123 protein-coding genes and 1 riboswitch (2 of these 124 only partly in view) are annotated in these 115,343 nt (G+C 38.9%); of the genes, 19 read left to right on the top strand and 104 right to left on the bottom strand.

What is annotated here, in order from left to right:
• From KD050_RS14755 to KD050_RS14740, 4 genes are all read right to left on the bottom strand, one after another.
• Positions 1 to 1,427: the 5' portion of an S-layer homology domain-containing protein gene (locus tag KD050_RS14755; RefSeq protein ID WP_211893096.1), read on the bottom strand. The gene continues 262 nt to the left of window position 1, outside the view; only the first 1,427 of its 1,689 coding nucleotides appear in the window; it begins with the start codon at positions 1,425 to 1,427; its stop codon lies beyond the left edge, outside the window.
• Between the two features lie 318 nt (positions 1,428 to 1,745).
• The gene (locus tag KD050_RS14750; RefSeq protein WP_211893095.1) at positions 1,746 to 2,474 is read right to left on the bottom strand and encodes an amino acid ABC transporter ATP-binding protein; all 729 of its coding nucleotides are present in this window, start codon (positions 2,472 to 2,474) and stop codon (positions 1,746 to 1,748) included.
• A gap of 21 nt (positions 2,475 to 2,495) precedes the next feature.
• Positions 2,496 to 3,155 (bottom strand): amino acid ABC transporter permease, encoded by a 660-nt coding sequence (locus KD050_RS14745; RefSeq protein ID WP_211893094.1) that lies wholly within the window; start codon positions 3,153 to 3,155, stop codon positions 2,496 to 2,498.
• 22 nt (positions 3,156 to 3,177) lie between these two features.
• Complete coding sequence (locus KD050_RS14740; RefSeq protein WP_211893093.1) at positions 3,178 to 4,005, bottom strand: transporter substrate-binding domain-containing protein; 828 nt, start codon at positions 4,003 to 4,005, stop codon at positions 3,178 to 3,180.
• Between the two features lie 261 nt (positions 4,006 to 4,266).
• Here KD050_RS14740 and KD050_RS14735 point away from each other — a divergent pair, with 261 nt between their 5' ends.
• Together KD050_RS14735 and KD050_RS14730 are read left to right on the top strand one after the other, a co-directional pair.
• Positions 4,267 to 4,830: a helix-turn-helix domain-containing protein gene (locus KD050_RS14735; RefSeq protein WP_235753822.1), complete on the top strand. Its 564-nt coding sequence runs from the start codon at positions 4,267 to 4,269 to the stop codon at positions 4,828 to 4,830.
• A gap of 270 nt (positions 4,831 to 5,100) precedes the next feature.
• Positions 5,101 to 5,292: a hypothetical protein gene (locus tag KD050_RS14730; protein WP_211893091.1), complete on the top strand. Its 192-nt coding sequence runs from the start codon at positions 5,101 to 5,103 to the stop codon at positions 5,290 to 5,292.
• A 13-nt stretch (positions 5,293 to 5,305) separates the two neighbouring features.
• Here KD050_RS14730 and KD050_RS14725 read toward each other — a convergent pair whose 3' ends face one another.
• The 20 genes from KD050_RS14725 to KD050_RS14630 all read right to left on the bottom strand — a co-directional run bounded on the left by KD050_RS14725 (position 5,306) and on the right by KD050_RS14630 (position 24,148).
• On the bottom strand, positions 5,306 to 6,259 hold the full coding sequence (locus tag KD050_RS14725) for a nuclease-related domain-containing protein (RefSeq protein WP_211893090.1): 954 nt from the start codon (positions 6,257 to 6,259) through the stop codon (positions 5,306 to 5,308).
• A 439-nt stretch (positions 6,260 to 6,698) separates the two neighbouring features.
• The gene (locus KD050_RS14720; RefSeq protein WP_211893089.1) at positions 6,699 to 6,911 is read right to left on the bottom strand and encodes a hypothetical protein; all 213 of its coding nucleotides are present in this window, start codon (positions 6,909 to 6,911) and stop codon (positions 6,699 to 6,701) included.
• Positions 6,912 to 6,992: 81 nt separating this feature from the next.
• Entirely contained in the window at positions 6,993 to 8,120 is a 1,128-nt protein-coding gene (locus KD050_RS14715) for an acetylornithine transaminase (protein ID WP_211893088.1), read from the bottom strand.
• A complete protein-coding gene (gene argB / locus KD050_RS14710; protein ID WP_211893087.1) occupies positions 8,117 to 8,896 on the bottom strand; it encodes an acetylglutamate kinase in 780 nt (259 codons plus the stop codon). Before argB ends, KD050_RS14715 begins: the two co-directional genes overlap by 4 nt.
• Positions 8,859 to 10,085, bottom strand: coding sequence for a bifunctional glutamate N-acetyltransferase/amino-acid acetyltransferase ArgJ (gene argJ, locus KD050_RS14705; RefSeq protein WP_211893086.1), 1,227 nt, complete (start codon positions 10,083 to 10,085; stop codon positions 8,859 to 8,861). The genes argB and argJ overlap by 38 nt, the downstream gene beginning before the upstream one ends.
• A gap of 18 nt (positions 10,086 to 10,103) precedes the next feature.
• Positions 10,104 to 11,138: an N-acetyl-gamma-glutamyl-phosphate reductase gene (argC, locus tag KD050_RS14700; protein WP_211893085.1), complete on the bottom strand. Its 1,035-nt coding sequence runs from the start codon at positions 11,136 to 11,138 to the stop codon at positions 10,104 to 10,106.
• 142 nt (positions 11,139 to 11,280) lie between these two features.
• Positions 11,281 to 12,147, bottom strand: coding sequence for an anti-sigma factor domain-containing protein (locus KD050_RS14695; RefSeq protein WP_211893084.1), 867 nt, complete (start codon positions 12,145 to 12,147; stop codon positions 11,281 to 11,283).
• Positions 12,147 to 12,896: an RNA polymerase sigma-I factor gene (sigI, locus tag KD050_RS14690; protein WP_211893083.1), complete on the bottom strand. Its 750-nt coding sequence runs from the start codon at positions 12,894 to 12,896 to the stop codon at positions 12,147 to 12,149. The genes KD050_RS14695 and sigI overlap by 1 nt, the downstream gene beginning before the upstream one ends.
• Before the next feature lie 171 nt (positions 12,897 to 13,067).
• Positions 13,068 to 13,730, bottom strand: a complete 663-nt coding sequence (locus tag KD050_RS14685; RefSeq protein ID WP_211893082.1) for a hypothetical protein — start codon at positions 13,728 to 13,730, stop codon at positions 13,068 to 13,070.
• Between the two features lie 229 nt (positions 13,731 to 13,959).
• Positions 13,960 to 14,334 (bottom strand): hypothetical protein, encoded by a 375-nt coding sequence (locus KD050_RS14680; protein ID WP_211893081.1) that lies wholly within the window; start codon positions 14,332 to 14,334, stop codon positions 13,960 to 13,962.
• Positions 14,335 to 14,436: 102 nt separating this feature from the next.
• Complete coding sequence (locus tag KD050_RS14675; protein WP_211893080.1) at positions 14,437 to 14,829, bottom strand: hypothetical protein; 393 nt, start codon at positions 14,827 to 14,829, stop codon at positions 14,437 to 14,439.
• A gap of 100 nt (positions 14,830 to 14,929) precedes the next feature.
• Positions 14,930 to 15,847, bottom strand: a complete 918-nt coding sequence (locus tag KD050_RS14670; protein ID WP_211893079.1) for a DMT family transporter — start codon at positions 15,845 to 15,847, stop codon at positions 14,930 to 14,932.
• A 15-nt stretch (positions 15,848 to 15,862) separates the two neighbouring features.
• Positions 15,863 to 17,311 carry a sodium/pantothenate symporter gene (gene panF / locus KD050_RS14665; protein ID WP_211893078.1) on the bottom strand — a complete coding sequence of 483 codons (1,449 nt, stop codon included), beginning with the start codon at positions 17,309 to 17,311 and terminating at the stop codon, positions 15,863 to 15,865.
• Positions 17,308 to 17,568: a YhdT family protein gene (locus tag KD050_RS14660; RefSeq protein WP_211893077.1), complete on the bottom strand. Its 261-nt coding sequence runs from the start codon at positions 17,566 to 17,568 to the stop codon at positions 17,308 to 17,310. Before KD050_RS14660 ends, panF begins: the two co-directional genes overlap by 4 nt.
• A gap of 474 nt (positions 17,569 to 18,042) precedes the next feature.
• A complete protein-coding gene (locus KD050_RS14655) occupies positions 18,043 to 19,302 on the bottom strand; it encodes an efflux RND transporter periplasmic adaptor subunit (RefSeq protein WP_211893076.1) in 1,260 nt (419 codons plus the stop codon).
• A complete protein-coding gene (locus tag KD050_RS14650; protein ID WP_211893075.1) occupies positions 19,295 to 19,978 on the bottom strand; it encodes a hypothetical protein in 684 nt (227 codons plus the stop codon). The genes KD050_RS14655 and KD050_RS14650 overlap by 8 nt, the downstream gene beginning before the upstream one ends.
• Positions 19,979 to 19,994: 16 nt before the next feature.
• Positions 19,995 to 21,374: a S41 family peptidase gene (locus KD050_RS14645; RefSeq protein ID WP_211893074.1), complete on the bottom strand. Its 1,380-nt coding sequence runs from the start codon at positions 21,372 to 21,374 to the stop codon at positions 19,995 to 19,997.
• A gap of 141 nt (positions 21,375 to 21,515) precedes the next feature.
• The gene (locus KD050_RS14640) at positions 21,516 to 22,328 is read right to left on the bottom strand and encodes a flagellin N-terminal helical domain-containing protein (RefSeq protein WP_211893073.1); all 813 of its coding nucleotides are present in this window, start codon (positions 22,326 to 22,328) and stop codon (positions 21,516 to 21,518) included.
• A 578-nt stretch (positions 22,329 to 22,906) separates the two neighbouring features.
• Entirely contained in the window at positions 22,907 to 23,356 is a 450-nt protein-coding gene (locus KD050_RS14635; RefSeq protein ID WP_211893072.1) for a transcriptional regulator, read from the bottom strand.
• A 417-nt stretch (positions 23,357 to 23,773) separates the two neighbouring features.
• Positions 23,774 to 24,148: a hypothetical protein gene (locus KD050_RS14630; protein WP_211893071.1), complete on the bottom strand. Its 375-nt coding sequence runs from the start codon at positions 24,146 to 24,148 to the stop codon at positions 23,774 to 23,776.
• Positions 24,149 to 24,314: 166 nt separating this feature from the next.
• Here KD050_RS14630 and KD050_RS14625 point away from each other — a divergent pair, with 166 nt between their 5' ends.
• The 3 genes from KD050_RS14625 (at position 24,315) to KD050_RS14615 (ending at position 29,144) form a co-directional block, all read left to right on the top strand.
• Positions 24,315 to 24,713, top strand: coding sequence for a helix-turn-helix domain-containing protein (locus KD050_RS14625; RefSeq protein ID WP_211893070.1), 399 nt, complete (start codon positions 24,315 to 24,317; stop codon positions 24,711 to 24,713).
• Positions 24,714 to 24,855: 142 nt separating this feature from the next.
• Positions 24,856 to 26,436, top strand: a complete 1,581-nt coding sequence (locus KD050_RS14620; RefSeq protein WP_211893069.1) for a hypothetical protein — start codon at positions 24,856 to 24,858, stop codon at positions 26,434 to 26,436.
• Positions 26,433 to 29,144, top strand: coding sequence for a DEAD/DEAH box helicase (locus tag KD050_RS14615; RefSeq protein WP_211893068.1), 2,712 nt, complete (start codon positions 26,433 to 26,435; stop codon positions 29,142 to 29,144). The genes KD050_RS14620 and KD050_RS14615 overlap by 4 nt, the downstream gene beginning before the upstream one ends.
• Positions 29,145 to 29,235: 91 nt before the next feature.
• Here the strand turns inward: KD050_RS14615 and KD050_RS14610 are convergent, their stop codons facing one another.
• Positions 29,236 to 29,631, bottom strand: coding sequence for a single-stranded DNA-binding protein (locus tag KD050_RS14610; RefSeq protein WP_211893067.1), 396 nt, complete (start codon positions 29,629 to 29,631; stop codon positions 29,236 to 29,238).
• 256 nt (positions 29,632 to 29,887) lie between these two features.
• On the opposite strand from KD050_RS14610, the gene KD050_RS14605 reads away from it, so the two are divergent.
• A complete protein-coding gene (locus KD050_RS14605; RefSeq protein ID WP_211893066.1) occupies positions 29,888 to 30,316 on the top strand; it encodes a YwpF family protein in 429 nt (142 codons plus the stop codon).
• Between the two features lie 260 nt (positions 30,317 to 30,576).
• Here the strand turns inward: KD050_RS14605 and KD050_RS14600 are convergent, their stop codons facing one another.
• The 41 genes from KD050_RS14600 to KD050_RS14400 all read right to left on the bottom strand — a co-directional run bounded on the left by KD050_RS14600 (position 30,577) and on the right by KD050_RS14400 (position 66,505).
• Positions 30,577 to 30,954: a hypothetical protein gene (locus tag KD050_RS14600; protein ID WP_211893065.1), complete on the bottom strand. Its 378-nt coding sequence runs from the start codon at positions 30,952 to 30,954 to the stop codon at positions 30,577 to 30,579.
• An 89-nt stretch (positions 30,955 to 31,043) separates the two neighbouring features.
• Positions 31,044 to 31,433, bottom strand: coding sequence for a hypothetical protein (locus KD050_RS14595; RefSeq protein ID WP_211893064.1), 390 nt, complete (start codon positions 31,431 to 31,433; stop codon positions 31,044 to 31,046).
• An 88-nt stretch (positions 31,434 to 31,521) separates the two neighbouring features.
• Positions 31,522 to 31,962: a 3-hydroxyacyl-ACP dehydratase FabZ gene (gene fabZ, locus KD050_RS14590; protein WP_211893063.1), complete on the bottom strand. Its 441-nt coding sequence runs from the start codon at positions 31,960 to 31,962 to the stop codon at positions 31,522 to 31,524.
• Positions 31,963 to 31,981: 19 nt separating this feature from the next.
• Positions 31,982 to 32,260, bottom strand: coding sequence for a DNA-directed RNA polymerase subunit beta (locus KD050_RS14585; protein WP_211893062.1), 279 nt, complete (start codon positions 32,258 to 32,260; stop codon positions 31,982 to 31,984).
• 24 nt (positions 32,261 to 32,284) lie between these two features.
• The gene (locus KD050_RS14580) at positions 32,285 to 33,124 is read right to left on the bottom strand and encodes a flagellar hook-basal body protein (RefSeq protein WP_211893061.1); all 840 of its coding nucleotides are present in this window, start codon (positions 33,122 to 33,124) and stop codon (positions 32,285 to 32,287) included.
• Positions 33,125 to 33,167: 43 nt separating this feature from the next.
• Positions 33,168 to 34,007: a flagellar hook-basal body protein gene (locus KD050_RS14575; protein WP_211893060.1), complete on the bottom strand. Its 840-nt coding sequence runs from the start codon at positions 34,005 to 34,007 to the stop codon at positions 33,168 to 33,170.
• A 75-nt stretch (positions 34,008 to 34,082) separates the two neighbouring features.
• Positions 34,083 to 35,075, bottom strand: a complete 993-nt coding sequence (locus tag KD050_RS14570) for a rod shape-determining protein (protein WP_211893059.1) — start codon at positions 35,073 to 35,075, stop codon at positions 34,083 to 34,085.
• 262 nt (positions 35,076 to 35,337) lie between these two features.
• A complete protein-coding gene (locus KD050_RS14565) occupies positions 35,338 to 35,610 on the bottom strand; it encodes a sporulation transcriptional regulator SpoIIID (protein ID WP_211893058.1) in 273 nt (90 codons plus the stop codon).
• A 68-nt stretch (positions 35,611 to 35,678) separates the two neighbouring features.
• Positions 35,679 to 36,341: a M23 family metallopeptidase gene (locus KD050_RS14560; protein ID WP_211893057.1), complete on the bottom strand. Its 663-nt coding sequence runs from the start codon at positions 36,339 to 36,341 to the stop codon at positions 35,679 to 35,681.
• A 31-nt stretch (positions 36,342 to 36,372) separates the two neighbouring features.
• Complete coding sequence (spoIID, locus tag KD050_RS14555) at positions 36,373 to 37,272, bottom strand: stage II sporulation protein D (protein ID WP_235753821.1); 900 nt, start codon at positions 37,270 to 37,272, stop codon at positions 36,373 to 36,375.
• 264 nt (positions 37,273 to 37,536) lie between these two features.
• Positions 37,537 to 38,832: a UDP-N-acetylglucosamine 1-carboxyvinyltransferase gene (gene murA / locus KD050_RS14550; protein WP_211893055.1), complete on the bottom strand. Its 1,296-nt coding sequence runs from the start codon at positions 38,830 to 38,832 to the stop codon at positions 37,537 to 37,539.
• 318 nt (positions 38,833 to 39,150) lie between these two features.
• Complete coding sequence (locus KD050_RS14545; protein ID WP_211893054.1) at positions 39,151 to 39,387, bottom strand: DUF1146 family protein; 237 nt, start codon at positions 39,385 to 39,387, stop codon at positions 39,151 to 39,153.
• Positions 39,388 to 39,561: 174 nt separating this feature from the next.
• Positions 39,562 to 39,966 carry a F0F1 ATP synthase subunit epsilon gene (locus KD050_RS14540; protein ID WP_211893053.1) on the bottom strand — a complete coding sequence of 135 codons (405 nt, stop codon included), beginning with the start codon at positions 39,964 to 39,966 and terminating at the stop codon, positions 39,562 to 39,564.
• Positions 39,967 to 39,990: 24 nt separating this feature from the next.
• Entirely contained in the window at positions 39,991 to 41,406 is a 1,416-nt protein-coding gene (atpD, locus tag KD050_RS14535; RefSeq protein WP_211893052.1) for a F0F1 ATP synthase subunit beta, read from the bottom strand.
• Between the two features lie 34 nt (positions 41,407 to 41,440).
• Entirely contained in the window at positions 41,441 to 42,301 is an 861-nt protein-coding gene (locus tag KD050_RS14530) for a F0F1 ATP synthase subunit gamma (protein ID WP_211893051.1), read from the bottom strand.
• Between the two features lie 44 nt (positions 42,302 to 42,345).
• On the bottom strand, positions 42,346 to 43,854 hold the full coding sequence (gene atpA, locus KD050_RS14525; protein WP_211893050.1) for a F0F1 ATP synthase subunit alpha: 1,509 nt from the start codon (positions 43,852 to 43,854) through the stop codon (positions 42,346 to 42,348).
• A gap of 27 nt (positions 43,855 to 43,881) precedes the next feature.
• Complete coding sequence (locus KD050_RS14520; protein ID WP_211893049.1) at positions 43,882 to 44,418, bottom strand: F0F1 ATP synthase subunit delta; 537 nt, start codon at positions 44,416 to 44,418, stop codon at positions 43,882 to 43,884.
• On the bottom strand, positions 44,415 to 44,939 hold the full coding sequence (gene atpF / locus KD050_RS14515) for a F0F1 ATP synthase subunit B (RefSeq protein WP_211893048.1): 525 nt from the start codon (positions 44,937 to 44,939) through the stop codon (positions 44,415 to 44,417). Before atpF ends, KD050_RS14520 begins: the two co-directional genes overlap by 4 nt.
• 142 nt (positions 44,940 to 45,081) lie before the next feature.
• Positions 45,082 to 45,306, bottom strand: a complete 225-nt coding sequence (gene atpE, locus KD050_RS14510; protein ID WP_053590520.1) for a F0F1 ATP synthase subunit C — start codon at positions 45,304 to 45,306, stop codon at positions 45,082 to 45,084.
• A gap of 62 nt (positions 45,307 to 45,368) precedes the next feature.
• On the bottom strand, positions 45,369 to 46,082 hold the full coding sequence (gene atpB, locus KD050_RS14505) for a F0F1 ATP synthase subunit A (protein ID WP_211893047.1): 714 nt from the start codon (positions 46,080 to 46,082) through the stop codon (positions 45,369 to 45,371).
• Positions 46,083 to 46,108: 26 nt separating this feature from the next.
• The gene (locus KD050_RS14500; protein WP_211893046.1) at positions 46,109 to 46,483 is read right to left on the bottom strand and encodes an ATP synthase subunit I; all 375 of its coding nucleotides are present in this window, start codon (positions 46,481 to 46,483) and stop codon (positions 46,109 to 46,111) included.
• Between the two features lie 408 nt (positions 46,484 to 46,891).
• On the bottom strand, positions 46,892 to 48,013 hold the full coding sequence (wecB, locus tag KD050_RS14495; RefSeq protein WP_211893045.1) for a non-hydrolyzing UDP-N-acetylglucosamine 2-epimerase: 1,122 nt from the start codon (positions 48,011 to 48,013) through the stop codon (positions 46,892 to 46,894).
• 18 nt (positions 48,014 to 48,031) lie between these two features.
• Positions 48,032 to 48,661: a uracil phosphoribosyltransferase gene (gene upp / locus KD050_RS14490; RefSeq protein ID WP_211893044.1), complete on the bottom strand. Its 630-nt coding sequence runs from the start codon at positions 48,659 to 48,661 to the stop codon at positions 48,032 to 48,034.
• Between the two features lie 924 nt (positions 48,662 to 49,585).
• On the bottom strand, positions 49,586 to 50,845 hold the full coding sequence (gene glyA, locus KD050_RS14485; RefSeq protein ID WP_305080219.1) for a serine hydroxymethyltransferase: 1,260 nt from the start codon (positions 50,843 to 50,845) through the stop codon (positions 49,586 to 49,588).
• Positions 50,842 to 51,387, bottom strand: a complete 546-nt coding sequence (locus KD050_RS14480; RefSeq protein ID WP_211893042.1) for a TIGR01440 family protein — start codon at positions 51,385 to 51,387, stop codon at positions 50,842 to 50,844. Before KD050_RS14480 ends, glyA begins: the two co-directional genes overlap by 4 nt.
• A gap of 14 nt (positions 51,388 to 51,401) precedes the next feature.
• Positions 51,402 to 51,842, bottom strand: coding sequence for a ribose 5-phosphate isomerase B (rpiB, locus tag KD050_RS14475; RefSeq protein WP_211893041.1), 441 nt, complete (start codon positions 51,840 to 51,842; stop codon positions 51,402 to 51,404).
• A 221-nt stretch (positions 51,843 to 52,063) separates the two neighbouring features.
• Complete coding sequence (locus KD050_RS14470) at positions 52,064 to 53,368, bottom strand: methyl-accepting chemotaxis protein (RefSeq protein ID WP_211893040.1); 1,305 nt, start codon at positions 53,366 to 53,368, stop codon at positions 52,064 to 52,066.
• Positions 53,365 to 53,811: a low molecular weight protein arginine phosphatase gene (locus KD050_RS14465; RefSeq protein ID WP_211893039.1), complete on the bottom strand. Its 447-nt coding sequence runs from the start codon at positions 53,809 to 53,811 to the stop codon at positions 53,365 to 53,367. Before KD050_RS14465 ends, KD050_RS14470 begins: the two co-directional genes overlap by 4 nt.
• A 59-nt stretch (positions 53,812 to 53,870) precedes the next feature.
• Positions 53,871 to 54,374 carry a manganese efflux pump gene (locus KD050_RS14460; protein ID WP_211893038.1) on the bottom strand — a complete coding sequence of 168 codons (504 nt, stop codon included), beginning with the start codon at positions 54,372 to 54,374 and terminating at the stop codon, positions 53,871 to 53,873.
• A 63-nt stretch (positions 54,375 to 54,437) separates the two neighbouring features.
• Positions 54,438 to 55,466, bottom strand: a complete 1,029-nt coding sequence (locus KD050_RS14455) for an L-threonylcarbamoyladenylate synthase (protein WP_211893037.1) — start codon at positions 55,464 to 55,466, stop codon at positions 54,438 to 54,440.
• Positions 55,467 to 55,534: 68 nt separating this feature from the next.
• Positions 55,535 to 56,065 (bottom strand): stage II sporulation protein R, encoded by a 531-nt coding sequence (locus tag KD050_RS14450; RefSeq protein WP_211893036.1) that lies wholly within the window; start codon positions 56,063 to 56,065, stop codon positions 55,535 to 55,537.
• Positions 56,066 to 56,295: 230 nt separating this feature from the next.
• Positions 56,296 to 57,150 (bottom strand): peptide chain release factor N(5)-glutamine methyltransferase, encoded by an 855-nt coding sequence (gene prmC / locus KD050_RS14445; RefSeq protein WP_211893035.1) that lies wholly within the window; start codon positions 57,148 to 57,150, stop codon positions 56,296 to 56,298.
• Positions 57,143 to 58,222 carry a peptide chain release factor 1 gene (gene prfA, locus KD050_RS14440; protein WP_211893034.1) on the bottom strand — a complete coding sequence of 360 codons (1,080 nt, stop codon included), beginning with the start codon at positions 58,220 to 58,222 and terminating at the stop codon, positions 57,143 to 57,145. Before prfA ends, prmC begins: the two co-directional genes overlap by 8 nt.
• An 837-nt stretch (positions 58,223 to 59,059) precedes the next feature.
• On the bottom strand, positions 59,060 to 59,632 hold the full coding sequence (locus KD050_RS14435) for a thymidine kinase (protein WP_211893033.1): 573 nt from the start codon (positions 59,630 to 59,632) through the stop codon (positions 59,060 to 59,062).
• A 128-nt stretch (positions 59,633 to 59,760) separates the two neighbouring features.
• On the bottom strand, positions 59,761 to 59,988 hold the full coding sequence (gene rpmE, locus KD050_RS14430; RefSeq protein WP_211893032.1) for a 50S ribosomal protein L31: 228 nt from the start codon (positions 59,986 to 59,988) through the stop codon (positions 59,761 to 59,763).
• Positions 59,989 to 60,146: 158 nt separating this feature from the next.
• On the bottom strand, positions 60,147 to 61,430 hold the full coding sequence (rho, locus tag KD050_RS14425) for a transcription termination factor Rho (protein ID WP_090565655.1): 1,284 nt from the start codon (positions 61,428 to 61,430) through the stop codon (positions 60,147 to 60,149).
• A gap of 518 nt (positions 61,431 to 61,948) precedes the next feature.
• Positions 61,949 to 62,911, bottom strand: coding sequence for a class II fructose-bisphosphatase (glpX, locus tag KD050_RS14420; RefSeq protein ID WP_211893031.1), 963 nt, complete (start codon positions 62,909 to 62,911; stop codon positions 61,949 to 61,951).
• A 141-nt stretch (positions 62,912 to 63,052) separates the two neighbouring features.
• Positions 63,053 to 64,330: a UDP-N-acetylglucosamine 1-carboxyvinyltransferase gene (locus tag KD050_RS14415; RefSeq protein WP_211893030.1), complete on the bottom strand. Its 1,278-nt coding sequence runs from the start codon at positions 64,328 to 64,330 to the stop codon at positions 63,053 to 63,055.
• A 19-nt stretch (positions 64,331 to 64,349) separates the two neighbouring features.
• A complete protein-coding gene (fsa, locus tag KD050_RS14410; RefSeq protein WP_090565661.1) occupies positions 64,350 to 64,997 on the bottom strand; it encodes a fructose-6-phosphate aldolase in 648 nt (215 codons plus the stop codon).
• Positions 64,998 to 65,083: 86 nt separating this feature from the next.
• Positions 65,084 to 65,941 carry a class II fructose-bisphosphate aldolase gene (locus tag KD050_RS14405; RefSeq protein ID WP_211893029.1) on the bottom strand — a complete coding sequence of 286 codons (858 nt, stop codon included), beginning with the start codon at positions 65,939 to 65,941 and terminating at the stop codon, positions 65,084 to 65,086.
• A 207-nt stretch (positions 65,942 to 66,148) separates the two neighbouring features.
• Positions 66,149 to 66,505, bottom strand: coding sequence for a response regulator (locus KD050_RS14400; protein ID WP_090565666.1), 357 nt, complete (start codon positions 66,503 to 66,505; stop codon positions 66,149 to 66,151).
• Positions 66,506 to 66,661: 156 nt separating this feature from the next.
• Here KD050_RS14400 and KD050_RS14395 point away from each other — a divergent pair, with 156 nt between their 5' ends.
• Complete coding sequence (locus tag KD050_RS14395) at positions 66,662 to 67,180, top strand: DUF2529 family protein (RefSeq protein ID WP_211893028.1); 519 nt, start codon at positions 66,662 to 66,664, stop codon at positions 67,178 to 67,180.
• 594 nt (positions 67,181 to 67,774) lie between these two features.
• Here KD050_RS14395 and KD050_RS14390 read toward each other — a convergent pair.
• The 25 genes from KD050_RS14390 to KD050_RS14270 all read right to left on the bottom strand — a co-directional run bounded on the left by KD050_RS14390 (position 67,775) and on the right by KD050_RS14270 (position 94,649).
• Entirely contained in the window at positions 67,775 to 69,370 is a 1,596-nt protein-coding gene (locus KD050_RS14390) for a CTP synthase (protein WP_211893027.1), read from the bottom strand.
• A gap of 218 nt (positions 69,371 to 69,588) precedes the next feature.
• Entirely contained in the window at positions 69,589 to 70,125 is a 537-nt protein-coding gene (gene rpoE / locus KD050_RS14385) for a DNA-directed RNA polymerase subunit delta (protein WP_211893026.1), read from the bottom strand.
• 336 nt (positions 70,126 to 70,461) lie between these two features.
• Positions 70,462 to 73,719: a fused isobutyryl-CoA mutase/GTPase IcmF gene (gene icmF / locus KD050_RS14380; protein ID WP_211893025.1), complete on the bottom strand. Its 3,258-nt coding sequence runs from the start codon at positions 73,717 to 73,719 to the stop codon at positions 70,462 to 70,464.
• Between the two features lie 39 nt (positions 73,720 to 73,758).
• A complete protein-coding gene (locus tag KD050_RS14375) occupies positions 73,759 to 74,376 on the bottom strand; it encodes a TetR/AcrR family transcriptional regulator (RefSeq protein ID WP_211893024.1) in 618 nt (205 codons plus the stop codon).
• A 9-nt stretch (positions 74,377 to 74,385) separates the two neighbouring features.
• Entirely contained in the window at positions 74,386 to 75,525 is a 1,140-nt protein-coding gene (locus KD050_RS14370) for an acyl-CoA dehydrogenase (RefSeq protein ID WP_211893023.1), read from the bottom strand.
• Between the two features lie 149 nt (positions 75,526 to 75,674).
• A complete protein-coding gene (locus KD050_RS14365) occupies positions 75,675 to 76,811 on the bottom strand; it encodes an acyl-CoA dehydrogenase (RefSeq protein ID WP_211893022.1) in 1,137 nt (378 codons plus the stop codon).
• A 14-nt stretch (positions 76,812 to 76,825) separates the two neighbouring features.
• The gene (locus KD050_RS14360; protein WP_211893021.1) at positions 76,826 to 77,677 is read right to left on the bottom strand and encodes a 3-hydroxybutyryl-CoA dehydrogenase; all 852 of its coding nucleotides are present in this window, start codon (positions 77,675 to 77,677) and stop codon (positions 76,826 to 76,828) included.
• On the bottom strand, positions 77,674 to 78,882 hold the full coding sequence (locus KD050_RS14355) for an acetyl-CoA C-acetyltransferase (RefSeq protein ID WP_211893020.1): 1,209 nt from the start codon (positions 78,880 to 78,882) through the stop codon (positions 77,674 to 77,676). The genes KD050_RS14360 and KD050_RS14355 overlap by 4 nt, the downstream gene beginning before the upstream one ends.
• 365 nt (positions 78,883 to 79,247) lie before the next feature.
• Positions 79,248 to 81,404, bottom strand: a complete 2,157-nt coding sequence (locus KD050_RS14350; protein WP_211893019.1) for a (Fe-S)-binding protein — start codon at positions 81,402 to 81,404, stop codon at positions 79,248 to 79,250.
• Positions 81,405 to 81,717: 313 nt separating this feature from the next.
• A complete protein-coding gene (locus KD050_RS14345) occupies positions 81,718 to 82,383 on the bottom strand; it encodes a hypothetical protein (RefSeq protein ID WP_211893018.1) in 666 nt (221 codons plus the stop codon).
• Positions 82,376 to 82,858 (bottom strand): ECF transporter S component, encoded by a 483-nt coding sequence (locus KD050_RS14340; RefSeq protein ID WP_211893017.1) that lies wholly within the window; start codon positions 82,856 to 82,858, stop codon positions 82,376 to 82,378. The genes KD050_RS14345 and KD050_RS14340 overlap by 8 nt, the downstream gene beginning before the upstream one ends.
• A gap of 5 nt (positions 82,859 to 82,863) precedes the next feature.
• Positions 82,864 to 83,454, bottom strand: a complete 591-nt coding sequence (locus KD050_RS14335; protein ID WP_211893016.1) for a cob(I)yrinic acid a,c-diamide adenosyltransferase — start codon at positions 83,452 to 83,454, stop codon at positions 82,864 to 82,866.
• Entirely contained in the window at positions 83,438 to 83,839 is a 402-nt protein-coding gene (locus tag KD050_RS14330) for a bifunctional adenosylcobinamide kinase/adenosylcobinamide-phosphate guanylyltransferase (protein ID WP_211893015.1), read from the bottom strand. The genes KD050_RS14335 and KD050_RS14330 overlap by 17 nt, the downstream gene beginning before the upstream one ends.
• Positions 83,791 to 84,390, bottom strand: coding sequence for a histidine phosphatase family protein (locus tag KD050_RS14325; RefSeq protein WP_211893014.1), 600 nt, complete (start codon positions 84,388 to 84,390; stop codon positions 83,791 to 83,793). Before KD050_RS14325 ends, KD050_RS14330 begins: the two co-directional genes overlap by 49 nt.
• A complete protein-coding gene (cobS, locus tag KD050_RS14320; RefSeq protein ID WP_211893013.1) occupies positions 84,360 to 85,109 on the bottom strand; it encodes an adenosylcobinamide-GDP ribazoletransferase in 750 nt (249 codons plus the stop codon). The genes KD050_RS14325 and cobS overlap by 31 nt, the downstream gene beginning before the upstream one ends.
• A complete protein-coding gene (locus tag KD050_RS14315) occupies positions 85,106 to 85,936 on the bottom strand; it encodes a cobyric acid synthase (RefSeq protein WP_211893012.1) in 831 nt (276 codons plus the stop codon). Before KD050_RS14315 ends, cobS begins: the two co-directional genes overlap by 4 nt.
• A 9-nt stretch (positions 85,937 to 85,945) precedes the next feature.
• On the bottom strand, positions 85,946 to 86,476 hold the full coding sequence (locus KD050_RS14310; protein ID WP_211893011.1) for a bifunctional adenosylcobinamide kinase/adenosylcobinamide-phosphate guanylyltransferase: 531 nt from the start codon (positions 86,474 to 86,476) through the stop codon (positions 85,946 to 85,948).
• The gene (locus KD050_RS14305) at positions 86,449 to 87,525 is read right to left on the bottom strand and encodes a pyridoxal phosphate-dependent aminotransferase (RefSeq protein WP_211893010.1); all 1,077 of its coding nucleotides are present in this window, start codon (positions 87,523 to 87,525) and stop codon (positions 86,449 to 86,451) included. The genes KD050_RS14310 and KD050_RS14305 overlap by 28 nt, the downstream gene beginning before the upstream one ends.
• Positions 87,512 to 88,471, bottom strand: coding sequence for an adenosylcobinamide-phosphate synthase CbiB (gene cbiB / locus KD050_RS14300; protein WP_211893009.1), 960 nt, complete (start codon positions 88,469 to 88,471; stop codon positions 87,512 to 87,514). The genes KD050_RS14305 and cbiB overlap by 14 nt, the downstream gene beginning before the upstream one ends.
• Positions 88,472 to 88,473: 2 nt before the next feature.
• A complete protein-coding gene (locus tag KD050_RS14295; protein ID WP_211893008.1) occupies positions 88,474 to 89,943 on the bottom strand; it encodes an adenosylcobinamide amidohydrolase in 1,470 nt (489 codons plus the stop codon).
• A gap of 2 nt (positions 89,944 to 89,945) precedes the next feature.
• Positions 89,946 to 90,929, bottom strand: a complete 984-nt coding sequence (locus KD050_RS14290; RefSeq protein ID WP_370627233.1) for a FecCD family ABC transporter permease — start codon at positions 90,927 to 90,929, stop codon at positions 89,946 to 89,948.
• Between the two features lie 4 nt (positions 90,930 to 90,933).
• Entirely contained in the window at positions 90,934 to 91,902 is a 969-nt protein-coding gene (locus KD050_RS14285) for an ABC transporter substrate-binding protein (RefSeq protein ID WP_211893006.1), read from the bottom strand.
• A gap of 129 nt (positions 91,903 to 92,031) precedes the next feature.
• A riboswitch (cobalamin riboswitch) is annotated at positions 92,032 to 92,172 on the bottom strand.
• A 65-nt stretch (positions 92,173 to 92,237) separates the two neighbouring features.
• On the bottom strand, positions 92,238 to 92,459 hold the full coding sequence (locus KD050_RS14280; RefSeq protein ID WP_211893005.1) for a hypothetical protein: 222 nt from the start codon (positions 92,457 to 92,459) through the stop codon (positions 92,238 to 92,240).
• Between the two features lie 102 nt (positions 92,460 to 92,561).
• Positions 92,562 to 94,229 (bottom strand): arginine--tRNA ligase, encoded by a 1,668-nt coding sequence (gene argS / locus KD050_RS14275; RefSeq protein ID WP_211893004.1) that lies wholly within the window; start codon positions 94,227 to 94,229, stop codon positions 92,562 to 92,564.
• The gene (locus KD050_RS14270; RefSeq protein ID WP_211893003.1) at positions 94,230 to 94,649 is read right to left on the bottom strand and encodes a YwiB family protein; all 420 of its coding nucleotides are present in this window, start codon (positions 94,647 to 94,649) and stop codon (positions 94,230 to 94,232) included.
• 215 nt (positions 94,650 to 94,864) lie between these two features.
• Between KD050_RS14270 and KD050_RS14265 the strand changes: the two genes are divergently transcribed.
• Positions 94,865 to 95,947: a diguanylate cyclase gene (locus KD050_RS14265; RefSeq protein ID WP_211893002.1), complete on the top strand. Its 1,083-nt coding sequence runs from the start codon at positions 94,865 to 94,867 to the stop codon at positions 95,945 to 95,947.
• A gap of 737 nt (positions 95,948 to 96,684) precedes the next feature.
• Here the strand turns inward: KD050_RS14265 and speB are convergent.
• Together speB and speE are read right to left on the bottom strand one after the other, a co-directional pair.
• Complete coding sequence (gene speB, locus KD050_RS14260) at positions 96,685 to 97,557, bottom strand: agmatinase (protein WP_211893001.1); 873 nt, start codon at positions 97,555 to 97,557, stop codon at positions 96,685 to 96,687.
• A gap of 4 nt (positions 97,558 to 97,561) precedes the next feature.
• Complete coding sequence (gene speE / locus KD050_RS14255; RefSeq protein WP_211893000.1) at positions 97,562 to 98,395, bottom strand: spermidine synthase; 834 nt, start codon at positions 98,393 to 98,395, stop codon at positions 97,562 to 97,564.
• Between the two features lie 168 nt (positions 98,396 to 98,563).
• Between speE and KD050_RS14250 the strand changes: the two genes are divergently transcribed.
• Positions 98,564 to 100,630, top strand: a complete 2,067-nt coding sequence (locus KD050_RS14250) for a transglycosylase domain-containing protein (protein WP_211892999.1) — start codon at positions 98,564 to 98,566, stop codon at positions 100,628 to 100,630.
• Between the two features lie 305 nt (positions 100,631 to 100,935).
• Here the strand turns inward: KD050_RS14250 and KD050_RS14245 are convergent, their stop codons facing one another.
• Complete coding sequence (locus KD050_RS14245; RefSeq protein WP_211892998.1) at positions 100,936 to 101,451, bottom strand: YwhD family protein; 516 nt, start codon at positions 101,449 to 101,451, stop codon at positions 100,936 to 100,938.
• 66 nt (positions 101,452 to 101,517) lie between these two features.
• On the opposite strand from KD050_RS14245, the gene KD050_RS14240 reads away from it, so the two are divergent.
• The gene (locus KD050_RS14240; protein WP_211892997.1) at positions 101,518 to 101,703 is read left to right on the top strand and encodes a 2-hydroxymuconate tautomerase; all 186 of its coding nucleotides are present in this window, start codon (positions 101,518 to 101,520) and stop codon (positions 101,701 to 101,703) included.
• 274 nt (positions 101,704 to 101,977) lie between these two features.
• Here the strand turns inward: KD050_RS14240 and KD050_RS14235 are convergent, their stop codons facing one another.
• From KD050_RS14235 to KD050_RS14225, 3 genes are all read right to left on the bottom strand, one after another.
• Positions 101,978 to 102,493, bottom strand: a complete 516-nt coding sequence (locus KD050_RS14235) for a YwgA family protein (RefSeq protein ID WP_211892996.1) — start codon at positions 102,491 to 102,493, stop codon at positions 101,978 to 101,980.
• A gap of 28 nt (positions 102,494 to 102,521) precedes the next feature.
• A complete protein-coding gene (locus KD050_RS14230) occupies positions 102,522 to 103,817 on the bottom strand; it encodes an HD domain-containing protein (RefSeq protein WP_211892995.1) in 1,296 nt (431 codons plus the stop codon).
• A 106-nt stretch (positions 103,818 to 103,923) separates the two neighbouring features.
• The gene (locus tag KD050_RS14225) at positions 103,924 to 104,151 is read right to left on the bottom strand and encodes a YuzB family protein (RefSeq protein WP_211892994.1); all 228 of its coding nucleotides are present in this window, start codon (positions 104,149 to 104,151) and stop codon (positions 103,924 to 103,926) included.
• Positions 104,152 to 104,351: 200 nt separating this feature from the next.
• Between KD050_RS14225 and KD050_RS14220 the strand changes: the two genes are divergently transcribed.
• Positions 104,352 to 104,975 carry an RsfA family transcriptional regulator gene (locus KD050_RS14220; protein WP_211892993.1) on the top strand — a complete coding sequence of 208 codons (624 nt, stop codon included), beginning with the start codon at positions 104,352 to 104,354 and terminating at the stop codon, positions 104,973 to 104,975.
• 235 nt (positions 104,976 to 105,210) lie between these two features.
• Here the strand turns inward: KD050_RS14220 and KD050_RS14215 are convergent, their stop codons facing one another.
• Entirely contained in the window at positions 105,211 to 106,050 is an 840-nt protein-coding gene (locus KD050_RS14215; RefSeq protein ID WP_211892992.1) for an octanoyl-[GcvH]:protein N-octanoyltransferase, read from the bottom strand.
• Positions 106,051 to 106,061: 11 nt separating this feature from the next.
• Positions 106,062 to 107,006 (bottom strand): phosphate acetyltransferase, encoded by a 945-nt coding sequence (pta, locus tag KD050_RS14210; RefSeq protein WP_211892991.1) that lies wholly within the window; start codon positions 107,004 to 107,006, stop codon positions 106,062 to 106,064.
• A 151-nt stretch (positions 107,007 to 107,157) separates the two neighbouring features.
• On the opposite strand from pta, the gene hemQ reads away from it, so the two are divergent.
• From hemQ to gerQ, 3 genes are all read left to right on the top strand, one after another.
• Complete coding sequence (hemQ, locus tag KD050_RS14205; protein WP_093061368.1) at positions 107,158 to 107,907, top strand: hydrogen peroxide-dependent heme synthase; 750 nt, start codon at positions 107,158 to 107,160, stop codon at positions 107,905 to 107,907.
• A 234-nt stretch (positions 107,908 to 108,141) separates the two neighbouring features.
• Positions 108,142 to 108,561 carry a cell wall hydrolase gene (locus KD050_RS14200; RefSeq protein WP_093493752.1) on the top strand — a complete coding sequence of 140 codons (420 nt, stop codon included), beginning with the start codon at positions 108,142 to 108,144 and terminating at the stop codon, positions 108,559 to 108,561.
• A gap of 18 nt (positions 108,562 to 108,579) precedes the next feature.
• Positions 108,580 to 108,927, top strand: a complete 348-nt coding sequence (gerQ, locus tag KD050_RS14195; protein ID WP_211892990.1) for a spore coat protein GerQ — start codon at positions 108,580 to 108,582, stop codon at positions 108,925 to 108,927.
• A 464-nt stretch (positions 108,928 to 109,391) separates the two neighbouring features.
• Here the strand turns inward: gerQ and KD050_RS14190 are convergent, their stop codons facing one another.
• From KD050_RS14190 to KD050_RS14175, 5 genes are read right to left on the bottom strand one after another with little or no spacing between them, the layout of a single operon-like run.
• Entirely contained in the window at positions 109,392 to 109,772 is a 381-nt protein-coding gene (locus tag KD050_RS14190; RefSeq protein WP_211892989.1) for a DUF423 domain-containing protein, read from the bottom strand.
• Positions 109,773 to 109,791: 19 nt separating this feature from the next.
• Entirely contained in the window at positions 109,792 to 110,043 is a 252-nt protein-coding gene (locus KD050_RS14185) for a YwdI family protein (RefSeq protein WP_211892988.1), read from the bottom strand.
• Positions 110,040 to 110,219 (bottom strand): uracil-DNA glycosylase, encoded by a 180-nt coding sequence (locus KD050_RS21295; RefSeq protein WP_235753820.1) that lies wholly within the window; start codon positions 110,217 to 110,219, stop codon positions 110,040 to 110,042. Before KD050_RS21295 ends, KD050_RS14185 begins: the two co-directional genes overlap by 4 nt.
• Positions 110,220 to 110,256: 37 nt before the next feature.
• Positions 110,257 to 110,910, bottom strand: coding sequence for a uracil-DNA glycosylase (locus tag KD050_RS14180; RefSeq protein ID WP_235753819.1), 654 nt, complete (start codon positions 110,908 to 110,910; stop codon positions 110,257 to 110,259).
• 7 nt (positions 110,911 to 110,917) lie between these two features.
• Positions 110,918 to 111,667, bottom strand: coding sequence for a DUF4230 domain-containing protein (locus KD050_RS14175; protein WP_211892986.1), 750 nt, complete (start codon positions 111,665 to 111,667; stop codon positions 110,918 to 110,920).
• 104 nt (positions 111,668 to 111,771) lie between these two features.
• Between KD050_RS14175 and KD050_RS14170 the strand changes: the two genes are divergently transcribed.
• From KD050_RS14170 to KD050_RS14150, 5 genes are all read left to right on the top strand, one after another.
• Complete coding sequence (locus tag KD050_RS14170; RefSeq protein ID WP_211892985.1) at positions 111,772 to 112,029, top strand: hypothetical protein; 258 nt, start codon at positions 111,772 to 111,774, stop codon at positions 112,027 to 112,029.
• A 69-nt stretch (positions 112,030 to 112,098) separates the two neighbouring features.
• The gene (gene thiD / locus KD050_RS14165; RefSeq protein WP_211892984.1) at positions 112,099 to 112,932 is read left to right on the top strand and encodes a bifunctional hydroxymethylpyrimidine kinase/phosphomethylpyrimidine kinase; all 834 of its coding nucleotides are present in this window, start codon (positions 112,099 to 112,101) and stop codon (positions 112,930 to 112,932) included.
• Positions 112,933 to 113,262: 330 nt separating this feature from the next.
• Positions 113,263 to 113,613, top strand: coding sequence for a YojF family protein (locus KD050_RS14160; protein WP_211892983.1), 351 nt, complete (start codon positions 113,263 to 113,265; stop codon positions 113,611 to 113,613).
• Between the two features lie 13 nt (positions 113,614 to 113,626).
• Positions 113,627 to 114,313 carry a bacillithiol biosynthesis deacetylase BshB2 gene (bshB2, locus tag KD050_RS14155; RefSeq protein ID WP_211892982.1) on the top strand — a complete coding sequence of 229 codons (687 nt, stop codon included), beginning with the start codon at positions 113,627 to 113,629 and terminating at the stop codon, positions 114,311 to 114,313.
• Positions 114,314 to 114,420: 107 nt separating this feature from the next.
• Positions 114,421 to 115,343, top strand: partial view of a YjiH family protein gene (locus KD050_RS14150; RefSeq protein ID WP_211892981.1) — the 5' portion only. It continues 418 nt past the right edge of the window; the window shows 923 of its 1,341 coding nt (coding positions 1–923); its start codon is at positions 114,421 to 114,423; its stop codon lies beyond the right edge, outside the window.

Here is a 115,343-nt window from a genome sequence, read left to right as displayed (position 1 = left end):
ACTTTTTTGTTTTCAGTTAAAGCTGCACCAGCTGAATAGCTTGTTTCAGAAGTTTTAGAGAAATCTTGTGCTTCAATGTTACCAGAAACTGTTCTAGTATTTTCTACAGTAACTTCTTTCCCGTTTTTGTATTTAACCGAGAATTCTACTTTAGCAGGTTCTCCAGTGAATTTACCTACTACATTCCAGTATCCGTCACCAATATAAGCAAAGTTAGCATCGAATGGCATTGAAATTTCAGTTGCCATTGGGTACTCTTTAGCAAGTTTATCTGTCAAAGTTCCCTCACCTATAACATTACCAGCTAAGTCAAACCATTTAACTTTTAGTGTGTCGATATCACTTACTGTTTTGAATTCAGTTAGTCCTGCTCCAGCGGAATATCTGTCTCCACTAACTAAACCGAAATCTTGAACAACGATGTTACCAGATAAATCTCTTGTATTTTCAGCTGTTTCTACATCACCATTTTTAAATGTTACAGTGAATTTCACTTTAGTTGGTTCTCCAGTGAAATTACCTGCTACTGTCCAGTAACCATCCGTTACATAGTTAAAGTTAGCATCAAATGGCATAGAAAGTTGGTTAGCTGTTGGGAAATCAGTTGCAAATTTCTTGTTCAATGTTCCTTTACCAAGTACAGCTCCTGCTTGGTCAAACCATTCTACAGTTAATGATGCTACGTCACTAGCATTTTTCCCCTCCGTTAGGCCTGCACCAGCTGTGAAAGTAGTTTTAGTAAGTTGTCCAAAGTCTTCAGCCGCAATATTACCAATTTCTTTTTCACTTCTGAAGATGAACGAAGCCATTTGTCCACGTGTTACGTTTGAATATGGGCTAAATGTTGTTGCAGTAGTACCAGTTGTGATTTCGTTTGAATAAAGTGTTTGAACATATCCTGCAAACTCTTGATCTTTTGTTATATCAGTAAATGGATTTTCTGCTAGAGTCTGTTGATCAAAATCAAATCCCAAAGTAATCATTTTAGACATTTGTGCTCTTGTAAGCGTGTTGTTTGGACCAAAAGTGTTGTCTTTATATCCTTTGATAACCCCTGCTTCCACAAGTGCTGCGATGTGGACATAGTATGGGTGATCCTTATCGATGTCTGTAAAACCAGGATCTTTAACCTTGTCAATATCTAGGTCTAGATCAAGTGCCAAAGCCATGATTTTAGCAGCGTGCATACGATTAATGCTTTGGTACGGCTTGAATGTCCCATCTTCGTACCCAGTGATGATACCGCGAGAAGCTAAATCAGTAACTGGTTCGTAAAGATGGTTTGTCGGTGTATTTTTTACATCCGAAAAAGTTGGTACTTTCACTTCTTCAGCTTGTGCTGCGTTTGGTGACGCTGCTGCTACTAGTACGCTAGTAGATAGTGCAGTTGCTAATGCAACTTTGAACATTTTTTGATACTTGCTCATTATGTATTACCCCCGAATATTTTAGCTCGTTAAAGCTTTCTGCGTTCAATTGATATTAGCATGATTTATTCGTTTTGAATCTATGTAATATGTGGATATTTTACCAATCAGTAAGAATATGTTAATTGGCAGAGGGTTTATAAGACGGCCAAATGGATAGATGTGGGGCTTGAGGAGGTTTATATGGTAGATGGAGCTAACTTATATAGCGTTTTTGGTTGTTTATATGGTGGATATGACTAGTTATGTGATGTTTGATTGGATTTATGTGGTAGATATGGGTGGGCTGATTGATCACAAAAAAACCACTAGATTGCTCTAGTGGTTTAGTACTTTGGATAGGAAGTCTTGGGCACGCTGGGTGTCTGGGTTGGTAAAGAATTTGGATGGAGCGGCGCGCTCGACTATTTTACCTTCTGCCATGAAGACGATTTCGTCGCAAATTTCTTTGGCGAAGCCCATTTCGTGTGTTACGACGACCATGGTCATGCCGTCTTTTGCTAATTTTCGAATTGCATCGAGCACTTCGGTTACCATTTCTGGGTCGAGTGCGGATGTTGGTTCGTCAAATAGCATGACTTGTGGATCCATTGCTAATGCTCGTGCGATGGCTACACGTTGCTGTTGGCCACCGGAAAGTCTGTTTGGATAGGCACCGAATTTGTCTGCAAGGCCAAGGGAAGTTAGTAGTTCTTTTCCTCTTTTTTCAGCCTCTTCTTTGCTTAGTCCTTTTACTTTCATTGGTGCCATTGTTACGTTTTCTAAAGCGGTTAGGAACGGAAATAGGTTGAAGCTTTGGAATACGAAGCCGATGTTAGTGCGGGCTTCATTGATGTCCGTATTTTTGTCGTGGATGGAGATGCCATCCACTACTATTTCGCCAGTGTCTATCGGTTCTAATGCATTGATGGTGCGGATGAGGGTGGATTTCCCTGCTCCACTTGGTCCAATCAGTGCGACAACATTCGATTTAGGTACTTCGAGCGAAACGTCGGTTAAGACGTGGTGGGCACCGAAGCTTTTATTGACATTTTTAATAGTGATCATTTGGGTACACCCTCCTTAACGTTATGCTTCGCTTTTCAGTAATCGTTTTTCAAAGTATCGAATGATTAGTGATAGGCTGAATGTCATGATGAAATAGATTAGTGCAACGAATGTATATATTTCTATGGAAGCAAACGATGTTGCCACTAGGTTTTTAGCATTCAATGTTAAGTCGGTTGCAGCTATAATCGAAACGAGTGACGAATCTTTTATCAGCATAATAAATTGTGATGCAAGCGGTGGTAATACTCTTCTAAACGCTTGCGGTAAAATGATATGTGTCATCGCTTTTGTATGAGACATACCTAGTGAGCGTGCTGCTTCCATCTGCCCTTTTGGTACTCCTTGTATTCCAGAGCGAACAATTTCTGCGATAAATGCAGCGGAGAATAAGGCAAGCCCAATAATGGCACTCCAATAAGAACCTAACCTAACAAATTGTCCAAGTACAAAGAATATCCATAATAAAAGAACTAGAAGTGGTACGCCACGCATTATTTCTATATAAGCAGATGAAATGCTATAAATAATTTTGTTTTTGGATATACGTCCAAGTCCAAAGAGGATACCAATTGGAATCGCTATAAGAATTGCGATTGCCGATATTTCTAGTGTTTTAAGTGCTCCTTCGATGAAGACGTCCATGTTTCTTGGTATGACACTCCAGTCGTAGATGTACATAGCTGATTCCCCCTAGAGTGTTTTATTCGTCTACAACTTCATTTAACCAGTCGGAAGTTTCAAACCATTTTGTGCGTGATGCAAGTTCTGCAGGGCTTCCAAGGTAGCTGTTTAAGAATGAGTTCACCCATTGAATTGTGTCGATGTCATTTTTCTGAAGAGCAATTCCAAGATTTTCTGTAGAAATTAATTCTTCAATTTGTTTTACAGAATCCCCATTTTTCAATTTCCAAACTGCGATTGCTGGTTCGTCGTATACTACTGCGTCCGCTTCCCCTTGCGCCATAGCTGCTGCCGCGGTTGGAAATTCTTCAAAGTCTAAAATTTCTGCGTTTTCAAATACATCTTTTGCAAGTAGTGCACCAGTTGTCCCGATACCTACAGCAATTTTCTTACCTTTTACATCAAGATCTTGCCAAGTTTTTGTTGCCGTGTCTGTTCCAGGTACCATTACAGCTTGGCCTGTTTGGAAGTAAGGGTCTGAGAAACTCACCGCTAATGCGCGGTCACCACGGATTGTCATACCAGCGAAAACCATATCTACTTCTCCGGTTCTAAGTGCTGGAATCAATCCATCAAAAGTGAATTGCTTAAATTCTACTTTGATATCTTTTCCTAGTGCTGCAGCAAGTGCGTTTGCAGTGTCTACATCATAGCCTACGAAATCGCCATTTGGATCTTTCATATCAAATGGGAAATATCCTGGAGACATCCCGATAACTAGTTTTTTCTCTTTTAATACTTTTTGAACTGTTGAGTTTTCTGTCGATACACCTCCGCCAGAATCATTACTACAACCTGCGATGATTAAAACGGTAATCATAAGTACAGCTGCTAACCATTTCTTCATAACTTTTTTACCCCCCGGTTTTTTATTTATTCAGTTCCCCTTATGAAACTAGTGAATTATTAGTAGTATAAATTATTATTATTCACGTGTCTACATAAAAATAATTAGTTATAATATTTTTATTATTGATTCTACTTGAAAAAAAGTGCAAAATAGATTGTATATAGTTGTAGTCTATGTAATAAAGTATGAAGTTAGTATTTATTAGTTTAGGAACACAATGTTTTATTATTCTGCATAATGTATTTTTATCCATAAGGGGTGTTTGTATTGGTCTTTCCTAAAAGTGAGGTTGGTAAGCGAATTAGGTATTTACGTCGATTTCAAGGATTGACGTCAGAAGAGCTGGCGAAAAAAGCTAGTGTGAGCCAGAGTATGATTTCTCAAATTGAGCGTGGACAAGTATCCCCCTCCTTAGAGACGTTGTGGAAATTAAGCCACAGCTTAAAGGTTCCTGTGTTTTCATTCTTTGAGTCAGAGGAGAATAATGCAGTAACTCTGACCCGCAAAGGTGAGGGTAATCTGATAAAACGAGTGCGACCTAATGTCGGATATGAACTTTTATCACCAAGTTCAGGCAAACAGATGAGCTTTTTTAAGATGATCGTGTCGCCAGGCGACGGCACCGATGATCCGCTTATGTTCCACGGCGGCGAGGAGTGCGGTCTGATGCTGGTTGGTAGTTTGCGGATTGAAATTGAGGGTGAGGTTTACGTTATCGATGAAGGTGATAGTATTTACTTTGATAGCTCGCTGCCGCATCGGTTTATGAATGATGGGGATGCGGATGCAGTCGCTATTTGGACGATGACGCATGATTTTTAGGTTTTGAGAGTCTTTCGCGAGAGTGGAGGGCTTTTTTTGTTGGGGATGTTTGTTGTTGTCTCTCGTGAATGGTTTGCTTGCTAAAGGATTGGGGTTACTTGCTCTCGAGGTGGATTTACTTGCGGAGTTGGGGCGGGTACTTACTCTCAGTCATATGTTACTTTCGGTTGGAGGTGGTTTACTTGCGGAACGGGATTATTTGGAAGCTTCAAGGTTGTTGGCTTTTCGCAAGGGCGAAAAACTTCCTTTTGGGATTTACTTGCGGAGTGATTGGAGTTACTTGCTCTCGAGGTGAATTTACTTGCGGAGTCGGGTTGGGTACTTGCTCTCGGTCATATGTTACTTGCGGTTGGAGGCGGTTTACTTGCGGAACGGGATTATTTGGAAGCTTCAAGGTTGTTAGCTTTTTGGGATTTACTTGCGGAGTTTGATTTTATTGCATATGAAAAGATCTTCTTGTAAGTATAGAAGATCTTTATTTTATAAATTCCATTTTATATTTAGCATCTTTGTATTTACCAGTTTTGATCAGGTTTGCATTTTTTAGTATTCTGTTTGCCTCGTACATATTATTTAGATTTAAAAATTTGCGACACTCTGTATTGGAAATGGAGTCTTTGTATATGAGAAAATATTCTTTTATGGTCTTTGTATGTGCATTAGTGCTGATATTTCTGCATCTAGGACATATCCAGTGACGGGTAACTTTTTTCATTCCAACAAGGTTACAAGTAGTACATTCTACTCCATTGATAATGTCATCTGGATTAATTGCAAAGTGTAGTGTTAATGGGAATGGTTTGTAATTGGTAGTTTTATTTAAAATAAAATCTTTGAGGCTGTTAAGTACTTCTAAAGAAAGTGGAGGATCATGCGTTTTCAATTTTCTCAAATAGGATCTGATTTCATTACGGAATAGTACGGTTGTTTCACTTGGAGGGGTTTTTATATAGCTGCTAGTAAAGGGAAAAACAACTGCACCGTAAATAGGTATCGAAAATCCAGCGGCCTTAAATATCACATTCAACTGATATATATACTCTTGTAGTTGAATCTCAGGACTGTCGAACGAGTTTCTTACTCCAGTTGATAGTGTTCGGCTCAGCTGATATGGATGAGATTTAAATTCAATTTCCCCCTGGATGTTCTTAACTTCGAGTATCACAGCATAGTGCTGTGTAATTATTAGGACATCCATTTGAAATAGTGACTCGCCATATAGTGAAATGTTGTGGAAGGCAAAGAATTTGTATGGAAGTTTAACTTTTTGAAGAAAACTCATAACTGCTTCTTCCCCTATGTCTCCCGCAATATTACGATTCAGGTCTTCTCGGAGAGGGATATATTTGGGGTGGTTTTTCTTCAGTCGTTTGTTTAACGAGATAAGTGCTTCCATATATAGAGTTTGTGCAAATGGTTTTACTATCATTTTATCACCTCGAGGATAGATTAGCATATTTAGTTGCAGTCTACTATAGCTACAATAAAAATTGCATTTCAATGGGAGTTTTAGGGTGAGAATAGAGTTTTCTTTAAGAAATGAGATTAAGAATTGAATTGTTTCTCATATCGCAAAATAATATTAGTGGATTTTGGGAATAGTATTGTATTATTTTGATGCTAAATTTGCGGTAGAGTTAGTAGAAGCGCAGATTATATGCTATATAGGGATTATTTGGAAGGTTTAAGGCAGTTGGCTTTTCGCTCGGGCGAAAAGCTTTCTTTTTTTTTGGTTTTACTTGCGGAGGGATAGGGGTTTCTTGCTCTCGTGGTGGATTTACTTGCGGAGTCGGGGTGGGTACTTGCCCTTGGTCATAGAATACTTGCGTTCGGAGGTGGTTTACTTGCGGAACGCGATTATTTGGAAGTTATAAAGTAGCCGGCTTTTCGTTCGGCCGAATAGCTCCCTTTTTGGATTCTACTTGCGGACGGATTGGGGTTACTTGCTCTCGAGGTGGATTTACTTGCGGAGTTGGGGCGGGTACTTGCTCTCGGTCATATGTTACTTGCGGTTGGAGCCGGTTTACTTGCGGAACGGGATTATTTGGAAGTTTCAATGTTGTTGGCTTTTCTGTGGACATTATTAAAGGACCCGCCGAATCGGCGGGTCCTGGGGGTGAATAGCGGTTCGCTGAGCGCTTTAATTCAAGGTAAAACAAGCTTTATTTACTAAGGATTGATTGTAAAATGTCGACGGCTTGGTCAATTTCTTCGGTTGTTACGGTTAGTGGTGGCAGAAGGCGTATTACGTTTGGTCCTGCTGCTACTAGTAGTAGACCTGCTTCATCTGCGGCTGTTATGTAAGCGGCGACGTCTTCTTCGCAGACGATTCCGAGTAATAGACCTGAGCCGACTAACTGGTTGGTTGGTAAAGCTTCTTTTAATTTCTCGATAAAATAAATTGATTTTTGATTTACATCTTCAAGGAATTCCTCTGTAAATACGTTGTTTAATACAGTTTGTGCGACGGCTACTGCTAGAGGGTTTCCTCCGAAGGTCGTGCCGTGTGTACCTGGACCTAATGAGTCATGCAGATCTGCTGTTCCGAGCATTGCACCGATTGGGAAGCCTCCTCCAAGTCCTTTTGCTAACGTCATAATGTCAGGTTTCAGGACTGTTTGTTCGTATGCGTAGCGGGTACCTGTGCGGCTAATGCCTGTTTGGACTTCGTCTACTATGAGTAGGATTCCGTTGGCCGTGCATATGTCCGAGATGGCCCTAGCAAATTCCGGTGTTACTTGGTTGACTCCGCCTTCTCCTTGGATTACTTCAAGCATGATCGCGCCGACTTCCTCGTCGATTACTGCTTCGAGGGCAGCTACGTCGTTGAAAGGTACTGTTCGGAACGTTTCGAGCAATGGACCGAAGCCGTTACGTATCTTTTCTTGACCAGTAGCGGACATTGCGCCGAATGTGCGTCCGTGGAATGATTTATCAAAGGTGATGATAGTGTGCTTTCCAGTATGTTTGCGAGCTAGTTTGATAGCTGCTTCGTTCGCCTCTGCTCCGCTGTTGCAGAAAAATGCGTGAGCGAAGTGTGTATCGTTTACCAGAGTTTCAGCTAGTTTTTCTTGTTCAGGGTTTTCGAATAGGTTCGATATATGCCAAAGTTTTTCGCTTTGCTCTTGGATCGCTTGGACTACTGCAGGATGAGTGTGCCCCAGACTGAGCACAGCTATACCACTTGTGAAATCGAGATAGTTTTTCCCAGTATCGTCCGTAACGATCGTACCCTTCCCTTTGACTAGGTGAATAGGTCTGCGAGTATAGTTTTGGAATAAAGAGCTCATGCGTATACCTCCTGTTGCAAAATTGTTGTGCCCGAAAGTTGATCGCCGACGATTTGGACGGAAGGAATACCTGCTGTTAGGCAGTCAAGAGCCGCTATGACTTTTGGAATCATCCCTCCGTAGATATCGCCTGACGTGATCCAGTCAGTAATTTTTTCAGAGGTAACAGTTTCTTGTACCTCTCCATCTATTTTAATACCTGGTGTATCGGTAACTAGTTGCAAGCTTTCTGCTTTAACCGCTAACGCTATTTGACTTGCTACAGTGTCGGCATTGATGTTCAATGGGTCTCCATCTGTTGTGCAACTAATGCTTGAAATGACTGGAGTGATTCCTTGTTTCAGCAACATTTCAATAAGTGAGCTGTTCACTTGTTGGATTTCTCCAACAAAACCATATGTTGCTTCATCTAATATTGTGCATTGCAATAGCTGACTATCGTAGCCGCTAAGACCAATTGCTTGGATTCCGCTATTATTCAGCTGATGCACGAGTGCAGGATTTACTTGGCCGACTAGTGTTGACTGAACAATTCCGATTGCTTCAGCGGATGTCACTCGTATTCCATTAATAGAAGTGGTCGATATCCCGTTACTAGCAAGGGCTTTATTGATCGCTGGTCCTCCACCGTGGACGATGACGATTTCATGATTCGCTGATTGAAGTTTTTTAAAATTGGTGAAGAAGTTTTCATTTAACCCCTCGAGCATGCTACCCCCAAGCTTGATGACGATGCGTTTAGGAGCGGTAAGTTGCGTTGATTTGGACGTAGTCATATGTCAAATCGCACCCCCATGCAGTTCCTTGACCATTGCCTTGATGTATGTCGACGAAGATTTTGACTTCTGGCTGCTTCAAATAAATGATTAAATCATCCTCTGAGAAAGGAACAGGCTCGCCGTTTTCTACTACTTTAGTTGAGCCTAGCAGAATTGTAATGGCGTTTGGATCAATTGTTGCACCGCTATAGCCGACCGCAGCAATGATTCGTCCCCAATTTGCATCATTTCCAAAGATGGCCGTTTTAACAAGCGGTGAACCTACTACTGTTTTTGCGATTTTACGTGCTTCTATGTCAGTAATGGCACCTTTTACTTCCACTTCAATTAGCTTCGTTGCACCTTCCCCGTCTTTGGCAATCATTTTAGCTAGATCTTGTGACACAGCATGTAAGGTTTGCACGAAGTTTTCCCAGTCTGGGTGGTCTGGAGTTAACGTATTGTTTTGCGCCATTCCATTTGCCATTACGATGACCATGTCATTAGTCGATGTGTCGCCGTCCACAGTAATTGCGTTGAAAGTCACTTCGGTGATAGCTTTTAGTGCATCCTGAAGATGGTTGGATTCGATATTCGCATCGGTTGTTATAAAACCGAGCATCGTCGCCATATTTGGTTCAATCATACCTGAGCCTTTTGCCGTTCCTGCAATGATTACCTCTTTGCCGTCAATGGTTGTTTGATAAGTAGTATTTTTTGTTACGGTATCTGTTGTCATGATTGCTAAAGAAAAGTCAATCGCACCTTCTAGTTCATCCACTGGTTCTAACGTTTGAATACCTGTTGTTACTGGTTCCATTTTCATGAGCTCCCCGATTACTCCAGTGGATGCAACACCGATAAGTGATTGATCGATCCCTAGTTTTTCTGCAGTGAGTTTTTGCATTGTGTATGCGTCTGCTGTTCCTTGTTTTCCCGTGCAGGCATTGGCGTTTCCAGCGTTGACGATGATTGCTTGCATTTTACCTGTTTCATATACGACATCTTTTGTGATGAGTAGTGGCGCTGCTTTGATGGCATTCGTTGTGAAAACACCAGCTACACTTGCAGGTACGTCGCTAACAAGTAATGCGAGATCCTTTTTCTTATGCTTTAGACCGCAATGGATACCTGTTGCTTGGAAGCCCTTTGGCGAAGCTATGTTTTTATAGGAAATGCTTTTCATCGTAATCGTTTTTGTAGTCATCGGTTATTCCTCCTCTTTTTAGATAAATAGCGGGACTTGCTGAAGACCTGTCGTTTGGTCGAAATTAAATTGTACGTTCATATTTTGAATTGCCTGACCAGCTGCTCCTTTTACGAGATTGTCGATGACCGAAACGATTGTTGCTCGATTTGTGCGCGGGTCGACTTTCACGTGAATATCGCAGAAATTAGAGCCGTATACTTGATTTGTACCGAATTTGTTCGTTTGTTCAATGATTCGCACGAATGGATGGTTTGCATATGTTTCTTTTAATGCGTTTGTCAATTGGTTCTCGGTTACGTTCGGTTTAAGAGAGGCATAGCTTGTTGCTAAAATTCCTCTGGTCATTGGAACAAGATGTGTCGTAAAAGTGATGGGTGATGCAAGACACGCAAATATGTTAATCGCCTGTTCGATTTCCGGTATATGTTGGTGTTGATGTATTTTGTAAATTGCAGTGTTTTCGTTTGTTTCGCTAAAGTGCGTCATTTGAGATGGTTTGTTACCTGCTCCTGAAACGCCACTCTTAGCATCTATGATGAGATTCGCCCCGTCGATTAAGTTTTCCTTTAGTAATGGTAGCAATGAAAGTAGTATTGCTGTCGGGTAGCATCCTGGATTTGCGATTAAATCAGCTTGCCTAATTGCGGCTTCGTTCCACTCTGTTAGACCGTAGACACTTTTTTCGATGGCATCTAGAGGAGCAGGTGTTTTTTTGTACCACTGCTCGTAGTCTATTGGGTTTTTCAAACGGAAGTCCCCGGATAAATCAATAAGTTTTGGACCTCTTCCTATTAAAGAAGGCAAAATCTCGGTAGATACCCCTGAGGGAGTACTCGTAAAAATGACATCGTATTCTGTTAGTCTATTATGTTCGATCGCTAGAAGCTCTTGATCGTAAATATTCATTAAATGTGTATATTTATTCGAAAATTGCATTCCTTCTTCTGAAGAAGTGAATAAATCAATACGCTCGGCTTCCGGATGATTATGCAATAATCTTATTAACTCAAGACCACCATAACCCGTCGCCCCTATAATTCCTATTTTCATTCTTATCACTCCAACCGTAAGATAATGATTAGTATAATACTGCATAATTATAAAGTCAAATGTATTTTTAATTAGTTCGTAAATATTTTTCTGATGAGTTAATAAAATAACCCCCCTTCACTTTGCGCAAAGGGGGTTTGGATTAGTTATCGGAATTTTTATTGTTACCACCGCCATTGTTACCATTGTTTTTAACGGGGGCGTTTCCGTTATTCGATTTATCTTCGTTCTTTTTCTTCTCTTGACCTGGATTGCTATCAGAATTATTGTTTTGTTTGTTTTCTTTTGCCGGTAGTTTTTTATTGATTTTTGATTCGTTTTTATTTTCCTTATCCGCTAGTGGTTTTTCAGTTGGTGGATTCTTTTGTTCTGTATTTGTTGCTGATGGATTTGGTAACTTTTCCTCTTTTTTAACTTGTCCAGGAGGCTTTGTTTTTTCTTGTTTAGGTTGTACATTTTTTGGTTTTGTCTCCACAGAATTCTCTTCAGAAGATGGATTTGCTTTTTTTACTTCTTGGACCGCTTTTTCAATTTGTTTTTTTAGCTTCGGTTTGTCTTTTTTTTCATAAACGGTTGTGACAGCAAGATCTTTCTTGTCGGTACTTACTTGCTCTACTGCTTTTGCTAACACCAAATTGATTGATTGACCCTCCCAATCTTTTATCACTCCTGTAGTTGAATGAAGGGAAATAACATTGCCTTCCTCGTCTACCCCGATTTCAATAGTCGAATCACCTTCAACTTGTATGTAGGCGTAGGCAGTAGTTGTTTGGGGAAACCATGATGCAACTAAAAATATAAGTAGGACTGCTGCTATTAAGGCTGGGGCTATGAAAATTGGCTTCATTCGTTTTGAAGATGTGGCTGAAGCAATTAATTGAAACTCTGCTTCATCACCTATTTGAGCAGTTGCAATAAGTGGTGCTCCACGAAGGAACTCGCCATCTTCTGTAAGAAAAACAGAGTAGGTCGCCTTCTTTTCACAAACAATGCCTCTATATTTGCGCATCAGATGATTTCTCCTTTCACGTAGTCTTTTATATAAACGAAGTCACTGTTTAATAGAAGTACAACTGCAATTATGTATTTTCGTTGTCGTTCCAATGTTTTTCTTGATACTTCCACCAGTGCCTCTATCTCTTTCAATGGTAATTTCTTATTTTCTATTAAAAGTGCATATAGCTCTTCCGAACCTGCGATAATTTGAGCTGTTTGAAAGGCTGTTTTTCTAGCGTCCTTATGCTTCGGTGCTACTTTTGTCAGTTCGTCAAATGATAAGTTAAAGTTGGATAATAATTTACTGTATTTTATCAGTTCATCTCGTCTTGTTTCTTTAAATTGTTCTTCCGAATATGTAGTTACAGCATGCTGTTTTAATGAAAAATGTTCATCCTCTGACTCATTTTCACCGTTATCGAAGAGTAATTCTTTTTTATTTCGAACCGTTTCTTTTCGGATAAAATCAATGAGGCGTCTTTTTATAATTAAGTGGGCAAATGTTTGGAATGAAGTATTTTCAGTTGGATTGTATGCATTTATCGCCTCATGACATCCATTTAAAGCAATACTGAATTCCTCATCTTGCTCATCAATAGCTCGTTTACATATGAAACTGGCTGTTTTTTTCGAAAATTGGGTATGGGCAAGAAGGAGGTCATTTAGAACCTCCTTATCACCTGCTTGCGCCTTTGTTATAAGCTCTTGCATATTTTGTTTTGGCTTTGTTTTGAATAGACCTTGCATAATTGACAGGAGCATATATACCCTCCGTTCCCATGTTTCCCTGAACCTATTATTGTACTCGGCTGAGTGGAGAATGAAAAGCGGTGCTATTTTTAATTTAATATTTACTTAGAATACTAGACGAAATTAAAAGTATCTACACGATTTATTTCATCCTTATATAATAGTGTTTTATTTGAAATGGATTTATTTTTGGTCTTTGTTCTTTTTGTTTTCTTGTTTTTCAGCTTTGTGTTCTTCTTTCATAGCTTTCTTTTCTTCTTTATGTTCAGCTTGTAGTGCTTTGCGTTCTTCTTTTTGTTCTTGTTGTAGAGCTTTTCTTTCTTCTTTTGCAGCTTGTTTAGTTTCTTTTATTGGTTGTTTCACTACAGGTTCTTCTTTAACAGGCTCTACTACAGGAGTTTCTGTTACAGGTACTTCTGTTTTCGGCTGTTCGGACACAGGAGGCTGAACTATAGGGTCTTCTGTTTTAGGTTCTTCTTGTTTCGGTGTTTCAGTAACTTCTGCTTGTTTAGCTTCAAATTTTGCAATTGCGCGTTCTGCATTACGTTTAATCGCTGCTTTAGCAGTTTCATTACCGGCATTTTCGTAAGCTTTGGATAGGGCCGCTAGGTTTCCAGCAGTGTATCCTTCTGGAATTTCAATATCCCATCCTACTGTATCATCCGTTGTAACAACTGGTGTAGAAGTTTTCGGTGCTTCAACAGTTTCAGTTTCTTTTTGATCAAGTACTTCGTTCAAATCTACCGTATCAAACAGATTTTCGTTTGCCCACGCATAACTTGCTCCAGTTAACGTAATTGTCGCTACTAATAGAGCTGCTCCGGTTTTCTTAAATTTCATCTGCATTTTCTCATCACCTCGTATAGAATTTGTCCTTTTGTTCGGACACTTAGTTATTCGAGGGGCTTGTCCTTTTTATGGGGGTCGGATGAAAAAAAATTATTTTTACTTGCGCTCGTTTTGGAGTTACTTGCTCTTTGACTACCTTTACTTGCGGAACGGTGGTTTTTTCTTGCAAAGCGGAATATTTATACATAAAAAAAGAACGCAATTTATGCGTTCGTTTGATGACGTATTATGATTCTTTTTTGCGGAGTACTTTCATGCCTTGAAGGAGCGTTTTAGCGTCTTCGTTTAAGTACTGTTTTATTTCTTCATTTAGGAAGAGTTCTCGGTTGTTGTTCACTACTAACTTGAGTCCAGTAAGATCGAATTTAGTAGCATACGTATTTATGGAATAGATTACGGTCATTTCATGACGGCTTAATGGTTTTTCACCTGTATCTATTTTCTGTTTGATGAGATCAAACATTGCCCTAGAATTGCCACGTAAAAGTTGTCTGTTTTTTGTTAATATATCTATATTTTCTTCGATATACTTTCTAGCTGATACTAAATCTAAACTATCTATACTTTTATTAAGTTGTTTTAACAATTCTTGAAAGTCCATTATATTGCTCCTTTTGCAAAGTAGCCTTTATGTAAGTATAGGCTATAGGTTTCCTTGTGTATATGGACACTTTGAACCTAGAAGAACGCAATATGGGAGTTTTCAGTGAGAGACTGGGATTGTTTCTTGATTCTTTTGAATTACATTCAAGCTTTCTAATAGGGTTAAAGCATCATCGTTTAAATAAGCTTGAATTTCTTGTCTCATGAGTAAATCAGGGTAATTATTAACAAGCAATTTTAACCCTCGAATATCAAAGGAGCTCGCATATCTATTAATGGAATAGAGAATGGTCATTTCCCTTCTGTCTAACGGCTCACGACCAGAATCTTTCTCGTTTCTTAAAAAGTCGAATAATGCTCTTCCATTACTACGTAACAGATGTCTATAATTCCCTACTAATTCGAGGTTTTGCTCTATATATTTTCTTGCAGATATCAAGTCCAGTTTTTCCATGCTATTATTAATCTGTTTTAATAAGTCTCTGTAGTCCACTTAATCATTCCTTTAGTTCTATAATCATTCATTTCATTATAGAACTAAAAGGACTACTTTACAATTAGACATTAATTATTTTTACCCATTATATCATAAGTCAAATGTCTCGTTTTAAACTTTTGTTTCGTTTCTTCCATAAATCTTCCGCAGCTCCTGAACCTAACATGACACCTGCTACGATTAAGATAAGTCCTAGGAAATGATTGAGATGCAATACCTCTCCTAAAAATAGTGCAGAAATTATTAATGAAAACAATGGGTTTAAGTTCATGAATATTGCTGCTTTCGTTGCACCAGCTTGTCCTACCGCATAATTGTATATAAGATGACCAATTGCCGTTGATACAACAGCCGAAGCAAAGAAAACTGTCCAAAATGTCGGTGTTGTTTCTGCAAATTGTTTGATGGCACCTGGCTCTTGAATGAGACTGATCACAAATAGAATTACCGCACCGATTAGTAGCATATAGACTGTGAGCAATCGTGGATCCAATGTTTTAGAAGCCTTACTCACCACCATAAAACTTAATACTTGGACAAGTATCGCTAGGAACACATAAAAATCACCTAGATTTGCTCCCATGGTTTCACTGCCTACTAGGATAGATACTGCAACCCCAGTTAGACCAATTATAAGTCCTAACCACTGAAATTTTGAAGGGAAATATTTTAAAATAATCGCTGCTGAGATTGCTGTCAGCATAGGTCCAGTTCCTAAAATTAGTCCTCCGTGGGTTGCACTTGTAATGGACAATCCTATGTTTAGAAAATAGTGATGGGCTACCACATTGGTAAGCGTTCCGAGTAAAATGTATTTCCATTCACTAGACGTTGGTTTACGCAGTAGTTTCATTTTCCATAAAATCGGCAATACGACTAAGCCCGCTACGAATATTCGAAATGCGGTAAGTGTTACTGGTTGGACTTCTTCCACCATGTATTTGAGTAGTGATACGTTAGCTCCCCAAGCGAACATGACAAATACGAGCATTGCATATATTTTCCACTTATTCATCTGAGGATCTCCTTGTTAATATATATATTTTGTTCTTTTGATCAATAAACTGAATGACATATAGGCAATTAACGATAAGATAACCGGTATTACCACCGTATGAATGTCGAATAGATTTCCATATGCTTCGTTGTAAAAATGGAGCGCAATATAGGAAACGATTCCTGTAATCATTGAAGCAACTGCTCCGTATTTGTTGCCATATGACCAGTACAAGCCTAGTACAATCGGCCAAATAAAGGCTGCCTCGAGTCCACCAAAAGCAAATAAATTCAAAAAGATTAATAGTTCAGGTGGATTTAGTGCTAATAAAAAGACGATGGTGCCTAAAAGTGTTGTTACCCCAAAGCTTAAGGTTTTCACTTTTTTCTCGGTTGCATTTGGATTGATATAGTTAATATAAACATCTTTTACAATAGAAGAACTTACTAGGATGAGCAGGGAATCTACTGTTGACATGATCGCTGCAAGTGGCGCAGCAAGTACTATCCCAGCTAGCCATGCTGGTAGAATTTTCAGGGCAACAAGCGGAATCACTGTGTCTGCCACTTCAATCCCAGGCATAACAGGTCGAGCAAAAATGCCGATGAGATGCATATTCAGCATGATAAAACCAGTAACAAGCGTTCCAATCACTAGTGCACGGTGCATTGATCGTGTGTTTTTGTAGGACATTGCGCGAACTGCCATTTGCGGGAGCCCGACAACCCCTACTCCTACGAGTATCCAAAATGATGATACATAGGCGGCTGATAAATTCCCTTCATTGCCATATGGAGTTACAAGATTTGGATTTTCGTTCAAAAGGTCCTGCATAATATTTGGTACTCCACCACCTGCGATAATGACTGCGATAAGTAACACGAGCGTCCCGATGACCATGACTCCACCTTGCACGGCGTCCGTTACCGCCACTGCCCGGAAACCACCAATGACTACGTAAACAAGTACTGAGACAGCGAAAATAAATAATGCAGTTGTATACTTCAAGCCAGTTAGCGACTCTATTAAACGACCGCCACCAACCCACTGAGCTGTCATTGCGGAAAATAAAAAGATAATGATGCTAGCAGCTGCAAGTAATACAACCGCCTTACTATTGTTATAGCGCACTTTTAGGAAATCAATTAGTGTGATTGCGTTATATTTTCGAGCTAAAATCGCAAACTTTTTCCCAAGAATAAGCAGGACAAAATAACTCGTCACTACTTGAGTCATGGCAAGTAATACCCAGCCAAAGCCCATCGTGTATGCGGTTCCTGGTCCCCCTAGGAAACTCGAGGCACTACCATACGTAGCTACCATCGTCATGGCCAATACAAATCCGCCAAGCTCGCGCCCACCTAAAAAGTATTCCTGTAGAAAGCCACCAGTCGATGATTCTAATTTCTTACTAGACCAAAAGCCAATGAAAAAAATAATGGCAAGAAAAATGATCATTGGGATGATTACTTGTATATTCACAGCTCATCCCCCTCTTCCTCTAACGAAACATCCTTCAACACGAATTTCACAAGAACAATAACCGTAATCGCCACAAGTATAAAACCGACAATACAGCTATAAAAAAACCAATCCGGAAATCCGAGAATATAGGAATACTCCTCTACCGGTTTTGAGCCAAGCCCATACGCAAAGCCAAACCACCATATAAAATGCACAATTGCGAGCGCAACTCCAATCAGTGCCTCCCGATGTGCAATCTTAAATCTAGGATCCATTTCATCCACTCCTGCTGTTCCTAATGTTTCACTCTAGTATAGCGAAGATAAATTCAGTTGTTAAGAGGTGGGGTGCGAAAAGGTTGGGTTTTTGGGGATGAGTCTCTCGTATTGGCACGTTTTGCTCTCATATAGATCGGATTCTCTCTCGTATAAGCACGTTTTACTCTCGTATAGATGCTGTGCTCTCTCGTATAAGCCCAATTCTCTCTCATACAGCATAGCAATCTCGTATAGATCGGATGCACTCTCATATAAGCACGTTTTACTCTCGTATAGATACTGTGCTCTCTCGTATAAGCCCAATTCTCTCTCGTACAGCATCGCAATCTCGTATAGATCGGATTCGCTCTCGTATAATCACGTTTTGCTCTCATATTGATACTGCGCTCTCTCGTATAGACGCAAACCTCTCTCATACAGCACAAAAAAAACCGGAAAGTGCAATGCTTTCCGGTTTTTTCGGGGCGGTATTTATTTGTACGTTAAGTATTTTACATATTCTTTCCAACTGACAGCTTTGATGCTGTTCCAGGTCGGAAGGTCTAATGGGAATGGTAGGAACGCTTCGGCATCGACTGTTTTTTGATCTGCATTGAGGACGACGTTACCATTGTTAAGTCCTTCCGAAAGGATGGCATGTTGTTTCAAATCGAATGGTACGGTAACAGGAGTCCGAGCGATTCTACCGTCACTTGTGAGTGTGTATACTTCCGCTACTTTTTTGGAGCGGTTTAGTAACCATTTCGATTTTATCTGTACAGCATTCTCTGCTTGGTTTGTAATAATTACTGAGTTTAGATTTGCTGCAAAAGGCAAGGTTTCTAGTTGTTCGGCTAACTGGATTCGAACTTCATAGACAGGTTCGTCAATTTTCTGTTCAAATTGTTCGTATGCTGTTAGCCATTTGGATGCATTTGCAGGTACTTGTGTTTTGCCCGAAATGCTTCCTTCTACTACTCCTTCACGGTGGGTTGAGTAGTTTTTCACAGTTTGTCCTTCTTCAATATTGTGCCAATCGGACTCTTTTACGTAAGTGATGACGGATTTTTCATCTGCATATAGGTGTATGAAATAGTTTCCGTTACGCTCTTCGATAGTCGAAACAGTACCACTTATCGGACTTAATAAAGAAAGACCACTTGAATCTTGCGCAAGTTGAGCATCGACGATTTGAATTTTACGATCTATTTCCGCTTGTTTTTGCTTTGCATCAGCTATAGCCTGAGCAAAGTTACCGTCTTGGGAAACATTTACGTCTACTTGAACATTTACATCTACAATCTCATCTGTCGTTCCACCGGTTGCCTGACTATCGCCCGATGAACTAGAATCTGCTTTAGAACGTTCGGATTCTAGATCCCTGATGATAGTACGAAGCTTCGACTGCTCCAGCGTATAAGCCTGTTTCTCTGTTTCCCACAATGAACGCTGGTGTTCAGCAGAATCTGTCTTCAGTGTAGCAAGGTCGGTACCTTCCTCCACATGATCTCCCTCCGCGACAACGATATCATTAACAGCTTCTACATCAATCGTTACCGACATCTCATTTGCAGGAACTACCATAGATTCTTTTTCTAGTTCCTTTGCATATGTATTTTCATACACACGATCATATTCACTCACGTAAAATGTTCGACTGATTTGACTTTTATCCGAATAGATTAGAATCGCATTTGCCCCGATAAAAGTAGAGACAACAATGGAAATCCCTATAGTTAACCATTTATTCATTTGGTTTGCCCCCCTCGATCCATGATTCAATTGGGAGTACTTCAAAGCCCGCTGTGATGATGGCTAAAATTAATTGAATTACTATTAATATAAGAAATAGATTACGAGTGGAAATCGTTGTAAAAGATCGTAAAAAATGATACTGAATAGCAATTATTAAACCTGTAAATAGGGATAATTCATTAAAGAAATAATTGACATACGAATGTTCGATAAACGTTACTGCTAGTGGGCCAAATGAGAGGACGGAGTAATCCGTTGCGTAGCCAACTATAGCATATAAGATATAGTTAAATGCTTTTTCCATTAATAAAAGTGCTACGACGAATAATTGTAGTACCGCTACTTTTGATAATTCCACATCCGTAATTTTATGTAAAATAAACGCAATTACAAAGAAATGAAAGCCCATATATAGTAAAGACCATAAAATTGTTCCTATTAAAGAGGTAATTCTAGCAATCGTAAAAGTATCTTCATAGCCGTTGACAAATAAAGCCGTTAGTTCTTCCGTATGTAATCCCCAAATATCTCGTAGTGCGTATAATAGGACTCCAAAGATCGCGACGAACCATACCCGACTCTGAAAGCCTCGCATCGTTGCGTCATCCTTTAACGATACAATGAGTTCATTTCTATTGAAAAGATATTTCCAAAACCGAAATTCAAAAAACATTCAAGCGTTCCCCCTCTTATGGTTGAACAGTTACTTCCACATAAGCACCGTTTTTCATCAGGATCCCTTCATTCGTTTGGAAAGTCGGATGGATGAGTAGTAGATAGTCTGCTCCTTTTTCTAGTGGTGCTGTTGGTGTGACAACGAACTGTTTCGATGATTTTGGTTCAATTGTTACCGGAACGATATCGGTAGTTCCTAGTTTTACTAATTCCACTTTTTGCTTTTCGTTTTGTACTATATTGTTGGAAAAAGTAATGGTAAATTGTTTCGTTGTCGGTACATTATGTAATGCGGATATTTTTTTATAGTTTTTATTTGCTTCCACTAATGCATCTTTGTGTGCTTGTATTAGCTCGTAACCTACCACTGTTTCATAGTTCGGCTTCACGCCAGTTTTGTGAATAGGAGTACCTTTAGGTCCAGTAAAGTTTGCAATCGTCAGCTTTAAAATAGATCCATCAGAAAGGCTAAAAAATGATTGCATCGAACCTTTTCCGTATGTCGTCTGCCCATAAAGGGATGCAGAGTTTTGGTCTAGTAGCGCTGCAGCAGTCATTTCAGAAGCACTCGCACTATACCCATTGACTAGTACTTTCGTGTTTGCAGGAAATAATGAGGTTTGCTTAGTCGATTTAGTTAACGTAGACTCACTAGTTGTAATAATTTTAAATGCATCGGGGCTGTTGGGAAATAATCCAATAAGTTCTTCGGCTGTATGTACATATCCGCCGCCATTATTACGTAAGTCGAGTATAAACGAAATTGCACCTAGCTTTTGAAGTTCGACTTTTGCTTTTTGTACAAGGACTGCTCCATCATCTGAAAATGAATTCATCCCTATATACCCTATATTGCCTGCCAAGAGTTCTTTTGTTACGACAGGAATGGTAAATTTCTTACGCGTTATGTTATACATTTGTTTTGTATTGTTACTTTTCAAAATCAGTAGCTGTACTGTAGTTCCTTCTTTACCCGTGATGATTGAAGAAGCTTGTTGAACTGCCATACCAATTGTCGATATACCATCGACTGAAAGAATAATATCACCAGGAGAAATTCCAGCTTGCCCTCCTGCTGCTCCTTCAAACGTGCCGACAATTTGAATTCCACTCGCATGTTCCTCAATGGTCACACCAATGCCAGTCGTTGTATTATTGATGGTGTTTGTATATGCCTCATATTCTTCACTCGTAAAATAAGCAGAATAGGGATCTAACTGCTCCATTAGCTCATCAATAGAATTTATTCCTTCTATATTAGAGGGTAGTTCTCCTTTGTAATGCACACTAACTATACTCTTCACTTCATCTAGTGATGCTGCCAATGTGGAAATCGGAGCTAAGATTAATCCGGTAATCATAATGATTGCTGCTAAGACAGTAAACCTCTTCATCCCATTTCCCCCTTTTAAATATCTATAAACCTATCTTAACTGAAATTTACAAGAACTGCAGAAATTTCTATATTATTAATGAAAAGTAAAAATGGATTGAACAGTAAAACAACCATCAAAAACAACTGTTGTCTCAACAGATTATTTGAGAAGTTGCAGTACTCCCTGTGCTTGTTGCATATGCAAGCTTAGAACATATTGATTGGCTTGCATTAATAGACTAGCTTTAGTGAGTGCCATCATTTCCTTTGCAATATCTACATCTCTAATTCTAGATTCCGCTGCTATCAGATTTTCTTCCATATTAATTGCATTATTATAGGCATGTTCCATTCGATTTGTATAAGCTCCCATTTTGGAGCGTTCACTGGATACTTTTTGAAGGGCCTTATCTAGTTCCCCAATCGCATTATCTGCACCATCTCTCGTAGAAATGGATAAATCCTGTATACCAATACTAGCGGCACCCATATTACCTAAGGACAGTTCGATATATTGTCCGGCATTTGCACCAGCTTGAATCTTAAGAGAGGTTTGAGATCCATCTAATAACGGCTTTGTATTGAACTCAGTGTCTTTTGAAATTCTAGACACTTCTTTTTTTAATTCTTCAAATTCTATTGCTAATTGCTCTCGATCCTTGTCGGTTAACGTGTCATTTGCGGATTGAACACTTAGTTCTCTCATCCTTTGCAAAATAGAATGTGTTTCATTAAGTGCACCTTCTGCAGTTTGGACAAGGGAAATCCCATCCTGAATATTTCTCGAAGCCTGTCCTAATCCACGAATTTGTGCGCGCATTTTTTCAGAGATAGCTAGACCTGCAGGATCATCACCCGCTCGGTTTATACGATACCCGGAAGAAATGCGTTCCATCGACTTATTTACCATTGACCATTGGGAGTTCATGTTCCGCAAAATAGATAATCCAGTAGCATTCCAATTTCCAAGCATCATCTCAGCTCCTTTTTGATCCGTTAACCATTATATCGTCGTTACTCTAGTAACTTTCAATCTTTAAGGACTCTTAATTGAGGTTTTATTCATCTCACAATTATTGTTATAGGACCTCAGGTAAATAATGCCGCTTCGTTCAGCAATGCCTAAGTGACCAGCACTCGGTCAATCCTTGAAGAGAGAGTCATATGACGTACTGGTCGGACTAGTACCGATGTTGCCACACGAAGTGGCGACTTTAACCAGCCTGCACTTTAATGCAGAATAATAGTTCGCTTGAAAACGATTAATTTCTTTCAGTTTAGGAGAGTATAAATGTAACTTTTAAAACAGTTTTACGACAAATTTAATAATCGAGTTATTTCCCGGGAAATTGACAGGAAAGGAGTGTTTGTAAATGAAAATCGACAAGTTTGGATTTAATTGGGGGGACATTTTGTTTGGAGTACTCGGATCAAGCGGATTTGTGTTGTTCCTTTACTTTTTTACATCCTATTAAATTGGAAAGCACATAAAAACACCTATCGAAATACTTCTATTCGTTAGGTGTTTTCTATTTGATAAGGTTATTCAATTTAACATCCTCCATTATTTTTTTTATACTGTTGTAGTTTGTTGAATAATGACTCATCTCTTGTCGTCAAAGCAAAGTCAATCAAGCGCTCTAAGTTTTGTTGTTCTAGTAATTCGATGACTTCTTCTGCTCCTTCAATTGGGACTTCTTGTGTATCTTGGTTTGCTTCTTCTAAAATTGTTTGTAAATGTGTATGAATATCTGACACAAGCAATAATTGATAGAGTGGCAATCTTATAAACCTATTCCCTTTTTGAAAAACAAATACTTCCGACAAATTTTCTACCTGTAATGTCTGAGCATTTAAAATGATTTCTTTGCCCTCCACTGGTATAAAATGAAACAACTCATCATCTTTCCTTATGGAAAAATACTGATAGGCAAATACCATCTTAATACTGTTCCCTTCAAACTTTGTATAAAATGGTTTCATTAACTGTACTAGTATCATATTCTCCCCTCCTTTAATAGAATTTTCTGATTACTATTAGTTTATCACATTTTCTCAATTTCGTGTAGTTAATGGCATTAAATATTCTTAATAGATGGGAAATACTTAGCGCAAATGGCTTTTTTTGCTTGGTTCATTTACTTGCTCATCACTGCTGGATAGTTGCGCTCTTTCTTTATTTACTTGCATTCGTGAAGGATTTACTTGCTATCATGATTTAAATACTTGCGCTCAAGTAACATCTACTCGCTAGAGGGAGTAATTTTCCATGTATGTAGTGAGAGTTATGTTCAGGGGATAATCCTTTTTATACGAGATTAAAGCCGTTGCTAATTGTTTTCGACAATTCAACTAGCACATAAATTTTCCAGAAAAAAAAAGCGAATGCACTCTGTATCCGCTTTTAAAAACATGATCTTATTTTATGAGAGTTCTTGGTCTATGTTTTCCTTTCGCTATGGTGAAATAGCCGAATGACCGCGGGTTGTATTCAACGATAAACGTTTGAAATACTTTTTCGAGTACTTTTGATTGATTAGACTCCCCTTCATGTTCCAAATAAAAAGATAATAGGTTAGCGTTACAATCGAGTTGTAAATCATAAACAGTGAAATCCTCCGCAACAATTTGATCAATATGGGTCATCTCTTTTTCACGATATCCACTAAAATACTCAACGTACTTTTTCTTAACACCAACAACCTTTATATCTTCCTCCTTCCTTCTTGAATGATTATCATGAAACTCAAATATGGACGGTATGTAAAATTGTATTCTTTCGATATCTATCACTTCCTTTCACATTATATTAATTACTATATTTCTCATTAATGTCAGCAGATGTATATTCCTTATACTATAAACACTCGTTTTTTTTACGAATATCTCCAATTTAGCGATTTTTAATCATTGCCCTTCTAATTTCGCTCTCCTTGCATTGTATATGGGAGGGATGAATATGGCATTTGGGGAGCATTTGCGTGCTTATCGTGAAAAACTAGACATCACACAAATGGAAGCTGCTAAAATTTTAGGGATTGATCATTCCGCATTATCAAAATATGAAAAAGGCGATCTTGGTATTTCCCTCGAGTTACTTGCAAAAATAAAAGAAAAATACAAAATTCCAGATGATCAATTTTTATATATGCTCCAGGATAAGCGCTATAAAAGCGAAGATCCGATCTTAGAGGCTAGGGAAAGTAAAGCAAGATACATAGAAACCTTTCAGGATGAGTATGTCAACGAAGTCATTCACTTGAAAGAATATCGTGATTTCACAATGGATATTGTTAATTCTGCTGAGAGTGACAAAGAACGAAGAAGATATATTTTAAATCGACTAAAAAAAGATTAAAGCTTTTACTTACATCATGATAAGTAAAGGCTTTTTCTATTATTACGTCGCCTTTTAGTCAAATTGTTTTAGGTTCAGCTTTTAATCAACAGGTTTTATACGTATAATGGAAGGAAAGCCTTTTTTCTTAGGAGAGATCCGTTTGAACCTTACTTCTTATCAAAAACTTGCAACCCATTATAATAAACAGATTCACCAGTCTATGGATACGATTGCGAGAAAGCTACATCCTGCTTTGTTAGAGGATGAGGAGCTTGTCCGTCGTGCCGCTTTTTTTGTGCGTAACGGCGCTGTTTCTATAACGAATTATTACCCTCAGGAGCATCGGGTCGATTTTACGATACGCGATGTGACGAATATTGAAGTGACCTATCATATTACCAAAGATAATTTTCACTGCCCTTGTCCTATACATAAGCCGTGTAGACATATTGTGGCAGCGGTTTTTTATTTGTATCAACAAAATGATTCCTTGTCTACGTGGATTTCTGAATGGCGTTCACAGGCTGACCAGGTCCAACTTACTTTACTAAAGGATGAACGTAGTCCTAGAAGTTGGGATATTATTGTCGAAAACTTTTTCCGTAAATTCATCTCTAATTATCCACCTACAAGTTTTTATTTACTTGAATTTGCTATTCATGATTTGAAATCGCAAATTCGAAAGTCCCGTCCATTTGAACGAGAGTGGCAGCCTATTTTTGATGTGTATGTGGAACTTTCTATACTCATAAAGTCTTGGCCATATATCGAACCTCTTGCACAGTCGAATATGCAAAATCGAGTTCTTCATTTTTTAAACGAATACCTGGATGAGCTGAATGATCATTTAAACCAACTATCATCTAAGCCGCGTATGTTCGCAGCCGATCCATTTTACGATGAAATAATGGTGCGAGTTCATCATTTTTACTTTGATCTGGAAAACCTTGTACACTATCGAAAGCAGGTATATCTGTCCTTTTGGGATGCGCTCGTAACCGACAAAAATAAAAGAATGAAAGAAGTTAAATACTTAGAGGCTCTAGAGACTATAGAAGATGATGTGCCATTAAATATGGTCCTACCATACTTTTACTTAACCTTGTCCATGACCGATGAACTATTATTAGCTGCGGAAAAAATGGAAGGAAACCAGTTACTTGAGTGGGTAGAAGTATGTGAAAAGGCGCTTCAAACTGGCAAAAAAGAATTAGGTACCAACTTAGCTCGAAAGCTGCTGCCTCATGTTTCTTATTACTTAAACGAGGTAATACTAAATCCATCACGTGTTATACTCATCCGTAGATTAGAGCTTTTATTTGAAACAGTTCAGTTGCAGCCTTCAGAGTTAGAAAAAATATATCAATCTTTTGGAATGTATGGCTTACAGTCTTATTCGAACTTACTCATCAAGGAAAAGCGATACTATGATTGGATGGCTCTCCATCAATCGGCCAATTCGTCACTTGAGTATGCGGAAGCATGTGGACTTTCGGTTATAAAAGAAGAGGCTCCAGATGTTTTGCTTCCACTTTATCATCACTATGCAATGCGTTTCATTCAAGAGAAAAATCGGTATAGCTACAAACAGGCTGTTCGGATTTGGAAAAAAATGAAACAAGTAGCGAAAAAATCGAATGATACTGACTTCTGGAATGCATACGTAGAAAATGTTCGCGAAAAGTATCGCCGTCTTCGTGCACTGCAACAAGAAATAGAGAAAGGAAACCTACCATTATGACTCAGCCTTTATCTATTACGAAAGAATTTTCTTTAAATATTCACCCTTTGGAAAACGGGCAGTTTCGCCTAGTTTCGATAAATGTACCTGCCGAAAAGTGGGTACCATCCCTATATTTGAATCATCGAGAAAGCTTTTTCGGCCTCAATACGCAAATAGAAGACGATGCACTTATCGCCTCTCCCGTTGAGTTAGTTGAACTTTTTTCTAGAAAATTGAATCCATTCACATTATTTGACGGTGTCAATGAAGATTCAAATAAATGGTTAAAAACATTTAAAGATACTGCTAAAGTTTGGGCTACTCCTGACTTATGGAATTTCATAAACGTAGAAGGAAATAACCTTAAAGTTACCGCTCCAATAGATGATAGTGGGCAAACACTTCTTGTGAATGCTGTTAAACAAAAGCTTTTCCAAGCTGGGCTATCAATGGAGGACATTGAGCCACTTATACCATTTTTCAAGCGAGGGGGCTGGCCGATCAAGTCTCAGGCTACTCATCCAAGCTTATTAGTTGCACTTAGATTGTCAGAACCAGAAGCGATGGAGGATACATGGTTGCTTGAAACAGTGGTTCGCGGGAAAAAAAGCAGTGTTTACTGGACACCTGCATACCGAAAGAAATCATTACCCATAGATAAAGCACTTCCTGATAAATGGGTTGAGTTTAGTGATTTTATAGAAGAAACACAGTCAAAAATGTTTTCTCTTATTTCTTCCATCGATCAAACAAATCCAGAAACATTCTATTCTTCCACATTAACTGATGAAGAAGTACGAATGTTTCTTCGTGATGATTTAGTGAAACTACAGGCACTCGGATTTGAGATTGTTCTTCCTGCGTGGTTGAAGGCGGTAAAAGATTCAAAAATGCGTGTTAAAACGGTCGCTAAGACAGCCAATTCATATAAAACTACTGCAGGTCTAAATGAAATACTGCAATTTAATTGGAGTTTTTCTTTGAACGGTCAAGAAATTTCAGTCGATGAGTTTCAACAGATGGTAAATGAAAATCGTTCTTTTATACAGGCTGGCAATGAATGGTTTCGTATCGATTCCGCTTGGATGCACGAAGTTCGAGAGCTGATAAGAAAATCAGAGGATGAGAATTGGACTGTAAAAGAGCTATTGTTCCGTGAAATCCCTGAAGAGCTTGCACTCGCGCTTGACGACGAAGAGGAAAATGATGTGGATCCATTATTTGAATTTGAAATGCAAAAATCATTGCAAACTCTTATGACACAGCTCTCGGAGAAAAAAGGTTTCCCTTCGGTAGAGATTTCTCCTAATTTGTTGACGACTTTACGCCCTTATCAGCAGCAAGGATTAGAATGGCTCGTCTTTATGCGAAATGAAAAATTTGGAGCCTGCCTAGCGGATGATATGGGTCTCGGAAAAACTGTACAGTTGATATCTTATTTACTGCATGTCCATGAAAATACAGAGCAACCGACGCCTTCGCTTATTATTTGTCCCACTTCTGTGTTAGGAAACTGGCAGAAAGAAATTGCGAAGTTTGCTCCTTCACTTAAAGTACAGACACATTACGGGTCTTCTCGAACAAAAGAGATAGATATGACGAGTGATGTTGTCCTCACTACATTTGGAACTGCTATGCAAGATATCGATTCTCTTTCTGAAATTGTATGGACCAGTACTACGTTAGATGAGGCACAGAACATTAAAAATATGCATACTAAACAATCACGTGCTATTCGAAAGTTAACTGGTGATCATCATATCGCGCTAACTGGTACACCTGTAGAAAACAGATTATCGGAGCTATGGTCTATCTTTGACTTTATCCATAAAGGTTATTTAGGCTCGTTCCGTAAGTTTCAAGAAAATTATATAGCACCTATTGAACGAGATAATTCCGATGCAACGAAACATAAATTACGAGTGAAAATTCAACCTTTCCTATTAAGAAGAACGAAACAAGATCCAGAGCTTCAGCTTAACTTACCAGAAAAGTTAGAGCAAAGAGAGTATTGTGCCCTTACAACAGAGCAGGCAGCTTTGTATGAATCACTCATACAAGAAACCGTAAGCAAGCTCGACACACTTACTGGGTTCGAGAAAAAGGGCCTAATTCTCAAAATGCTAAGCAAACTGAAACAGCTTTGTAATCACCCTGCACTCTATTTAAAAGAGCCCTTTGATGATGCAGACGATATGCTTGAGCGTTCAGAGAAGCTGGCTCAAATTGTGACACTTGCCGGAGAAATTGCAGCGCGCGGTGAGCAATGTCTAATCTTTACTCAATATATTGGGATGGGACATTTACTACAGCATTGTTTAACAGAGCTATATGAAATTGATGCTCCGTTTTTGACTGGTAGTATGCCTAAAAACCAGCGTGATCATTTGGTAGAAGCATTCCAAGCAAAAGAGTTTCCTGTATTCTTATTATCGTTGAAGGCTGGCGGAACTGGCTTAAACTTAACTGCGGCAAGCCATGTGCTCCATGCCGATCGATGGTGGAATCCTGCAGTTGAAAACCAAGCAACCGATCGTGCTTACCGGATTGGACAGACGAACTTTGTTCATGTCCATAAATTCATCACAATTGGAACAATTGAAGAAAAAATTGATAAGCTCCTAGTTGAGAAACAGGCGCTATCAGAGGAGTTAATCCATTCTAGTCAGTGGATCACTGAAATGTCAGATAATGACTTAAAAGATTTACTTACACTGTCTATTTAATAATATTTTTATAAACCCTGACCAAGCATATTTTTGGTCAGGGTTTTCCTCTTTTGATAATCATTGAATAGGATTGCGGCCTTATCAATCATTAAACTGGTAGTTGGTTTGGTGGTGTTACTGGAAATTCAAAATCACTCTCATTATTCTTATTTTGTTGTTGGACCTGTTCCTCGTCTCGTTTCTTTGTTGCTAAAAATCGGATGTCCTCCACAACTATTTCTGTAACGAAAACCCTAGCTCCCTCTTCCTTCTCATACGACCTTGTATTAAGTCTACCTGTTATCCCGACAAGAGACCCTTTACCACAATACTTGACGGTCGTTTCAGCGAGCTTCCCCCAAATTGTACATAACACAAAGTCTGCTTCATCATTTTTATAGCTTTTATTCACCGCGACTACGAAATTCGTTTGCATCCTCCCTTCTGACAAATGCTTTAATTGTGGTGATTTCGTCATACGTCCGATTATCGAAACAGTGTTCAATTTGTCACCTCCTTTACTAGCATTAGCCCAATCATACTGACAGAATAAATTGTTGGCAAAAGCTTACAATTTAGTTTACAAGCATTTTTCAAGACCAAAATTTAATTCCTTAAACCGACTTTCTTTAAACACTTGCTATATCAACTTTCTAATCTTTCAATAATGGTATTTTGGTAGTTTGTACAATTATTTTTTCCGCTGAATTACCTATGTTATAATGGAAACTAATTAATGCTTTTCCAAAGGGGATTTGTGCATGAAAACATTTAAAATGATTTCAGTGAGTATTATTTCGGACCATGAAGAAGTGCCAATAACAATTGAGGATGGCATTGTGATCAACCAGGAAAATTCTAGCCGTTCTTGGATATTAGAACTATTTACAGATCAAAAATACGAAAATTATTTTAATGAATTAAAAATGTCTAATGAAGTATATGATGTGAAAGTGATTATTTCTTATCCAGAAAACGAACCCGCTCATTTTGAAGTGGTGACCTATTCTGTTAAACAAATCGGCAATCATCTTTCCGTGTTACTTAGAGGTACATTGAAACGAGTAAGAAGAAAATATGCAGAGTCTCTGCTAGCGCAACTAATCGAAGATGGCTTAACAGGCGAGGATTTACTTTCTAAATTTGAAAATGATATGAAAACTCGACCTACCTTGAGGAAGAATCAATAGTTCGTGGCCTTGTACTATTTTTTGCTAATAAAATTTTAATGCACTTCATGCTATTGTTACGGAGATCCCTGTGAATTCTGCGGGGATTTTTTGTTGGAGAAAATGTTTGCCAGGATAAGCTCCATAGGCAGTCGAATACAATTTACTTGCTTTGCTCCATCAATTATTTAGGGATGTCTGGCGAATAGATAGTATCTATAATAGGAAAAAGATGCTGACCCTAAGCTTTTAGGAATCAGCATCTTCTTTTTACTCACAAATTATTTCATATTATTGTCTTTATCATTTATCAATTCATCATCATCATTTTCGAGCTCTGTGCTTGGTTCTTTGATCCATTTATCGTCGTTTGGTACAGTGCCATTAGTATTATCGTTGATACCTGGCTGGCCGTCCATTGTGCCATTATTAGTTGTTCCGTTATTGTTGGTTCCATCGTCGATAGTTCCATCGTTTAATGTTCCATTCCCATTGTCATTCATCCCGTTGTCTGTGTTCGGCGATAGAGTATTTACATCATCTCGCACATCCTCCATAGGGGTTTCATTGGTTTCAGGGACAACATCATCGTTTGCATTGTTACACCCAACTAATAAAAAAGAGCATAAAGCAACAGTAGGAACGACTTTTTTCCACATAAAAAAATTCCTCCTTTCTTAGATATCGTCATCACTTATTTGTGACTTACGATAGGTTATCCAAGAAAAAAGGAACTATCCTATGGCATTTATGCCTGTTTTTGCATTTCCTTTAGAAGCGATTCAACGTATAATGCTTCTGCTTTGCAGCCATATTTATAATGGGTATCTAATTGATCTTGCATAATCTCAATGGAAGCAATTAAATCCTCATTAACTGGCTCTGATAAAATTTTCTCGATAGAAGCATTTATTTTTAGTGCTATTTCTTCATGGAACTCTGGACTCTCTTTTACCTCTTGAGGTACTTTCTCAAACCAAGTGGCAGATTCAAAAATATACAACTGCCAACTTTTAACAAAGTCTTCAATATTAAAAAGTTCTTCATCCCAACTGATATTCGTCATATATATTTCAAATGCCTTAGTTATTGATCTAGTAATACTACTTTTAATCCCTGATGACAACTCATTATACATGAAGCATAAAACCTCCTACATTATTACAACGCATAAGTATTTCTAAATAATCCAACTTATTTTATATGATATAACACCATTTTGCAAATTATTGTTGCTCCACAACAGGTCCAAGTGCAAATAATATATCTGCCTCACACACCAATTCTCCATCTACTGTTGCGATTCCGTGACCTTTTCCCATAGTTCCACGAAGTTTTGTCAATTCAACCTCTAGTTTTAATTGGTCTCCCGGCTTCACTTGTCGTTTAAATCGGCAATTATCAATCCCAGTAAAGAATGCGAGTCTTCCTTTATTCTCAGGAATTTGAAGGACAGCGACTGCCCCTATCTGAGCAAGAGCCTCTACTATTAGTACTCCGGGCATTACTGGATATCCTGGGAAATGACCATTGAAGAACTCTTCGTTAATCGTTACATTTTTTAATCCTACCGCACGCTTTCCTTCTTCAACTTCTAGAATTTTATCTATCATAAGAAATGGATAACGGTGAGGTAAAATTGCTTGAACTTGCTCTGTTGTTAACATAGAATCATCCTCCAAAAGATTATTTTCCATCTTTAATATCAATCATATGCTGGTATGTATCCCATTTTAATGCGTCCTTTGGTTCACCATCACCTAGTACGCCATAGCCAACCATTAGACCTGCCATTGCTGCTCCAGCAAAGAATAGAATAACGAGTAGGATACGCAACCAAATAGGAAACATGCGGATTTGAACCCATTTGGTTGTTCCAGTCGTTGTTGCTTGTTCATGGGCCTTTTCTTGTTCTTTTTCTAATCTTCGCTGTTGTCTAGCAGAAATTTTACTTTCTTCTGTCATAAACACAACTCCTTACACGAATAATTATCTAATGCCATTAATAAGTCCCAGCATTTGGTCCGCAATTGTAATGGAACGGGCATTGAACTGATAAGAACGTTGCGCTGTCATAAGATCCGTCATCTCTTTTGATGTATCCACATTAGACAACTCTAACATACCATTTGCCATAGCTATTTCGCCACGATCTGCACCTTGTAGATCTGTCATAATATCTTCTGCATTTAAACCTAATTCTTGTAGGTTTTTCGGCATAGCAATATATGTTGCAGATAAATGCTCCATCGCATTCGGCTTTTGTAACACAGAAACTGCTAATTCACGTTGCTGTGTAGTACCGTCTGGATATGTTGCCGTTAGAATTCCTGTTTCATTTACAGTGAAAGCCGTAACGCCATCAGGAATAGTAATTGCTTGACCACCTGAATTGGCTACTGGATAACCATCACCGTTCACTAACATAAGCTCTCCATTTTCCATTGGCGAAACATAAAAGGCACCTTGACGGGTATAAGCTGTCTGTTGCCCGTCCACACCATCAGGCATAAGCACATTAAAATATTGCTTTGGCTCTTGAAAAGCGAAATCTAAATCGCGGTCTGTAGATTGGAGGCTTCCTTGCTTCCAGTTCATTTGCGTCTGCGCAAGTGCTGCACCAACACCATAGCGGATTCCTGTAGGTGAATCTCGTTCTACTCTATCTAATTTATCATTATTGTATTGTTGATATAATAATTCTTGGAATTTTGCATCCTTCGCTTTATAGCCATGAGTACCTGTATTTGAAAGATTATTCCCGATAATATCTATTTGGCTTTGTAGTTGCGACATTGTATTTGTCGCTGTAATCATCGTGCGTAGCATTTAAGCCTACCTCTTTTCATGGTTAAAGATTGTGATAGCTTTATCAATTCACACGGCCCACTTCGTTAACAGCTTTGTCCATACTTCTATCGTATGCTTGCAGTATTTTTTGGTTTGCTTCAAATGCACGATACGCAGTTAACATATCTGTCATTGTTCTGGCAGTGTCTACATTTGAACCTTCAATATATCCTTGTTGCATCGAAAAAGTAACATTATCTCTATCATATGCAGATGGAAGGTCAACACCGTCCACTGTTTGGAATAAACCGTTATCTTGCTTTATAAGCGTATTAGGCTGCGCAGAAAAGGATACACCAATTCGGGCTACTGCAGCATTGTCTACAAGGATCTGACCACTTGAATCCACTTGAAAATCATCATTTTGAAGCTGAATCGGTTGCCCTTCTGAATCCAGTACATACAGACCTTGGGGATTAGTTAAGTATCCTGCTCCATCTAGCGTGAAATTCGCATTTCGAGTGTATGCTTCCCCTTCAGTTGGATGCTGTAAACGATAAAATACTGCTCCTGTTTGACCTGTCTCTTCATCCACTGGTAGTGAACCATCGATTAATGCTATATCTGTGTTTAAATCTGTTTGCAGTAGTTGTCCTTGAGTCATTAAAGCCATTGTTTCTTGCATGTACACACCCGTACTAATTGCACCAACTTCGGATGCATATTTTCCGCTAATCGGATCCTTTGTAGGGATTTGAGTAGGTCCAAGTCTGGACATAAGCATATCTGGAAACGAGCGTATCGTCGATTGATCTGCTTTGAATCCTGGTGTGTTTGCATTGGCCATATTATTTGTTAATAGTTCTGTTCTACGCTGTTGTGCAATCATGCCTGATGCAACTGTAGTAAATCCGCGAAACATAAGAAAGCCTCCACTCTGTTTAATGCAAACTTAGTATACGGGCATTATATTCTTGTGCTCGCAAATAAATCGCATTTATCTTCTTGATATTTTGTCAATATTATCTAACATAATCCCCGTTCCTATTGCAACACAATCCATTGGGTTTTCAGCTATGAATACCGGTACTTTTAACTCCTCCATCAACAAATGGTCCATACCGTGTAAAAGTGCTCCACCTCCTGTTATGATAACTCCGCGATCAATAATATCTGCAGATAGCTCAGGTGGTGTCTTTTCTAGTACATTTTTTGCAGCTTGTACAATACCCGTAACCGATTCTTTCAAGGCTTTTTCTATTTCTTCAGATCTAATTGTTATTGTTCTAGGAAGTCCTGTGACCATATCACGTCCACGAATGTCCATCTCTTCGTGACGACTATCTGGAAAAACGGTTCCTATTGAAATTTTAATATTTTCAGCAGTACGTTCCCCTATTAGAAGCTTGTACTCTTTTTTTATATATTGAAGGATGTCATTGTCAAAAACATCTCCCGCAATTTTAATCGATTCACTCGTTACGATATCCCCCATGGAAAGTACTGCAACATCTGTTGTACCTCCACCAATATCAACAACCATGTTACCACTCGGTTGGAAAATATCCATTCCTGCACCGATTGCGGCAACTTTTGGCTCCTCTTCCAAATAGACTTTCTTCCCGCCAGACTTCTCAGCTGCTTCGCGTATTGCCTTCTGTTCTACACTCGTAATATTTGTAGGACAGCAGATTAAAATGCGCGGCTTGGATAAAAATCCTTTTACATTTAATTTATTGATAAAATGCTTTAACATTGCTTCCGTCACGTCAAAATCAGCAATCACACCATCTTTAAGCGGTCGAATTGCTGTTATATTCCCTGGAGTTCTCCCGACCATTTGTCTTGCTTCTTCTCCAACTGCAAGTACCTTTTTTGTATTTCTATCTATGGCAACGACTGAGGGTTCGTTTAAAACAATCCCTTTTCCTTTTACGTGTATTAATACATTTGCTGTACCTAAATCAATTCCAATATCCTTTGCAAACATTACTAATGTTTCTCCTTCCCAGCTAAAACCTTTATGTATATTAATCGATACGTCTCTAACTTTAAATTTTATCATAGTTTTACTAGAAATACACTTTATTTAACAATAAAATATGTGAAAAAATGGAATGAAATTAAGGTCTAAACTACTACTAGTCGTGCGACTAAGTATTGATTTGGAGAGTATATAGGTATTCGAGCCAATTGCGACGGATACGAGACTATGCATTTACAGACAAATAAGAAAAAGCCGTGATCACTTACTAATCACGACCTCTTCTATCTTCTTTTTTCGTTTTCCACTTTCTTTTCGTCGCTTCTCCACCTCGTAAATGCCTGACCGATTTATGATACGCTAAAATTTCTTTTACTTCTTTTGCCAGTTGCGGATCTACTAAGTGGAGTCTTTCCGTCAAATCCTTATGCACAGTGCTTTTGGAATGACCGGTTGTGCTTGCGATAGCACGGACAGTTTTTTTGGTCTCAATGACCATTTCACCTAAACGTATGCATCTATGACGAATCGTTTCGTGCACTAACTCTTCCTTTCGTTAGTAAAGGAACACTTTCCATCAATTTATGCATACGTCTTAGCTATTATGAATTAAAAAGCTAGTAAGGTCTCTGGATTTACTAAAACGCCATCTTGCAGTACTTCAAAATGTAGATGGACACCAGCAGTTGGGTTCCATTCATTTTCAGCTGCCGTTGCAAGAGAGTCTCCTTGTTCTACAACGTCTCCAGCTTTTACTAGAATACCAGTGACAGAGCGATATTTGGTTACCATACCATTTGCATGTGACAAGACGATTTCATCTCCAACAAATGGATCTAAATTGACTTCCTCTACTTTTCCACTCATTGCTGCAACTACTTCAAATGGCTCACTATTTATAGATAGAGATACACCTGTATTCATCACATAACTATGATCGAATACGAGTATCGACTTTTCACGAGTCGACTCATCTGCTTCCATATCGTAATAGTGCTGTACGATTTCAACGCTATCATGCAGAGCCTCTTTAAAAGGGTATTTCATCGATTCTGCTTGGGCATTTGTTTCAATCGATACTGAATCGGGGTCTTTACTTGCATCTGTCCATTCTGAATCCTTTGCTGAATCATCACTGACATAAACATTGTAGCCCCAAATCATTCCTACAAAAGCTACCGAAAAACCTGCATAAATTAGTGGCCAAAACCACGGCTTTTTCGGGTTATTATTCTTCTTCTGAGAAGTATTGTTCTTTTGTTCTTCTCTCATTTTCATCACCTCTATTTGCATTGTTTGCAAATCAAGGAGATTTTAAACATGGTGAAAATTTTTTTATTTCTGTACCTTTATAGTAGTGAAGTAAAATATCGACTGCCAATACGGAATCATTGGCAAGTACCTCCGCGCCGTACTGACTCATCCCTACCCCGTGACCATATCCAACCGTATCAACTACTACTTTATCAGATTGAAACGTTATGGTGAAATCAGTAGATGGTAGACCTAAAAGTGTTCGAACTTCACGGCCTGTCCACGACTTTCCATCCATTTGGATTGATTCCACTCGGTTCGTATCAGTCTTTCGTACTTTGAAGGTTTTAGGTATGTTAGAATTCCATTTCATATTAAAGGCTTTCGACCATTCTCCATGTGTAAATTCAAACTGCTTTGTCCTATTTGGAGCATATATTTCCTCTGATTTACTTGGTACAGATACTAAGTAAGGAATCACATTTCCGCTATAATTTTCAGCACTTTCCGTTTGACCGTTGCTGGAAGAAAAGAACATCGCTGTGATTAGTTGATCTTTATAGACGATAATTTCTCCCTCTGTCGCAGCGATAACCTTCTTTAGCTTGTCCTCATATTGTTGGAAGGAGGCCCCCCACTTTTTCTTTCGATCTGATTCACTAGCATAGACCTGTTTCAATACTGTTGGATCGATTGTTTTTTGTCCATAATTCGTATCTCTTAGCACATATGTCCTTGCCGCTATAGATTGAGCCTTTAATGCCTCTTCATGAAAAGTTACCGGCATTTCAGCAGCCACAACTCCAAGTACATAACTTTCTAGAGGAATTTTCTCCTTAACCCCTTTCACTTCGATTAGTATTGGACAAGCAATTTCGAGTTCTGATGTTGGCGATGGTACTGTTTCTTCTTTTGGTTTCTCTTTTATTAATAAAAAGGGCAAAAACAAGAGGGCTACGCATAAGATTATAAAGAGTATGTTTTGTTTCATAGAATTACTATATGCTCGTATGGAGAGACTAATGATTCTATTAAATATCAAACTACTAATTGAATTTTGATCAATAACAAGCATCCTTCAATGGTGATTTGAGGTTATACGATAGCAAATCTATCCTATGAGAGAGAGTACTTGTGTTATATGAGAGCACCCCAATAACATACACGAAAAAGCACTACACATGTATACATGCGTAGTGCTTTACATATAGTGTTATATCAATTGCATTTTTTTCTCAGCTGATTCGCTACCAATACGTTCGATGTCTGCGCCCAATGCTGCCAATTTTTTGTCAAAATCGACATATCCTCTATCAAGGTGGTAGAGCTCCGTAACACGAGTGATTCCTTCAGCGACTAATCCTGCAATAATAAGTGCTGCTGCCGCTCTAAGGTCGGTTGCTGCAACTTCTGCACCTTGTAGGTCAGATGGAGACTCCATAATGACAGAACGTCCTTCGATTTTCATGTTACCATTCATTCTGCGGAATTCTTCCACGTGCATGAAGCGATTTTCGAATACTGTTTCTGTTATAATGCCAGTTCCATGAGCAGTCATCATTAACGCCATCATTTGAGATTGCATATCTGTTGGGAAACCTGGGTGTGGCATCGTTTTGATGTCAACTGATTTTAAATTTCCTTCAGAGCGTACACGAAGACCATGTTCCTCTTCGGTAATTTCAATGCCCATTTCTTGCATTTTAGATATAAGTGCTGTCATATGTTCAGGTACTGCATTTTCAATGAGCACATTACCCTTTGTTATTGCAGCAGCGACCATGAATGTTCCCGCTTCGATACGATCTGGTATGATATGGTGTTCTGTGCCGTGTAGTTCCTGCACACCTTCAATGCGAATAGTGTCGGTTCCTGCACCTTTTACCAATCCACCCATTTCGTTGATAAAGTTAGCTAAATCGACAATTTCCGGTTCTTTAGCAGCATTTTCGATAATTGTTGTACCTTCCGCTAATGCCGCAGCAGTCATAATATTTTCCGTTGCACCTACGCTAGGAACATCCAAATAAATTTTGGCACCTTTTAGACGTCCATTTGTAGTTGCTTCAACAAATCCATGTCCAAATGATATTACTGCACCCATTGCTTCGAAACCTTTTAAATGTTGATCAATCGGACGTGAGCCTATTGCACAACCGCCAGGAAGTGCTACACGAGCAAACCCATTTCTCGCTAAAATTGGACCCATTACAAGTATAGATGCGCGCATTTTACGCACATACTCAAATTGGGCTTCACTAGATAGTTTCTTTTGCGAATCAATGATTACTTCATTCTTTTCCGGGTTATAACTAACTTCTGTATTTAAACTTTTCAATACTTCATTTATTGTCAAAACATCTGCAAGTGTCGGTACATCCTTAATAACGTTTTTGCCTTTAGTAGCAAGTAGAGCTGCAGCTAATACTGGTAGTACTGCATTTTTTGCACCTTCTACTCGTACTTTCCCGTTTAACGTTTGGCCACCTTTAACAACGATTTTGTCCACTACTTTCCCTCCGCGTTCATTATCCATTTGCTTTATATAAAAGAATACGTATGATGTCAATTTTAGGTATTCAAAACAATATTCATCATACAATGTAATTCGACTACATACAAGCATCTAAAACACTATTTTTGACCTTTTCCTTTATTTTTCTTGTTCTATTATACGTATTACCCAGCCTTTTCGTGTAGATAATTTTAAAATACCCATAGCACAAACGGGTAAACCTAATTCACAAAAAATTTCCCAGGAAATATGTGAAGATTCTACATGCTCATACAAACTTTCCCATAATTTGCATGAGCATATAGGATCTTTTTATTCGAATAAAAATGGAAGCTGGTTTGACCAACTTGTTAAATTCAAGAAAAAATTTGCGACGATAGAGCCAATCGCTATACTAGTTAAAATATAAAATAGTTGTGCTTGAAATACACGATTTTTCTTTATTATCTTATCCATCATTAATGCCTGTAACGCATAGAAAGATATTCCAATAAAAAAGATATTTGCTAGTATAGCAATTACTGCTTGTTCACTACTTAATAATCCCATTTATAGTCCTCCTATTTTAGGCAATAGTAAAAAAGCAGACAGAATTAAATTATTCTGCCCGCTACATTTAAATCAAATTCACCTAGGCATTTAGCTTAGAAATATGTAGGGAGGCTAACCTATGTTTTGTGTACTCTCATAGGCTAACTGCCCATCCCACATAAAGAAATAAGCTTAAATATTACCCTCATAAACGTTGATACGATTCATCGCACGTTTCATTGCAAGTTCTGCACGATTGAAATCAACCGAGTCTTGCTTGCTTTGAAGACGCTCTTCTGCACGTTTCATCGCCTCTTTTGCACGAGCTATATCGATATTTGAAGCAACTTCAGCAGATGTTGCTAGAATCGATACCTTCTCAGGTCGAACTTCTACAAATCCACTGCTAACTGCTACGTACTCTGTTTTTGCCTCTTTTTTCAATTTTATTGCACCTGCTACTAGTGGTGCAACCATTGGAATATGGCCAGGTAAAATACCGATTTCACCAGATGCTGTTTTAGCGATAATCATGTCTACTTCAGAATCGTATACCGGGCCGTCGGGAGTGACAATATTGACTGTAAGTGTCTTCATATTTTTACCTCCTGGTCCGTTTTATTATACTTCTACGCCCATGCTTTTCGCTTTTTCTACAACTTCTTCAATGCGTCCAACTAAACGGAATGCATCTTCTGGTAAATGGTCATATTTTCCTTCAAGAATCTGTTTGAATCCTTCAACAGTTTCTTTAACGGGTACGTATGAACCTTTTTGACCTGTAAATTGTTCTGCAACATGGAAGTTTTGAGATAGGTAGAACTGAATACGACGAGCACGGTTAACTACTAGCTTGTCTTCATCACCTAATTCATCCATACCTAAGATTGCGATAATATCTTGAAGCTCTCTGTAGCGTTGTAATGTATATTGCACTTGACGTGCTACATCATAATGCTCTGGACCTACGATTTCTGGAGAAAGCGCACGTGAAGAAGAAGCTAAAGGATCAACCGCTGGGTAAATACCCATCTCAGATAATTTACGTTCTAAGTTTGTAGTCGCATCTAAGTGAGCGAAAGTTGTTGCTGGAGCTGGATCCGTATAGTCATCGGCTGGTACATAAATCGCTTGGATAGATGTAACTGATCCAGTGTTTGTTGACGTGATACGCTCTTGTAATTGACCCATTTCAGTTGCAAGTGTTGGTTGGTAACCAGCTGCTGAAGGCATACGACCTAATAGTGCTGAAACCTCAGAACCTGCTTGAGTGAAACGGAAGATATTATCGATGAATAGAAGTACGTCTGCACCTTGTTCATCACGGAAATATTCTGCCATTGTAAGACCAGTTAAAGCAACACGCATACGTGCGCCAGGTGGCTCATTCATTTGACCGAATACCATTGCTGTTTTCTTAATAACGCCTGAATCGCTCATCTCATGGAATAAGTCATTTCCTTCACGCGTACGCTCACCAACACCTGCGAATACCGAAATACCGCCATGCTCTTGAGCAATGTTATTGATAAGTTCTTGGATAAGAACTGTTTTCCCTACTCCGGCACCACCGAATAGACCGATTTTACCACCTTTAATATAAGGAGCTAGTAGATCTACTACTTTGATACCTGTTTCAAGAATTTCAACTTCTGTTGAAAGGTTTTCAAATGTTGGAGCTTGACGGTGGATTGGATCACGACGATCTTCCACTGAAATTTCTTCTCCTAAGTCAATAACCTCACCAAGTACGTTGAATACACGTCCTAATGTTACATTACCAACTGGAACAGAAATTGCTGAGCCAGCATCAAATACCTCTGTACCACGCTTAAGGCCGTCCGTAGATGACATTGCAATAGTACGAACAGAGTCATCTCCTAAGTGTAGCGCTACTTCTAAAGTTAAAGTTGTAGGCGCTTCGTTTGGACGTTCAATCGCTACAGTCAGTGCATTATAGATAGCTGGTAAATGGCCGTTGTCAAACTTAACGTCAACAACTGGACCCATTACTTGTAGTACTTGTCCTTTGTTCACTACTGTTCCCTCCTGTCTTACTTTCTATCTTAAACTATTCTAAAGCCGATGCTCCGCCGACGATTTCCGTAATTTCTTGCGTAATCGCTGCTTGACGTGCTCGGTTGTATACTAATGTTAAATTGCTGATCATATCAGCTGCATTGTCTGTCGCGGATTTCATCGCAGACATACGAGAAGCATGCTCACTGGCTTTACCATCGAGTAATGCACCGAAAATCAGGCTTTCCGCGTATTGTGGAAGTAATACTTCTAGAATTGCTTCAGGTGAAGGCTCAAATTCATAAGAAGCAGTTGTGCCTGTTTCTACTGCAATATCCGTAAGTGGCAGTACCTTTTTCTCTGTTACTTCACTAGAGATGGCACTGACAAAGTGGTTATAGTACATATAAAGTTCATCATATGTACCATCCGTGAACATACCAACAGCTTTGCGAGCAACTTCTTTGATATCAGCAAAAGCAGGCTGGTCTGGTAAGCCGACTACTTCCCCAATTACGTTTGAACCACGTTTTAGGAAGAAATCACGTCCCATACGACCAATTGCAAAGATTACATACTCTTCTTTTGAAGAATGTCTTTCCGCTATTGCATTTGCTACAGCACGAATAACATTACTGTTATATGCTCCAGCTAATCCACGATCAGCAGTTATGACAAGATATGCAGTCTTTTTAACAGGACGGGAAGTTAACATTGGATGTCCACTATCACTAGTACCTGTTGCAATTGCACCAACTACTTCTTGTATTTTCGACATGTAGGGAACGTATGCTTTCGCATTTTCCTCCGCACGGTTCAATTTAGAAGCAGAAACCATTTGCATAGCTTTTGTAATCTGACTTGTTTTCTTTGTTGACGTAATTTTACTTTTAATGTCGCGTAATGATGCCACTGGTATTTCACCACCTTTTTGTTTTTTTCACTTAGACAAAGAAATTATTCAGATTTAGCGAAAGTTTTTTTGAATGCAGAAATTGCATTGCTCATATCTTCATCTGATGGAAGGTCTTTTGTCGTGCGAATATGATCTAAAACGTTTGTGTGGTTTGAATCTAACCAAGTTCCAAGTTCCGCTTCAAAACGAGTAATATCTTTTACTGGAATATCATCTAAATGGCCACGTGTTAGAGCATATAAAATCATTACTTGTTTTTCCACTTTGATCGGGCTATTCAAGTCTTGTTTTAATACTTCTACTGTACGTACACCACGGTTAAGTTTTGCTTGTGTTGCAGCGTCAAGATCTGATCCAAATTGAGAGAATGCTTCTAGTTCACGGAATGCTGCTAAGTCAAGACGTAGAGTACCCGCAACTTTTTTCATTGCCTTAATTTGTGCTGATCCACCTACACGAGATACAGATAATCCGGCATTGATCGCTGGACGTACACCCGAGAAGAATAAATCAGATTGTAAGAAGATTTGACCATCTGTAATAGAGATTACGTTTGTTGGAATATAAGCAGAGATATCTCCAGCTTGTGTTTCAACGAATGGTAATGCAGTGATTGACCCTGCACCAAGTGTTTCATTTAACTTCGCAGCACGCTCTAAAAGGCGGCTGTGTAAGTAGAATACATCCCCTGGATAAGCTTCACGGCCTGGAGGACGACGAAGAAGTAATGAAAGTTCACGGTATGCAGCAGCTTGTTTAGATAAATCATCATAAACGATCAGTACATGCTTACCATCGAACATAAATTCTTCTGCCATTGTTACACCAGCATAAGGAGCTAAGTATAATAATGGAGCAGGTTGTGATGCAGAAGCAGTTACAACGATTGTGTAATCTAAAGCACCATTTTTACGTAGTGTTTCTACTACGTTACGTACTGTCGATTCCTTTTGTCCAATTGCAACATAGATACAAATCATATCTTGGTCTGCTTGGTTAAGGATTGCATCGATTGCAACAGATGTTTTACCTGTTTGACGGTCACCGATGATTAACTCACGTTGACCACGTCCGATTGGTACAAGTGCATCAATCGCTTTAATACCTGTTTGAAGTGGCTCATGTACTGATTTACGTGCCATAACTCCTTGTGCAGGACTTTCAATTGGACGAGATTTTGTAGTTGCGATAGGACCTTGTCCGTCAACTGGTTGGCCAAGTGGATTGACAACGCGGCCAATCAATTCTTTACCAACTGGAACTTCCATAATACGGCCTGTTCGACGTACTTCATCGCCTTCTTTGATGTCAGTGTATGGTCCAAGGATAACGATACCAACGTTGTTGGCTTCCAAGTTTTGTGCCATACCTAAAACACCAGTTGAGAATTCTAAAAGCTCTCCAGCCATGACATTGTCGAGGCCATGAGCACGCGCGATACCGTCACCAATCGTGATAACCGTACCAACGTCGCTAACTTTCATCTCAGATTCGTAATTCTCAATCTGCTGCTTAATCAAGACACTGATTTCTTCAGCTTTGATGCTCATGTATGTCACCTCTCATAATTCATAATATTAACCGATCAAGTTACGTTTTAAGCGATCTAATTTTGTGCTTAGAGTGCTATCGTAAATGCGGTTTCCGATTTGAACACGTATTCCACCTATAATAGATGGATCCACGATGTTTTGAATATTTAAAGCTTGTTTACCTACGTTTTTAGCAAATGCAGACGATACGTTTGCACGTTCATCTTCTGTAAGTGCACGTGTAGTATATACTTTCGCTTCAGCAACACCTTGTGCTTCATTCGAAAGGATCATAAATTCAGAAATAATGTCGGATACTTCTGCTAATCTCTTCTTATCAATAAGCACTAGAAGTGTATTGATAACAATTGGGTTCGCATTTGCAAAGATTTGACGTATTAACTCTTTTTTCTTGTCTAGAGATAACTTCGGAGAAGTGAATAAAGTTTTCACATCTTTGTTACCATTCCAAACAACTTTAAGTTCACGTAAATCATTTTCGACTGCTTGTACTTCATTTTTTTTTGTTGCCAATTCGAACAAAGAGATTGCATAACGCTTAGCTACAGTTGAATTACTCACTTAACCTCGCCTGCCTTCGCAATCGTTGCCTCGATTAGCGCACGATTATCTTCTTCCGAAACTTCTTTTCCAAGAACTTTCGACGCTGCAAGTACTGAAAGTGAAACGACTTCTTCTCGTACCGCTGCAATCGCTCTTTCTTTTTCTGTATCAATTTCACGGATAGCAGATTCTTTCAAACGGATAGCTTCAGAACGAGCAGTTGTGATAATTTCCTCACGAGATGCATCGCCTTGCTTTTTCGCATTTTCTACAATCGCTAAAGCTTCCGTACGTGCTTCTTTAAGTAAGTCACGTTGTTCTTCAAGTAAACGCTGTGATTCTTGGCGACTATTTTCAGCTGCTGCGATTTCACTTGCGATTAACTCTTCACGTTGGATCATAATCCCCATAAGTGGACCCCAAGCTACTTTCTTCAATAGAACCATAAGTAAGATGAAGAAGAATAATGTAGCTAAAATATCCAAAGTATTCAACCCATCATGGCCACTAGCACCAAGTACAAGGTAATCAAAAGACACGATTGTTTCACTCCTTTCAAACGCTAATAAGAGATCTTGCTTCTATTATTTAATAGTGATCATTGTTTTCTAGTTCATATGTTGTGTTATTCATAAAGAGAATGGCGGATTAAGACCCGCCATTTAGACTTAAATGTACTTATTATTTGTTTAAAACGATGAAAGCGATAACTGCTGCGATAATTGGAATCGCCTCAACTAATGCTACCCCGATGAACATAACTGTTTGTAAAGCTCCACGTGCTTCTGGTTGACGAGCGATACCTTCTACTGTTTTTGAAACGATTAAACCATTACCAATACCTGCACCAAGTGCGCCTAAACCGATTGCTATAGCTGCTGCTAAAAGACCAACTGAACCTACCATTGTGTAATTTCCTCCTTGGAATGTTGTTTTATTTTTTTCTGCTTAAGAATCTAAACAGTATATTAATGGTCTGTCGACACTTTGTGCGACATATAAACCATTGTTAACATAACGAAAATGAATGCTTGTATTCCGCCGATAAATAGCGAGAAACCTTGCCAAGCCATTGCTGGAATGATTGCTCCAACAAAGCCAAATGCTGAGGATGTTGCTAAACCTGCTATTAGTCCTAAAAGAACCTCACCTGCATAGATATTACCGTAAAGACGAAGACCGAGTGTCAACGTATTTGCGAATTCCTCGATAATTTTTAATGGGAATAAAAACGGCATTGGCTTTAAGTAGGTATCTACTGCATAGCCCTTCATACCTTTCATCTTTATCCCGTAATAATGCGTTAAAATGATAACCATAACTGCAAGTGTCATGGTAATTGTTGGATCTGCAGTTGGGGATTTCCACCAAAGAACTCCATCGTATGAAATCGAGAATGGAAGACCTAATACGTTCGCTACCGCGATAAACATAAGAAACGTTATTCCAAGAACATGGAATCGTCCTCCTGTTTGCCAGTCAAAGTTACTTTTAATGATCCCTTTGACGAAGTCCATAATCCACTCCATGAAGTTTTGCATACCAGTTGGCTTCATCTTTAAGTTTCTAGTTGATATAAGGGCGATCAAAAAAACTATTAGTGTAGTCACTGCTAACATCAAAATATTGGACCAGTTCCCTGTCATGCCTAGAAATTCAAATGTGGGATTTGAATGTTCCACGATTAATTCACCTCTCTTTCACATTCTCATTGCTGATTTTTTACATGAAACATAATACGTTCTACAACAAGTAAAACATAGGGAATCATTAATCCGATAACTGTACTGATAAGATGAATATACTCTGGAAGGGCAAGTGCAATTGCAACGGCTGCAACACCCGATGCAAATCGAAATGTTGTACCTAAACCTGCTCGTCCTTTTCCACTCTCAAGTACACGATCAAATTTCTCCATTCTACGGACTAGAATCCAGAAATTATACAGACCAAATAAAGAACCAAGTGCCAAGCCTGCAAAAATTGTCGGATAAGGCGTAAAACCCCAACCTAGTGCACATGCTGCGAGCAAAAAATATATGTACTTTTTTTGCCTCGTAAATATACGTTGCATTTCTAGCATTGATCGTTAATCTCCTGAATCATATTTTCGAATGGTAGTAATTGCTACCCGCATGTTACGTTGGAGTCAACATGTAGGCATATCACTGGTAATACTGGAGTGGTTCTAATATTACATCCATTCACATCCCTATGAATGAAGTTGAACCGGTAAGCTGTGAGAGAATCGCAGAATAAAATGCTTTCCCTTTAATAGGACGTCTATAATGACGTAAAAAGAATCCTCACATTTTTTCCTTATTAAGTAAAAACTGTGAATCTAGTAGAAAGTTAATCTGACAAGTGTTTCAAGCATGAAACCCCTATCATGATTATCCTTTGTAAGCATACAATAGGGGCAAAATGATGTCAATTGCTTATAGCGAAAAACTTAGGAAACTCAAACTTTCCGACATTTTATCGACAAATTTTATTTTTCTTCTTTTTGAAGGAAGTTTATTAAAATTTCAACTATTCTTTGTGAAGCCTTACCATCTCCATAAGGATTACTTGCTTTAGACATCGTGTGATACGCTACTTCATCAGATAGCAATTCATTTGTTAATTGGTAGATTGTTTCTTCTTCTGTACCGGCAAGTTTCAAAGTACCAGCTTCTATACCTTCTGGACGTTCCGTAGTATCTCGAAGAACAATAACTGGTTTTCCTAGTGAAGGAGCTTCTTCTTGTACACCACCAGAATCAGTCAATATTATATGAGAACGTGCAGCGAAGTTATGGAAATCTAGAACTTCTAATGGTTCTATTAAATGAATACGTTCATTATCTCCTAATATTTCATTGGCAATTTCCCTAACTGCTGGATTCATGTGAACTGGATAAACTACTTGTACATCTTTATGTTCCATAAGCAATCTGTTAATGGCACGGAACATATTCCGCATTGGTTCGCCTAAGTTCTCTCGTCGATGCGCAGTTAATAAGATAATTCTACTTCCTTTAAGTTGCTCTAAGATAGGATGAGTATAATCGTCTTTTACTGTCGTTTTCAAAGCATCAATAGCAGTATTTCCAGTAACAAAAATAGTGTCTTTTTGCTTGTTCTCTTCTAATAGATTTTTCTCCGATTTTACAGTAGGAGCAAAATGAATATCTGCCATTACTCCAGTAAGCTGTCGGTTCATTTCTTCAGGAAAAGGTGAAAACTTATTCCATGTGCGTAATCCTGCTTCTACATGACCAATAGCAATTTGGTTATAGAATGCTGCTAAACTTGCCACAAAAGTAGTTGAAGTATCTCCATGAACAAGTACAATGTCAGGTTTAGCTTCTTTCATCACTTTATCTAAACCTTCAAGAGCTCTAGTCGTTATATCTACTAATGTTTGACGGTCTTTCATCATATTTAAGTCGTAATCTGGTTTTATGTTAAATGTATCCAATACTTGATCAAGCATTTGACGATGTTGAGCAGTCACCGTTACCAGCGATTCAATCTGTTCGGGATGTTTTTGAAGTTCTAAGACAAGCGGGGCCATTTTAATCGCCTCTGGTCTCGTACCAAAAATCGTCATTACTTTAAATTTACGCATGAAATACAAACACTCCTTTTATTTTGTACCAAACAAACGGTCACCAGCATCCCCTAATCCAGGAACGATATATCCGTGATCATTTAACTTTTCATCAAGAGCAGCAATATAAATATCTACGTCTGGATGCGCTTTTTGAAGAGCCTCTACTCCTTCAGGGGCTGCGATTAAACACATAAATTTAATGCTTGTCGCTCCACGCGTTTTAAGAGAGTTTACCGCTTCGATTGCTGAACCACCTGTAGCTAGCATAGGATCTACTAAAATGAAATCACGTTCAGCTACGTCTGCAGGAAGCTTCACGTAATATTCCACTGGCTGTAATGTTTGTGGATCACGGTAAAGTCCAATATGTCCTACTTTTGCAGCTGGGATTAACTTAAGGATTCCATCAACCATTCCTATTCCAGCGCGTAATATAGGAACTATACCCATTTTTTTCCCCGCAAGCACTTTAGATTTTGTAAGTTGAACTGGAGTTTCTACTTCTGTTTCCTCCAATGGCATTTCTCGCGTAATCTCAAACGCCATGAGTGTAGCAACTTCATCCACTAATTCACGAAATTCCTTTGTGCCTGTTTTTACATCGCGAATATATGTAAGTTTATGTTGAATAAGGGGGTGGTCAAATACAAATACTTTTGGCATACTAGCAGATCTCCTTTGTGTTTTATTTAAATTCTATTAATTATACCAAAAAACGCAGGATACAAACAGTAATCCTACGTTTTTAATATTGCGTCTATTTGTTCCAAGGACATTGGTTTGTAAATCATCATTTAGGGAGCAATAAATAGCTACGATAGTGTAGTCTCTCCTTATCGATACTTTCTATACGGATATGCGCTACCGGTCTGAAGAAATCTCTTTCGTAATTAAAGCGTTATGATAATGAACTCTCCTTAGAGACACTTTTTACCCAGATGTGCGCTGCCGCACGCTGCGCATGAGCCTCCAAGGATGTGTCGCTATCGCTTCTTCATCCCTTTTGAAGTCTCATTCTTCGCTCTCTTGCGGCTTGGAAGGCGCACATCATATAAATCGCTGGTCAGAAGAAATCTCTTTCTAAAATTACGAATCATTTGCTTAGTGCTATATAAATTAGAGAATCTGGTAAAATTTTCTCTTTCGCAAGTAAATGGTTTGATAATGAAGTCTCTCCTTAACGACACATTCTACTCGGATGTGCGCTGCCGCACGCTGCGCATGAGCCATCAAGGATGTGTCGCTATCGCTTCTTCATCCCTTTTGAAGTCTCATTCTTCGCTCTCTTGCGGCTTGGAAGGCGCACACCCTACAAATCTCCGGTCAAAAGAAATCTCTTTCTATAATTACTAGGTAGTGGCATTTGTAATTAACTTCCGTTCCACAAGTAAATCTCCATCGAGAGTAAGTAAAATCCTAATGGGCGCAAGTAAAATAGTTTTGATAATGAAATTCCACCTGAAACGGAAATCAGCAGTATTATTTCTCTGCTAGTGCATTTTCATAGGGAAATTCAATTGTTTCGATCCATAGAGCAAAAAAAGCCAGCTACCGTTAGTGAAGTAGCTGGCTTTCATATATCTTATATTATACGTATAGTGGGAAGTTGCTTGTTAATGTTGCAACTCTTTCTTTTGCTTCTTTTAGTACTTCTGCATCATCGGTATTTTTTAATAGTTTTGCAATGATAGATGCGATTTCTTTCATTTCTGCTTCTTTAAATCCACGAGATGTAACAGCCGGCGTACCAATGCGGACACCTGAAGTGATGAATGGACTAGCTGTATCAAATGGGATTGTGTTTTTATTGACAGTAATCCCGACCTCATCAAGGACATGCTCCGCTACTTTACCAGTTAGCTCAAGAGCAGATACGTCTAATAGCATAACGTGATTATCTGTACCGCCAGAAACGATACGGATTCCTTCTGCAGTTAGACTGTCTGCTAAAGCTTTAGCATTGGCAATTACTTGTGCTTGGTACTCTTTAAATTCTGGTTTTTGAGCTTCACCAAATGCTACAGCTTTAGCTGCGATTACGTGCATTAATGGACCACCTTGAATTCCCGGGAAAATTGTTTTATCAATTTTCTTCGCGAACTCTTCTGTCGTTAAGATTAATCCACCACGTGGCCCACGTAATGTTTTATGTGTTGTAGATGTTACAAAATGAGCATGTGGTACCGGGTTAGGATGAAGACCAGCAGCTACTAAGCCTGCGATATGAGCCATATCTACAAATAGGTATGCGCCAACTTCATCTGCGATTTCACGGAATTTAGCGAAGTCAATTGTACGTGAATATGCACTTGCTCCAGCAACAATCATTTTCGGCTTGTGCTCTATTGCAATTCTACGAACTTCTTCATAATCGATTAGTTCCGTTTCTTTGTTAACACCGTACTCGATAAAGTTATATTGAATTCCACTAAAATTGACAGGAGAACCATGCGTTAAATGTCCACCATGAGACAAATTCATCCCTAGTATTGTGTCACCAGGTTGTAGTGCAGTCATGTAAACTGCCATATTAGCTTGAGAACCTGAATGTGGTTGCACATTGGCATGTTCAGCACCAAAAATTTCTTTCAAACGATCGCGTGCAATATTTTCCACTACATCTACATGCTCACAGCCACCATAGTAACGTTTACCAGGGTAACCTTCTGCATATTTATTGGTTAATACAGAGCCTTGCGCTTCCATTACAGCCTCTGATACGAAGTTTTCTGATGCGATTAACTCGATATTGGATTGTTGACGCTTTTTCTCTGCTAACATTGCCTCATATACTGCTGGATCTTGTGATAAAATTTTCTCCACTATTCGTTCCTCCTCAAAATTCATCCGTAAAATGCACGCTCTCCGCCAATTAGCTTAGGACGCGTTTTTGCAATCAATACGATTGCTTCCCCAATTTTCTTAATAGACAAGCGAATTGGTACAGCTACAGGTTGAAGCTGCATACCAATTAAAGTTTGTCCTATATCAATGCCGGCATGTGCTTGGACACGCTCGACTACAACAGGGTCATTAAAATGTGTGTATGCATATGCAGACATAGAACCACCTGCACGAACAACGGGAATAACTGATACTTCTGGTAATCTATAAAGTAATTGTGTTTTTCTTTCCATTGTAACGGCGCGATTAATATGTTCGCAGCCTTGAAAAGCTAAATGAATATTGTTGCGTTTTGCAAATGCTTGTAAAGGGGTGAATAAAACCTCAGCAACTTCTAAACCGCCTGCAGTTCCAATTTTTTCACCGATAATTTCTGAGGTCGAACAGCCAACGACGAATAAATCATTTTCATGAAATTCTATTTGCTGCTCTACTTCTAAAAGAAGCTGTTCGATTTGTTCTATCCACAAACTTTTCGCTTCCATAGGAAATCCCTTCTTTATGCGTTTTCTATTTCTGAAATTTTTTCTACTCGACGTGTATGACGTCCACCTTCAAAATCCTGTGCAAGCCAAGTCGAAACTATTTCTCTTGCATGCCCTGGTCCAATAACACGTTCACCCATTGCGATAATGTTGGAATCATTGTGACTTCTAGTAGCCTTCGCAGAAAATACATCATGAACTAATGCACATCGGATACCTTTCACTTTGTTTGCAGCGATAGACATACCGATACCAGTACCACAGATTAAAATACCACGATCGAAATTACCATTTGCAACACCTTCTGCTACAGGCATTGCAAAGTCTGGATAATCAACAGAATCGTTACTGTTTGGTCCAAAATCTTCATAAGATAATCCTAATTCTTCAAGTAGCTGTATAATTTCTTGACGAAGATAATTACCGCCATGATCGGAAGAAATTGCAATTTTCAACTCGTTCCCTCTTTTCTGTTTATTACTCCTCAACATCATACCATTTTTATATAAAAAAAAACACAATTCACGCAAAGTGAGTTGCATTTTTTTTGTTTAATTTGACGAATTTCTGAAAAATATAAAGAAAAACTGCTTTTTTTTATTAATTACCTACCAAAACGCGAACATTATTTAATATTAAATACGTAATGATCGTTTTTTGCTTGTTATTAAACTTATTAGTTGGTTTTCCGATCAAATTGAGAAATTACTTTAAATAGCTCTTCCGATTGTTGCTTTAACCCGTATGATACGGATTCAATTTGCTCGATGGAACGAGCTTGTTCATCCGTGGCACTGCGAACCTCTTCTGCTCCTGCAGAAGTTTCTTCAGCAATTGCCGCTACTTCCTGCGACTGACGCGCTGTGCTTTCTATGTTTGTTAATTGTTTTTCCACTAGCGAGGAAATTTCAACTACCGATTCCGCCATCTCATGAATTTTTGTAGACATTCCTTCAATTGCTTCATTTGTTTCAGAAACCCGTTTAGCCTCTCCAACCGCAAAGCTTACTTGATCCGTCATCTGATGGACAACTGTTTGCACATCCGTTTGTATGGCTAAAATCAATTCGGAAATACCTTGTACAGCTTTTGCACTTTCATCCGCTAGTTTACGAACTTCCTCAGCTACAACAGCAAATCCTTTACCATGTTCTCCAGCGCGTGCTGCTTCAATAGATGCATTTAGTGCAAGCAAATTCGTTTGTGCCGCAATATCTCCAACCAATTGAATAATACTTTCTACTTTCCCTGCATTCTCTTCTAATTGATGAACATTTCCAAGGGCTGCCTCACTACCAGAAGCAATTTTTTGAATCCCATTTACTAGCGATTGAATAACCTCTCTAGTTTGGGATAAACCTGTTATCATTTCGTTAGATTGTTTAGAAGATTTTTCTGCCCGAAGATTTACTTCAGAAGCCAATACTCGTACATCTTCTACCGATTCAGCTGTTTCTTGAACTGCTACAGCGGAGTGCTCTGCGCCTTCTGAAATTTGAGCTATCGTACTAGCGATAGCTTCCGCCTGCTCTGAAGCAACGGACGATTCTACTGAAAGCTGTTGTACTGTTTTATTTGTTTTTTCAAAGTTATCTTCAATACTTTGTACCATTTCTCTTAAATTCACTAGCATTGCCTGAAATGCGATAGCCACTGACTGTATCTCATCTTTCGATTTCGGCACCTCTACATCAACACCAATTTTACCCTCAGACGCCAAAATTGCGACCTTTTCTAAATTGAATAATGGCTTGATAATAATCCCACTGAAAAAATAAGCTAAAGCACCGGACCAGAAAATACCAAGCGCATAGGTTAGAATCTCAAACTTCCAAGAACTTGTCGCTCCGTCAAAAATTAGTGGTTGTACGAAGTGAATAAATAGAGCACTTGTTGTATACGTAATCAATGCTAAAATCGTCACAAATAACACAATCTTTTTTTGAATTCCAAAAGTGTGCTTTTTCTTTTTTTCGTTCATCCCATTTCCCCCTGTAGTTTTTTCACTAGTTCATCTGTTAATACTTGTAGTTCTCGAAAGGTACTTTCATATGTAAACAAATCTCCCCCGTACGGATCAGATACATCCTTTACATCATCAGGGGTTACAAACTCTTTGTACATATACACTTTTGAGATTGCATGAGGGAACCCTAAAATAATTGCATGTTTGTGAGAGGCAGTCATCGTTAGGATAAGATCTGCCCAATCTACCAACTTCTCATTTACAGAAGCAGTTGTATGCGCAAATGGAATCATTTCTTGTTCTAATACTAATTGTCCATTTCTTGATATTCGCCCGCCATCCAAAGCATAGATGCCAGCAGATCGAACCTCCATACCATCAATGTTTCGAGACTTTAATAATGCCTCGGCAATCGGACTCCGGCATGTATTACCTGTACAAACAAACAGAATATTCATAGATCTATTTCCTCATCTCTAGTATATATTAATTGGCCCTATAAATGTTTTATGAATTGTTAAATATTTCGTAACGTGAGAATACCCATTATCAAAATGAGCATACCTGCTAACCTTAATATAATCGCTCGGTTCATAAAAGCATGTTTAAATATAACCTTTTGCGCTATAAATACAGCGATATAGGCAAAAAATCCAGCACTTAATATAAACACAAATTTTTCTAATTTAAGCATACCAAACGAAACACTTACTGAAAAGGTATCAAGACTTGCAAATACCGCAAGTAAATAAGGGGAAAGAAGCGGTACTTGTTTTGGAGATTGAGCTAAAATCATTTGTAATCCTACCAGCGACAAAAGAATCCCAGATAAATAAGGGCTTGCATACGCCAAATAATTTTGTACAACCACACCTGCATAGTACCCAATTAAAGGAAAAAGCATATGTAAAGACGCCACCCATGCAGCCAGTGTAAAAATTTGCTTTCGATATACGACTAATGAAAATAAAATAAGTACATCCACAGACATCAAGGCGCCTGCTAAAATTTCACGCCACAAAAAAATCTCTCCCGTCTATTTGCATACTTAAATGTATGCAAATAGAAGGGAGAGAATACAATATTAGTTATTAAACCATCTACCATTTGCTGCTTTTTCCAGACGATTCATAATCGCAGTTCCGACGCCTTTTTTAGAGAGAACCGGCACGAGAATCATGTCGACGTCCGTTTCATCACAATCTCTTAATGCCTGATACAGTAAATGCGCTGCATCATTCAGCTGATCTTTCTTACCTAAGGAAAAGAAATATTCTGCTTTTACCTGATTAAATGATTCATTTGCGATTACCGCTACCTTTTTCTGTTCATTATGTATTTTTTCTACCGCTTCTTGGACTTTCGCTATAGAATCTTCTATTAAATAGACTGGTGAGTTAGGTGCGTAATGTGCATATTTCATACCTGGAGCCCGTGGCGCTTCTTCATGATCCGTTGGTTTTGCTTCTCTGACTTGCCCAATCACTTTTTCTAACATTTCTTTTGTGACTCCGCCTGGACGAAGAATAGTTGGTATTTCACTCACAAAATCTATCACAGTAGATTCTAATCCAATACCTGTTGTTCCGCCATCTAAAATAAGTGGAATTTTCCCTTCTAAATCACGATAAACATGCGCAGCCTTTGTTGGACTTGGCTTTCCACTTTTATTTGCACTAGGAGCAGCAACAGGTTGCTTTAATTGTTTTAATAGTTCAAGGGCTATCGTATGTTCTGGTATTCTGACACCAACAGTTTGATGTCCAGCAGTCACATTTTTAGCCAAGGTATCTGCTTTAAGTGGCAATATAAGTGTTAGTGGGCCTGGCCAAAACGTATCCATACATACTTCCGCAAGTTTTGGTATATCGCGAGTAAATGCCTTTATCTCCTCTTTGGAGCCAATGTGAACAATAAGTGGATTATCCTGTGGTCTGCCTTTTGCTTTGAATATTTTAGCTACAGCTTCTTCACTTGTGGCAATCGCACCTAATCCATACACAGTTTCAGTTGGAAATGCTACCACCTCTCCTTTTGTTAATAAATCCACAGCCTGTGTATAACTCGACTGTTTTGTTGATAAATTATCCACAATTGTGATTGTAGTTTTCATACTAGTTCTTCTCCTTCCCTTAGGACTTGTCCACAAAATGTTAATAACTTTCGGAATATTGTTAATAACTATGTGGAAAACTTCTTTTTCAACCATTCCCAAACCCAGAATTTAGGTTTTTCTTCCTCTACTTCTTCTTTATAGCATACCTTCGGAAAAAGTGCGCACCACCAGTTATCCCCTCTTGCGTTACCAATGGAAATTACAATCGATTCTGTTATCACTTGCGAAGAGACCCCTTCATCCCATACTTTCGGTGGAAAGCTTGCCTGGCCTTTAGTAATCGTAATGTTAGTGTCTAATGAGTTTGATAGCTTCTCTACAGCCAGTTCTAATTCGTTATACGTTTTTTGTGGATTACTTTCGTAGTTTAGTAAGATTGGTTCTATATGATGCTTCACGTCATTTTTCACTTGTTGATCTTCTATTGTATTACTATTTGCTATTAATCTGAAACGAATACCCTCTACTTCTTCTCCTTGTTGAAACAGTAAAAATAAACAAAACTGAATTAGTAACAGCATCCAAACAAAGAAAATCACTGCGTCTATTTGTTTCCCTATACTAGGAGCTTTCTTAATCTCGTAATCTGGTAACATATAACATTCCCCCTTAGGAACATTGTTACCAGTAGATTCATATTTTATTCAGGGATTGAGTGAATTCCTAAAAATTAATTATTTCTTAAATTAAGTTGATTGCCACTCCAGCTTACTTTCATGTTTCGAAGCTGGCGTTGCGATACAGAATTTCCGCTGGTACGTCTTCCATCTCCTCGGACCAACAGGATGTTGGTCACGAAGGCGTTGCGATCGCGATGTGGCGTAGTTCACTTTATTGTACAAAAAACAAAGCGATTTTTTTGGTTAATATCCTGAACAACTTCAACAAGTGCTAGCGGGAAGGCATTTTGAAGCATTTTTTGAACAGCTGGACCTTGCGCGTAACCAATTTCAAAACCTATCAAGCTCGGAGTATTCATCATACCTGGAAGCTGTTCTGCCATTTTTCTATATAGCTGTAAGCCATCCTCTTCTGCAAATAAAGCAAGATGTGGTTCATAATCTATCACTGTGTCGGACATATTTTCAGCTTCATGTGATCCGATATAAGGAGGGTTCGATAAAATAATATCCCATTTTTGATCGGCAATTGGTGCTAGTAAATCTCCTTGCTTAAACTCTACTTTTACCTCTAAGCGTTCTGCATTCTTTTTAGCAACGATCAAAGCTTCAGAAGATATGTCAGTTGCAGTCACCCATACATTTAGGATTTCATTTTTTATCGTCAAAGCTATAGCACCACTGCCAGTTCCAATATCAGCAATTTTTATTGAATTATATTCCTCAAAAAGCTTTCCGGCTCTTTTTTTGACCTCTTCAATCAATTCTTCTGTTTCTGGCCTTGGGATAAGGACATGTTCATTCACTAAAAAATCACGCCCGTAAAAGCTCTCCTGTCCAATGATATATTGGAAAGGGCGACCAGTTGCGTGTTCTTCGACATAAGCCCAAAATGTTTGATAGGCTTCTGGAGTTATTTCATCATATATAGTCATCATTAACTCGGAGTAGTTTTTCTTTAAGACATGCTGCAATAAGTAGCGAGCAACTTCTTTTTCACGGTTATTTTCTGCTAAAAAAGAAGAAGCCCGTGTTAGGGCCTCAAAATTTGTCTTACACATTGGTATCGTTCATTCTCTCTAATTTTTCTGCTTGATCTTCCATTATTAATGCATCGATTACTTCATCCATTTTACCTTCCAGGATTTGATCGAGTTTCTGTAAAGTCAATCCAATTCGGTGATCTGTCACGCGATTTTGCGGATAATTATACGTACGAATACGTTCAGACCGGTCACCCGTTCCTACCGCTGATTTACGAACAGCATCATATTCTGCTTGCGCTTCTTGACGGAATTTATCTGCTACGCGGGCACGAAGAATTTTCATCGCTTTTTCTCTGTTTTTGATCTGTGATTTTTCATCTTGCATGGAAACAGTAATTCCCGTAGGTAAATGTGTCATACGTACCGCAGACATTGTGGTATTTACCGATTGTCCACCAGCACCAGATGAAGCGAATGTATCTACACGAACATCCTTCTCATGGATATCCACGTCTACTTCCTCTGCTTCCGGTAATACGGCAACAGTAGCTGTAGAAGTATGAATACGTCCTCCAGACTCTGTTTCTGGAACACGCTGCACTCGGTGTGCACCGTTTTCATATTTCATTTTGGAGAACGCACTTGTTCCGTTAATCATAAAAATGATTTCCTTGAAGCCGCCAAGACCAGTTGGATTGGATTCCATAATATCGATTTTCCAGCCTTGTGTTTCCGCATATCTGCTGTACATGCGGAACAAATTCCCAGCAAATAACGCAGCCTCGTCTCCGCCAGCAGCCCCACGAATCTCCATAATAACGTTTTTGTCGTCATTTGGATCTTTTGGAATCAGCAACAGTCTTAGTCGTTCTTCCAATACTTCTATTTGTCCTTCTAATTCATTGACTTCTTCTTTTACCATTTCTCGCATATCCGCGTCTAACTTTTCCTCTAGCATTTGCTTCGAGTCTTTATATTGGCTTTTAACTTCCTTGTATTCACGGTACGCGTCAACAGTAGCTTGTAAATCCGATTGCTCTTTTGAGTATTGTCTTAGCTTATTTAAATCATTGACCACTTCTGGGTCACTAAGCAATTCATTTAAATTATTGTAACGATCTTCTACCGATTGTAATCGATCAAACATCGAGCTCACCTCGTTCGTTTAAGTCTATATCATTCCTATTATAAAGAAAAAGTAACATTCTCGCTACTTTTTCTGTAAAGAGTGTTTGGATAGATGAAATTAGATAAAATTCCTCACTTTTCTTGGCTATATGGTTGTATATGGAAATATATTTTGAGAAGTGCCTTTTAAGCTCAAAATCTGTTTCTATCGTTTTCGGTTGGCTGTGGACAGACTTATTGCCATATTATTACCGATTAATTTTTTAAAGAGGCTGGTTGTGACTGATGTCACAACCAGCCTCTCCTTTTTCGGTAATTTTATGGCGTGTGTCTGTCCGAAGCCCTCCTACAACTTTTAGAAACAGGTAAGTCCTTTTTTGGATAACTAGAGAATAGATACTTTCCTATTTAAAGCGTAAGCGCCAGAAGATACAATTTCTGGCGCTATTCCGCTTCTTTAAAGGGTAAACACTTACTATTTTTCTTTATTACCACTAGTATTAAAGAAAATCTAATTCCTTCATCCATCATTAGATATTAGCATAGCTAATTCAACAGCAGGAAATTCCTACTACATTAACTAAAACTCATTCTATTATCTTAACGATAAACTATACTAAATCTTATATTGAATACTACACACTATATTGATTGTAGTGGAAGGTGGCAACTCCAGCCGGATGAGTGAGATAGATGAGATATCACTTCGAAGCGTAAGCGACGGTGATAGCTCATCGCTCACCCCATGGAAAGCGTCCGCCTGAAACGGAAATCAGTAGTGTCGGTTCATTTAAGAATTCATACTTTCTTTTAAAAATCCACTTCACAGAATTAAGTGAAATGGATTTTAAATATCCTATAGCGGTGGATTGGCGTGGCATTTTCTGCATACTGGATAGTAGGAGTCGTTCCCGCCTATTTGGATTTGTTCACCAGTGTAGACAGGTTTTCCTTGGTCGTCTACACGTAGGTTCATGATTGCTTTTTTGTGACAGAACCAGCAGATGGTTTTCATTTCCTCAATTTTGTCGGCGTAGATTAGCATGTGGCGGCTACCTTCGAAAAGTTCATTTTGGAAGTCATTTTTAAGTCCGAATCCCATTACTGGAATGTCTAATTCATCGACAATTTTCGTTAGTTGTAAGACATGCTCCTTTGATAAGAACTGCACTTCATCGATCAAGACACAGTAAGGTTTTGGAGAAACTGCTTGTACTAATTCAAATAAGTCGGTTTCTTCGTAGATAGCCGTAGCTTTTCTTTTCAATCCAATTCTACTAGAAATATGACCGACCTCGTCACGTGTATCTATTCCTGGTGTGAATATTAATACGGGTTTGTTTTGTTCTTCGTAATTATGAGCAACTTTTAAGATTTCGATTGATTTCCCACTATTCATTGCTCCGTGTTTATAAAATAATTGCGCCATTGTTTGTCTCCTTATGTACTATGTATTTCTTCTATTTATTTATAACATACGCGTACTATTATCGGAAATCATATTTACATTAAAACAAAAATACCTGCAAAGCATGATGCTCTACAGGTACTTCGGTATTAGTTTTCTTGGTCTTCTTTGATTTCTTCTTTAATGCCGTATTTTTTGTTGAAGCGATCCACACGGCCATCAGCTGCTGCGAATTTTTGACGCCCAGTGTAAAATGGGTGACATTCGTTACAGAACTCGACTTTAATATCGTTTTTTACAGAACCAGTTGTGAATGTGTTACCACATGAACATGATACTGTTGCTTCTTTGTAATCGGGATGAATTCCTGCTTTCATCTCTATCTCTCCTCTCGCCCTGAACCATCTGGAACAGAGTTGGTTATGAAACTGATACCTTACACGATCCGATTGTTGTCAATCGCATATGTAGCAGAAATGTGTTATGTTACGTTAAATATAATATCATCTTTAGAAGTCTAATGCAAATGTTTAGTTTACAATGTTACTTTTCCGCTTCGATGTGCTTTCATTTCTACAGCTAGTTGCTCAAAAAATCCTTCGTTTGTTTTTGATTGACGAAGTTTTCTTAAGAAACGTTCTGCGAAGTCAGATGAATCGGAGAATGTCTTACGAATTGCCCAAAGTTTATCCAGTTGTTCTTTAGGAATAAGTAACTCTTCTTTTCTTGTTCCAGAACGACGAATATCAATTGCTGGGAAAATACGACGCTCTGCAAGGCTTCTGTCTAAATGAAGTTCTAAGTTACCAGTTCCTTTAAATTCCTCATAAATAACTTCGTCCATACGAGATCCAGTATCAACTAGTGCAGTAGCAAGAATTGTTAAGCTTCCACCTTCTTCGATATTACGTGCTGCTCCGAAAAATCGTTTTGGACGATGGAATGCTGCTGGGTCAATACCACCTGAAAGTGTACGCCCACTTGGTGGGATAACCAAGTTGTATGCACGAGCTAAACGTGTAATGGAGTCCATCAAAATGATAACATCACGTTTATGTTCAACTAGACGCATGGCTCTTTCAAGTACGAGCTCTGCCACTTTTACGTGGTTTTCTGGAACCTCATCAAATGTAGAGCTGACAACATCTGCTTTAACAGAACGCTCTATATCAGTTACTTCTTCTGGGCGCTCATCTATTAATAAAACAATTAGTTCTGCATTTGGATGATTCGTTGTTATTGCGTTGGCAATTTCCTTAATAAGTAATGTTTTACCAGCTTTCGGTGGTGCCACTATCAATCCACGTTGACCATAACCAACAGGTGCTACCAGATCCATGATACGAGTCGATAGTTTATCAGGAACTGTTTCCAATACGATATGACGATCAGGATATAAAGGTGTTAGCCCTGGAAAATGTACCCTTTCCTTCGCTACTTCTGGGTCTTCCCCGTTAACTAATTCTACATGCAACAGTCCATAATAGCGTTCACTTTCTTTTGGCGGTCGCACTTTCCCGGTTACTTTGTCTCCATTTCGAAGATCAAATCTTCTAATTTGAGAAGCAGAGATATAGATATCCTCTGAGCTAGGTGAGTAGTTAATCGGGCGTAAGAAACCGAAGCCCTCTTGTTGAATAATTTCTAATACGCCTTCCATGAAGAAAAATCCTTCTTGTTCAGCACGAGATTTTAAGATTGCAAAAATAAGTTCTTTCTTTGAAAGTTTACTATATGCGGCTACTTTAAATTTTCGCGCAAGTGCATATAGTTCTTTTAGAGTCATGTTTTCTAACTCATTAATTGTTGTTTGTGTCATATGGGAATGCACCACTCTTTATTATTTTTTATTGTTTTACTAATGTTTGAAATGTTAAAGAAAGAAGTTTTATAAGAGGTTACCCGACGTCCTTGGATTGGTCGCCGGGTAAAACATAAAGGAAAGTTTCTTATTTTATAGATTAAGAAAGTATATACTTATTACTCATCTTCTGTCTAGCTTCAGTGCCTAGCCCCCTCGAGGTCGCTTTAGCTTTGCAAATAAAGGCAAAGAACGCCTTTATTGCAATTCTTCCAGCGCTTGTCGGGGCTTGCATAGGCACTTTCGCATTTCTATACTGTCCAGCTTCAGCGCATAGCCCCTCGAGGTCGCTTTAGTCTTGCGATTCAAGGCAAAGCATGCCTTTATTGCAATTCTTGCTTGTCGGAGATCCACAGGGTGTGGGTCAGTCAGTCGTTGCGACACGATGCCGCAAACTTAGAGTGACTTCCAAAGCATGGGCGCTTTCGCATTTCTATACTGTTCAGCTTCAGACGTTAGCGGCTCGATCGCTTTTCTTATAGAACTAAATTTGGTTTTTTATTTAAGCTGTGACGACCTTCAACAAAACGAACCGTACCGGATTTAGCACGCATAACGATGGAATGCGTTGAACTGAAGGCACCTTTAAATTGTACTCCACGAAGAAGTTCACCATCCGTAACACCTGTTGCTGCAAAAATGGCGTCATCGCCTTTAACTAAGTCTTCCATACGCAAAACTTTGTTTACGTCTAGACCCATTTTGATGCAACGTGCAAGCTCTGCTTCGTCTTGAGGTACCAGTTTCCCTTGGATTTCTCCACCTAAACATTTTAATCCAACGGCAGAGATAACTCCTTCTGGAGCACCGCCCATTCCGAATAAAATATCTACACCAGTATCATCAAACGCTGTATTAATAGCTCCGGCAACATCACCATCTGTGATTAACTTTATACGTGCTCCAGCTGCTCTAATTTCATCAATGATTTTTTGGTGACGAGGGCGACCTAAAATAGTAGCCACAACATCTTCTATGTTTTTATTTTTTGCACGAGCAACTGCTTTTAAATTATCTAACACCGATGCATTAATATCCACTTGGCCTACAGATTCAGGACCAACAGCAAGTTTTTCCATATACATATCTGGAGCATGAAGTAAGTTTCCGCGATCGGCGACTGCAAGTACCGCAAGTGCATTCCAACCACCTGAGGCTACGATATTTGTACCTTCTAAAGGATCTACTGCGATGTCTACATGAGGACCATCCGTTCCAAGACCAAGTTTTTCACCAATATATAACATCGGCGCTTCGTCCATCTCTCCTTCTCCGATTACAACGACGCCTTCCATTGGGATCGTGTCAAAAACTGTACGCATAGCAGTTGTTGCCGCATCATCCGCTTCGTTTTTTAAACCCCGACCCATCCAACGTGCAGATGCGATTGCTGCTGCTTCTGTTACTCGAACCAATTCCATTGATAAACTACGTTCCATTATAATATAAGCCTCCAGTTTTGCATTATCCAAATTCCGAACTGTATTTCTTCCTGTCTCATTGTAGCATATTTGTCAAATTTGATAAGTGACAATTATCCATTAATAGCTCCTAAAAATAAGTCAAACTACCCGTAGAAATTAATCGTTATTTATTTCCACTTCTTTTATTTCTACCCGTCTGATATCCGCTCCAAGCCCTTGAAGCTTATCGACTAAAGAGCTATACCCACGCTCTATATGGAAAATATCTTGGATTTCCGTTTCTCCATCGGCAATTAACCCTGCAATGACAAGCGCTGCACCTGCACGAAGATCACTTGCACGTACGGTAGCAGCTTCTAAGTTTACTGGACCTGTCATGATTGCAGTTCTACCATCTACACGACCGTTTGCATTCATCCGACGTAACTCATCGATTTGTTTGAACCGAGCGGAGTAAATAGTATCCGTAATAACAGAAGTGCCCATTGCTTGAGTCATCAATACAGAAAAGGGCTGTTGTAAATCAGTTGGGAAGCCTGGATATACCAATGTTTTTACATCAACTGGTAATATGTCTTCCACTTTCGGAATTACAATCTTTTCTTCATGTTCTTCCACCTTCACACCCATTTCACGTAGTTTAGCAGTTAATGCCTCTACGTGAAAAGGAATCACATTGTCAATTGTCACGCCATCTCCAGCTACTGCTGCCATGATCATGAATGTACCGGCTTCAATACGATCTGGAATAATTGTGTGCTTTGTACCATGTAATTCTTCCACACCGTCTATTCGGATGACATTTGTTCCAGCACCCTTGATATTCGCACCCATATTAGATAATAAAGTTGCTACGTCAATGATTTCTGGTTCTTTTGCTGCATTTTCAATAATCGTACGACCTTTTGCTTTAACTGCTGCTAACATAATGTTAATAGTAGCACCTACACTTACAACATCTAAATAGATTTTAGCGCCGTTTAAATTTTGTGCACGCAAATAGATAGCACCATGCTCATTGGACACAGATGCACCTAATGCCTCGAAACCTTTAATATGCTGATCGATAGGTCTTGGGCCTAAGTGACATCCGCCAGGTAAACCTATTGCCGCTTTGTTGAATCTTCCAAGCAGGGCACCCATTAAATAGTAAGACGCACGAAGTTTCTTTATGTTGCCATTTGGAAGAGGCATATCCACAACATTTGTCGGATCAATCGTCATTGTTCCATTTTCAAATGTCACTTTTGCTCCAACCTCTTCCAAAATTTCTTTTAACGTCCAAACGTCTAAAATTTCTGGTAAACCTTCAATAGTTACAGGGGAATTCGCCAATAAAGAAGCAGGAATAAGTGCAACTGCACTATTTTTTGCCCCACTTACTTTAATGGTTCCTTGAAGGCGTTGTCCCCCTTTGATTTTATAAACTTCCATACAGTTCTCCTTCGTCTTGTTACTCGCTTTTACGATTGTTCCAATCCGCTAGAAATCCTTCAATTCCCTTGTCTGTTAAAGGATGATTAAATAGTTGTTTTAGTACTTTAATAGGTGTTGTTGAAATATGTGCACCGTTTAACGCTGCATCCGTAATATGTTGTGGATGTCTAATGGATGCTGCAATAATTTCAGTATCAATATTATGAATATCAAAGATTTGTGCAATCTTTGCGATCAATTCCATACCATCATGACCGATGTCATCTAAACGTCCCAAAAATGGTGATACGTATGTTGCCCCAGCACGAGCTGCTAGCAATGCTTGGTTTGCACTGAAAATAAGTGTGACATTCGTTTTAATACCTTCTGAACGGAATACAGAACAAGCTTTAAGACCTTCTGGAGTCATCGGTAGTTTTACAGTAATGTTCGGTGCAATGGCAGCAAGTTCTCTACCTTCTTTAATCATGCCTTCTGCATCTAGCGCAATTACTTCCGCACTTACCGAACCGTCTACTAATGCGGTAATTTCACGAAGACGATCGTGGAATGAAATATTTTCTTTAGCTACTAGCGATGGATTCGTTGTTACTCCTGATAGAATTCCCCAAGCGTGCGCTTCTTTTATTTCGTCAAAATTGGCAGTATCGATAAAAAATTTCATATGAATAATATCCTCCTCATGATGGAAAAACAGGAGAAGGTTCTATTTGAACACTTCTCCCCCGTAGCTATTTTTCTTACTTATTATTAGGCTTTATTTGAACTTCCAAATTCACGCATTTTGCCGATTACTGTTGCTTTAATCGCATCACGTGCCGGTGTCAAATATTTACGCGGATCATATTGCTCTGCATCAGAAGCAAAAAAATCACGAATCGCTTTAGTTGCAGCAATTTGGTTTTCTGTATTTACATTGATCTTCGCAGTTCCTAGTGAAATGGAACGCGTAATATCATGTGTCGGTATACCTGTTCCACCGTGTAAAACAAGTGGAAGATCCGCAAGTTTCGAAATTTCTTCCATTTCTTTGAAGCCTAAGTTTGGTTCACCTTTGTATGGTCCATGAACTGAACCTAAAGCAGGAGCTAAACAGTCGATTGCTGTGCGTTTTACTAGCTCTGCACATTCAGCAGGGTCTGCGTAAATAACTCCATCTGCAATAACATCATCCTCTTGTCCACCAACTGTTCCCAGTTCAGCCTCTACAGATACGTTTCGCGCATGTGCATACTCTACTACTTTAGATGTGGTTTCAACGTTTTCTTCAAACGGATGATGAGAAGCATCAATCATTACAGATGTGAAACCTGCATCAATTGCTTCTTTACACTTTTCGAAGCTAGATCCGTGGTCTAAATGAATTGCCACTGGCACTGAAATTTTATAAGATTCGATTAATCCTTTTACCATATATACGACTGCAACGAAGCCACCCATATATTTTGCTGCACCTTCAGATACCCCTAAAATTACTGGTGATTTTTCTTCCTCAGCTGCTAATAGGATTGCTTGCGTGAACTCTAAATTGTTAATGTTAAATTGCCCTACTGCGTATCCTTCTTTTTTCCCTTTTTCCAGCATTTCTTTCATCGAAACTAAAGCCATTGAAATGGACCTCCTCTATTTGCTTTTGCATTCCAAAATTATATTTATTTCTAGCTGTCTAGCTGCGGACACCAATAGTCTGAAGTAGGAATATTCATGTGTAAAACAAGTTACAGCAGCCCTATGTAGTAACTAAATGGTATCTTCTACTTTCTTCCTACATCATAACAAAAACAGGCGATGTTTTCCACTGCCTGCTGTTCCAACTTATTTCAGGAGGTTATTCACAGAATCTCTTAGTTCAAATACATCAAATGGCTTAGTGAAATAAAGAGAGGCACCTAATCTCTGTGCTTGTTCTATGAAATTCAACTCTCCGTATGCGGTCATCATCATGACCGGGAGATCGCTCCATTGTTCTTTTATTAACTTTAGAATTTGAATTCCATCCATACCTGGGATTTTCATATCGAGTAAAACTCCATCGATTTTGTGCTCATTGATAAGTTCTAAAGCTTCATACCCATTTGCAGCTAAACTGACTTCATATCCTTCTTGTGTAAAAACTTCTTTTAACAGCAACCGTATTCCTAACTGATCATCCACTATTAAAATATGTTTCATCGCATGCAAACTCCTTCTTTATTAATCCCATATTGTATTATACGATATTGGTTGAGGCATTCCCTCTATTTTTATAAAATTTCCCCATTTTTTTCTGTTTAATTACCTAATAAGCTATATGGAGAACTTTACTTTATAATAAATGAGAGGTGAATTATGATGAAAATGTTAACAACGCAACTTTCAGGATTATTACAAAGAATCTCCAGCTCAGAGGAAGAAAATATTGAGGAAACCGCTCGTTTACTTGCGCAAGCTGCTGCTCGAGAAGGAACAGTTTTTTTTGCTACTTTCGGGGAAATGAAAAGTATTTTGGTTAATGCACAGTTTGCAGCAGAGCCCTTCCCATCCATGCAGTCTTGGTCACCCGAAATCGAACTGACAAGTGCAGATCGTGTTTGGATTTTCACTCGTTCCTGTTACGACGAGGAAGCTCTGGCTTTAGCTAAAAAGTTGAGTGAAGAGTTTATTCCTTTTAGTGCTTTAGCAGCAGAACCGATAAGTGATGACAATATGCTAGCCGACCTTGCTTATACATACATTTCCACAAAACTTACTAAAGGGCTACTACCCGCTGAGGATGGAACTCGTATTGTGCTCCCACATGCTTTAGGTGGATTATTTGTTTATGAGGCAGTGAAGATGAAGTTAAACGAAATGCTAATTGGTGAATAATTTAAACAAGAAAGCCTAAAGAAAATTTCTTAAGGCTTTTTTGTTAGGTTTTTTTGGATATTTTTTCTGTTCTGCAAGTATTTACTTGGTAAACGCAAATAATGCTTCTTTTCAATGATATTATTTGTAGGAAATGAATATTATTGATTTCCGTTTCAGGTGGACGCTTTCCGCGGGCAGTCGCTAAACCTCGGGCCTTAGAAATTGCACAGAGCGTTTAATATAAAAACGATTATTACGAAAAGCATAAATTCATTTGGAACTCCCTATCTTTTGTATCCTACTAGCAACTACGTATATACTTTTTGAGTTTAGTAAGTGAGTTTCCCCTCTAGTAGTGGTCAATAGGATGTGCGCCTTACAGCCCACAGGAGCACGAATAATGAGACTTCAAAGGGATGAAGGAACGATAGCGAAACATCCTTAAGGTTCACGCGAACTGTGCGGCAGCGCGCATCCATGTAGAATATACTTAATCTGTTAACTAAATAAAAAAAAGAAGGATTGCTCATGCTAAATCTCATGAGTAATCCTCTTTTACGTTCAATACTTGCTTAAATTTCTGGTTTTTCTATATAGTTACTTCCACTTTTCTTATTCACCAACGGATGCTTTGATGAAGTCGCGGAACAACGGTTGTGGACGTTGTGGACGTGACACAAATTCCGGGTGGAACTGAGAAGCTACGAAGAATGGGTGATCTGGTAGTTCGATGATTTCGATTAGGCGACCATCTGGGCTTGTACCAGAGAACACAAATCCTGCTGCTTCAAATTGCTCACGGTACTCGTTGTTAAACTCATAACGGTGACGGTGACGTTCGTACACAAGTTCTTCTCCGTATGCTTGATGAGCTTTTGAACCTGGTGTTAACTTACATGGATATAATCCTAAACGAAGTGTTCCACCAAGGTCTTCTACATCTTTTTGCTCTGGCAATAAATCGATAATTGCGTGTTGTGTAGTTGGGTCTAACTCTGTAGAATGTGCTCCTTGAAGTTCAAGAATAGAACGCGCAAATTCAACTGTTGCCAATTGCATACCTAAACAAATGCCTAAGAATGGAACATTGTTTTCGCGTGCAAATTTAGTAGCGGCAATTTTCCCTTCTACTCCACGATCTCCAAATCCACCAGGAACAAGGATACCATCTACATCAGCAAGGATTTCTGCAACGTTTGCATCATTCACTTCTTCGGCATTTACCCATTTCACTTCTACGTCTGCATCAAATTTGTAGCCCGCATGTTTCATCGCTTCTACAACAGAAATGTATGCATCTTGAAGTTCTACGTATTTACCAACTAAACCAATACGAACTTTTTTCGATAATGATTTTACTTGATCTACTAAGCTGATCCAGTCGGTCATATCCGCTTCAGGCGCTTGAAGTTTGAAATGATCCACTACAATTTGGTCCAAATGCTGCGCTTGTAAATTCAATGGAATTTCATATAAAGAATCCGCATCGATACATTCAATTACTTCTTCTGGTTTAATATCACAGAACAGCCCGATTTTATCTTTCATATCTTGAGGAACTGGCATTTCCGAACGAAGCACAATAACGTTTGGTTGAATACCTAGGCTACGCAATTCTTTAACACTATGTTGTGTTGGTTTTGTTTTCATTTCTCCCGCAGCTTTAATGAATGGTACTAAAGTACAGTGAATATACATTACGTTATCGCTACCAACATCACGTTTCATTTGACGGATTGTCTCTAGGAATGGAAGAGATTCGATATCTCCTACGGTTCCACCGATTTCCGTAATAACGATATCTGCATGTGTTTCTTTTGCAGCTAAAAATAAGCGATCTTTGATTTCATTTGTAATATGTGGAATTACCTGTACTGTCCCACCATTATAATCTCCACGACGCTCTTTTCTTAGAACAGATGAGTAGACTTTACCAGTTGTAATATTCGAGTATTTGTTCAAGTTTATGTCGATAAAACGCTCGTAGTGACCTAAATCTAAATCTGTTTCTGCTCCGTCATCTGTTACGAAAACCTCTCCGTGTTGATATGGACTCATTGTTCCAGGATCTAAATTGATGTAAGGATCGAATTTTTGAATCGTTACGTTTAGTCCTCTATTTTTTAATAATCTACCAAGTGATGCAGCAGTAATCCCTTTACCAAGTGAAGATACAACCCCACCAGTAACAAATATAAATTTAGTCATTATGTGTTCCTCCTAATGTAATATCTAGTCCGCACCATATCCGATGGGAACAATTTCTTATTTTAGTATGCGTTAAAACATTCAAATAAATAAGAGTAGAGCAATAACAAAAAACGCTCCGCCTGCTTCTTTGCAGGGGAGCGCATATGCACATGAGTAATGTCTCTTCAAAAAGAGCCCAATAGAATCTTATAGCGTTTAAGAGGATAAGTCAAGAATTATTCTTCGTCTTCCTCGTCTAATTCTTCATCGATTTCAAATTCATCATCGTCTTCATCGATCAAATCTTCTTCAATCACTTCATCAATCTCTTCTCCAACAAATTCGATAACTGGTTCGTCGTCGTCATCATCTTCGTCCTCATCGTCATCTTCTACAAACTCATCGAATTCTTCTTCGAATACGATTTCGTCCTCATCTAAATCTTCTAAATCATCATCTATTACCTTATCTTTCTTTTTACGAACTTTTACAGTAGGAGCTGATTCTTCTTCAATTTGTTCTACTGGATACCATTCTCTAAGGCCCCATTGGTTTTCAGCAATTGCTAAAAAGCGTCCGTCAATATTCATATCGGTATAGAATTGAGGTTTACGGGAAGCCATTTCCTCATCTGTAAGCCCATTATAATGTTGAATCTCATCAAACAAATCTTTTAAAGTTAATGAGTTTTTTTTATCTTCTAAAATCGCAAATGCTAGATCGATTAACGATTCTTCTTGTAATTGTGTTGTTGTCATTTCACGAAATTTCAAATCGTGCACGTCCTTTCTATGTTCGTTTGCATACTTTTCATTATATACACACAAGTATGTTATATGCTACATTCATTTATTCTTTTTGAAAAGAGAAATTTTCCGCCCTACAATTGTAAACAAATAAAAAGATATTAAAAGCAGTGGAATGGAGGCTAGTTGTTTGTTGTATAGAAATAAAGTTAGTAGTAAAAGAATTATTATGACCAAAATGTGAATAGGTTTTTTCATCCAAATTCTCCTTTACTACATACTAGGTATATTATACAAAAAAAAAGGAAAAAAGTGTTCCGATAATGATCGGAACACTAAATTTATTTTCCTTGGATCAACCGTTTACATATTACGACGATATTGTCCCCCAACTTCATACAAAGCATGCGTGATTTGACCAAGACTTGCTTTTTGAACAGTTGTCATTAACTCTTCAAAAATGTTGCCACCAGTAACAGCAACCTGCTTCAAGCGAGCAAGAGCTTCTTCTGTTTCTGCTTCATTTTTTTGCTGGAAGTTTCGAAGATTGGTTATTTGCGTTTCTTTTTCTTCTGTTGTTGCTCGAGCAATTTCCATATTATTAATGTCCTCTTCGGAAGCAGGATTTGGATTTAAATAAGTATTTACACCGATAATTGGTAGCTCACCAGTATGTTTTTTCATCTCGTAGTGCATAGATTCTTCTTGAATTTTACCACGTTGGTATTGCGTTTCCATTGCCCCAAGCACACCACCGCGGTCATTAATACGATCGAATTCGGAAAGTACAGCTTCCTCTACAAGGTCCGTCATTTCTTCTACGATGAAAGCACCTTGCAATGGGTTTTCATTTTTCGATAGACCGTGTTCCTTTGTAATAATCATTTGGATGGCCATTGCACGACGAACTGATTCTTCTGTAGGAGTCGTAATTGCCTCATCATAGGCATTTGTATGAAGCGAGTTACAGTTGTCTTGTAGAGCCATCAATGCTTGTAACGTCGTACGAATATCATTGAAGTCAATTTCTTGAGCGTGCAAGCTTCGTCCTGACGTTTGCACATGGTATTTCAGCTTTTGACTGCGATCATTTGCGCCATATTTATCACGCATTACGACTGCCCAAATACGACGGGCAACGCGGCCAATAACGGTATACTCTGGATCCAATCCATTCGAGAAGAAGAACGATAAATTCGGTGCAAAGTCATCTATATGCATGCCACGGCTTAAATAGTACTCCACATAAGTGAAGCCATTCGCAAGCGTGAATGCTAGCTGTGAAATCGGATTCGCCCCTGCTTCTGCAATATGATAACCCGAGATAGACACAGAATAATAATTTCGTACCTTTTGGTCGATAAAATATTGCTGAATATCTCCCATCATTCGAAGTGCAAATTCTGTAGAGAAAATACATGTATTTTGACCTTGATCCTCTTTCAATATATCTGCTTGAACAGTTCCTCGAACAATCTGTAATGTAGTAGCCTTAACTACTGTAAATTCCTCTACAGTAAGCGTACGTCCCAGTTCTTCTTCCTTTAGACGCACTTGCTGATCAATTGCTGTATTCATGAACATCGCTAAAATAATTGGAGCAGGTCCATTTATCGTCATTGAAACCGAAGTGGAAGGTGCACATAGGTCAAATCCGTCATATAACTTCTTCATATCTTCCAATGTACAAATACTAACACCAGATTCTCCAACTTTTCCGTATATATCTGGACGATGATCTGGATCTTCTCCGTATAACGTCACCGAGTCAAACGCAGTTGATAAGCGTTTCGCATCGTCATCCTTAGATAAATAATGAAAACGTCGATTTGTCCGTTCAGGTGTTCCTTCTCCAGCAAATTGACGTTTTGGATCTTCTCCTTCTCGTTTAAAAGGAAAAACACCTGCCGTATAAGGGAATGATCCTGGTACATTTTCTTTATAAACCCAGCGCAAAATTTCTCCATAGTCTACGAATTTAGGTAACACTATTTTTGGTATTTTAAGTCCCGACAAGCTTACCGTACGAAGAATTGTACGAATCTCTTTATCTCTAATTTTAGTGATAAATTCATCCCCAGCATATGCTTCTTTTAGTGCTGCCCAATTTTCTAATATTCGTTTAGATTCTGCAGTTAGTTCATCTCGAACACCTGTAGCCAATGACTCAAGTGATTGGATTAGGACATCATCCGAAGCTTTTTCCTTCACCTGTTCGATAGCACCTTCTAGCTGGAACAGTCTTCTTGCAAAGCCAACCTGCTCTTCGGACTTGCGATGATACCCACGGACAGCATCTGTAATTTCACGCAAATAGTAGCGGCGATCATTAGGTATGATGACATTCTGCTTTTGCGTTTTCACAAACTGGTCATAGGAAGTCTCCCAAGTGGAACCTGTCTTTTCATTTAATGTAGCAACAAGTGCTGCAAATAATGAATTCGTTCCTTTATCATTAAATTGACTAGCAATGGTTCCATAAACAGGCATCGTATCTAGATCATCATGCCAAAGCTCACGGCTTCGTTGATACTGCTTTTGCACTTGACGAAGTGCATCCTCAGAGCCTTTACGCTCGAATTTATTGATAACGATTAAATCCGCATAATCAATCATGTCAATTTTTTCTAATTGAGAAGGCGCTCCGAACTCGCTGGTCATTACATACATCGACACATCCGATACATTCGCAATTTCCGCATCCCCTTGTCCGATTCCACTTGTCTCTACAATAATCATGTCATATCCAGCAACTCTTACAACGTCTAGGACATCCGCAAGTGCTCCGGATAATTCTGTACGCGACCCTCGTGTAGCTAGGCTTCGCATAAATACACGTTTGTTGAATATTGCGTTCATACGAATGCGGTCACCTAGTAGTGCTCCGCCCGTTTTTTGTTTCGTTGGATCAATAGAAAGAACGGCAATTTTTTTATCTGGAAGCTCTTGTAGAAAGCGGCGAATTAATTCGTCAGTTAATGAACTTTTACCTGCTCCACCAGTACCTGTAATACCTAACACAGGCGTGCCTTTGGATAATTGCTTTGCTTGCTTCAGCATTTGTACAGCTTCTTCGTTATGCGTTTGATGGGCTTCCTCTGCTACCGTGATTAAATGAGCAAGTACTTCCGGATTTTCTGTCGTAACATTAGAAATCTCCTCATTTACACCTTTAGCTTCTGTCGCTACATCACATTCCATTAGGATTTGATTGATCATTCCTTGCAATCCTAATTTTCGACCATCCTCTGGAGAGAAAATGCCGGAAATGCCGTACTCTTGTAGTTCTTTTATTTCTTTCGGAATAATTACTCCGCCGCCTCCGCCAAAAATGCGGATATGTGGTGCACCACGCTCGACGAGTAAGTCTTTCATATATTTAAAATACTCAACATGCCCTCCTTGATAGGAAGATATGGCGATTCCTTGCACATCCTCTTGAATTGCCGCATTTACTACCTCTTCCACAGAGCGATTATGTCCTAAATGGATAACCTCTGCTCCGCTCGCTTGTAAAATGCGACGCATAATATTGATGGATGCATCATGTCCATCAAAAAGACTGGATGCTGTAACGAATCGTACATGATTTTTTGGACGATATACTTCTACCGTAGACATGCTGAATTTCCCCCTTGTTTGTTAGTGAACGTTTTTATATTATTTCATCCCATGGAGTAATAATTCGATTTGTAAATCTGTAAATTGTTCGATATCGTATTCCTTACGCAGCGCCCATCTCCGGAATGCCCACATTTGTCCTTGAACGACTAATGTATGTGCGTAAAGATGTGCTTGCGCCTCCGTTAATTCAAGTTCCCCAGCTTGAATACAGCCAATAATTATTTTATGGAAGATATCAACCATTTCTAATTCTTTTGTTAATACATATTCCAATGCTCCCTTAGGGAGTGACTTAGATTCTTGATACATCACTACGAACTCATCTGACATATCATCGATTACCCCATAGTAGTGACGGATAGCAGTTTTTAAGTCGTCGACAGTCCCATTTTCTGAAGTAATATGTGACAGCCTGTTGTGCACTTCATTGTAAATACTGTCACATACTAAATAGAGAACGTCTTCCTTTGTACGAATATATTCATACAAAGTCCCAATACTAAAGCCTGCTTCTTTTGCAATTTCTCTAGTAGTCGCGCGATGAAACCCTTTTTCTTTAAATAAAGTTACGGCTGCTCTAATCATTTGATCTCGTCTTTTTTCAATAAGACTCTCATCTTTTACCGATGTCTTTACTTCGTGTTTCTTTTCCATAGGCATCGATTACTTAGTTAACATACGAGAAATAACTAATCGTTGAATTTCCTGTGTACCTTCATAAATTTGAGTAATTTTTGCATCACGCATATAGCGTTCTACGGGATAATCTTTCGTATAACCATATCCGCCAAATACTTGAACAGCTTCCGTTGTTACCTTCATCGCAGTATCACCAGCCATTAGTTTTGCCATAGCCGATTCTTTTCCGTATGGAAGGCCATTTGACTCTAACCAAGCAGCTTGATATGTAAGTAAACGAGAAGCTTCTATTGAAGTTGCCATATCTGCAAGCTTGAAGGATACCCCTTGGTTTGCGACTATTGGCTTACCGAACTGAACACGTTCTTTTGCATAATTTACCGATGCGTCTAGTGCTCCTTGTGCGATTCCCACAGCCTGTGCAGCAATTCCGTTACGTCCGCCATCTAATGTTTTCATAGCGATAATGAACCCTTGCCCCTCTTCCCCCAAAAGGTTTTCTTTTGGAATGCGGCAATTATCGAAAATAATTTCAGTAGTTGGAGATGAGCGAATTCCTAATTTTTTCTCTTTTTTACCAACAGAGAAACCTGGGAAGTCTGCTTCTACGATGAATGCACTCGTGCCTTTATGCTTCGATTCAGGATCCGTTACTGCAAAGACAACATATATGTCGGCAATTCCACCGTTAGTAATAAATATTTTAGAACCATTTAATACATAATGGTCGCCATCTAGTTTTGCAGTAGTTTTCATACCACCTGCATCCGAACCTGAGCCTGCTTCTGTTAACCCATAACCACCGATTTTTGTACCTTCTGCCATTGGACGAAGATATTTTTGTTTTTGCTCTTCATTGCCGTATTTGAATATTGGCCAACCCGCAAGTGATGTATGTGCAGATAAAGTTACACCTGTTGAACCACAAACGCGAGACAGCTCTTCTACTGCGATACAATATGCAAGATAATCGGAACCAATTCCGCCGTACTCTTCTGGCCAAGGGATACCCGTTAAACCAAGCTCCGCCATCTTATCGAAAATTTCGCGGTCAAAGCGTTCCTCCTCATCACGTTCAGCAGCTGTTGGCGCAACTTCGTTTTCTGCAAAGTCTCTTACCATTTTACGAATCATTTCATGTTCTTCTGATAGTTGAAAATTCATTGTATTTCCCGCCTTTTTAGTTTGTTGTTTGGTTGTTTTTTGGAGTAGCGCAGTGCCGCTCTCATTTGGTATCGATTTGCTCTCGTATAGCATGCAGTCTCTCTCGGATAGATTCGAATCTCTCTCGTTCAGACATCAAGTTGAAAGTTTTAATGTGTTAAATGTTTTGCAATCACGATGCGCTGGATTTCACTTGTACCTTCGTAAATTTCTGTGATTTTTGCATCACGGAAATAACGTTCTACTGGATAATCCTCTGTGTAGCCGTAACCACCGAATACTTGAACTGCTTCAATCGCTACGTCTACTGCGGTTTTCGAAGCAAATAGTTTAGCCATCGATGCTTCTTTGCCACAAGGAAGTCCTTGTTCACGAAGACTAGCAGCACGATAGACTAGTAATCTAGCAGCTTCTACCGCTGTACCCATGTCAGCTAGTTTGAATCCAACACCTTGGTTCGCTGCGATTGGTTTACCAAATTGCACACGCTCTTTTGCATATCCAACAGCGGCTTCGAAAGCGGCCTCTGCAATACCAAGTGCTTGCGTTGCAATACCAATACGTCCGGTATTTAGGTTAGCCATAGCAATTTTAAAGCCTTCTCCTTCTTCACCAAGTCTGTTTTCTACAGGTATTTTCATATCTTCAAATGTAAGTTCTACGGTTCTAGATCCGTGGAGACCCATTTTTTGTTCATCTTTCCCAACGATAAATCCTAGTGTGTCCTTCTCGACGATAAATGCCGTAATGCCTTTAGAGCCGAGCGAGGGATCAGTCGATGCAAAAACAATATTCACATCTGCTTCTCCACCATTTGTAATAAATACCTTTGATCCGTTTAATACATAGTGATCATCTTTTTTGACAGCCTTTGTTTTCAATGCGCCTGCATCTGATCCAGCAGAGGCTTCTGTTAAGCAAAAGGCCCCTAAATATTCACCAGTTGCAAGCTTCGGAATGTATTTATCTTTTTGTTGCTCTGTACCGAAATATAGTATTGGGTTAGTTCCAACAGAAGTATGAACTGAAAGTATTACCCCTATTACCGCACTCACTTTTGATAATTCGTTAATGGCAATTACATAACTTGTAAAATCCATTGCTGAGCCACCGTACTGTTCAGGTACCGTAATTCCCATTAATCCAAGTTCGCCCATTTTTCGAATGATTTCTCGAGGAAACTCTCCTTGCTCCATTCGTTCAATAAAAGGTTCAATTTCTGTTTTAGCAAAATCCCTGACCATGTTGCGCATCATTAGTTGTTCTTCAGTAAACTTTAGCTCCATCATATATGCCCCTTTTAATCGTAAGTGTAGAAACCTCTACCAGATTTTTTCCCTAACCAGCCAGCTTTTACGTATTTTCTAAGAAGTGGACATGGACGATATTTACTGTCGCCAAATCCTTCATGTAAAATTTCCATAATGTAGAGGCAAGTGTCTAAACCGATAAAATCTGCTAGTTGAAGGGGTCCCATTGGGTGATTCATACCCATTTTCATCACATCATCAATAGCTTCTTTAGATGCAACACCCTCATATAGCGTGTAGATTGCCTCGTTGATCATAGGCATTAAAATGCGGTTAGATACGAATCCAGGAAAGTCATTCACTTCTACTGGTACTTTACTTAGTTTCGTTGTCATTTCTTCAACTGCTGTATATACCTCATCAGATGTAGCGAGTCCACGAATGATTTCCACTAACTTCATAACCGGAACTGGATTCATGAAATGCATACCGATTACTTGCTCTGGACGGTTCGTCGCAGCAGCAATTTCTGTAATTGGTAGCGACGAAGTGTTTGTTGCAAGTATTGTATGAGTAGGTGTAATTTCGTCTAATTGCTTAAAAATAGACTGCTTGATCTCCATGTTTTCTACTGCGGCTTCGATCACAATGTCAACATCGCTTGCATCTTCAATGGTTAGTGACATTGTAATTTTATTTAGCACTGATTGTTTTTCCTCTTCAGTCATTCGACCTTTTTCTACATTGCGAGAAAGATTTTTTGTAATTGTTTGGATTCCACGATCGTAAAATTGTTGTTCACGATCATTTAGTTTTACGTCAAATCCTGCTTGAGCGCATACTTGAGCAATCCCAGAACCCATCTGACCTGCTCCAATTACCATTACTTTTTGGATATTCATGCTTTACTGCCTCCTGTTTTTGGAACTTCAATCATGATGGCATCTCCTTGACCGCCACCCGAACAGATTGCTGCGATACCGGTTCCGCCTCCGCGACGCTTCAATTCATAAGCGAGCGTTAGAATAATACGTGCACCAGATGCCCCGATTGGATGACCAAGTGCAACTGCTCCACCATTTACATTTACTTTATCTTCGTCTAGCCCTGCTAACTGACTGCTTACTAACGCAACAGCTGCAAAAGCTTCATTTATTTCAAATAAATCTATTTCTGCTAATGTTTTACCCGTTTTCTCTAAAATTTTGTCGATCACCAATCCAGGTGTTTGTGGGAATTTTTCAGGTTCAATCGCTACTTCTGCGTGGCCAATAACATATGCAAGTGCTTCTTTCCCAAGTGATTTTGCTTTTTCCTCACTTGTTAAAACAATTGCACAGGCACCATCATTAATACCTGGTGCGTTTCCTGCTGTAATCGTTCCTTCTTTTCCGAATGCTGGCTTTAGAGTAGCTAGTGATTCCAATGAAGTATTACGACGCGGTGATTCGTCGTCTTTCACGATTACTGGTTCACCTTTTCGCTGCGGAATTTCTACCGGGACAATTTCCTCTCCCAAAATCCCATTATCTATAGCCTTTAATGCAAGGTCATGACTTCTAAACGACCAAGCATCTTGTTTTTCACGAGATAATTCAAACGCTTCTGCAGTCGAGTTACCGTATGTCCCCATATGAACATGTTTAGGATGGAATGAGCAGGAAAGTCCGTCATAAACCATTCCGTCGACCATTGTTGCATCTCCCATACGCAAGCCGAACCTACCTTTTGGTAAATAATACGGAGCATTGGACATCGATTCCATTCCACCTGCTACAATAATCTCCTCGTCACCTAGTCGGATCAATTGATCGGCAAGTGTGACACTACGCATTCCAGAGGCACAAACCTTATTGATCGTTTCTGTTTTTACTGACCATGGAATTCCCGCTTTTGTTGCTGCTTGTCGGGAAGGAATTTGACCCTGCCCTGCTTGCAGAACGGTCCCCATAATTACTTCGTCTACTTGCTCCGGATTAATACCTGTGCGGTTTAGTGCTTCTTTGATAGCCACTCCACCAAGGTCTGAGGCAGTTAAAGTACTCAATGCCCCTCCAAATTTACCAAAAGCTGTACGTGCTCCATCCAAAATAACTGTTTTCGTCATGTAGACACCCCTTTTTGTTGTATGCGCTTTCAACTTTTCAAAAATAAAAAACGACTGAACGCTCGCTCGATTTCATTAGTAAGAAAAAAGGGAGTAAAATTTACTCCCTTGATATAAGTGAAACTTCAATCAGTGGCTGGTTCATCCTCCCCTGATTGAGAAACCGAACTCAGGCAAAAAACGCCTTGTTGTGCGGCAATACCTGAGTGACCAACATCCTGTTGGCCCAACCATTCGGGCTTTACTGGCTGTTAACTCCCACTTATGCACCGTTACTTGGAACAAGCCTTGATGTGGGATTACTACTGCCAGTTAAAGCGAGATTAATATTAGTTTACGAAACTATAAGACTATTTGCAATATAATTATTGAACAATCGGCTCAGCATCTTCCTCTTCCACTGGTGGAATAAATTCTCCGAATACCGATTTCTCCAGAAGCTCTGCAATATCGTATGTGCCAACTGTTTCTTCTACTTCTTTCGCTTTTGTTCCATCTGATAGCATTGTTAAGCAGTATGGACAACCCGAGGATATAATAGTTGGGTTTACTTCTAATGCTTGTTCTGTACGAGCTACGTTTACACGATTTCCAACATGCTCTTCCATCCACATTAGTCCGCCACCGGCTCCACAGCACATACCCGTTTCGCGATTACGATCCATCTCTACTAGCTTCACACCTGGAATTGCTTTTAATACTTCACGTGGAGCGTCGTATACATCATTATAGCGTCCTAAGTAACATGAATCATGGAACGTAATCGTTTCTTTCACTGCATATTGTGGTTTCAAACGACCTTCTTGTACTAAATCGTATAGCATTTCAGTATGGTGGAGCACTTCTCCGTTCCATCCAAAGTCACCATATTCATTTTTAAAGATATTATATGCATGTGGGTCGATCGTGACAATCTTCGTTACCCCTGCTTTTTCAAATTCTGAAATATTTGACCCAGCTAACTCTTGGAATAAAAACTCATTTCCTAAGCGGCGTGGTGTGTCTCCAGAGTTCTTTTCTTTATTGCCAAGAATTGCAAATTTCACTCCTGCTTCGTTCATCAAATGGGCAAAGGATAAAGCAATTTTTTGTGAACGGTTGTCGAATGATCCCATCGATCCAACCCAGAATAAATATTCAAACTCTTCTCCTGCTTTTGAAACTTCCTTCACTGTTGGAATGTAAATATCTGGACGTGCATCTCTCCAGTTTTCTTTTTCTTTACGATTAAGTCCCCATGGGTTTCCTTGACGCTCGATATTTGTCATTGCGCGCTGTGCGTCTGGGTTTACTTTCCCTTCTGTCATTACTAGGTAACGGCGAAGGTCGATAATCTTATCTACGTGCTCGTTCATAACTGGACATTGATCTTCACAGTTGCGACAAGTTGTACATGCCCAAATTTCTTCTTCTGTAATTACATCTCCAATTAGAGATGGGCTATAAATGTCCTCGATTATTGCGCCTTCTGCTCCAGCAGCCATCGCAAGCTGGTTTCCTTTTGTTCCTTGGAATGCTAAAGCAGGTACCCAAGGTTTTTTCTTCGTTTCAACTGCTCCAGTGAATGTTAAGTGATCCCGTAATTTCACGATTAGGTCCATTGGAGACAGCATTTTCCCTGTACCAGTTGCGGGACACATATTCGTACAGCGACCACATTCTACACATGCGTAGAAGTCGATCATTTGTGCTTGCGTAAAGTCTTGAATACGACCAACCCCGAACGAAGGCATTTCTTCTTCAGCTTCTGGGTCTTCGTTTTCCTCTTCTTCAAAATTGATCGGACGTAATCTACCAACTTTGTCTAAACGATGGAAGTATACGTTTGCCGGTCCAGTGATTAAGTGGAAATGCTTTGACTGTGGTACATACACTAAGAATGTCAGTAGGAATAATAAATGTGCCCACCACATGATATAAAATACCGTTACTGCAACAACCTCTGGTATCCACCCAAAAATAGCGGCAACCGTAGAAGCGACTGGTTCTGACCAAGTTGCCTCATGACCATGCCAAATCATTGCCATACCGTTACCAACTAAAACGGAAACCATCAACCCTCCGATGAAAATTAATACTAAACCACTTTTCCATCCGCGCTTTAAGCGAACTAACTTTTCAATATAACGACGGTAAAATGCCCAAACGACAGCTACCAAAATTACTAATGTAACAATTTCTTCAAAAAACGTGAACGTTGGATACAATGGTCCAAGTGGTAAATGCGAGTCAGGCGCTAAGCCTTTCCAGATAAAATCGATTGCACTCAGTTGTACAAGTAAGAAACCATAGAAGAACATAACGTGAATTGCTCCACTCTTCTTATCTTTTAATAGTTTCTTTTGACCAAAAACATACACCCAAATTTTGTGAAGTCTTTCCTTCACATTATCTTCAAATTCGACTTTTTTCCCTAGTTTGATGTACGTATATCTAGTTTTCAACAAATATGCGAACAATCCTAAAGCATACAGAACTACTGCTATAAACAGTACCCAGTTTGCGATTAACAATGGATTCATCTTATTTCTCCCCCTCTGAGTTGTAAAATGACATTATGAATAAAATAATACAATAGATTCATAAACTAATATATAAGTAATTCCATATTAAAACTGAATGAGCATTCAGTCAACAGTTATTTATTCGAATAGATGTGAATTTTGTAATTTTTTTACGAATTCTATGTTTTCAGAGGGTAATAATTTATTTGGAAATATCTTCGCGAGACTATTTTTACGCATGGCCGAAAATATACGAGAGAGATTGCACTCTAAATGAGAGAGCTACCAGGTTATGCGATAACGAACACATTTACCAAAATAAAAAGCCATCTCACAATGAGATAGCCTTAAAATATTGTCCAAAATGAAGTATTGCTTCTTTTTCTTTAAAAATATCAACGCCAAGTAGTACCGATGTTGCTGGTCCTGCTGATTTCTCCACATCCCAATCGACTAAATAGCCATCAAACCCTAGTCGTTTGCACTCGCCTTTAATTCCGGTAGATCCAACCGGCCAGACCCGATGCACTAGTCCCATATTTATGGCTTCTCTAATTTTTTTCAAATTAGCGATTTTATCTTCATCCTTAACAACTTCCTCACCGACACTTGGCTTGCCATATGCGTACCAGCGAAATTCATTAAAGCCTTCTTCTTGTTGCTCACCTAGCATTGTCACTGCTATTGCCGACTGTAATGTTTCGATATTTGTCTCACTGCTTCCGGTGATTTCGGGGCATTTCACACCGATTTCGTTAAATAGCTTTTCAATTCCAGTGACATATTTATCCCAGCTTTGGTAGCCTGAAAAGTTATGAACAACAATGGACAATGGAGTTGCACTAGATGCCCATTGTTCGAGCAATGCGACTCTTGCTGCGAAATAGGATACTATTTCGTCTGGAGTTGAAACAACGTCATCCATTTTTTCGCCGATGCCTGCGGAGTTGTCGGTCGTCAATACAAATCCATTTGGCAATAAAACAGCATTACGCATGAGTTTTCACACGCGCGAATACTCTCTCAACTGCTGGAGAGACAATCATAGCAATTGCCGCGTTCAAAATAGTCGCTAATGTGATGCCGGGAAGAGCCGACACAAAAAATGCAGGTGAAATAATCCAGTAAAACGGAAGTGTTGCCAGCACACTATTCGCAAATATAAAGAAAATCCATTTCCAAATGTGATGCCCTGCTTGGTGTAGCTTTGTGTAAACGAATAAAATTACAAACATTTCTATAGCAATAAATATATGCAATGGTCCAAACGGAAACCCTGCATATAAAGAAGACGATAAGTGACCAATTAGCGATGCTGCTCCCGCATAAATCGGAGGCAGAAAGGACGCTGAAATCAGGGCAGGTACCGTATCTAAGGCGGCACTTCCGATCCCGACAGGAATCTTAATGAATGCCCCGATCGTACATAGCGCTGCAAACATTGCTGCGAGTGTTAATAATCGAAGTTTCATACGACTTACTCTCCTTCTTTCTTCTCGCTTCCTACGTTTTTAAATACTTTTGCACTGCGAACGTATTCAACGTCCGAAACGTTTTCTCTCACATTTGCTACGCGAGCCGCTGCAAATAAATAATCTGATAAGCGGTTTAAATAGCGTTGTACTACTGTCGGAACATCCTCCTGTGTCTTCGTTAACGTCACAGTCAAACGCTCCGCACGTCTAGTCACTGTTCGTGCAATATGAAGTGTTGCCGCAGCAGGAGTTCCGCCTGGTAGGATGAATCGCTCTAAAATTGGTCCTTCTTCTACTAGCACATCGATTCGTTTTTCCATTGCATCGATTGCTTCGTCCGTCATTTTATATACGCGACGATTTGAAACATTTGCAAGATCACCGCCACAGTCAAATAGTTCATGCTGAATCGTTTCTAAATCTTCTAAAACATCCGCAAATTTTGCTGGATCTAGCTCTGTTACTGCTTTTCCGATAAATGAATTCACTTCATCAATCGTTCCATAAGCTTCCACTCGGATATCGTCTTTGTCCGTTCTTCCCCCGATCAAACCTGTTTTACCTTTGTCACCCGTTTTAGTGTAAATTTTCAATTTGCTCATCTCCCTTTATTGTTTGTGAAATACCATACCAAATTCGTGTTACACTGTCCGCCTTTGTAAAAAGCTGTTGATAAAATCGACCGACATCATCTCGAAGCATGCGCATACTTGCATCCATCGGTACAATTCCACGACCAATTTCTGTCGCTATGACTAGCACTTCAGCTTGTTTATCCCATTTTCCCAATTTTTCGAGTAACTCCTTGCCTTTTGGTTCTAGCAGATTTTCAACCCCAAAAACAACAACCACTTCTATATTAGGCATTAAAAAATAAGCATCTGCTTCCACATCTAGCCACTGTACGTTGCGTCCTTGAATCCTCTGCTCTACATACGCTCGTTTTCCATTAAATGCTCCACCGAAAATGACGTGCATCGTTTTCCCTCCAATACAGCTTTTTTACTTTCCCAATGCATTGTATACAGGCAGCCATGAGGTACTTTCCAATCCCAAAAACTCTTTTCTGTATTTGCGAACTTGGTCAATAAAAAGCGAATAGGTCCACCATGTGTTACGATTATCGGATGCTCGACCTGTTCCACTATTTCCAAGAAAGCTTGTAACACTCGGTTTTCCATTGCTTGCATTGACTCTCCATTTGGAGGGGCTATTTGTCGCGGATCATCAAGCCAACTTCTGTATGAAGCTTCTTCTTTTAATTCATTATATGTTTTTTGTTCCCAATCACCAAAGGAGCATTCTCGAAAATTTGCATTCTCTGTATAAGAAACTCCGCTAAAAACTTTCGCTGCTGTTTGCTTGCAGCGCATCAAATCGCTGCCGATTATTTGTTTGGTATCATAAGCTAACTTTTTCGTTTTCATGCCAGTAATTATCGGTTCATCTGTCCAGCCAATATACTTTTTATCTCGATTTCCTTGCGTTGGCAAATGCCTTACGAGAGTAACACTAAAAGGGTTAGCCATAGTATCACCTCCGAAATTTCCACACTTGCACCAAGCAAATCACCATTTACTCCACCGAAATTTTTCAATACCCAACTGCGGAATAAACAAATAAAAGCAAATATCACAACGGCAACAGTAACGGTAACCATCCAATTCGTCATCCATCCTAAAATACCTAAACCGATAAAAAAGTGACATGCAGTCGTAATTATGACGATATTCGCATTCATTCTTTGCTTGAAATAATATGCAAGGCCACTCGTTTTCGCAGTATTCGTTAAAGAAAATAACAGGCCTAGCGTGACTCTTGAGAAAAAAGGAATAAGCAATACGAAAATCCAATGAAATGATTCTGTAGTGAGTACTTCGGAAATTATAATTACTTTACCAATAACTAAAAACACAACCGCCATCACACCAAAAGCACCGACTCTAGGATCTTCCAGTATTTCAAATCGCTTCAATCGATCCTTATAGGAAAAAAATGCATCTGATGTATCGATAAATCCGTCCATATGGAGTCCCCCAGAAAGTACAACCCCTAGAAATACAATACTAAACCCTGTCATCAGTGAACTCCATTCGAAGTAGAGCATTAAACAAGCAATTGCACCAATGCCAGCCCCTATCCAAGGAAAGACACAGTACATTCCTGTAATCGATCGTCTTTCCATCGGCAGGTTTTTATTTACTGGAATGACCGAAAAAAATTGAAGTGCTAACAAAATGCTACTCATTTTTTCACCGTATCATTAGTTAAAAGGTATAAGATTTTTTGCCATTTTACATGCTTTTTAAAGTGGCTTGCCCATTCATTAATTTGTTCATCTGATGCCATTTGCCGGCTTTTTTCTTCGCCGTCTTCTTCCTCAAATTCATTTGCAAAATAAGGAATGACTCCTAAAACATCTATTCCTGTATATGTTTCGATGAAATCTATTCCGTCCTGAAATAGAGAAACGTCTCCCTTAAACTTGTTTATAATTATTCCTTTTACTCGTACTCTTTGTGCTTCCGGTAGCAGTGCAAGTGTGCCGACAATGGATGCAAATACGCCGCCAAACTCAATATTAGCTACTAATATAACTGGCACATCTGCTATATCAGCAACACGCATATTTACTAATTCGCGGTCCCTTAAATTTACTTCAACTGGGCTACCCGCACCTTCTAATACCAGATACTCATAAGAAGCAGACAGCATATTCAAGCTATTTTTAATGAGTTTTTGTCCCTCTTCAAAAAATTGCTCTCGGTAGTGCATGCCACTCATTCTATTCAACTTTTTTCCTAATATAATTATATCCGACTCCATATTCGCAGTTGGTTTTAATAATATTGGATTCATCTCTGGTAAATAAGGGATTCTGGCCGCTCTTGCTTGTAATGATTGAGAGACACTTATTTCCAAACCATCGTCTGTATAAATACTTAAGCCTGACATATTTTGTGATTTAAAAGGGGTCACTTGCTTTCCTTCATTTACAAGGAGTCGACAAATAGCTGTACAAACCAAACTTTTCCCTACACTTGAAGCAGTACCTTGTACCATTAAACCCTTCATCGTTATCCCTCACTTCCACTGATGACTGAAGCCATATTCCATTTCGAAAGCGTAATCCGACTTAGCTACAAGCTTTTGATGGATTCGCCCAATCCACGCTTGATACAGAGCTGTATACTCATAAGTTGATATTGGTTCATCGAGCACTTCATTCGAAACAATGACGACTACTTTAGCTTTTTCTAATAACTGGTCAATTGTCTCGTATAGCTGCTGTTCTACTTTCTCCATTTGCCCGTCGTATAGTTCATTGGCTAGCCACGTGGTGACACAATCCCATAAGATCCCGTCCTCTTGTTGGATTTGAGAAATGATTTGTTCAAAATTACGCGGCTGCTCGATTGTAACCCATTCGACTGAGTAATTTTCACGGTCGTCCCGATGCCTTTTTATGCGCTCTTTCATTTCCCTATCCACAGCAACGCCAGTAGCGACATACACATTTCGTTTTGCCTGCTCGTCCATTAAGTAATGTTCAGCAAAGCTACTTTTCCCACTGCGCACGCCACCCGTTATGAAGACAAGTTTTCCACGAACCATGTGGTCATCTCCTTTTGCAAATGCTCCATTTGGGAACTTTCTTTCATTCCTACCCGAAACCATTTTCCGTCTAGCCCTTTAAAGTTTTCTGTGTGTCTAAGTACACACCCTTTTGCTAGTAAATACTCGAAAAACCCTTTTGAACGAGCAGGATCCCACAGTTGAAAACAGAGAAAATTAGTCGTAGATGGTAATACAATGCAGTTCCATTTTTCTAGAAACGTCGTCATTTGTTCACGCATTTCTTTTGCGAATGCAATTGTTTGAATTCGGTAATCTTCCTCCTGCAAACAGTCTGCTCCAACTGTCGTCGCAATCGCATTACTATTCCAATGTGGCATTCTATAACGTATGTCGTTAACGATTAGTTCACTAGCCAGCGCGTACCCAAGCCGAATACCTGGTATTGCATACATTTTCGTCATCGAGCGTACGACAATAACGTTTGGAAAATCCTTTAAATATGGGATGAATGATTCTTTCTCATCTATAAAATCGAGAAAAGCTTCGTCTAATACTACTTCACATTTATATCGTTTCGCATATTTTGCTATTTGAATAATTTCTTCTAATGGTATTAAATACCCTGTCGGATTATTTGGTCTGCATATGTAAATCACTTCTGCAAACTCTACTTCATCGAGCACTTCGTCCAAAGGGACTTTCCCAGTTGCGATTATTTCCTTTATGTACACATTGTAAGGAGTTAGTGTTGCTTCATATTCCGAAAAAGTTGGATGAATTAATACTGCACGTTTATTTTCATATCGTTTTGCAAGGCTTGCGAATATTTCCGCTGCCCCATTTCCAACAATCACATTTTCAATCGATATATTATGATAGTTTGCTGCTGCCGATAAGAACGGTTCTCCGAGTGGATCTGGATATTTTGTGATTAAATGTGCATAAGCAGACCATCTTTCATACACAAATGCAGGTGGTCCTATCGGGTTCACATTTTCACTATAGTCAATAACCATTTTAGGCATTTCAATCCCAAGTCGTTCATATACGTGATGAGCATTTGCTCCGTGATTAGGTAATGCCAAACAAAATCCCTCCTATGACCATCATCGACAGCCAAAATAGAACTACAGCCGTATTCAAATGAGAGATGGTGCTTAATATATGGTTTGGCGATAATGGAACCTCTCCTATTCCCATGAGTGCACGGTTAGAAACGACTCCTTTATATGTATTGATGCCGCCAAGCTGAATGCCTAACTGATATGCGGTCGCAGCTTCCAAATAGCCGCTATTTGGACTTGGATGTTTTTTGGCATCCTGCCACCAGCCTTTCATCCGTCTACTAAAAGGTAACCCGCTTTCTTTTTTTCCCCAGAGCATGATGAGATAGCCAGTCAAACGACTTGGTATATAGTTCACAATGTCATCCAGCTTTGCGGCTGCGTATCCGAAGTCTTCGTATTTTTCATTTTTATAACCAACCATTGAATCGAGCGTATTTATCGCTTTATATGCCCAAAGTCCAGGAGCACCAGCGAACACAAATGCATAAAAAAGTGGGGCAGTTATACCATCACTAATATTTTCCGATACTGTTTCCACAACCCCGCGCGTAATCTCTTTTTCATCTAATTTATCTGTATCTCGGCCGACAATCCATGAAAGCTTTTTTCTAGCGGACGGCAAGTCTTTTGCTATCAATGGTTTGTACACATCCATCGCTGCTTCTCTTAAGCTTTTCTGTGCAAGGCCCGATGCGATTAGTATACTTTCCACTGCAATTCCGACCCACATCTGAATAGAATACGCACCTATTAGAATTGCTAATGTGACGGAGAATGTTATACCGACGACTATACAAACGAGAAAAAAACCTTTTACCTTGCGCGCTTTCCCTTTATTCAACCATGCTGTCAGCTTAGAAATAAGTGTTCCGATAAATTTAACTGGATGTGGCCAGCTCGGTGGATCGCCAATTATTCGATCCATTATTAAGCCTATCGCTATTGCAATTATATGTGGACCCATACCTATTCCCAGCCTTTTGCTTTTTTATAGACTTGAATAGCTTCCACTGTACATTCATACACACCAAATCCGATTTTTTTGCCTATTTCCGTAATTGGGCCAGCATATGGAATATGAGTACCTTTTTGTGTCGCCGCTATTAGTACGCTATCGGTTGATGTACCAGTAGCAATTGTTCCCGTACGAGGATCCTTTACTTGTTCAAATGCAAGTGCTTTTGTTTTTGCCTCAGTTGCTGTAATAACCGATTGAATAAAAGCTTCATCGGAGAGTTCTCCATTTACAATTATCCAAGTATTAATAGTCCCAATTGCAGGAAGCATTTCTACTTCATATGCTTTGGAAACGTCCACAGCGTTCCCTACTCCCGCTGTTATCATAATGACGATGCTTCCAAAAGGTGTATCATACTCTTTAATGACAGCATCTGTTGTATTGACGGCAGTCATCATTCCTACTGTATCTGCTTCTGAAAACCCTTGGTTTGCCAAGTATTCAAGCATTTCTCTTTGTACATTATCACAAGCGTAGTTGGCATCCACCCTTCTATTGACGAAGTTTTTATACCATCCACTTCCTGCGTTAATCACTGCTGATGACCATGTTTTAAGTTGGGTTTGGGCTTGAAAAATAACTAGTTCACCCGTAACCTGAAAATTATCTACTGTGATTAGTTCTTCATCCAGCTTTTCATTTACATCCGGAAGAATCGTAATTTGAGGCTTTGGGCGTTCCGGGTGTGGATTTGTACTAATACGAGCTTGATACACCGCTTCAATTTGATCTTTCTTCACTACTTCATGCGGTGCTCCTATTACTTTTACCACTCCTTGATCCATTAATAACAGACGATCGCAGTATAGAGAGGCGAGATTAATATCATGAAATACGCTAATAATGGTGATTCCTTTTTCAATGGCCTGTGTTTTAATCGTATCAAGTAATTGTTTTTGATGTGCAATATCTAGATGATTAGTCGGCTCATCTAGGAGAAGTAGAGGTGCTTGTTGTGCAAGTGCTTGGGCAACAAATACGCGTTGCTGCTCCCCACCTGACAAAAGGTCCAGCATTTGATGCTCGTATCTTTCCATCGCCGTTAGTTTCATCGCTTCGGTAACCGCAACTTCATCTTCATCCGACCAAGACGAAAACAATCCACTTTGATGGGGGTAACGACCAAGTGCAATCGTATCTCTCACAGAGTGTGAAAATGCATGACTATGTAATTGTGGTAGAACGGCCATTTTTTTCGCAAGTTCTTTTGATGTATACGATTTTAACGATTTCCCATCAATAAGGACATTCCCAGACTCCAGATGTAATATTCCACTTATTACTTTTAGCAAGGTGGATTTTCCGCTTCCGTTTGGACCAAGGATTCCAAGCATTTCACCTTTTCCTACTTCAAAAGAGACGTTTTGAACGATTAGATTGCGATCATAACCACCCGATACATTTTCCACTTGTAACATAGTTAAATGCCTCCTTTTTTTCGTTGTCTAAAGAAAATAAATGCAAAGACTGGTGCCCCAACAAATGCCGTAATAACACCAATTGGCAGCTCCGTTGGCGAAATAATCGTTCGAGATACTAAATCACAAATGATTAATAAAGCTGCACCATTTATAAAGCTTAGCGGCAACACATGTCGGTTATCTGAGCCAAATAGCAGCCTCGTCATATGTGGAACGACTAGTCCTACAAATCCAATCGTTCCAGATACAGCGACCGCCGTTCCCGTCAGCATGGAACCGCCGATTAAAATCATCATTTTCCGTTGTTTCACATTGACCCCTAAATGCTTTGCTCGCTCTTCTCCAAATAGCATCGCATTTAACTCTCTTCTATTTAACCACAATAAAAAGGTACCAATAATTACAAACGGTAAAGCCATTTGCACGAAGCTCCAGCCCCTCATCGATACACTTCCGAGTAGCCATCCAATGATTTGTCTCAATTCTTCCCCTGTCAGTGCTATCATCAACGAAATTACAGAACCTAAAAAAGAACTAAAAATAATACCAGTCAAAATTATTGTTTCCATTTTCATCGCACGGTCGACTAGCTTTGCAAAAGTAATAACGAGTAACATTGTAACTAGAGCACCAATCATACTGAAAACTGGTAACGTGAATATCCCTAAAAATGGCACCGAAATACCGAAAAAGAGCGTAGCCACGGCACCTACTGAGGCACCGGACGACACTCCTAACGTATAAGGATCGGCAAGCGGATTTTTTAATAACCCTTGAAATGCAGCACCTGCAATGGCTAGTGATGCACCAACTAGCCCTGCAAGCACAACACGTGGCATGCGAATTTTCCAAACGATATTGGTCGCGATTGCATCTGCTCCCGTATCCCATAATGTGCTGATCGGTACCTTTACGGATCCGACCGATACACCAAGCCAAATTGCTACTAATAGTGCAACTATGGACAAGATGTAGCCGATCAAGGCTTTACTCACTAAAAGCCTCTGGATAAATTGCTTTTGCTACTTCTTCTAACCCCTCTGCAAGACGCGGACCTGTACGACTTGTTAGGTTTTCATCTACTTGTATAACTTCATTGTTTTTCACAGCCGTAATAGAATCAAAACCATCACGAGCTTTCACACTATCCACAATTCCTTCGACATAGCTATACATCACTATAATTACGTCCGGATTACGGTTAACAATTTCTTCTGGCTCCATTATAAACCAGCCTTCTTGATCGGCAGCAATATTTTCAGCATTCACCATATCTAAAATTTCTTGCATGAATGTCCCTTTACCAGGTGTATAAATTTCTGGAACATCTGAAGTTTCTACGAATACTGTTTTCTTTGTTTCAACTTTTGCCACTTTCTCTTTTACTTCTTCTACTTTTGCTTTCATGTCTTCTACAATTTTTTGTGCTTCTTCAAATTTGCCAGTAGCACGACCAACTTGCTCAATTGTTGTATATGTTTCATTGAAGTCCGTTGCATTTTTCACTACGAAAACTTTCACGCCTGCATCGCGAATTTGTTGTAATCCAGCTTCACCCATACCTAGGGCAGACTCATGCGCAAATACGATATCCGGGTTCATTGATACGATTTTCTCTACATTGAATTCCATACCACCGATTTTCTCTTTTTCAAGTGCTTCTTCTGGATAATTATCGTAATCATTAACACCAACGATTTCATCATTTAAACCAAGTGCAAATAAGATTTCCGTATTACTTGGTTGCATAGAAACGATCGTTTTTGGCGCTTCTTCCAATGTAATTTCATTACCAACTGCATCGGTCATTGTTAATGGGAAAGTTGTTTCATCTACAACTACTTCCTCTTGTGCGTTGCCGTTATCTGCGATAGGTATTTCTTCTTTTTGTCCGCATCCTACTAGCAATAATACTGCAAGCGCGGATGTCATCCATAATTGCCATAATTTCTTCATGTGCTTTTCCCCCATTATTCTCAAAAATAAAAAAACTCTCGTCCAATGAACAAGAGATAGAATAGGTATAAATCTGCGAGGTTACCAATTGCCAAGCCGACTTACACGAAACCTATCCTCGTAGGTATTAATGTGTAGACTCATAAAGGCAGGTTTTCTGACTCATGATAGAACCCTATCATATACAGTGGCGGGACCGTGCTGGATTTGAACCAGCTTCCCTTTTAACTTGCTAGTTTATTAGCAAGCACCTTTATGTTAAAAATTATTATTGATGCATCGATTTCATTATACATGAAATCATTCACCTGTCGACTAGCAAATTTTCTGAAAGATTATTCTAATATTGTCATTAATAATTTTCGTTTCCTATTAAAACGATAATACAAATATTGCGCGATTAGATTGACTATAAACACAATCGGATATGCAAGCCGTATACCTTTGATACCCATATCTGTAAAATGAGACAACATATACGCTACTGGAACTTGAACAAGAATAATACTAGAAATTATGAATAGTGTAGCCCATAATACCGAACCTGTTGCTCTCATTATCGCTAATAATGCCTTTTGATGAACATCTACCGTGAGTTATACATCTCCAAACGACAAAAAAACACTTCGACCGAAGTCGAAGCGTTAAAAGAAGTATTTTTACATTTGTTCTGGAGCAGAGACACCAAGCAGGCGTAATGCATTTGCGATTGTTTGGCGTGCTGCTGTTACAAGCGCCAGACGTGCTTCTGTTTGTGGAAGATTATCGGCATTTAATACCTTGTCTGCGTTATAGAAGCTATGGAATGTCGTAGCTAATTCTTGGATGTAAATTGCAATACGGTGAGGTGCACGAAGTTTTGCAGCATCTGCAACTATTTGTGGGAAGTCACCAATTTTTTTCAGTAAATCTAATTCTTTTTCACTTTGCAATAATTCAAGTGAATCCGTCGATACTTTCATTCCTTGTGTTTCTGCTGATCGTAAAATCGAACAAATACGTGCATGTGCATATTGTGCATAGAACACTGGGTTTTCATTTGATTGAGAAACAGCTAAATCTAGATCGAAGTCCATATGTGAGTCACCTGAACGCATACCGAAGAAATAGCGTACTGCATCTAGCCCTACTTCTTCCACAAGCTCACGCATTGTTACAGCTTTCCCTGTACGTTTACTCATTTTCATTTTTTCGCCGTCTTTATATAATTGAACCATTTGAATAATTGATACTTCTAGCTTTTCACGTTCGTATCCAAGTGCTTCAATCGCCGCTTTCATGCGCGGGATGTAGCCATGGTGGTCTGCTCCCCAAATATTTATCAGTTGGTCGAATCCACGAACGAGTTTATCTTCATGGTATGCGATATCTGGCAATAAATACGTGAAAGAGCCATCACTTTTAATAAGTACGCGATCCTTGTCATCTCCAAATGTAGTAGAACGGAACCAAGTAGCTCCTTCTTCTTCAAAAATATGACCATTTGCGCGTAATTTATCTAAGGCAACTTCAATTTTGCCGTTCTCATATAAAGAGCTTTCTGAGAACCAGTTATTAAATCCAACGCGGAAATCAGCTAAGTCTTGTTGTAGTTTAGCAAGCTCTACTTTTAGTCCGTGCGCACGGAATGCTTTATAGCGCTCTTCATCTGACATTGATACGAATTTATCGCCATGCTCTGTAACAAGAGCTGCAGCGATATCGATAATATCTTGCCCATGGTAGCCACCCTCTGGCATTTCTTTTTCTAAACCTAGAGCTTGGAAGTAACGAGCTTCAATCGAAATAGCTAGGTTATGAATTTGGTTTCCTGCGTCATTAATATAATATTCGCGTGCAACGTCAAATCCAGCAAAGTCAAGTACATTACATAGAGAATCCCCTACAGATGCGCCACGTGCATGCCCTAAATGTAAGTCACCAGTTGGATTTGCAGAAACGAATTCCACTTGAATTTTTTCTCCAGCACCTGAAGTTGAACGACCGTATTTTTCTTTTTCTGTTAAGGCAGCCTTTACTACATCCTGTAAGTAATCTTTACGAACCGTGATATTCATGAATCCAGGACCTGCGATATCAACTTTCTCCATCATTGTTCCTGACATATCAAGATTTTCTACGATTGCTTCTGCCACTTGTCGAGGATTCTTTTTCGCAAGCTTTGTTAGTTGCATCGCAATGTTTGTTGCGTAATCTCCATTTGCTTTGTCTCTTGGTGTTTCAAGTTGAATAGCTGGAATTTGCTCTTCTGTTACTAGTTCCGCTTTCATTATTGCTTGTTGTAATGCGTCTTTAATGGATTGTTGTAGCTTTTCTACTGCGTTCATTTATTCCGCCTCCGTATAAATTAGTTCTAATGTATATGTACCTGCAACTTCATCATTTATGATTAACTCATATTCAATTTGAAAATGACCGTCTTCAAAATGTAAGTGCTTCGTATTTGTAGTAATCATTAATGTGCCATATGGTGTATCATAGCTTCCTGTTTGAAGCTCTCCACGTTCAAACGGCAAACGCATTTTAACTCCACCACTACGTAATATCAAGGCGGTCTTTCCACTTAACTTCACAGTTGTTCGAATAATTTTTTCATCTTGCATTTCTTCGTAAACTAAATAATACTGATTACCTTTTAGTGTTAAAGTGCCCTTTGTTTCTAAGTTGATCGTTTCTTCTTGAACATTCGGATGACGAATCGCGGAAAGTAACCGTATATTTACTATCTTTTGTAATGATGTAGACATGCCTATCATCCTTTGTAGAAATTTTGTGTATATGATTCCCCAAAATCGATTATTACTCACGATATGAAGATAATTCACACTATCTATATATTTTAATATAACCTTCATATTATATCTTAAGTTTTATGGTTGTGACAACTTTTCCATCAAAAAGTCATACACTATTCATGCCCAAAAGGTTATAATAGACCAAGATATTTTAAGAGGTGACCATATTGCTTATTGACTTTATTATTAACTTTTGTATTCTATTTACTTTTGCAATTCTTACCTACATACCATTTCAAAATAGGCTAAATGTTTATATTCCATCTTCCAAATATAATCCATATATTCTTGGATTGCTAAGCGGATTAACTGGTTGTTTATTAATGTTAACAGCAATAAATATTTCTGATTTCGTTATTATGGATGGAAGATTGGCAGTTATTGTATTATCTGGTGTCCTAGGAGGACCATTTGCAACTATTATTAGCGGAACAATTATTGGATTGTTCCGTTTGTTTGTGTATGGTTATTCTACAAGTGCGCTAATTGCGGGAACGAGCACCATTATAGTGGGTCTGGTCATTGGTGTTTGGAGTTGGAAGAAAACGATGACCTTTCAAAATGTCTCCTACTTTTTTGGATATGCAATTGTACAAACTTCTCTTGTAATAGGCTTCTTAGACAACTGGAAATTTGAAACATGGATTGCCATAATTAGTTTTATCTTGTATTCAATCGTGTCGTTTTCAATTATTTTCGTCATTTTAAAACAACTTAGCTACCTTTTTGAAAAGATTAGGCATATTGAGGAAATATCTGTAACAGACTACCTCACCGGTTTGAATAATAACCGGAAATTCCAAGAATATACCCAAGATCTTTTATTGAAAAATGAAGTATTTTCACTCCTATTACTAGATATTGACTATTTCAAAAAAGTAAATGATACATACGGACACCCTGTTGGTGACGAAGTCTTGAAAGAATTAGCATTTCGCATAAAAGATACTAGTAATCACTTTGGAGGTATTGTTTCTCGAAATGGAGGCGAAGAGTTTTCCGTCCTCCTTCCAAATACTACAGAGAAAAAGAGTTTAGAAATTGCCAATCTTATTAGACAAGCAATAGAAAAAAATGTGTTTCAAATCTCATCAGGCGAAAAACTAGATATCACTATCTCGGGTGGTATTAGTACTTTCCCACAGAATGCAGTAACATTTCATGAATTATACAAACTTTCAGATGAGGCCCTTTACTTGGCTAAAACTTCAGGAAGAAATAAAGTAGTGCATATCAATCAAGATAAATAGTGTGAATATAAGCTTTTATGTCCCTTTCGTTAGTAAGTAGATATTAAGTAAAAATTGAACCGATTCTGTATTATAAAAACGATAATTGAAATAGGTTAAATAAAGAGCGAAATATCAATACTTGACTCATGGGTAAATATCCATTTGATCTTACTTTCAGGCGAATGTTTTCGATTTTAATCAATCAAACACCGCGTCTGTCTTGTACGGTCTTTCAGGCAGCAAGCAATTTTCGAAAGCATGTGTCAAGGAGCGTTAGCGACCATCTTGGAGGTTCATGCGTAGTTGAAGAAGTGCCCTCGGAAAGCGTCCACTTGTTTCTGCATTACTACACTAGCTTTGAAACATGAAGGGGCGTTGGAGCGTAATTCAACATTGCTCGGATTTTAATACTAATTACTTCATTATGAAATTGACTCAAATAAAAACGCAAGCATATCATTCAACATTGTGAACAACATACATGCGTTTTCCAATAGGAGAGTTATTCGAATTTGATTGAAGTGAAAGGCGGCGACTCCAGCGGGATGAGTGAGACAGGTGAGCCATCACAACGCGTAGCGGTGATGGCTCATCGCTCACCCCGCGGAAAGCGTCCGCCTACAACGGAAATCAACAGTCTAAATCTTTTTTGACATCATATTACTTGTGCAGGAAAATTCTCCAATTTTAGGTGGAACTCATATTTTTGAAACCAAAAAACGTGACGCCCTTAGGACATCACGTTTTTATGCTTTCTATTTAACCCATCCTAAGATCATTTCTCTTAGAAGCTTCGAAGCAGTATTTACTGTTTGTTCTGACGGGTCGTAGTTCGGTGCTACTTCTACTAAATCGAAGCCAACTACGTTTACCCCGGAGTTTGCAATTGCGTGGATGGAAGCTAGTAGCTCGCGGCTTGTTATTCCTCCGCAGTCTACTGTTCCTGTTCCAGGTGCGTGTGCTGGGTCGAGTACGTCGATGTCGATTGTTACATAGACAGGACGTCCTTCTAGTGTTGGAAGGACTTTTTTCAAAGGCTCTAATACTTCAAATTTATGAATTTGCATGCCGTTTTCTTTTGCCCAGTCGAACTCTTCTTTCATGCCAGAACGGATTCCGAATGAGTAGACGTTTTTAGGACCGATGTATTCGGCGATTTTACGGATTGGTGTGGAGTGTGAAAGCGGTTCTCCTTCGTACTCCTCACGTAAATCTGTATGTGCATCCATATGAATAATCGCAAGATTGTCATAGTTGTCCGCGACCGTTTTCATGACAGGCCATGACACTAAGTGTTCGCCACCCATACCTACTGGAATTTTCCCGTTTAGCAATAATTGACGGATAAAACCTGCAATTAGCTCTAAGCTTTTATCTGCATTACCAAAAGGTAGTGGAATATCCCCCGCATCAAAATAGTTCACGTCGTCTAACTCGCGATCAAGATAGGGGCTATACTCCTCTAAGCCAATTGAAGCTTCACGGATACGCCCAGGACCAAAGCGTGAGCCTGGACGATAGCTTACCGTCCAGTCCATTGGCATACCGTAGATGACTGCCTGTGCTTCTTCATAATTTTGCTTACTTTTTATAAATACATTTCCTGAGTATTCTTCACTAAATCGCATAGACTTACTCTCCTGCAAGGTCTTTCACAAATTTCGGCAACACAAAAGCCGCTTTGTGAAGCTCTTTTGTGTAATACTTTGTTTCAATATCAAAGAATTGCTCGTCTGGAACTTGTAATGGATCATACTTTTTAGATCCAATAGTAAAGCACCATAGCCCACTTGGATATGTTGGAATGTTCGCCAAATACATATTTGTTATTGGGAAAATTTCCTTCACGTCTTTTTGCACTTGGCGGATTAAATCTGCCTTAAACCATGGGTTGTCCGATTGTGCAACGAATAGACCGTCTTCTTTTAATGCTTTAGAAATTCCAGCATAGAAGCCTTTTGTAAATAGGTTTACTGCAGGTCCTACTGGTTCTGTAGAATCTACCATGATCACATCGTATTCATTTTCAGATTCTGCAATATGCATGAAACCATCACCTACTTGAACATCTACGCGTGGGTTTTCTAATTCACAAGCAATTTCTGGTAAGTATACTTTTGAGTACTCAATTACTTTTCCATCTATATCAACAAGTGTAGCTTTCTTCACTTTTGGATGTTTCATAATTTCACGAATTACTCCACCGTCTCCACCACCAACTACCAACACATTTTCTGGGTTCGGATGTGTGAATAAAGGAACATGTGCCACCATTTCATGGTATACAAATTCATCTCTTTGTGAGGTCATTACCATGCCATCTAAAAAGAGCATATTTCCCCATTCTTCAGTTTCTGCCATTTCTAGCAATTGAAAATCTGTTTGCTCGGTATGAAGAGTGCGTTTCACCTTCATTGTGATGCCAAAATTCTCGGTTTGCTTCTCTGTAAACCAAAATCCAGCCATTTATCTATCTCCGTTTCTATAATGGGTTTTGTTATTTATTTTAAAAAATAAATACATTGAAAGTATAGTGCTTTTTGACAAAAGTGCAATAGTTTTTTGTTTTTCCGTTTAATTTGAATCTATTGTTCTCATACTAATGAAAACATCAATTAGAACGGAGTTGATATCATGGGGCGTATTCAATACAGAAAAAAAGTCATACGAACTAAACGATGGAAAAGGTTGTTACTTTTAAGTATAGCAGCTGGCTGTGCACTTTTCAGCGCATTAATAACGCTCCGTATATACGCTCAAATCGTTGGTGCCCCTATAATTCAAGTGCCAATTTCGTCTGTCTTTTTAGACAGTCAAGGGAATGTTATTGGTGATCGCTTTGAAGAGCAACGCAGATACTGGATTTCGTTGGAGGAGATGTCCCCTTTTTTACCGCAAGCTACTGTGGCAGTAGAGGATCAGGAGTTTTATGAGCATCACGGCTTTGATTATTCTCGAATTGCTTCTGCTATTTTAAAGGATATAAAAGCCGGCAAAAAAGTGGAGGGTGCAAGTACAATTACACAGCAATACGCCCGAAATTTATTTCTAACGCATGAAAAGTCCTGGACTCGAAAAATAAATGAAGCATTATATGCGTACCGTCTAGAAATTTTCTACGATAAGGATGAATTGCTAGAAGGGTATTTGAATACAGTGTACTTTGGCCATGGTATGTATGGCGTTGAGGCAGCAAGTAGATTCTATTTCGGAAAAAGTGCCAAATCTTTAACACTAGCAGAATCCGCGTTATTAGTCGGGATTCCGAAAGGCCCTACCTACTATTCGCCTTTAGTAAATGAAGAAAAAGCAGTCACTCGCCAACAGCTAATCCTAAAATTGATGGAAAACCAACAAAAGATAACTACTGACCAAAGGGAACGAGCTGTTAACGAAAATTTCGTATTAAAAGCTGAGGACTCTTTAGTTAAACAGAAAACCGCTCCCTACTTTTTAGAGGAAGTGTGGAAAGAAGCTACAGAAATTACCTTGGAAAAAGGTCGGCGTATTGAAGAAGGTGGCTGGACGATTGAAACTACGTTAAATAAACAGCATCAACAAGTAGCAGAAGAAATGATTGAAAAGTGGATGCCAGAAGGGGAATTACAAATAGGGTTCGTTAGTATGGAACCAGATACAGGTTATGTAACGGCAATGGTCGGTGGACGAAATTTCGCAGACAGCCCATTTAACCGTGTTACACAAGCTAAAAGGCAACCTGGTTCTACGATTAAAGCGTTATTATTTGCGGCAGCTTTAGAAAATGGATTCTCCCCTCTTACTTATATGAAAAGTGAGCGTACTATTTTCACATATGATAACGGTCGCCAGGAATATGAACCGAAAAATGTGAACGGAGAGTTTGCAGGTCACCCTATTTCACTGGCACAGGCACTTGCTATTTCTGATAATATTTATGCAGTTAAAACATTAGAAGAAATCGGGTATAAACCTTTTCAACAATTAGCAGAAAGGTTTAATTTGGATATGAACGTCAAGGATACTCCAGCTACAGCGCTTGGAACGACGGAAGTTTCCCTTTTAGAAATGACAAAAGTTTATAACACCATATCCGCTGGAGGCATCCAGAAAAAACCTACGTACATTACTAAAATAACGGATAATAGCGGCAACGTCATTTATGATATAGAGATAAACGACGTAAAAGGGAAAAAGGTATTAAGCGAACAAGACTCTTTTATATTATCGCATCTACTCACAGGCATGTTCGACCCAGTTTTCAACGATTACTCTCCAGCTACAGGAATTAGTATTCGAGCTAAACAAACGAGACCTTATGCTGCTAAATCTGGGACTACAAATACCGATCAATATTTGATAGGTTACTCCCCTCAGTTAACAGCAGCTGTATGGAATGGGTACGATCAAGGTAAACAAGTGAGTGACGCAGAGGCAAGGCAAGTAACAAAACAAGTATGGATTGAATTTATGGAAGCTGTTCATCAAGGACTCCCAGTCGAGCCTTTTATTGCGCCGGATGGTGTGCAGGGCGTTATAGTCGATATAGAAACGGGTGGGATCGCTACATCTGCCTGTAAAAAACAGCGACTAGTCTACTTGAAGAAAAAAGATGTCCCAACTAAGCTTTGCACCGATCCCAAATTGAAGCAGCAAACTTTTGAGGACAATTCGGAAGACTCTGCCCCTTGGTCTATCTTCCCTTTTAATTTATTCGAATAAGAGAGAAAATGGAGAATCCATTGGATAGGATCAATACTTGCTTGATGCATTAAAAATCGTAGGAATCATAAAAGAACATAATAAAAAGCTTTCTACTACCTATTTTAGGTAATAGAAAGCTTTTTCTTAGCTTGGCTTTCTGTAAAAAGAATGAGTTGATTGGATTGGGTTGTCCATTCGCACAAACAATTTACTTACTTGAGTCCACTAAGTGTCCTAGCATTACATGGAAGTAAGCTTTAACTAAATTGTACTGTCTTTTTGCTTTTAATTCAACCACCTAAACAGACTATTTGAATAGTTAGTTAGACAGACAAGTCCTGATGTAGCTTTTCTTCGCTTCTATCCCACATTTCTTTGTTATGGGACTGTAAAAATTCTCGTAAAATATTTTTGGAACGGTCATCCATAAAATCGACCAATATTTGACGTTTCATTGATTTGTCCATACGATTTACATGATCAGCTAAATTTTTAAAGCCACGACGTTTTTCACGGTTAATAACCATTTCACAGGCACTAACTCCAGCGAAATAAGGTCCTTCTGGATTATAATCTATCGTTACCCAGACAAGCCAATACGGTTTTCCTCCAGCTGAGTCTTCTGGATTCGTCGTAAATTTAATGCCTCGCTCGGTGTCGCTTCTCGCATGCATCGCTCCAATTTCGACTCTTGCAATGTCTTCTTCTATATCAATTATGACTGGAGATACATTCTCTAAAGAAAGAGAACCTATACCGAATCCCTTGTGTCCATCGGTCGGATCATTTTTTATAATCGTGAAGCCAATTTTTTGTTTTGGTTTTTCTTCGTTTGTCATTCGACAGTTCCCTCCGTTCTGTTATGATACTAGTATACAGAAAATTTCACTAAAGGAGGAAATGAAATGCCATATGTAACAGTAAAAATGCTTGAAGGACGTAACGACGAGCAAAAAAGAGCACTTGTAGAGAAGGTAACTGCAGCAGTTGTAGAAACAGTAAATGCACCAGCTGAGAATGTTGTTGTCTTTATAGAAGAAATGCCGAAGAATCATTATGGAACTGCTGGTAAGTTGTTCAGCGATAAATAATTTAAAAAGAAACGAGTCCTATTTTAGATGGGATTCGTTTTTTTATGGTGCTTATTTGGAAAAAGCTATGTAAGTAATACTGTTGATTTTCGTTACAGTCGGACGCTTTCCTCGGGCGAGGAGATTGAAGCCGTGCCCACTGAAAGCGTCCGCCTGGAGCGGAAATCACTTTTTACTACTTATTACTTTCACTATGAAGTTGACTCGTTGTTAGAACGTCATAAAGAATTCGCAAATAAATTTCAACATAACTATGATAATAAAAAAAGCCATCCTACTGGATAGCTCGTTCATTCATGAGATTCATGACAAATGTAAATGCCTCGTCGATTTCTTCTTTTGTGAAGTTAAGTTTCCCTTTTACGACATGAAGTTTTTCGATTTGCTCCTCTTTTGGTAGGTAATCGAAATACAATAATGTCGATACTAGTTCTAGGAAACGAGAACTTTTATCTTTCATTTGGTTAATGCATGCTACTAAATCCCGAGTTGCCTCAGGCACTTGTGCCATCTGAGTGAAATGTTCGCCTGCATCAGTCATTTGGTATTTATATTGAACATATGAACCTTTATCTTGTCGTTCTTCCTGCAAAAATCCCATATTACATAATTCTTCAATTCGTAAGGTTAGCTCTTCTGAATAAGGGCCATAAAAATGGAATTCGTATTTTTCCTTGTATGGATATTGAAGTTTTTTTGCGATGTAGATCATTTTTTGCAGTTTTTTTCTTCCTGTAATTCCGTTCGCTGCTCCAATAAATTGCACAATTTTTGCATGTTCTTCTATCAATTAGACCCCTCCTTTACTTTCAAATGCATTAAGTTAATAAATCGAGTATTTGTTTTTTCAATGCTTTTTTCTTTCCATCTTTAGTTAAAATATCTTCTGGAAAATACAATTTGTGATCCGTTCTTCTTTTTCCAGAAATCGCCTCCACTATTTCCGATTCGCGTGATAGCTCGCGAATTTCTCCGTTCGGCTTCAACAAATGAATCGGTATACGCTCCCCTTCTTCTCCAGGACGATAAAAATCATACGGTAAGTCAGAAGAGGAATCGAAAACTAAATAATACTCTGGGTCTATACCCGCTTTTTTGAATAACAACTCCAGTTCTTTCATCTTCATATAATCTTTTGCCAAATCAAACTCAATATATTGAAATAATTTCCGGTTCACAAAACGATTACTCAAGTCCGACAGAATTGGATCTTTTTCCGTCATCCATAGCTGAAAATAGGTCAATAAAACACCTTCGTCTAATGCAAGATATTCGTTTAAAGTGTATGTACCATCAAAGAAGCCTTTAAAATGGGTCGGTTGCTGTTCAAAATCATATCCCATTTCACTTAATGCTTTTGCTCGATGCAAAATTTTCGTCAAAATTACTTCAGCACTGCGGGAAACTGGATGAAAATATACTTGCCAGTACATTTGATATCTACTCATTATATAGTCTTCCACTGCATGCATTCCGCTCGATTTAATGACTACTTGATCTTCTCTTGGTCGCATCACACGCAAAATTCGTTCCATATCGAAGTGTCCATAGCTAACTCCAGTAAAATACGCATCTCTTTGTAAATAATCCATTCGATCGGCATCAATTTGACTGGATATTAAACTAACTACCTGCTTATTTGGATACGTTTTACCGATAACATCTGCAACTCGTTGTGGAAAATCTTCACTAACTCTTTTTAATATCTCATTGACATCTGTATCGCCAAGTATTATTTGCTGCGTGAAGTATTCATGGTCAAGTCCAAACACATTCTCAAATGCATGGGAGAATGGACCATGCCCTAAATCATGGAGAAGAGCGGCACATAATACTACTAGTCTTTCAGAGTCGTCCCATTCCGGACGTCCACTAAAGCTATCATCTACAATCCTTCGTACAATTTCATACACACCTAACGAGTGATTGAAACGGCTATGTTCGGCACCATGAAAAACTAGATACGTAGTTCCAAGCTGTTTAATGCGGCGAAGTCGTTGAAATTCTTTTGCTCCGATAACATCCCAGATAACCTGATCGCGGACATGGATATAGCGGTGAACTGGATCTTTAAACACTTTTTCTTCTGCTAGCTTTTGTGTCGCATAGCTCATTTTTCCACCTCCGTAATGTAAAACTCAGGAACTATTATAGTTAAATGTAATTTAGTATCCATTATAAAGAAAAAAGCCGCATATTGAAAGGCGGCAAAAGTTCTTGTTAATCTGCTATCTTGTCGCGTACTTTTTCCATTAATTCGTCTTCCGTCAATGCTGCTACGGGACGATTATTGATAAATGCAAATGTTTTTTTACGTCCAGGACCGCAGTATGATTGACATTCCTTCACTTCAATTTCTGCCTCAGGGTCAATCGATTTTAATTTTGGAATTAATGTTTTTAAATTGACGGCCTGACACTCATCGCAAACTCGAAAATGGTTTGCCATAGTCCACAACCCCTTTCATCCGCCGGAGGCATTAACTTGTTTTGGCACCAACTGAAATATGTTAAATAGTAATAGTCTACAGGTCATTGTATCTTAAAGTTTATATTGCTATCAAGTGTATATTACGTGAATAAAAGAGCAATAAGTTGACCATTATGTTAATAGAACAACGAAACTATGAACATGGTAGGAGGAAGAACATGGTAAAAATTAGACAAGACGCATGGATGACAGAAAATGATGAAATGCTAGCAGAGATGGTATTACGTCACGTTAGGGAAGGCAGCACTCAACTAAACGCATTTGAAGAAGCAGGTGATGAATTAAATAGAACTGCAGCCGCTTGCGGGTTTCGCTGGAATGCAGTCGTTCGCCATCAATATGAAAATGAATTAAAGGAAGCTAAAAAAGAAAGAAAAGAAAAGCTTCGTATATTAGGAAAAGATTATAGACGAAGAGGAAACGGAATTTATCTAGCTAAATCACAAGATGATGATGATCGTGCACAATCTATCCCAGTATCTGCATTATCTATTGATATTATCATTGCATATCTCGTACGTTTGCAACATAGTGATTCAGATATTTCTAGATATCGTCATCTCTCCACTATATCAAATGAAAAGATTCGTAAATTAGAAAGTGAACTTGCAAAATTGGAAAAAGAAAATGCAGCTATTAAACAAGATTACGAGCAATTTGTACAAATCATGAACCGCGCAAGACGTCTCGTAACATTAAACGAAGAGGAAATCCCAGCAGTACCCGTTTTTCAAATGGAGAAGAATGGTAACCTAGTATCTAAAGAACCACCAATCATTTAAAAGATTGGTGGTTTTTTTTGGATTGGGGTTTCTTTGTACTGGCGGATTTTTCTCTCCTAAGGTTGGCATCGATCTCGTATAGATTGGAATCTCTCTCGTTTAGCAACCAATCTCTCGCATAGAACGGAATCCCTCTCGTATAACTGCTGGACTCTCTCGTTCAGCAACCAATCTCTCGCATAACACGGATTCACTCTCATAAAGTTGAAAACTATCCGCACTACTCATTCCTATATTACTTCTCTAGCATTTTCTTATTCCTATCTACTACTCGTTGCATGTAAAATAGATACAAATCCATTTCATCCGGTGTGACGGATTGATTGATAACTGCGTTTGATAATTGCTGGAGCAGCTGTTGGATACGAATGACGATGTCCTCTACTCTGAACGATGTACCAAGAAGTTCATTCATTGATGCCATTACTTCTGGTTTTATATCGGGATATGCAAACTTTGTGCTTTCTCCCTGTTTGCCGATTTCGTAAAATCTACGAATTAGCTCTGCTCGTTCACTTCCACTTCCTTCAATACATAAATACACTTGCACTGCGATTCCCTGACGTAATCGTCGCTGAGAAATACCCGCAAACTTTTTACCGCCAATACTTAAATCATATGAACCTGGACAATACGAACCAATAATTTCATAAGCTTCTATTTTTCCACCTGCCTCTGGAAATAAAAGCTCTACAAATGCAAGCATCACTTCATAGCCAGTGGGTATATCTATTGCTTGCTTCGCTTCTGGCAAAATAATAGACACATTCAATACACCTTCATCTAAGACGACAGCTAGTCCTCCTGAATTGCGTACGATCGGGGAATATCCCTTTGTGCGAAGAAAATCCTGAGCATCCTCCACAAAAGGTAGTCGGTGATCTTGTATACCTAATACAACGGTTTGAGAGTGGACCCATGTACGAACAGTTGCAGGTGATTGCTCTTGTCCCACTAAATGACAAAGTAAATCATCCGATGCAAATGATTCTAGTGCGGATCTACTTTTACCACTAAGCGATTGATCCCAAAACCGCCACTTTTCTTGTTGCAATAAATCTTCTATTTCTGACATATGACTACTCCTCAAATAAGTGCTTGTGCAGCCGTAATATAAGCTAACTTATATACATCATCTGCAGAACAACCTCGTGATAAATCATTAACTGGTGCATTCAATCCTTGTAAAATTGGACCAATTGCTTCAAATCCACCTAAACGCTGCGCAATTTTATAACCAATATTTCCTGCTTCTAATGAAGGAAAAACAAATACCGTTGCATCCCCTTGAACTACTGCATCCGGAGCCTTTTTTGCCGCTATGGCTGGCACTATGCTCGCATCGAATTGCAGCTCTCCTTCTATTAAGATACTTGAATCTATCTGTTTTGCTAATTCGGTCGCTTTCACTACTTTTTCTGTTTCCTCTGACTGAGCAGAGCCTTTTGTAGAAAAAGATAGCATCGCGACTTTAGGTTTTATACCAAAGGCTGCAGCTGTTTTTGCACTTTCAACCGCTATTTCTGCTAAATCCTCACTAGTTGGTGCAATAGTAATCGCACAATCAGCGAATACATATCGAACATCCTCTTTCACCATGATGAACGCTCCACTTGTTTTCGAGATCCCTGGCTTCGTTTTAATGATTTGTAATGCAGGGCGTACTGTTTCGGCAGTAGTATGTGCTGCTCCACTTACCAAGCCATTTGCTTGCCCCATATAAACTAGCATTGTTCCAAAATAATTGACGTCTTGTAAAATTTCGCGCGCTTGTTCTTCTGTCACTTTGCCTTTACGACGTTCTACGAAAGCAGCGACAAGCTTGTCCATTTCTTCATAGGTTTGGGGATTAATAACGGTTAGAGCAGAAGGAATTTCTTCTTTATTTCCAATAATGATAGGACGAATGACTCCTTCATCCTGCAGTTTCAATGCCGCCTCAATAATTCGCTCATCATTTCCTTCAGGCAATATAATGGATAGTTTGGCATCCCTTAATTTCTCTTTTATTTCTTGAAATAAATTCGTCATTATGTCTCCTCCTACGCTTATTTATATTACTTCAAGCATACACGAGTTTGTCACAGATTGTCATGTGAAAGCCGTGTCATTAGAAGAAATGTTCGGTACTATATGATACACTTACTAGGAGATATTTTAATTTAAAGGAGTGTCATAAATAATGAATGAAGCAGCAATTACATTAGACGGCTGGTACGTATTACATGATTTTCGCCAAATGGACTGGGCATCTTGGAAACAAGTAGATCCTGAACTACGCAAACAAGCTACAGATGAGTTCGTAGCATTTTTAGATGAAATGCAACTTGCTGATGATGCAAAAACGGGAGCACATGCTTTTTACACAATCGTTGGGCAAAAAGCAGATTTTATGTTAATGACATTACGTCCAACAATGGATGAGCTTCAAGAATTGGAAGCAAGATTCAATAAATTAACAATAGCGGACTTCACGATTCCTGCTTATTCATACGTTTCGGTAGTAGAATTGTCTAACTACCTAGCTGGTGAATCTAACGAAGATCCATATCAAAATCCACATGTACGCGCACGTTTATACCCAGAGCTTCAACGTTCTCAATATATTTGCTTCTATCCAATGGACAAGCGTCGTGATGGTGACGACAACTGGTATATGCTTCCAATGCAAGAGCGTAAAGATTTAATGCGCAGCCACGGTTTAATTGGTCGCAGCTACGCAGGGAAAGTGAAACAAATTATCTCTGGTTCAGTTGGCTTTGACGATTTCGAATGGGGCGTAACACTATTCTCAGACGATGTTCTTCAATTTAAAAAGTTAATATACGAAATGCGTTTTGATGAAGTAAGTGCTCGTTATGCAGAATTCGGTTCATTCTTCACAGGTACTATTCTTGCCGGCGAAAAGCGCTCTACATTCTTTAATATTTAATAGGAAAAGGCTGCAGCTAATGCAGTCCTTTTTTATTTATCAGGTTTCCCCAATATTATCCGATAGGCAAGTAAACAAATATTGGAACTCTGTCTCGTTAGTAACACTTTTTGTCTTGCATACTCATCCATTTGTCTTGTTAAGCCATTAACGAAAAATCGTTCGCTATTTTTAGACAACCTTTGTTCATCATTTTCTAGCTGGATGCATAGTGTATGGGTAGGAGGTGATGCAATGGCAGTCGTCAAATCCAACACGAAGCAAATGGAATTACTTGCACGGCTGATGCGAGCAGAGGCGGAAGGTGAAGGCGAGCTAGGCATGCTTATGGTTGGAAACGTAGGAGTAAATAGAGTTCGTGCTGCCTGCCTAGATTTCAAAAATATACGTACGCTGGAGGAAATGGTTTTTCAAAGCCCCGGAGGATTTGAGGCAACACAGAAATCGTACTTCTATCAACGTGCACGTGAGCAAGATAAAAGGCTTGCCCAAAGAGTTATTAATGGTGAACGTTTTCATCCTGCAACCCGTTCTTTATGGTTTTTTGAACCACCTGGTGAATGCCCTGCACAGTGGTATAACCAATGGAATACTGGTCGTTTCAAATCGCATTGCTTTTACTCTCCTTCTACTGCAGATTGTCCTGAAATTTAATTCAGAAAGGATGTATGAATGGTTCAATATTATTGGCACCCTGGAGGTTTTCCCCAACAACAAATGCAACAACAGCAAATGCAACAACCCATGACCCCACCTAGCGTACAATTACCGGCAGCTACTAGACAACAGGAAGAATCTTATATTGAAAATATATTACGAGCTAACATAGGTAAATTAGGCACGTTCTATTTTACGTTCGAGAACAACCGAGAAAGGAATAATTTAGTAATTACCGGCTATGTGGAAGCAGCTGGTCGAGATCACGTCATTATTAGTGATCCAAATGGTAAACGATACTTAATGCTTATGATTTACTTAGACTATGTAACATTTGATGAGGAAATTAATTATTACAAATGATAAGTTAAGCTTATTCGTATTTACGAATAAGCTTTTTTTGTGCTTAGTCGTTCCCACGCATCTAGTATTGTAGATATTTTGAAGAATAGAATCTGTTTAATAATACTGCTTATTTTCGTTTCAGGCGTTTACAGAGGAACGAATGCTTAAGAGCGCCACCTCTTGTGGTAACGCCTTCGTGACCAACCTCCTGTTGACCTCCGCGGGGGAGCGATGAACCATCACCGAAACTTTGCTTTCGATTTGTTTGCTCATCTTACTCACTCTTCCTGCTGGAGTTGTCATCTTTCACTACAATCAATTATGTGAGTAGTACTCAATATGTAGATTTAACCTATCGCTAAGAAGATAGAACTAGTTCAAGTTAATAGTGATAATACCAGTTTGTTAAATGATGCTTGCTCTTTTCTTAGGGAACATTAAGACTAAAAAAAGCCGAACCCATGATGGATTCGACTTTCCGGTTAGTTTGCGTATTTGACTGCTGCTATTATGAGCATAATCCACCCTGCTAAAAATGCTACTCCTCCGATTGGTGTTACTGCACCTAAAATACTAATGCCCGTCAAGCTCAACACATATAAGCTTCCAGAGAAAATAACGATTCCCGCAAGTATTAAATACCCTGCAGTATTCAAGGTAGAAACTGGGCCAAGTAACTTACTGCTCATCAATATGCCTATAGCTATTAAAGCCATCGAATGGAACATCTGGTACTGAACCGCTGTATCCCATGTAGCCAAGTATTTGTCGGCGACTTTGCCTTCTAATAGATGAGCTCCAAAGGCTCCAAGTGCAACAGATAAAAACCCATTAATAGCACCTGCTATAATAAAAAACTTCACAAAATTCTCCTTCTTTCTCTTAAAAATCGAATAATGACTCTCCATTTGCATCTTCTTCTTTTAAAGCGAGTGGTTGTGTAGGTAGAATTGTTGAAGTCGTCTGTCCACTTCTAGCAATAGGAGCTTGTGATGGAATTTGGACTTCTAAACCGACATCACATAATGCTTTGATTGCCACTAATGATTCTCTGACAGACTGCTCGTTTCCATTATTTCTTGCGTGCTTTAGATGTTTATCTATTTGCATTAATAATTGCTCATTAGAAATCATCGTCTTTGTCCCTCCACTTGCTTTAGTTCAAATTTCAAACATTCCATCCCTGAGGAACGCTGCACTACTACGGAGGGAAGTTCCTTAGTTTTAAATCCATATGCCTTACATCCACGGGGATTCCGTGCATCCCATGTCGTAAAAAAGTGCCGACATTTGAAACAATTTACAGCCAATGTCCTCCCCCACTTTCCACTGACTATCGTAGCATATTTATAGGCAAAAATCGATTGGTTGCTCACCCCATGCCGCCAACCCTGCATTGATCTTAGAATAGGGCTTACTCCCAAAAAATCCTCGATGCGCACTTAACGGGCTTGGGTGTGGCGCTTGAAGTATCATATGTTTTTCAGTATCGATTAGTTTTATTTTGGACTGTGCTGGCTTACCCCATAAAACGAAAATAATTGGGTTTTGTCGATTGGAAAGCTTTTGTATCACAGTATCCGTAAACGTTTCCCAACCCATTCCTTTATGAGAATTTGCTGAACCAGCTTGAACAGTTAACACTGTATTTAGTAGCAAGACACCTTGCTTCGCCCATTTTTCTAAGTATCCATTAGCTGGTAAAGGACAGCCTAAATCATCCTTCAGTTCCTTCAGCATATTTCTTAAACTCGGAGGTATGCGAACACCAGGCTTCACCGAAAAACTCATTCCATGAGCTTGGCCTTCTCCATGATACGGATCTTGACCCAAAATCACTACTTTGACATTATCGTAAGCCGTCATCTGAAACGCACTGCCAATTTCGTTACGTGCAGGAAAAATTGTTTGAGTAGCATATTCCTTATCTAAAAATAATTGTAGCTCTTTAAAATAAGGCTTCTCCAGTTCCTCTCTTAACACATCTTTCCAACTAGGCATGTCCATGTCACTCCTTAAATTCCACTTCTACATCATAATCCACTAACTGGAACATTTCTTTCACCGATTTAGCGGCATTTTCTTCTGCTAACACTAAAATACCCTGTCCAGTTGTTTCTTCAATCATCATCTCTTTTGCGGTCTCTGCAAGTTCATATGCCTCCTCAATATCCGCTTTTTCACGGAATAATCCTTCATATGAAAATACTTCCACCTGATCAAATAAAATCTCAGGTCCTCCTAAAAACTCTGGCTTTGGCAATGTTAACTTGGCTGTCCTATTCTCATCATCTACTTTTATATCTGATGCAGTCACCTGCGAAAAATCGACACCAGCTGTGACAGAGCCTGGTACAACAACAAGGAGTTGTCTTTTCGTGCCAGGTAAATCAATACCAATTTCTTTTCCAAATACCGCATTATCTTGTCTTTCAATAATTACTTTTGTATATGCCTGTGCAGTAGACAACTCATTCAGGGCTTGTACTTGTTCCACGAATGATCCTTTACTTTCAGTGAATGTACTTCCTTTAATAGCCCAAAAGGCTGCGAATGGAAGTGCGGCTATTAATAAGAGAATGAGTAGTCCAATAAGTAGGAAGGACTTTGAGCCAAACTTGTATAAAACACGGGGCATCTTCCAAAAGTTAAATCCTTTACGGGAAGGGCTTTCCGCAATCGTAGCAGCCGTCTCATCTTGTGCTTTTAACTCTTTCAGAAGCTTTTCCATTTCACGAATCTTGTCCTCTTTTCGCATATCATCCCTCTTTTCCTCTAATTCTATTACGTTTACATTAGCGAAAAGTTTCGCTATTAACAACTAATCTACCATGGTACGATGAAAAAAAGGAGATATTTCAAATGGCAGATTTTCACTATCGAGAAAAGTTAAAACAAATTGAAAAAGCAGCGAGTACAAATTTGGTGCCAGAAGGTGCAAAAAATGTCGGAATGGGATGTTTTGTTTTTGTATTCATCCTCCTTATCTCGTTCCTCATTTTTTTATCTATTTCATTATGGATAAATGAAATTATTGTTGGTTCTCTTTTAACGGGTATTTTAGTTTTTGTTTGTCTCTTTGTTTTATATAAGATCTGGACGGCTCCAAAGATTCCATAATGTAAATATCCGACAAAATCTGATACAATAAAATAATTATATGCACCATAGAAAAAGGGGATAAGTCCAATGTCTATCAAAAAAACACTTACAATAGCTGGTTCCGATACTTCTGGTGGAGCTGGAATTCAAGCAGATTTAAAAACTTTCCAAGAACACGGTACATATGGCATGAATATTTTAACAGTTGTTGCTACTATGGATCCTGATAACGGCTGGAGCCACGGTGTATTTTCATTGCCAGTCGATGAGATTAAACGCCAAGCAAAAACAGCATTATCTACAAATGTTGATGCGATTAAAACTGGTATGTTAAGTACAGAAGAAATTATTGAAACTGCTGGGAATATTATAGAAGAAGCAGGAATTCAGAGTGTAGTTATTGACCCTGTTATGGTATGTAAAGGCGAGGATGAAGTACTAAATCCTGGGACAGTGGATGCAATGATTGAGTTTTTACTTCCACGCGCATTAGTAGTAACTCCTAACCTTTTTGAAGCTGGCCAACTTTCTGGACTTGGTGCACTGAAAACAATTGAGGATATGAAAGCAGCTGCCGAGAAAATTCATGCACTTGGTGCTAAAAATGTAGTCATCAAAGGTGGAAAGCAGTTAAAACATGAAAAAGCTGTCGATCTATTCTTCGATGGTCAAACACATACACTTTTAGAAACAGAAAAAACAGAAACTACTTATAATCACGGTGCTGGCTGTACGTTTGCTGCAGCAATAACTGCCAACTTAGCTAATGGCTTAGCTGTTGCTGATTCAGTTTTTGAAGCGAAAGAATTTGTTTCAGCTGCCATCGCACATGGTTGGAAATTAAATCAATACGTTGGACCAGTTCTTCATGGCGCTAAAGGAAAATTTGGTGCACCAGAAGTAACTACTACAACTGTTTAATACATTCTAAAAAACTCGCACAGTCATCTATGACTTGCGAGTTTTTATGTGCTCACCAACCTACTTATTTTTGGATAAAATTTCTGTTTAACAAGCAAATGCTGGTGGCCTGCAAGTAAATAATAAATGAAGAACAATCCCCCTTGAACACAAGTAAGTCGACAAGTTGAGCAAGCCATCTAACAACTTAAAGCAAGTAAACACCAACCCTCTCGTTCAACTACATCACTCCATTTGTAATCTCCATGTTCCTTCCCTAATTCAATCATTCGCTTCATGAAGTTTTTTTCATTATACTAATAGCAGACAGTATGTTAGGAGGCAATATGAATGGAACTTGTTCAAGTAGAACGCTTGCAGGAGCTTTTAAATAATTTTGCAAACGAAGATGTATATATACATTTAGAAACGACAAATGGTGCTTATGCAGCCCATTTTAACGAGAATGTTTTTAATGCGGGTGCTTTTATTCGTAATGTGATGATTCGTTATGAACTCGGGAAAATAGCCGGAGAAACTCCACACCGTATAGGATTGAAGCTTCCACATGGTTGGGTTTATGCGCAAGGAATTACTCATTTCGAGCTAGATGAACACGGTCGATTACTGATGGCAGGTCATGACCAAAGTGGAAAGCTAGCCGTTGCGTTACAAATCAGTAAAACACCATTTACTTATTAAGGAGGACACATAAATGACATTACCAATGGAACGACATGTACTAGTAGTATTCCCTCATCCTGACGATGAAGCATTTGGAGTATCAGGTACAATCGCTACTTATATAAATCAAGGAATTCCGGTTACATATGCTTGCTTAACGTTAGGGGAAATGGGAAGAAACTTAGGAAACCCTCCTTTTGCCACACGCGAAACATTGCCGCAAATTCGCAAGGAAGAATTACTTGCATCCGCTAAAGCAATGGGATTATCAGATCTTCGTATGATGGGATTACGTGATAAGACAATAGAATTTGAAGACGATGAAAAAATGGTGGAGATGATGCAAAATCTAATCTCTGATACGAACCCTTCCCTTATAATTACGTTTTATCCGAATTATGCTGTACATCCTGATCATGATGCGACAGGACGTGCAATGATCCGTGCGGTGCGACGTATGCCAAAAGAACAACGCCCGACGATTTATGCACTGGCATTCTCTAATGATTCCAAGGAAGCTCTAGGAGAACCAGATATCGTTCATAATATAAAAGAAGCAGCAGAACAAAAAATGGGATCTATGCGCGCACATATTTCGCAAACTGCATGGATGTTAGAGGAAATGGATAAACGTTTAGCAGATGGGGAAACTGAAGCAGAAAACTGGCTTAACTTCGAACGTTTTTACACATATGATTTCTCCAAAGATTTCGAATAAAAGAACTTTATGATAGCTATAGACTTCTTTGTGCAATTGAATTAATATGTATAAACAACATCGTTTGATGTATAAATATTCAAATATGTAGAAAGTTGGTCTTTTGCATGAAGAAGTTTTCCTTATCCACATGGCTATTATTCCTGCTTCCATCTTTAGCAGGTGTTATTCTTTTTATGATCCCTCTACCTATCGACGGCGGAGTTCAAATACCTATTGCTTGGTTAGCAAGTGTTCTTTCAACAGTGTTAGAGCCTGTTGTACAATGGCTCGCATTGGTTACACTTTTAATCGCTGCAACTGGTTCGATTATTTTTCTTTTCTTACCGAAAGAGGATACATTTATCAATAACTTGTTCAAAGTAACTCCTTTTTGGACAGTAACACGGATTGTTGGAGCAGTCTTTTCCATCTTAATCATTTGGCAGCTTGGTCCTGAAGCAATTTGGAGTGAAAATACTGGTGGAATGCTATTAAGTCCAACTGGATTAGTGTCCTTCCTGTTTACTATTTTCTTATTCGCAGGATTGTTGCTACCTCTTCTATTAAACTTCGGACTCTTGGAGTTCTTTGGTACGATGATGGTGAAAATCATGCGTCCATTATTCAAATTACCTGGTCGCTCTGCAGTTGACGCCCTTACTTCTTGGGTTGGAGATGGAACAATCGGTGTTTTGCTAACGAGCAGACAATATGAAGAAGGCTATTACACTAAAAAAGAAGCTGCAATTATTGGTTCTACCTTCTCTGTAGTTTCGATTACATTTTGTATCGTTGTTTTAGATCAAGTAGGTTTAGGTGAATACTTCCTTCCCTATTATTTAACTGTTCTACTTTGTGGTGTAGTTCTTGCGTTTATCATGCCTAGAATTTACCCACTTGCTGGAAAAGAGGATACACATATTGATGGACGTCCGCTTGATTTGGAAGCAGAAAAATACCCTGAAAATTATAATGCAGTTACGCATGGTTTAGAAAATGCATTAAATATGGCTAATAAAAACCGTTCAATTGGTAAGTTTTTCTCTGA

Origin of the sequence: Psychrobacillus sp. INOP01 (assembly GCF_018140925.1) — a bacterium.
GTDB lineage: Bacteria > Bacillota > Bacilli > Bacillales_A > Planococcaceae > Psychrobacillus.
The sequence above is the reverse complement of the archived record's forward strand: the minus strand, read 5'-3'. Positions and strand labels throughout refer to the sequence as shown.

Bases quoted from the DNA above. Each gene is read 5' to 3' on its own strand.
- KD050_RS14750 (WP_211893095.1), bottom strand. From the start codon at position 2,474: ATGATCACTATTAAAAATGTCAATAAAAGCTTCGGTGCCCACCACGTC.
- KD050_RS14745 (WP_211893094.1), bottom strand. From the start codon at position 3,155: ATGTACATCTACGACTGGAGTGTCATACCAAGAAACATGGACGTCTTC.
- KD050_RS14740 (WP_211893093.1), bottom strand. From the start codon at position 4,005: ATGAAGAAATGGTTAGCAGCTGTACTTATGATTACCGTTTTAATCATC.
- KD050_RS14725 (WP_211893090.1), bottom strand. From the start codon at position 6,259: ATGATAGTAAAACCATTTGCACAAACTCTATATATGGAAGCACTTATC.
- KD050_RS14720 (WP_211893089.1), bottom strand. From the start codon at position 6,911: ATGTCCACAGAAAAGCCAACAACATTGAAACTTCCAAATAATCCCGTT.
- KD050_RS14715 (WP_211893088.1), bottom strand. From the start codon at position 8,120: ATGAGCTCTTTATTCCAAAACTATACTCGCAGACCTATTCACCTAGTC.
- argB (WP_211893087.1), bottom strand. From the start codon at position 8,896: ATGACTACGTCCAAATCAACGCAACTTACCGCTCCTAAACGCATCGTC.
- argJ (WP_211893086.1), bottom strand. From the start codon at position 10,085: ATGACTACAAAAACGATTACGATGAAAAGCATTTCCTATAAAAACATA.
- argC (WP_211893085.1), bottom strand. From the start codon at position 11,138: ATGAAAATAGGAATTATAGGGGCGACGGGTTATGGTGGTCTTGAGTTA.
- KD050_RS14695 (WP_211893084.1), bottom strand. From the start codon at position 12,147: ATGCGCAAATATAGAGGCATTGTTTGTGAAAAGAAGGCGACCTACTCT.
- sigI (WP_211893083.1), bottom strand. From the start codon at position 12,896: ATGCTCCTGTCAATTATGCAAGGTCTATTCAAAACAAAGCCAAAACAA.
- KD050_RS14685 (WP_211893082.1), bottom strand. From the start codon at position 13,730: ATGCAGATGAAATTTAAGAAAACCGGAGCAGCTCTATTAGTAGCGACA.
- KD050_RS14680 (WP_211893081.1), bottom strand. From the start codon at position 14,334: ATGGACTTTCAAGAATTGTTAAAACAACTTAATAAAAGTATAGATAGT.
- KD050_RS14670 (WP_211893079.1), bottom strand. From the start codon at position 15,847: ATGAATAAGTGGAAAATATATGCAATGCTCGTATTTGTCATGTTCGCT.
- KD050_RS14660 (WP_211893077.1), bottom strand. From the start codon at position 17,568: ATGGATCCTAGATTTAAGATTGCACATCGGGAGGCACTGATTGGAGTT.
- KD050_RS14655 (WP_211893076.1), bottom strand. From the start codon at position 19,302: ATGAATAAATGGTTAACTATAGGGATTTCCATTGTTGTCTCTACTTTT.
- KD050_RS14650 (WP_211893075.1), bottom strand. From the start codon at position 19,978: ATGTTTTTTGAATTTCGGTTTTGGAAATATCTTTTCAATAGAAATGAA.
- KD050_RS14645 (WP_211893074.1), bottom strand. From the start codon at position 21,374: ATGAAGAGGTTTACTGTCTTAGCAGCAATCATTATGATTACCGGATTA.
- KD050_RS14640 (WP_211893073.1), bottom strand. From the start codon at position 22,328: ATGCTTGGAAATTGGAATGCTACTGGATTATCTATTTTGCGGAACATG.
- KD050_RS14635 (WP_211893072.1), bottom strand. From the start codon at position 23,356: ATGATACTAGTACAGTTAATGAAACCATTTTATACAAAGTTTGAAGGG.
- KD050_RS14625 (WP_211893070.1), top strand. From the start codon at position 24,315: ATGGCATTTGGGGAGCATTTGCGTGCTTATCGTGAAAAACTAGACATC.
- KD050_RS14615 (WP_211893068.1), top strand. From the start codon at position 26,433: ATGACTCAGCCTTTATCTATTACGAAAGAATTTTCTTTAAATATTCAC.
- KD050_RS14605 (WP_211893066.1), top strand. From the start codon at position 29,888: ATGAAAACATTTAAAATGATTTCAGTGAGTATTATTTCGGACCATGAA.
- KD050_RS14600 (WP_211893065.1), bottom strand. From the start codon at position 30,954: ATGTGGAAAAAAGTCGTTCCTACTGTTGCTTTATGCTCTTTTTTATTA.
- KD050_RS14595 (WP_211893064.1), bottom strand. From the start codon at position 31,433: ATGTATAATGAGTTGTCATCAGGGATTAAAAGTAGTATTACTAGATCA.
- fabZ (WP_211893063.1), bottom strand. From the start codon at position 31,962: ATGTTAACAACAGAGCAAGTTCAAGCAATTTTACCTCACCGTTATCCA.
- KD050_RS14585 (WP_211893062.1), bottom strand. From the start codon at position 32,260: ATGACAGAAGAAAGTAAAATTTCTGCTAGACAACAGCGAAGATTAGAA.
- KD050_RS14580 (WP_211893061.1), bottom strand. From the start codon at position 33,124: ATGCTACGCACGATGATTACAGCGACAAATACAATGTCGCAACTACAA.
- KD050_RS14575 (WP_211893060.1), bottom strand. From the start codon at position 34,007: ATGTTTCGCGGATTTACTACAGTTGCATCAGGCATGATTGCACAACAG.
- KD050_RS14570 (WP_211893059.1), bottom strand. From the start codon at position 35,075: ATGTTTGCAAAGGATATTGGAATTGATTTAGGTACAGCAAATGTATTA.
- KD050_RS14560 (WP_211893057.1), bottom strand. From the start codon at position 36,341: ATGAGAGAAGAACAAAAGAACAATACTTCTCAGAAGAAGAATAATAAC.
- KD050_RS14545 (WP_211893054.1), bottom strand. From the start codon at position 39,387: ATGGGATTATTAAGTAGTGAACAAGCAGTAATTGCTATACTAGCAAAT.
- KD050_RS14540 (WP_211893053.1), bottom strand. From the start codon at position 39,966: ATGAAGACACTTACAGTCAATATTGTCACTCCCGACGGCCCGGTATAC.
- atpA (WP_211893050.1), bottom strand. From the start codon at position 43,854: ATGAGCATCAAAGCTGAAGAAATCAGTGTCTTGATTAAGCAGCAGATT.
- atpE (WP_053590520.1), bottom strand. From the start codon at position 45,306: ATGGTAGGTTCAGTTGGTCTTTTAGCAGCAGCTATAGCAATCGGTTTA.
- KD050_RS14500 (WP_211893046.1), bottom strand. From the start codon at position 46,483: ATGCTAGAAATGCAACGTATATTTACGAGGCAAAAAAAGTACATATAT.
- wecB (WP_211893045.1), bottom strand. From the start codon at position 48,013: ATGCGTAAATTTAAAGTAATGACGATTTTTGGTACGAGACCAGAGGCG.
- upp (WP_211893044.1), bottom strand. From the start codon at position 48,661: ATGCCAAAAGTATTTGTATTTGACCACCCCCTTATTCAACATAAACTT.
- glyA (WP_305080219.1), bottom strand. From the start codon at position 50,845: ATGAATTTTGAGGAGGAACGAATAGTGGAGAAAATTTTATCACAAGAT.
- KD050_RS14480 (WP_211893042.1), bottom strand. From the start codon at position 51,387: ATGGAAGCGAAAAGTTTGTGGATAGAACAAATCGAACAGCTTCTTTTA.
- KD050_RS14470 (WP_211893040.1), bottom strand. From the start codon at position 53,368: ATGAACGAAAAAAAGAAAAAGCACACTTTTGGAATTCAAAAAAAGATT.
- KD050_RS14465 (WP_211893039.1), bottom strand. From the start codon at position 53,811: ATGAATATTCTGTTTGTTTGTACAGGTAATACATGCCGGAGTCCGATT.
- KD050_RS14455 (WP_211893037.1), bottom strand. From the start codon at position 55,466: ATGAAAACTACAATCACAATTGTGGATAATTTATCAACAAAACAGTCG.
- KD050_RS14450 (WP_211893036.1), bottom strand. From the start codon at position 56,065: ATGTTACCAGATTACGAGATTAAGAAAGCTCCTAGTATAGGGAAACAA.
- prmC (WP_211893035.1), bottom strand. From the start codon at position 57,150: ATGTGTAAGACAAATTTTGAGGCCCTAACACGGGCTTCTTCTTTTTTA.
- prfA (WP_211893034.1), bottom strand. From the start codon at position 58,222: ATGTTTGATCGATTACAATCGGTAGAAGATCGTTACAATAATTTAAAT.
- KD050_RS14435 (WP_211893033.1), bottom strand. From the start codon at position 59,632: ATGGCGCAATTATTTTATAAACACGGAGCAATGAATAGTGGGAAATCA.
- rpmE (WP_211893032.1), bottom strand. From the start codon at position 59,988: ATGAAAGCAGGAATTCATCCCGATTACAAAGAAGCAACAGTATCATGT.
- rho (WP_090565655.1), bottom strand. From the start codon at position 61,430: ATGACACAAACAACAATTAATGAGTTAGAAAACATGACTCTAAAAGAA.
- glpX (WP_211893031.1), bottom strand. From the start codon at position 62,911: ATGGAACGTAGTTTATCAATGGAATTGGTTCGAGTAACAGAAGCAGCA.
- KD050_RS14415 (WP_211893030.1), bottom strand. From the start codon at position 64,330: ATGGAAGTTTATAAAATCAAAGGGGGACAACGCCTTCAAGGAACCATT.
- fsa (WP_090565661.1), bottom strand. From the start codon at position 64,997: ATGAAATTTTTTATCGATACTGCCAATTTTGACGAAATAAAAGAAGCG.
- KD050_RS14405 (WP_211893029.1), bottom strand. From the start codon at position 65,941: ATGGCTTTAGTTTCGATGAAAGAAATGCTGGAAAAAGGGAAAAAAGAA.
- KD050_RS14400 (WP_090565666.1), bottom strand. From the start codon at position 66,505: ATGAAACATATTTTAATAGTGGATGATCAGTTAGGAATACGGTTGCTG.
- KD050_RS14395 (WP_211893028.1), top strand. From the start codon at position 66,662: ATGATGAAAATGTTAACAACGCAACTTTCAGGATTATTACAAAGAATC.
- KD050_RS14390 (WP_211893027.1), bottom strand. From the start codon at position 69,370: ATGACTAAATTTATATTTGTTACTGGTGGGGTTGTATCTTCACTTGGT.
- icmF (WP_211893025.1), bottom strand. From the start codon at position 73,719: ATGTCTACGGTAGAAGTATATCGTCCAAAAAATCATGTACGATTCGTT.
- KD050_RS14375 (WP_211893024.1), bottom strand. From the start codon at position 74,376: ATGGAAAAGAAACACGAAGTAAAGACATCGGTAAAAGATGAGAGTCTT.
- KD050_RS14370 (WP_211893023.1), bottom strand. From the start codon at position 75,525: ATGAATTTTCAACTATCAGAAGAACATGAAATGATTCGTAAAATGGTA.
- KD050_RS14365 (WP_211893022.1), bottom strand. From the start codon at position 76,811: ATGGAGCTAAAGTTTACTGAAGAACAACTAATGATGCGCAACATGGTC.
- KD050_RS14360 (WP_211893021.1), bottom strand. From the start codon at position 77,677: ATGAATATCCAAAAAGTAATGGTAATTGGAGCAGGTCAGATGGGTTCT.
- KD050_RS14355 (WP_211893020.1), bottom strand. From the start codon at position 78,882: ATGACGAAAACAGTTATTTTGGATGGAGCACGTACAGCTTTTGGTAAA.
- KD050_RS14350 (WP_211893019.1), bottom strand. From the start codon at position 81,404: ATGAATCCATTGTTAATCGCAAACTGGGTACTGTTTATAGCAGTAGTT.
- KD050_RS14345 (WP_211893018.1), bottom strand. From the start codon at position 82,383: ATGCGTAATGCTGTTTTATTGCCAAATGGATTTGTATTGACGACCGAC.
- KD050_RS14340 (WP_211893017.1), bottom strand. From the start codon at position 82,858: ATGAAACTTCGATTATTAACACTCGCAGCAATGTTTGCAGCGCTATGT.
- KD050_RS14330 (WP_211893015.1), bottom strand. From the start codon at position 83,839: ATGCACGTCATTTTCGGTGGAGCATTTAATGGAAAACGAGCGTATGTA.
- KD050_RS14325 (WP_211893014.1), bottom strand. From the start codon at position 84,390: ATGGCTAACCCTTTTAGTGTTACTCTCGTAAGGCATTTGCCAACGCAA.
- cobS (WP_211893013.1), bottom strand. From the start codon at position 85,109: ATGAGTAGCATTTTGTTAGCACTTCAATTTTTTTCGGTCATTCCAGTA.
- KD050_RS14315 (WP_211893012.1), bottom strand. From the start codon at position 85,936: ATGAAGGGTTTAATGGTACAAGGTACTGCTTCAAGTGTAGGGAAAAGT.
- KD050_RS14310 (WP_211893011.1), bottom strand. From the start codon at position 86,476: ATGGTTCGTGGAAAACTTGTCTTCATAACGGGTGGCGTGCGCAGTGGG.
- cbiB (WP_211893009.1), bottom strand. From the start codon at position 88,471: ATGGGTCCACATATAATTGCAATAGCGATAGGCTTAATAATGGATCGA.
- KD050_RS14295 (WP_211893008.1), bottom strand. From the start codon at position 89,943: ATGTTACAAGTGGAAAATGTATCGGGTGGTTATGATCGCAATCTAATC.
- KD050_RS14285 (WP_211893006.1), bottom strand. From the start codon at position 91,902: ATGAAGAAATTATGGCAATTATGGATGACATCCGCGCTTGCAGTATTA.
- KD050_RS14280 (WP_211893005.1), bottom strand. From the start codon at position 92,459: ATGAGAGCAACAGGTTCGGTATTATGGGCTACACTATTCATAATTTCT.
- argS (WP_211893004.1), bottom strand. From the start codon at position 94,229: ATGAACGCAGTAGAAAAGCTACAACAATCCATTAAAGACGCATTACAA.
- KD050_RS14270 (WP_211893003.1), bottom strand. From the start codon at position 94,649: ATGTCTACATCATTACAAAAGATAGTAAATATACGGTTACTTTCCGCG.
- speB (WP_211893001.1), bottom strand. From the start codon at position 97,557: ATGCGATTTAGTGAAGAATACTCAGGAAATGTATTTATAAAAAGTAAG.
- speE (WP_211893000.1), bottom strand. From the start codon at position 98,395: ATGGCTGGATTTTGGTTTACAGAGAAGCAAACCGAGAATTTTGGCATC.
- KD050_RS14250 (WP_211892999.1), top strand. From the start codon at position 98,564: ATGGGGCGTATTCAATACAGAAAAAAAGTCATACGAACTAAACGATGG.
- KD050_RS14245 (WP_211892998.1), bottom strand. From the start codon at position 101,451: ATGACAAACGAAGAAAAACCAAAACAAAAAATTGGCTTCACGATTATA.
- KD050_RS14240 (WP_211892997.1), top strand. From the start codon at position 101,518: ATGCCATATGTAACAGTAAAAATGCTTGAAGGACGTAACGACGAGCAA.
- KD050_RS14230 (WP_211892995.1), bottom strand. From the start codon at position 103,817: ATGAGCTATGCGACACAAAAGCTAGCAGAAGAAAAAGTGTTTAAAGAT.
- KD050_RS14225 (WP_211892994.1), bottom strand. From the start codon at position 104,151: ATGGCAAACCATTTTCGAGTTTGCGATGAGTGTCAGGCCGTCAATTTA.
- KD050_RS14220 (WP_211892993.1), top strand. From the start codon at position 104,352: ATGGTAAAAATTAGACAAGACGCATGGATGACAGAAAATGATGAAATG.
- KD050_RS14215 (WP_211892992.1), bottom strand. From the start codon at position 106,050: ATGTCAGAAATAGAAGATTTATTGCAACAAGAAAAGTGGCGGTTTTGG.
- pta (WP_211892991.1), bottom strand. From the start codon at position 107,006: ATGACGAATTTATTTCAAGAAATAAAAGAGAAATTAAGGGATGCCAAA.
- hemQ (WP_093061368.1), top strand. From the start codon at position 107,158: ATGAATGAAGCAGCAATTACATTAGACGGCTGGTACGTATTACATGAT.
- KD050_RS14200 (WP_093493752.1), top strand. From the start codon at position 108,142: ATGGCAGTCGTCAAATCCAACACGAAGCAAATGGAATTACTTGCACGG.
- gerQ (WP_211892990.1), top strand. From the start codon at position 108,580: ATGGTTCAATATTATTGGCACCCTGGAGGTTTTCCCCAACAACAAATG.
- KD050_RS14185 (WP_211892988.1), bottom strand. From the start codon at position 110,043: ATGATTTCTAATGAGCAATTATTAATGCAAATAGATAAACATCTAAAG.
- KD050_RS14180 (WP_235753819.1), bottom strand. From the start codon at position 110,910: ATGCCTAGTTGGAAAGATGTGTTAAGAGAGGAACTGGAGAAGCCTTAT.
- KD050_RS14175 (WP_211892986.1), bottom strand. From the start codon at position 111,667: ATGCGAAAAGAGGACAAGATTCGTGAAATGGAAAAGCTTCTGAAAGAG.
- KD050_RS14170 (WP_211892985.1), top strand. From the start codon at position 111,772: ATGGCAGATTTTCACTATCGAGAAAAGTTAAAACAAATTGAAAAAGCA.
- thiD (WP_211892984.1), top strand. From the start codon at position 112,099: ATGTCTATCAAAAAAACACTTACAATAGCTGGTTCCGATACTTCTGGT.
- KD050_RS14160 (WP_211892983.1), top strand. From the start codon at position 113,263: ATGGAACTTGTTCAAGTAGAACGCTTGCAGGAGCTTTTAAATAATTTT.
- bshB2 (WP_211892982.1), top strand. From the start codon at position 113,627: ATGACATTACCAATGGAACGACATGTACTAGTAGTATTCCCTCATCCT.